92 protein-coding genes, 2 tRNA genes, 4 rRNA genes and 1 riboswitch (2 of these 99 only partly in view) are annotated in these 115,343 nt (G+C 49.6%); of the genes, 36 read left to right on the forward strand and 62 right to left on the reverse strand.

Going from position 1 to position 115,343, the window contains the following annotated elements; all coding sequences use genetic code 11:
- The 17 genes from ssaJ to DSM2777_RS01295 form a co-directional block, all read right to left on the reverse strand.
- On the reverse strand, positions 1-161 hold the 5' end (the start) of the coding sequence (gene ssaJ, locus DSM2777_RS01215; RefSeq protein WP_061552974.1) for an EscJ/YscJ/HrcJ family type III secretion inner membrane ring protein SsaJ. 559 nt of this gene lie to the left of the window's left edge; 161 of the gene's 720 nt are visible here — the first part of the coding sequence; the start codon lies at positions 159-161; the stop codon falls past the left edge of the window.
- Positions 158-433: a type III secretion system inner rod subunit SctI gene (sctI, locus tag DSM2777_RS01220; RefSeq protein ID WP_061552975.1), complete on the reverse strand. Its 276-nt coding sequence runs from the start codon at positions 431-433 to the stop codon at positions 158-160. Before sctI ends, ssaJ begins: the two co-directional genes overlap by 4 nt.
- Positions 434-452: 19 nt before the next feature.
- Positions 453-698, reverse strand: a complete 246-nt coding sequence (locus DSM2777_RS01225; protein ID WP_061552976.1) for an EscG/YscG/SsaH family type III secretion system needle protein co-chaperone — start codon at positions 696-698, stop codon at positions 453-455.
- Complete coding sequence (gene sctF, locus DSM2777_RS01230; RefSeq protein WP_046459811.1) at positions 695-910, reverse strand: type III secretion system needle filament subunit SctF; 216 nt, start codon at positions 908-910, stop codon at positions 695-697. Before sctF ends, DSM2777_RS01225 begins: the two co-directional genes overlap by 4 nt.
- Positions 911-1,028: 118 nt before the next feature.
- Positions 1,029-1,733, reverse strand: coding sequence for a pathogenicity island 2 effector protein SseG (locus tag DSM2777_RS01235; protein WP_082790841.1), 705 nt, complete (start codon positions 1,731-1,733; stop codon positions 1,029-1,031).
- Complete coding sequence (locus tag DSM2777_RS01240) at positions 1,730-2,545, reverse strand: hypothetical protein (protein ID WP_061552977.1); 816 nt, start codon at positions 2,543-2,545, stop codon at positions 1,730-1,732. The genes DSM2777_RS01235 and DSM2777_RS01240 overlap by 4 nt, the downstream gene beginning before the upstream one ends.
- A gap of 53 nt (positions 2,546-2,598) precedes the next feature.
- Entirely contained in the window at positions 2,599-3,039 is a 441-nt protein-coding gene (locus tag DSM2777_RS01245) for a SycD/LcrH family type III secretion system chaperone (protein ID WP_046459809.1), read from the reverse strand.
- 56 nt (positions 3,040-3,095) lie between these two features.
- A complete protein-coding gene (sseE, locus tag DSM2777_RS01250) occupies positions 3,096-3,518 on the reverse strand; it encodes a type III secretion system effector protein SseE (RefSeq protein ID WP_061552978.1) in 423 nt (140 codons plus the stop codon).
- A gap of 15 nt (positions 3,519-3,533) precedes the next feature.
- Positions 3,534-4,280, reverse strand: a complete 747-nt coding sequence (gene sseD, locus DSM2777_RS01255; protein ID WP_237087811.1) for a type III secretion system translocon protein SseD — start codon at positions 4,278-4,280, stop codon at positions 3,534-3,536.
- A gap of 9 nt (positions 4,281-4,289) precedes the next feature.
- Entirely contained in the window at positions 4,290-5,753 is a 1,464-nt protein-coding gene (gene sctE / locus DSM2777_RS01260) for a type III secretion system translocon subunit SseC family protein (protein ID WP_082790842.1), read from the reverse strand.
- Entirely contained in the window at positions 5,731-6,246 is a 516-nt protein-coding gene (gene sscA / locus DSM2777_RS01265; protein ID WP_082790843.1) for a CesD/SycD/LcrH family type III secretion system chaperone SscA, read from the reverse strand. The genes sctE and sscA overlap by 23 nt, the downstream gene beginning before the upstream one ends.
- Entirely contained in the window at positions 6,243-6,851 is a 609-nt protein-coding gene (sseB, locus tag DSM2777_RS01270; RefSeq protein ID WP_082790844.1) for a type III secretion system translocon protein SseB, read from the reverse strand. Before sseB ends, sscA begins: the two co-directional genes overlap by 4 nt.
- Before the next feature lie 15 nt (positions 6,852-6,866).
- Entirely contained in the window at positions 6,867-7,154 is a 288-nt protein-coding gene (locus DSM2777_RS01275) for a hypothetical protein (RefSeq protein WP_061552979.1), read from the reverse strand.
- A gap of 94 nt (positions 7,155-7,248) precedes the next feature.
- Entirely contained in the window at positions 7,249-7,500 is a 252-nt protein-coding gene (locus DSM2777_RS01280) for an EscE/YscE/SsaE family type III secretion system needle protein co-chaperone (RefSeq protein WP_061552980.1), read from the reverse strand.
- A 12-nt stretch (positions 7,501-7,512) separates the two neighbouring features.
- The gene (gene sctD, locus DSM2777_RS01285; protein ID WP_061552981.1) at positions 7,513-8,700 is read right to left on the reverse strand and encodes a type III secretion system inner membrane ring subunit SctD; all 1,188 of its coding nucleotides are present in this window, start codon (positions 8,698-8,700) and stop codon (positions 7,513-7,515) included.
- Complete coding sequence (locus DSM2777_RS01290) at positions 8,693-10,177, reverse strand: EscC/YscC/HrcC family type III secretion system outer membrane ring protein (protein WP_061552982.1); 1,485 nt, start codon at positions 10,175-10,177, stop codon at positions 8,693-8,695. The genes sctD and DSM2777_RS01290 overlap by 8 nt, the downstream gene beginning before the upstream one ends.
- Before the next feature lies 1 nt (position 10,178).
- Entirely contained in the window at positions 10,179-10,559 is a 381-nt protein-coding gene (locus DSM2777_RS01295) for a pathogenicity island protein (protein ID WP_061552983.1), read from the reverse strand.
- Positions 10,560-10,805: 246 nt separating this feature from the next.
- On the opposite strand from DSM2777_RS01295, the gene DSM2777_RS01300 reads away from it, so the two are divergent.
- The 3 genes from DSM2777_RS01300 (at position 10,806) to DSM2777_RS01310 (ending at position 16,610) form a co-directional block, all read left to right on the forward strand.
- Positions 10,806-13,574, forward strand: coding sequence for a hybrid sensor histidine kinase/response regulator (locus DSM2777_RS01300; RefSeq protein ID WP_061552984.1), 2,769 nt, complete (start codon positions 10,806-10,808; stop codon positions 13,572-13,574).
- A 42-nt stretch (positions 13,575-13,616) separates the two neighbouring features.
- Positions 13,617-14,252 (forward strand): two component system response regulator, encoded by a 636-nt coding sequence (locus DSM2777_RS01305; protein WP_061552985.1) that lies wholly within the window; start codon positions 13,617-13,619, stop codon positions 14,250-14,252.
- Between the two features lie 117 nt (positions 14,253-14,369).
- A complete protein-coding gene (locus DSM2777_RS01310) occupies positions 14,370-16,610 on the forward strand; it encodes a hypothetical protein (RefSeq protein ID WP_061552986.1) in 2,241 nt (746 codons plus the stop codon).
- An 84-nt stretch (positions 16,611-16,694) separates the two neighbouring features.
- On the opposite strand, the gene DSM2777_RS01315 is transcribed toward DSM2777_RS01310, so the two are convergent.
- From DSM2777_RS01315 to DSM2777_RS01330, 4 genes are all read right to left on the reverse strand, one after another.
- Positions 16,695-17,642 (reverse strand): VirK/YbjX family protein, encoded by a 948-nt coding sequence (locus tag DSM2777_RS01315; protein WP_061552987.1) that lies wholly within the window; start codon positions 17,640-17,642, stop codon positions 16,695-16,697.
- 273 nt (positions 17,643-17,915) lie between these two features.
- Entirely contained in the window at positions 17,916-20,318 is a 2,403-nt protein-coding gene (locus DSM2777_RS01320; protein ID WP_061552988.1) for a putative virulence factor, read from the reverse strand.
- Positions 20,315-23,275 carry a virulence factor SrfB gene (locus tag DSM2777_RS01325; RefSeq protein WP_061552989.1) on the reverse strand — a complete coding sequence of 987 codons (2,961 nt, stop codon included), beginning with the start codon at positions 23,273-23,275 and terminating at the stop codon, positions 20,315-20,317. The genes DSM2777_RS01320 and DSM2777_RS01325 overlap by 4 nt, the downstream gene beginning before the upstream one ends.
- A gap of 18 nt (positions 23,276-23,293) precedes the next feature.
- Entirely contained in the window at positions 23,294-24,586 is a 1,293-nt protein-coding gene (locus DSM2777_RS01330) for an SrfA family protein (protein ID WP_061552990.1), read from the reverse strand.
- A 414-nt stretch (positions 24,587-25,000) separates the two neighbouring features.
- Here DSM2777_RS01330 and DSM2777_RS01335 point away from each other — a divergent pair, with 414 nt between their 5' ends.
- The 3 genes from DSM2777_RS01335 (at position 25,001) to DSM2777_RS01345 (ending at position 29,609) form a co-directional block, all read left to right on the forward strand.
- Entirely contained in the window at positions 25,001-26,545 is a 1,545-nt protein-coding gene (locus tag DSM2777_RS01335) for a methyl-accepting chemotaxis protein (protein WP_061552991.1), read from the forward strand.
- A gap of 166 nt (positions 26,546-26,711) precedes the next feature.
- The gene (gene dgcQ / locus DSM2777_RS01340) at positions 26,712-28,439 is read left to right on the forward strand and encodes a cellulose biosynthesis regulator diguanylate cyclase DgcQ (protein ID WP_061552992.1); all 1,728 of its coding nucleotides are present in this window, start codon (positions 26,712-26,714) and stop codon (positions 28,437-28,439) included.
- Between the two features lie 537 nt (positions 28,440-28,976).
- The gene (locus DSM2777_RS01345) at positions 28,977-29,609 is read left to right on the forward strand and encodes an outer membrane protein (RefSeq protein ID WP_061552993.1); all 633 of its coding nucleotides are present in this window, start codon (positions 28,977-28,979) and stop codon (positions 29,607-29,609) included.
- A 132-nt stretch (positions 29,610-29,741) separates the two neighbouring features.
- Here DSM2777_RS01345 and DSM2777_RS01350 read toward each other — a convergent pair whose 3' ends face one another.
- Both DSM2777_RS01350 and DSM2777_RS01355 read right to left on the reverse strand, forming a co-directional pair.
- On the reverse strand, positions 29,742-31,052 hold the full coding sequence (locus DSM2777_RS01350) for an alpha/beta fold hydrolase (protein ID WP_237087812.1): 1,311 nt from the start codon (positions 31,050-31,052) through the stop codon (positions 29,742-29,744).
- A gap of 2 nt (positions 31,053-31,054) precedes the next feature.
- A complete protein-coding gene (locus DSM2777_RS01355) occupies positions 31,055-31,966 on the reverse strand; it encodes an AraC family transcriptional regulator (RefSeq protein ID WP_046457573.1) in 912 nt (303 codons plus the stop codon).
- A gap of 207 nt (positions 31,967-32,173) precedes the next feature.
- Between DSM2777_RS01355 and yqhD the strand changes: the two genes are divergently transcribed.
- Positions 32,174-33,331, forward strand: a complete 1,158-nt coding sequence (gene yqhD, locus DSM2777_RS01360) for an alcohol dehydrogenase (RefSeq protein ID WP_025802396.1) — start codon at positions 32,174-32,176, stop codon at positions 33,329-33,331.
- A 138-nt stretch (positions 33,332-33,469) separates the two neighbouring features.
- On the opposite strand, the gene alr is transcribed toward yqhD, so the two are convergent.
- Both alr and dnaB read right to left on the reverse strand, forming a co-directional pair.
- Positions 33,470-34,549, reverse strand: coding sequence for an alanine racemase (gene alr / locus DSM2777_RS01365; protein ID WP_061552994.1), 1,080 nt, complete (start codon positions 34,547-34,549; stop codon positions 33,470-33,472).
- Between the two features lie 79 nt (positions 34,550-34,628).
- Entirely contained in the window at positions 34,629-36,038 is a 1,410-nt protein-coding gene (gene dnaB / locus DSM2777_RS01370; RefSeq protein ID WP_004093484.1) for a replicative DNA helicase, read from the reverse strand.
- A gap of 99 nt (positions 36,039-36,137) precedes the next feature.
- Here dnaB and DSM2777_RS01375 point away from each other — a divergent pair, with 99 nt between their 5' ends.
- Positions 36,138-37,124 (forward strand): quinone oxidoreductase, encoded by a 987-nt coding sequence (locus DSM2777_RS01375; protein ID WP_061552995.1) that lies wholly within the window; start codon positions 36,138-36,140, stop codon positions 37,122-37,124.
- Between the two features lie 83 nt (positions 37,125-37,207).
- On the opposite strand, the gene pspG is transcribed toward DSM2777_RS01375, so the two are convergent.
- Both pspG and dusA read right to left on the reverse strand, forming a co-directional pair.
- Complete coding sequence (gene pspG / locus DSM2777_RS01380) at positions 37,208-37,429, reverse strand: envelope stress response protein PspG (RefSeq protein ID WP_025802403.1); 222 nt, start codon at positions 37,427-37,429, stop codon at positions 37,208-37,210.
- 156 nt (positions 37,430-37,585) lie between these two features.
- Complete coding sequence (dusA, locus tag DSM2777_RS01385; protein ID WP_061552996.1) at positions 37,586-38,602, reverse strand: tRNA dihydrouridine(20/20a) synthase DusA; 1,017 nt, start codon at positions 38,600-38,602, stop codon at positions 37,586-37,588.
- 320 nt (positions 38,603-38,922) lie between these two features.
- Here dusA and DSM2777_RS01390 point away from each other — a divergent pair, with 320 nt between their 5' ends.
- The 4 genes from DSM2777_RS01390 (at position 38,923) to zur (ending at position 40,916) form a co-directional block, all read left to right on the forward strand.
- Positions 38,923-39,528 (forward strand): TetR/AcrR family transcriptional regulator, encoded by a 606-nt coding sequence (locus DSM2777_RS01390; RefSeq protein WP_046457569.1) that lies wholly within the window; start codon positions 38,923-38,925, stop codon positions 39,526-39,528.
- A 121-nt stretch (positions 39,529-39,649) separates the two neighbouring features.
- Complete coding sequence (locus DSM2777_RS24635; RefSeq protein ID WP_165490603.1) at positions 39,650-39,811, forward strand: hypothetical protein; 162 nt, start codon at positions 39,650-39,652, stop codon at positions 39,809-39,811.
- A 116-nt stretch (positions 39,812-39,927) separates the two neighbouring features.
- Positions 39,928-40,230: a hypothetical protein gene (locus tag DSM2777_RS01395; protein ID WP_025802409.1), complete on the forward strand. Its 303-nt coding sequence runs from the start codon at positions 39,928-39,930 to the stop codon at positions 40,228-40,230.
- Positions 40,231-40,406: 176 nt separating this feature from the next.
- The gene (gene zur / locus DSM2777_RS01400; RefSeq protein WP_046457567.1) at positions 40,407-40,916 is read left to right on the forward strand and encodes a zinc uptake transcriptional repressor Zur; all 510 of its coding nucleotides are present in this window, start codon (positions 40,407-40,409) and stop codon (positions 40,914-40,916) included.
- A 192-nt stretch (positions 40,917-41,108) separates the two neighbouring features.
- Here zur and DSM2777_RS01405 read toward each other — a convergent pair whose 3' ends face one another.
- The 5 genes from DSM2777_RS01405 to dpiB all read right to left on the reverse strand — a co-directional run bounded on the left by DSM2777_RS01405 (position 41,109) and on the right by dpiB (position 46,228).
- Complete coding sequence (locus DSM2777_RS01405) at positions 41,109-41,318, reverse strand: CsbD family protein (RefSeq protein ID WP_025802413.1); 210 nt, start codon at positions 41,316-41,318, stop codon at positions 41,109-41,111.
- A gap of 330 nt (positions 41,319-41,648) precedes the next feature.
- Entirely contained in the window at positions 41,649-42,989 is a 1,341-nt protein-coding gene (gene dinF / locus DSM2777_RS01410; RefSeq protein ID WP_046457566.1) for an MATE family efflux transporter DinF, read from the reverse strand.
- Positions 42,990-43,126: 137 nt separating this feature from the next.
- Complete coding sequence (lexA, locus tag DSM2777_RS01415; protein WP_025802416.1) at positions 43,127-43,735, reverse strand: transcriptional repressor LexA; 609 nt, start codon at positions 43,733-43,735, stop codon at positions 43,127-43,129.
- 164 nt (positions 43,736-43,899) lie between these two features.
- Complete coding sequence (gene dpiA / locus DSM2777_RS01420) at positions 43,900-44,598, reverse strand: two-component response regulator DpiA (RefSeq protein WP_061552997.1); 699 nt, start codon at positions 44,596-44,598, stop codon at positions 43,900-43,902.
- Complete coding sequence (gene dpiB / locus DSM2777_RS01425) at positions 44,567-46,228, reverse strand: sensor histidine kinase DpiB (RefSeq protein ID WP_046457564.1); 1,662 nt, start codon at positions 46,226-46,228, stop codon at positions 44,567-44,569. Before dpiB ends, dpiA begins: the two co-directional genes overlap by 32 nt.
- A gap of 391 nt (positions 46,229-46,619) precedes the next feature.
- Between dpiB and citC the strand changes: the two genes are divergently transcribed.
- From citC to DSM2777_RS01460, 7 genes are read left to right on the forward strand one after another with little or no spacing between them, the layout of a single operon-like run.
- Positions 46,620-47,696 carry a [citrate (pro-3S)-lyase] ligase gene (gene citC, locus DSM2777_RS01430; protein ID WP_046457563.1) on the forward strand — a complete coding sequence of 359 codons (1,077 nt, stop codon included), beginning with the start codon at positions 46,620-46,622 and terminating at the stop codon, positions 47,694-47,696.
- Positions 47,693-47,989, forward strand: a complete 297-nt coding sequence (gene citD / locus DSM2777_RS01435) for a citrate lyase acyl carrier protein (protein WP_061552998.1) — start codon at positions 47,693-47,695, stop codon at positions 47,987-47,989. The genes citC and citD overlap by 4 nt, the downstream gene beginning before the upstream one ends.
- Positions 47,986-48,894: a citrate (pro-3S)-lyase subunit beta gene (gene citE / locus DSM2777_RS01440; RefSeq protein WP_025802426.1), complete on the forward strand. Its 909-nt coding sequence runs from the start codon at positions 47,986-47,988 to the stop codon at positions 48,892-48,894. The genes citD and citE overlap by 4 nt, the downstream gene beginning before the upstream one ends.
- Before the next feature lie 11 nt (positions 48,895-48,905).
- The gene (gene citF / locus DSM2777_RS01445) at positions 48,906-50,438 is read left to right on the forward strand and encodes a citrate lyase subunit alpha (RefSeq protein ID WP_061552999.1); all 1,533 of its coding nucleotides are present in this window, start codon (positions 48,906-48,908) and stop codon (positions 50,436-50,438) included.
- 3 nt (positions 50,439-50,441) lie between these two features.
- The gene (gene citX, locus DSM2777_RS01450) at positions 50,442-50,996 is read left to right on the forward strand and encodes a citrate lyase holo-[acyl-carrier protein] synthase (protein ID WP_046457560.1); all 555 of its coding nucleotides are present in this window, start codon (positions 50,442-50,444) and stop codon (positions 50,994-50,996) included.
- Entirely contained in the window at positions 50,968-51,876 is a 909-nt protein-coding gene (gene citG, locus DSM2777_RS01455) for a triphosphoribosyl-dephospho-CoA synthase CitG (RefSeq protein ID WP_046457559.1), read from the forward strand. Before citX ends, citG begins: the two co-directional genes overlap by 29 nt.
- Positions 51,877-51,907: 31 nt before the next feature.
- The gene (locus DSM2777_RS01460) at positions 51,908-53,371 is read left to right on the forward strand and encodes an anion permease (RefSeq protein ID WP_061553000.1); all 1,464 of its coding nucleotides are present in this window, start codon (positions 51,908-51,910) and stop codon (positions 53,369-53,371) included.
- A gap of 83 nt (positions 53,372-53,454) precedes the next feature.
- On the opposite strand, the gene DSM2777_RS01465 is transcribed toward DSM2777_RS01460, so the two are convergent.
- A complete protein-coding gene (locus DSM2777_RS01465; RefSeq protein ID WP_061553001.1) occupies positions 53,455-53,820 on the reverse strand; it encodes a diacylglycerol kinase in 366 nt (121 codons plus the stop codon).
- Between the two features lie 127 nt (positions 53,821-53,947).
- On the opposite strand from DSM2777_RS01465, the gene plsB reads away from it, so the two are divergent.
- The gene (plsB, locus tag DSM2777_RS01470; protein ID WP_046457557.1) at positions 53,948-56,413 is read left to right on the forward strand and encodes a glycerol-3-phosphate 1-O-acyltransferase PlsB; all 2,466 of its coding nucleotides are present in this window, start codon (positions 53,948-53,950) and stop codon (positions 56,411-56,413) included.
- A 91-nt stretch (positions 56,414-56,504) separates the two neighbouring features.
- On the opposite strand, the gene ubiA is transcribed toward plsB, so the two are convergent.
- The 5 genes from ubiA to malK form a co-directional block, all read right to left on the reverse strand.
- The gene (gene ubiA / locus DSM2777_RS01475) at positions 56,505-57,326 is read right to left on the reverse strand and encodes a 4-hydroxybenzoate octaprenyltransferase (protein WP_230599734.1); all 822 of its coding nucleotides are present in this window, start codon (positions 57,324-57,326) and stop codon (positions 56,505-56,507) included.
- Positions 57,327-57,398: 72 nt separating this feature from the next.
- Positions 57,399-57,914, reverse strand: a complete 516-nt coding sequence (gene ubiC / locus DSM2777_RS01480; RefSeq protein ID WP_046457556.1) for a chorismate lyase — start codon at positions 57,912-57,914, stop codon at positions 57,399-57,401.
- 198 nt (positions 57,915-58,112) lie between these two features.
- Complete coding sequence (malM, locus tag DSM2777_RS01485) at positions 58,113-59,018, reverse strand: maltose operon protein MalM (RefSeq protein WP_061555302.1); 906 nt, start codon at positions 59,016-59,018, stop codon at positions 58,113-58,115.
- Between the two features lie 132 nt (positions 59,019-59,150).
- On the reverse strand, positions 59,151-60,449 hold the full coding sequence (locus DSM2777_RS01490; RefSeq protein WP_156088317.1) for a maltoporin: 1,299 nt from the start codon (positions 60,447-60,449) through the stop codon (positions 59,151-59,153).
- A gap of 97 nt (positions 60,450-60,546) precedes the next feature.
- Positions 60,547-61,656, reverse strand: coding sequence for a maltose/maltodextrin ABC transporter ATP-binding protein MalK (gene malK, locus DSM2777_RS01495; protein ID WP_046457554.1), 1,110 nt, complete (start codon positions 61,654-61,656; stop codon positions 60,547-60,549).
- Positions 61,657-62,161: 505 nt separating this feature from the next.
- On the opposite strand from malK, the gene malE reads away from it, so the two are divergent.
- From malE to malG, 3 genes are all read left to right on the forward strand, one after another.
- Positions 62,162-63,352, forward strand: coding sequence for a maltose/maltodextrin ABC transporter substrate-binding protein MalE (gene malE, locus DSM2777_RS01500; protein WP_061553003.1), 1,191 nt, complete (start codon positions 62,162-62,164; stop codon positions 63,350-63,352).
- 149 nt (positions 63,353-63,501) lie between these two features.
- Positions 63,502-65,073, forward strand: coding sequence for a maltose ABC transporter permease MalF (malF, locus tag DSM2777_RS01505; protein ID WP_061553004.1), 1,572 nt, complete (start codon positions 63,502-63,504; stop codon positions 65,071-65,073).
- 16 nt (positions 65,074-65,089) lie between these two features.
- The gene (malG, locus tag DSM2777_RS01510) at positions 65,090-65,980 is read left to right on the forward strand and encodes a maltose ABC transporter permease MalG (protein WP_046457552.1); all 891 of its coding nucleotides are present in this window, start codon (positions 65,090-65,092) and stop codon (positions 65,978-65,980) included.
- A 105-nt stretch (positions 65,981-66,085) separates the two neighbouring features.
- On the opposite strand, the gene psiE is transcribed toward malG, so the two are convergent.
- Positions 66,086-66,493, reverse strand: coding sequence for a phosphate-starvation-inducible protein PsiE (psiE, locus tag DSM2777_RS01515; RefSeq protein WP_025802457.1), 408 nt, complete (start codon positions 66,491-66,493; stop codon positions 66,086-66,088).
- A 240-nt stretch (positions 66,494-66,733) separates the two neighbouring features.
- Here psiE and DSM2777_RS01520 point away from each other — a divergent pair, with 240 nt between their 5' ends.
- Positions 66,734-67,981: a dicarboxylate/amino acid:cation symporter gene (locus tag DSM2777_RS01520; protein WP_061553005.1), complete on the forward strand. Its 1,248-nt coding sequence runs from the start codon at positions 66,734-66,736 to the stop codon at positions 67,979-67,981.
- Between the two features lie 106 nt (positions 67,982-68,087).
- Positions 68,088-68,378, forward strand: a complete 291-nt coding sequence (locus tag DSM2777_RS01525) for a hypothetical protein (protein ID WP_061553006.1) — start codon at positions 68,088-68,090, stop codon at positions 68,376-68,378.
- Between the two features lie 5 nt (positions 68,379-68,383).
- Here the strand turns inward: DSM2777_RS01525 and pgi are convergent, their stop codons facing one another.
- Complete coding sequence (gene pgi, locus DSM2777_RS01530; protein WP_046457549.1) at positions 68,384-70,033, reverse strand: glucose-6-phosphate isomerase; 1,650 nt, start codon at positions 70,031-70,033, stop codon at positions 68,384-68,386.
- A gap of 333 nt (positions 70,034-70,366) precedes the next feature.
- On the opposite strand from pgi, the gene DSM2777_RS01535 reads away from it, so the two are divergent.
- From DSM2777_RS01535 to panS, 3 genes are all read left to right on the forward strand, one after another.
- On the forward strand, positions 70,367-72,169 hold the full coding sequence (locus DSM2777_RS01535) for a cation:proton antiporter (protein WP_061553007.1): 1,803 nt from the start codon (positions 70,367-70,369) through the stop codon (positions 72,167-72,169).
- A gap of 215 nt (positions 72,170-72,384) precedes the next feature.
- Positions 72,385-72,583: riboswitch (Lysine riboswitch) on the forward strand.
- A 117-nt stretch (positions 72,584-72,700) separates the two neighbouring features.
- Complete coding sequence (gene lysC / locus DSM2777_RS01540; protein WP_040044752.1) at positions 72,701-74,050, forward strand: lysine-sensitive aspartokinase 3; 1,350 nt, start codon at positions 72,701-72,703, stop codon at positions 74,048-74,050.
- A gap of 119 nt (positions 74,051-74,169) precedes the next feature.
- Positions 74,170-75,120, forward strand: a complete 951-nt coding sequence (gene panS, locus DSM2777_RS01545) for a ketopantoate/pantoate/pantothenate transporter PanS (protein ID WP_046457547.1) — start codon at positions 74,170-74,172, stop codon at positions 75,118-75,120.
- A 513-nt stretch (positions 75,121-75,633) separates the two neighbouring features.
- Here panS and metH read toward each other — a convergent pair.
- Positions 75,634-79,317: a methionine synthase gene (metH, locus tag DSM2777_RS01550; RefSeq protein WP_046457546.1), complete on the reverse strand. Its 3,684-nt coding sequence runs from the start codon at positions 79,315-79,317 to the stop codon at positions 75,634-75,636.
- A gap of 303 nt (positions 79,318-79,620) precedes the next feature.
- Here metH and iclR point away from each other — a divergent pair, with 303 nt between their 5' ends.
- On the forward strand, positions 79,621-80,460 hold the full coding sequence (gene iclR / locus DSM2777_RS01555; protein WP_061553008.1) for a glyoxylate bypass operon transcriptional repressor IclR: 840 nt from the start codon (positions 79,621-79,623) through the stop codon (positions 80,458-80,460).
- A gap of 37 nt (positions 80,461-80,497) precedes the next feature.
- Here iclR and ynfE read toward each other — a convergent pair whose 3' ends face one another.
- The 9 genes from ynfE to nudF all read right to left on the reverse strand — a co-directional run bounded on the left by ynfE (position 80,498) and on the right by nudF (position 92,906).
- Positions 80,498-82,939, reverse strand: coding sequence for a selenate/tellurate reductase subunit YnfE (gene ynfE, locus DSM2777_RS01560; protein WP_061553009.1), 2,442 nt, complete (start codon positions 82,937-82,939; stop codon positions 80,498-80,500).
- 174 nt (positions 82,940-83,113) lie between these two features.
- Positions 83,114-84,532 (reverse strand): cell division protein FtsP, encoded by a 1,419-nt coding sequence (gene ftsP / locus DSM2777_RS01565; RefSeq protein WP_046457544.1) that lies wholly within the window; start codon positions 84,530-84,532, stop codon positions 83,114-83,116.
- A gap of 127 nt (positions 84,533-84,659) precedes the next feature.
- Positions 84,660-85,406 (reverse strand): 1-acylglycerol-3-phosphate O-acyltransferase, encoded by a 747-nt coding sequence (locus DSM2777_RS01570; RefSeq protein WP_046457543.1) that lies wholly within the window; start codon positions 85,404-85,406, stop codon positions 84,660-84,662.
- Positions 85,407-85,615: 209 nt separating this feature from the next.
- On the reverse strand, positions 85,616-87,895 hold the full coding sequence (gene parC, locus DSM2777_RS01575) for a DNA topoisomerase IV subunit A (protein WP_040044746.1): 2,280 nt from the start codon (positions 87,893-87,895) through the stop codon (positions 85,616-85,618).
- Between the two features lie 465 nt (positions 87,896-88,360).
- The gene (gene parE, locus DSM2777_RS01580; protein WP_025802501.1) at positions 88,361-90,256 is read right to left on the reverse strand and encodes a DNA topoisomerase IV subunit B; all 1,896 of its coding nucleotides are present in this window, start codon (positions 90,254-90,256) and stop codon (positions 88,361-88,363) included.
- 88 nt (positions 90,257-90,344) lie between these two features.
- Positions 90,345-90,926, reverse strand: coding sequence for an esterase YqiA (yqiA, locus tag DSM2777_RS01585; RefSeq protein ID WP_040044744.1), 582 nt, complete (start codon positions 90,924-90,926; stop codon positions 90,345-90,347).
- Between the two features lie 2 nt (positions 90,927-90,928).
- Positions 90,929-91,756, reverse strand: a complete 828-nt coding sequence (cpdA, locus tag DSM2777_RS01590) for a 3',5'-cyclic-AMP phosphodiesterase (protein ID WP_046457535.1) — start codon at positions 91,754-91,756, stop codon at positions 90,929-90,931.
- An 89-nt stretch (positions 91,757-91,845) separates the two neighbouring features.
- Positions 91,846-92,271: a DUF1249 family protein gene (locus DSM2777_RS01595; protein WP_046457534.1), complete on the reverse strand. Its 426-nt coding sequence runs from the start codon at positions 92,269-92,271 to the stop codon at positions 91,846-91,848.
- A gap of 2 nt (positions 92,272-92,273) precedes the next feature.
- Positions 92,274-92,906, reverse strand: coding sequence for an ADP-ribose diphosphatase (nudF, locus tag DSM2777_RS01600; RefSeq protein ID WP_025802509.1), 633 nt, complete (start codon positions 92,904-92,906; stop codon positions 92,274-92,276).
- A gap of 218 nt (positions 92,907-93,124) precedes the next feature.
- Between nudF and tolC the strand changes: the two genes are divergently transcribed.
- Positions 93,125-94,621 (forward strand): outer membrane channel protein TolC, encoded by a 1,497-nt coding sequence (tolC, locus tag DSM2777_RS01605; protein ID WP_061553010.1) that lies wholly within the window; start codon positions 93,125-93,127, stop codon positions 94,619-94,621.
- Positions 94,622-94,836: 215 nt separating this feature from the next.
- The gene (gene dhaR, locus DSM2777_RS01610) at positions 94,837-96,726 is read left to right on the forward strand and encodes a dihydroxyacetone kinase operon transcriptional regulator DhaR (protein WP_061555303.1); all 1,890 of its coding nucleotides are present in this window, start codon (positions 94,837-94,839) and stop codon (positions 96,724-96,726) included.
- A gap of 128 nt (positions 96,727-96,854) precedes the next feature.
- On the opposite strand, the gene gltP is transcribed toward dhaR, so the two are convergent.
- Positions 96,855-98,159 carry a glutamate/aspartate:proton symporter GltP gene (gltP, locus tag DSM2777_RS01615; RefSeq protein WP_061553011.1) on the reverse strand — a complete coding sequence of 435 codons (1,305 nt, stop codon included), beginning with the start codon at positions 98,157-98,159 and terminating at the stop codon, positions 96,855-96,857.
- Positions 98,160-98,897: 738 nt separating this feature from the next.
- Between gltP and acs the strand changes: the two genes are divergently transcribed.
- From acs to actP, 3 genes are all read left to right on the forward strand, one after another.
- Positions 98,898-100,856 carry an acetate--CoA ligase gene (gene acs, locus DSM2777_RS01620; RefSeq protein ID WP_046457532.1) on the forward strand — a complete coding sequence of 653 codons (1,959 nt, stop codon included), beginning with the start codon at positions 98,898-98,900 and terminating at the stop codon, positions 100,854-100,856.
- A gap of 124 nt (positions 100,857-100,980) precedes the next feature.
- On the forward strand, positions 100,981-101,292 hold the full coding sequence (locus tag DSM2777_RS01625) for a DUF485 domain-containing protein (protein ID WP_061553012.1): 312 nt from the start codon (positions 100,981-100,983) through the stop codon (positions 101,290-101,292).
- A complete protein-coding gene (gene actP, locus DSM2777_RS01630; RefSeq protein WP_061553013.1) occupies positions 101,289-102,947 on the forward strand; it encodes a cation/acetate symporter ActP in 1,659 nt (552 codons plus the stop codon). The genes DSM2777_RS01625 and actP overlap by 4 nt, the downstream gene beginning before the upstream one ends.
- 133 nt (positions 102,948-103,080) lie before the next feature.
- Here the strand turns inward: actP and rrf (DSM2777_RS01635) are convergent.
- From rrf (DSM2777_RS01635) to DSM2777_RS01660, 6 genes are all read right to left on the reverse strand, one after another.
- Positions 103,081-103,196: ribosomal RNA gene (gene rrf / locus DSM2777_RS01635) — 5S ribosomal RNA — on the reverse strand.
- Positions 103,197-103,235: 39 nt separating this feature from the next.
- Positions 103,236-103,311, reverse strand: a tRNA-Thr gene (locus tag DSM2777_RS01640).
- A gap of 14 nt (positions 103,312-103,325) precedes the next feature.
- A 5S ribosomal RNA gene (gene rrf, locus DSM2777_RS01645) occupies positions 103,326-103,441 on the reverse strand.
- Between the two features lie 120 nt (positions 103,442-103,561).
- Positions 103,562-106,470 (reverse strand): 23S ribosomal RNA (locus tag DSM2777_RS01650).
- 262 nt (positions 106,471-106,732) lie between these two features.
- A tRNA-Glu gene (locus tag DSM2777_RS01655) sits at positions 106,733-106,808 on the reverse strand.
- Between the two features lie 138 nt (positions 106,809-106,946).
- Positions 106,947-108,489: ribosomal RNA gene (locus tag DSM2777_RS01660) — 16S ribosomal RNA — on the reverse strand.
- Together the 16S, 23S and 5S rRNA genes with 2 tRNA genes alongside form the textbook arrangement of a ribosomal RNA operon.
- 626 nt (positions 108,490-109,115) lie before the next feature.
- Here DSM2777_RS01660 and purH point away from each other — a divergent pair.
- Both purH and purD read left to right on the forward strand, forming a co-directional pair.
- Entirely contained in the window at positions 109,116-110,735 is a 1,620-nt protein-coding gene (purH, locus tag DSM2777_RS01665) for a bifunctional phosphoribosylaminoimidazolecarboxamide formyltransferase/IMP cyclohydrolase (RefSeq protein ID WP_061553014.1), read from the forward strand.
- Positions 110,736-110,803: 68 nt separating this feature from the next.
- Positions 110,804-112,087, forward strand: a complete 1,284-nt coding sequence (purD, locus tag DSM2777_RS01670; protein ID WP_043490386.1) for a phosphoribosylamine--glycine ligase — start codon at positions 110,804-110,806, stop codon at positions 112,085-112,087.
- Positions 112,088-112,130: 43 nt separating this feature from the next.
- Here the strand turns inward: purD and DSM2777_RS01675 are convergent, their stop codons facing one another.
- From DSM2777_RS01675 to hemE, 5 genes are all read right to left on the reverse strand, one after another.
- On the reverse strand, positions 112,131-112,784 hold the full coding sequence (locus tag DSM2777_RS01675; protein ID WP_237087813.1) for a DUF1481 domain-containing protein: 654 nt from the start codon (positions 112,782-112,784) through the stop codon (positions 112,131-112,133).
- A 78-nt stretch (positions 112,785-112,862) separates the two neighbouring features.
- Entirely contained in the window at positions 112,863-113,135 is a 273-nt protein-coding gene (hupA, locus tag DSM2777_RS01680; RefSeq protein ID WP_025802812.1) for a nucleoid-associated protein HU-alpha, read from the reverse strand.
- Between the two features lie 189 nt (positions 113,136-113,324).
- Positions 113,325-113,915, reverse strand: coding sequence for a YjaG family protein (locus DSM2777_RS01685; protein ID WP_004089424.1), 591 nt, complete (start codon positions 113,913-113,915; stop codon positions 113,325-113,327).
- An 80-nt stretch (positions 113,916-113,995) separates the two neighbouring features.
- Complete coding sequence (nfi, locus tag DSM2777_RS01690; RefSeq protein ID WP_061553016.1) at positions 113,996-114,679, reverse strand: deoxyribonuclease V; 684 nt, start codon at positions 114,677-114,679, stop codon at positions 113,996-113,998.
- Positions 114,680-114,689: 10 nt separating this feature from the next.
- Positions 114,690-115,343: the 3' portion of a uroporphyrinogen decarboxylase gene (gene hemE, locus DSM2777_RS01695; RefSeq protein WP_046460064.1), read on the reverse strand. 411 nt of this gene lie beyond the right edge of the window; only the last 654 of its 1,065 coding nucleotides appear in the window; its start codon lies off the right edge, out of view; it ends in the stop codon at positions 114,690-114,692.

The following is a 115,343-nucleotide window of genomic DNA, read 5'->3' on the forward strand; positions in this document are numbered from 1 at the left end:
CCGCCTTCTGCTGCCTGTTTATCAGCATCAATATTGTGCTGCATCAGAATCGCCAACATCTGGTTAGCATCCTCTTCAGGCAATGCGCTGTAGAGCTCAACGCGGCATCCTGTCAGCACTAAAACCAGCGCGCAGAGCAACATGTAACGCAGCCGTTTCATGTCATATTGGCCAGTTTGTTAACCGACTGAGACACCGATCCGGCAATCTTTGCGCCCAGATCCACTCCAACCGTCGTGCCAAGTACCGTCGCCTGCTGCATTAACATCTGTGGCGGTGATAATGTTCCCACGTCGCCCTGCGGGGTGCCCGCATACAACAGTTGGTTAAAAGCCGAGATCTTTTCGCTGCTTCCTTCGCTTAATTTGGGGGCATTGAGGGTACTAGAGGTGGCTGCGAAATCGACCGCTGCCACGTTATTAATCATACTCATGGGCAGACTCCCGTATTGATCAGATAAAATGGGTGCGCAATGATTCAGCCTCAGGCAAATTGATGTCCACTAAGGCTTGTCGCGCTTGTTCAGGCTCATTAAGACCCGCGAGCAACACGGCAAAGCAGACGGCCTGCATCTCTTTATCAGGTACTAAATACGGCAATGCGGGCAGCATGGCGCGTACCTGTCGGTGCAGTCCGTGGTTAATTCCAGCAAATGCGGTTTCAACCAACAACCGCCGCTCGTTGTCAGTTAATGTCATATTTTGGAAATTATCCCGCTGAGCATATCTTTGATGGTTTTAATCATCGCGCTTTCGTAGTTGATAAAGGTGGAGTACTGCTGCACGGCAAATTGGGCTTGGAGCATAGCCTCAGGATTGGTTAAATCCTTACCGTTCATTTTGTCTTCAATCGCCTGCCCAGCCTGCTGTGCCAAACGCGATAGCGTATTGATAAGTTGCTGAATATCCATAATGCTCTCCCGTGACGTGGGCTAAGTTCATCATCATAGACCGCCCGCTATAGGCATTATGGCCGCTGGCGTTGCGTTACCTATCGGGTGTTTGCCTGAATCTTAATCCTTCAGTGAGCTAAGACTCATCTCGAGGGAAGAGCTGCGCCAGCAGACGGAAGAAAGGCACACTGACCTGCTGCCCGGTGACAGGACATCCCGCCGCACCGTAGCGCATAAACGCCAGCGCACCGTAGGCTGCATTGCTCAGCGGGCGCAATATCGGCAGGCTTAGTCCCAAAGAGGAAAACATTAAGGGCTGACCAATCACGGTAGCCGTTAGCAACGCACGCGATCCTAGCGACACCATTGAGCCCACATCTTGGCTTCTCTGCTCATTACAGAAATGCATTGCGATGAAATAGACCGCATTGGCTATACTGTCGTGCGCCATCGGCAAGCTGTGTTTTCGGTGATAAATAAGGCAAGCAATATCGGCAATAGCAATGGCTAATCCCAGCCCTGCCAACACCAGTAACGGGGCCGCTCCGCCACTGAGCACCGTGAGCACAATGCCCGCGCTACAACATAAAACTTGCCCACCAAGAATGACGGCCTGCCAGCTGAATAGCGCTGAAGGAAAAGTATTGATAACCCGTTTGGCAAGGCTCGAGAGCATGCTCTGTTGCCCTGCCTCACAGGGAGAAATCGTGGTCGGAACAGGCTCAACGCATTGTGGCTTCGGCAAAACGGGGACGGCTAGTTGATCAATCAGGCCCTGTAGCATTTGCCGCGTTTCTTCGTCCACCACAGAGCCTTGACTAGTGCATATACGGTCTATCATGCAGTGCTAGCCTGAAATTCATGATGTTCCAGACGATAATGCTCATAACAAGCAACCACTTGACTCACCATGTCTTGGATCATTTCGTCACTCACCACGCTATCATCCGTTTGAGTCTGTGCGTTTTGGCCATTGCTATTAGTTGCTTCCACCATGTTTCTCTGTCTACGTTCTATGTAAGCACTGTGGGCATCGAGTAAGCCACCAATTACGGTCAGAACACTGGTGAGCCCAACCGAGGCCCCCCCTAAATATTCAGCCTGGCTGCCAGATAAATGAGCAGCAGGTAAAAATTGGGGGAGAAGCACGGAAGAAAGAGAAACAGCCGCTCTTATCGTAAAAGAAGCCACGCAACCAGCAAGTTCAACAGAGTCATCCGAGCAACAGTTCTGCATCAGTTTTTTGACGGTGAGCAAAATACAATCATTGCCTGTTTGTAACGGCTCACGATCGTTACGTACTTGAATCATATTGTAAAATGCACAGCAGGCATCTCCTGCTGCAATAAGCATTGCCGCTCCCATAACCGCCGCAATGGGGATACCCGCGCCACCAGAAAGCACCGTGGCTGCAACAGCCAGCCCAAAAGAGGCCGCGGACATAGCGAAACGGATCACATGCTGGATAAAGTTGATGGTATCAGCGCGGCGTTTTAGCTGACTCACTTCGCTAAGGATGGATTCAGGCGCGGCTTGTTTAATGCCTGGCAGCATGAGCGTAGGAATAAAATTATTCCCAATCCCCATATCAGAAGCTTGGCTGGTACTGTCTGTATTAACAATTGGCAAAACTAAACGGCTAACATGCTCCATTATCAACCTCCAAGCCCATCTCGATATTGGTTAAAGCCCCACAAACACATGTGCTAGGTGAGAAGTTGAGTTAGCATCAGCTCCGCATGAGCTCGCACGCCGCTGTATGAAGGATCGTCATAGCTCATGGTCAACGCAGTTTGCATTGCCTCCCTTGCCGCTGAGCGTTCCCCCATCGCTTGCAGACACACGCCTATCTGGTAAACGGGTTCAGGATGGCAGGCATCCAACATCAACGCATAGCCGTAGTAGTTCATCGCCATGGCGTATTCTTTATGCATCATCAATGCCCCAGCTAATGCCACATGCGCGCGCCAACTCCACGGTTGAGATATCACTAACCAACTAAAATTAACCAACGCCTGATCGTATTGCCCCTCTTGCCAAGCCGCATATCCTTGGGCATAAACTTCCTCGGGATCGAGGGCCAAAGCCTGTTTGATGATGGGGTCTTGCCAGATATCCTGATGACTTTCGTGTGATGTTGAATGCATAGCATGCCTCCATAAAATAGATCAAAAACACTGGCGAACGACCTCGTTAGACTGTGTTACCTACGGCGTTCTCGTTGATAAAGCAGCTTAACTGCCGGAATCTCTAACCACTTATCGCCGTCGCGGATTACCGCTACCGCACCAAGCTTGTACATTAAGCTTTCTAATCGGCGACGCTGTACCGCCAATCGGCGATCAAATACCTCCGTGATGACCAGCATTCTTACGTCTTTGAGCCACGGCGAACTGCTAAAAATCCGCCTAAAGATCCCCCATAACCGTGCCAACGACGCTGGCTGGGGGACGCTATTAGGCACTCGACGAAAACTGCATAAAATCAGATGGCTACCATCAATTCGATAAATAAGCTGATAGGGGTAAATCTCTACCTGTTGCCCTATCAGCAATCCACTATCGGCTAAAAAAGCAGGCTGTGGATACAGCCCTTCATGACGCAGTAGACTCGTGATTTCATCCATCTTGCCTCCTGAGTACTAGCGCGAGATAAAGCGTAATATCTGGCTGAATACCTCAACCAAGCTGCGTCCCATATCCATCATTTGCTGCATAATTTCACGGGATTTCACTAGCGTATCATCCAGCGTTTTTGCATAAGACTGCGCCCCTTTGTTTTGCAGATCGGCAATGGCTTTCTCTGCATCGGCGTCACGGGTTTTACCGCCCGCAACCCAGTTGCCTATCCCTCCCGCCATTTGCCCCATGGCATTACCCACCGCCATACCAGCCTCCCCAAACGGTGCGCAGCCCAACATCAACACACCGGAAAAAATGCCACCAATAGCGCTGGACTTCGCGGCCTCATAGCTTTCGTCAATTGCGGTCATACTTTGTTTTAGCGTGTTAACTTCAAGCCCCCAACCGAGTTCTTGCTTCTTCTGATTGTAAAATTGCATAGAGTCACGTAGCTGTTTGGCCAGCATGAGCAATTTGCTCCAGATTTCATCAAACAGGCTAAAAAACGCGTTCAGATCCATCGGCTCTTTGCTTTTACTCCCGCTAGCTGCGCTGTTGCCACTGATGGGAGTTTGTTTGTCCACCAGCTGCGTTGAGGAAACCTGAGCGCCCGATAAATTGTTGGTATATACATGCCCGATAGGCCATTGGTTCTGGAGCTGTGTGCGATCGGCTATCAGCCATTTTTCACTCAACTCTCCCGCTTCCGGTTGCGAACCGATAGGCTGGCTCTGCCCCGAAACCGGCATCATTCCGATATGACTCATACCCCCTCCTCAGGCGCGCGCACCGGCGATATTCGCCAGCACAGTGCCGCAGTTATCAATCATGTCTGAGGCGCTTCTCATCGCGTTTGCACCATCTTGGTAGGCTTCGTTTAGCCGTTTTTGCTGCGTTTTCTTGCGGTCTTCAGTCCAGCTCTGCATGAAATCAATAAAGCCTTGCTGGACAATCAGCTTTTCAATGGTTCTTTGCAGCTCAGCCGTTCTAATGCCGACGACCGAGAGAGAAATTTTATTCGCGCCACCTACGCAGCTACGCGTGATGATCAAGGCTTTACTGCTACAGTCGCGAATGATGGTTGAAATAATGCTCTGGCGTAGCTCCTTCAAAATCGTGTCACGGAGCTTTTCGGCAACGATCTCTTCGCCTTTATTGAGTAGTTCTTTACCCGCTTTCTCAACGGCGGTTTTCACCAGCGTTTCAACCCCTGCACGCGTAAAGCTTTTACCCATGCGCGTAACCATGTTCGCTTCGGCCTCAGCGCTATGCGCCGCCGCTTCAATGGCCATATCACCAACCTCAACCATCTCGCGCTCAACCGCCATGCCAAAATCTTCACCAAGCATGCGTCCGACTTCCTGCCCGATCTTATCTGCGAGCACCTTCAGTTCGTCTTCAGCACCTTTGGCAACCGCCTCTATCAGCTGTGTACCTACTTCTTTTTCAAGAACGTCCCCAGCGGCTTTTGTCACCGCACGAGCAGCCCCAATGCCGCGGCCAATCTGCATAATATCCAGGGCTAATGCCACGCCCTCACACGCATTTTGTACGATGCCTGCCACTTTGATGATTTCATTGCAGGTATCTTTATCTGCACCAAGCGCTATCGCCGTTTCTGCACCGGCTTTGACCATACCGGCAACGCCGGCAGCGAGGTAGGCGGCGCCATCCGCCATTGTGAGCGGATCTGCGGTGACAAATCCTTCGACTATTTTCAGCACCCCGATCACTGCCTCAACGCCACCAATGATCCAATCAAACACCGCGCTGATGAGCCCCGCCTTACGTGCTTGGTCGGCCTGCTCAACAGCTTTGTTGATTTGCTCCTGATATTCCGCCACCTGTTTGTTGCGTAGCTCGGCCTGAAGCTCGGTTGCGCGCTCTAGCTGCTTGCAAATCGAGCTAGCCGTATTACCGGAATTGTTAAGCACCAACTGAGTCATCATCATCGACAACACCATCGGGTCCATCTCCAATACATCACGGATCGTGGGGTTCCGTGCCCCCGCGGCTCCGGTGCCAATCAGTTGCTGTAGAGCAGCTTCAGCCTGCTGTTGACTGACGTACTGGTTTTCTTTCAAGCTATAGCGCTCTTCATTAAAGCCGTGTGTTGCGCTAAGACGGTGGCCCAGCGCACCGCAGGAAGTACTCGCGGTTTGTACGGCAATGTGGTGCAGAGTTGCATCAAACTCTGTTTTGACATCTGGAACACCGTCAATCTGTATTGAACTTCTCATGCTCACCTTCCGTTTTCACTAAGCCAGCCCGCGCACGTTGGCGAATTTCCGCCTGTCCCATGCCCCCATACTCTTCGCCATCACGCTCAGTTCCACACACCAGCAACGCGGCGCGAAAGGCTTTGGCCGCCAGCGGACGATTACCGCAGGCGAGATAGCATTCACCCGCGGCGCAAGGCGCTATCGCCGCTGAAACCCGAATTTGAGCCGAGCGTCCGTAGGCATAAATCGCATCCACCCAAGCCTTATCAGCCTGACAACACACGCCCAGTTCAAACCAATACTCAAACGACCATTCGTCATAAATCGTCAGTGCCTTAAACAACCGTGCTGCTGCGCCATATTCACCAACACTCGAGAGCTGCTTCGCGTAGCGAAACAACACGTCCAGTTCAGGGCCGACATCTTTGCCCAGCAGCATGCGCAACGCGCCGCCCTGCTGAAAAAATTGCAATATTGCCTGCGTCTCTTGGCTATCCATAGGCGCCGTCATCCAAACATCTTCTGCGCAATCATGCTGAGTAAATCGCCCCATTTGCTGAGCAGCCCAGTCATTTGAGTGATCACCGCATTGATCTCTTGCGTCATTTTCTGAATGCTTAACTGCCCTTGCGTCATCAGGTCGGTATCACGATTTGCGCTGTTATCGAGTGCTGCTTTGACGGCTTGTAAAGACCCTTTATCCAACCCTTCCGCACCACCATGGGTTTTGATGTAATCATCAATCGTCATACCATCAACGAGGATGCCGTTATCACGCATATATTTAACGACTTCGTCCGGTACTTGTTCGCGGGTTTTATCATCCCCCTTCGCGGCTTCGGCAATAACCTCATCCATGCGGTTAGACATGTCCTGCGTATTACGTGCACGTTCAGTGCTCTGCTTTATATTTCCGTAGAGCGCGTTTGCAATTTGCTGTAATACCAATGAAAGGTCGGTTAAAACTGAATAACCAAAAGCAAAGGGATTGTCCTGATCGTCGTTCTTTCCAACATAAGTATTTCCACTACCCGCCACCGATCGTTTCACTGGATTATTAATATCAACATTAAGGTTATTAAATGTAGATGGAGCAGTGCCAAGTATTCCTCTCATAATATGACTCCTCAGCTATTTATCTGAGTTCGAAATAGAATGTTTTAATTGTGACTGCACTTTTTTTAGCGCAGCACTTAACTTTTTCATATCCTGTCTAGCATTCCGCTCCATTCCCTGGATGCCCTCTGGGAGCAGTTCGCCAAGCTGTGCTAGCTTTTTACTCGCCAACGCGTCAGTTTCAGCATTAGAAATTAATTCATCTATCGCATTTTTTAAGCGAGTGAAATCTGAAAAACATTTATCTAGCCGTAAGCACTCTCTTTCTATCCGTTTCTTTTCTACTTCAATATTTAATTGCATAGCGATACCTCATTTATTTAAAAATAATTTTTAATTCGCATTATCTTTATGCTTCCATTTGCAGGCTTATTGCTGAGTGATTACGTTTAGTTATTCATTCATCTTTACTCAACTCAGTGATTTTTATTCGGTGATTGTGGTATCGAAAGTAAATCACATTAATAATATCTTCGGCCTGAATGACCGCTTCCAGCAATAAGGTGAATTGCTGATATTGTTCTCGTGGCATTGGGCCTTGCATTGCTTTCAATAGGCGTGATTTCACCGCCGCTAATGTGACTAAGCGTTCTCGAGTGTGCTCATCAGAATCGCGCAGGCGATCTTCTAAATTCGTCAGCGTAGGGATGGCATTTACCTTTTAAAAATTGAGCGGGAAGTTAATTAATGCCCCTTGGTATTTGAGCGTGACAGCACGATCGTTTAGCTCGACCACTTCACTGCCGTCAGGAAGTAGGCTCTCAACTCGCAATCGCTCACCATCTTCGAGAATTAGGTAGATCCCCTGCCGACTATGGACGATCGCGGCAACGGGTGATGGGAAGTGCTGACTCCCCTCATTTGAGGCGGAAACATTCTGGTAACTCAGCGCGATACCAGGGAACTGTTCACGCAGTTGGGCTAGGACTCGGTTTAAAACTTGCTGTTGCTCAATGTCCAGCACACCGCTGATAAAGAACGACTGCCCCACTGGAGTCACGCTGAGGTTTCCCGCTAACCCATTTTGCAGCACCTTATCAATAATGGCTTTGTCTTCAGCTTCGTAAGGGTTGTCGATTTTCCAATGTTTTAACCCCGGAACTTCAGCCAGCTGCGGTTGAACAATAGACCAGCGTTTGCCCATCGTAATATCGGCGGTGATGTGAACTTCACCCGGCACCGAGCTCGTCACCTGCGCATTGGCATATCCCGCCTGCGTTAAAATATCGCTCACATTACGAATCAGCTGATCGGTACACACCACGCTGTCGCGATAAAGCACGCCCCACGATTCCAATTTCAAGCGTGCATTTTGCAGCACGGCGCTGTTTTGGCAATAGCCCGACAGCTGAAGCGTTCCATCCTGATCCCAACGGGCCACGGTTTGTGTTAGCCCTTTTTGTCGCAGCAGCGTATCGACCTGAGCGGTTATGCTCGGAGGCGGCTTAGCGCTGGGGCTGCTCCAAATGACGGCAATGCCCCCCACCAGAATGAAAAACGTTAACACTATTCCCCAGTAAATCGCGGAGAAGCCGGTATGTAGCCGATAGTGCGATAAATTGGCTTCATGGCTACCAAATGCCATTGCCAATCCCATCGTTTGTAATACGCCCTCGGCGGGCAGCGGTAAGCTCGGTTTATGCCTCCGGCCATTGACCCTAACGGTTGCACCACCCGCATCCACAAACATCTGCCCATCCTTGATCGACAATACCACTTGGCCATCGCCGTTGAGCGGTATACAAAGATCGCAGCCATGCTCACCGAGGGTAAGTTGCCCGCCTTCTAGCCATATTTCGCGGCCATGCAGAGTGCCGCCAATCAAACGAATTTTTCGCTCACTACCCATGGCTGTTGTCGCTGTTAGCCACGGTCGCCTTAATCAGAAACAGCCGGATAACGCTGTTAGTTTGATTGCTATCACTGCGGAACAGATGCCCGATTATCGGGATATCTCCCAGCAACGGAATTTTGTTTTGTACCTGCACCTGTTTATCCTGCTTAAAACCGCCGAGCAGCAAACTTTGCCCGGCCTGCAACGTTGCCTGCGACGCAATCTCTGAGTTTTGTACCTGTGGTAATGGTTCACTTTGGCTCAGCGGTGCGTTTTGCTGCCCATCTTGAATATTGAGACTGAGCATAATGTTTTGCTTTCCATTTTCGGTCAGCAGCCGCGGCGTCACTCTGAGTAATGAGCCCGTGGTAATCGACTCCAATTTAGCCACTTTTTCGCTCTCCAACTTGGTATAAAACGTGACGTTTTTATCCAACACCGCCTGAATATTATTGAGCGTCACCACTGACGGCTGCGACAAAATATAGGCATGGGAATTCTTCTCTAGCGCAACCAAACGCGCCATAAAGCTTGGCGTATTGCTGATAACCGTTGAAAAGCCGCCGCCGGCATTACTATCGGGACCATTGAAAGAGAGCGAACCACCGCCCAGTGACACCGCCGCACTCCAATCAATACCAAGCTCGCTGATATCCCCCGCATCAACATCAATGATGGTGACAGAAATTTCTATCATCTGCGGGCGCTGATCGAGCTCGCTAATAAGCTTGCGGTAACCCGCTATATTTACCGAACGATCTCGCACGATGACCGCATTTTGACGCGGATCGGCAGAAAACATCGGCAACCCTTGAGTTGCTGGTGAAGAGGATGTTGTAGACGGCGTACTGCTTTGGCTCATATCACGCAGGACGCTGACGATCCCCGGAACAACAACCGTTTGATCGCGGTACTGATAGCGGTCATCCATTGCAGTGGCATATTTCAATGGATAAACAATTAAGCTCACGGCGTCATCTTGGCGCTTCGTCATTTCGCCATCCAACATCTGGGCCAGCTGCGTAATACGTGATAAACAAGCAGGCACACCGCTAACGTCAAGCGCATTCACCTTCGGAACTCGGTGTACCTCACAGCTGTTTTGAGCTGGTACATCACGATCGTGCAAATAACGAACAAATACACTGGCGGGTAACGTATTCAGGGTTACAACACGATGTGTGATTATTGAAGAGGGGTAAATAAAAAGTATATTGCCATCAAGATAAGTGGATAAATGGTATTGTGCCGACAAATTATTCAATATATCAATTGGTGGTGACTCAGAAATCACACCATTAAATATATCTGTAATAGAAGGATCTATAACAACCTGTGTATCATAGTTCTCAGCAAGATTTTGCAATACTGCCGATAGTGGTATTTTCCTTGCCCGCAATGAAAAATCTTCCCCTTTCCATGCCAGTGTTTTCCCCTGAGCTAGAGCACAGAAAATCAATATAGGTAAAATAGTCACGCCATTTATTTTCATGCTATTTATCCTGTTCGATCTTTACGTGGCAAGAGATGACACTCGCTAAATATCGCGTTAAAGCCAAATGTTTTTCAATCTCCACGGCCATTATCTCAACAGCCATATTTTTGTCGTAATAACAACAAAGCCAGCCGCCTTCAGGAGTTAACTGCAACGCATAATCATGAGTACCTTGGCACCCAGCTAGCAAAGTAGTGATGTACCTCACAGTTTCCAAAGGGAAATTCTCAATAGTGTCAAGAAAAATAGCCAAAACTATGGACAGCGTACACAAATATCCACGAGCACACCGTTCCTCTATTTCCATTAATAGAGAACTATCCCCCGTAGCAATACGGATATTATCGAGCAAAGAGATCTTTTTTAATTTACTCAGCATGATATGACCTCCTAAATAGCGAAGTCATACTCAGTGTAAAACCCTTAGACGTACATCAGTAAAAGACCTGATTCCTATTTACGCCAACATTGTCATCATATTCACTTACAAATTAATACAAGGAACCTCTCAGTATTTATTAGGTTTTTTATATTGATAGTGATTTTGTGTGCTAAACAATAAGAAGAGTGGTGTTACGAAATTCATTCGTTCTCCGAAAAACCTAAGGCATTTCGTTTAAGGCAGTTGCCTAAGGAAAACAATAATGAAAAAAAACATTCGTTGGTGGGGAAAATAACGCTGCTTATATCCGTTAGCCTGCTTGCTATATGGCTAATTAGTATGATCTCTGCGACCTATTTTTCGTTAAACCAAAGCCGTCAGCGCTTAATTGAAAATCTATCTCATATTTCCGACCTCAGAGTTGGATTGAGTAATCACCGGTTCGAGGGCGCAGAACATGATGCACAGATGCTGGCACGCAACTATGGCCGCTACCATTACGCTTCTATCGACGCACCTGCGACACTCAAAAATGAAAGCCGCTTTATCCCTATTGATACCAGCACTTGTACGCCGCAAAACAGACAAGAGCACGATCTGAGTTTCATTCAAGTTTATGGTACTGCCGGTCAAACTTATTATCTTGATAGCTTTATTCTCGATCGGCGTTATGGCATCTCTTTGCTGCCGCCGCCCGTACACTCGCCTAACTATTTTGCCCGCAGGCAAACTGAACTGGCACAGTTTCCCCGCCGCGCAACCCATGACAATCTGTTTTGGGGTAAACCCGAATATATCGCGGGAGCAGGCTGGAGCGTTCCCATTGCCGCGGCAGACCCGCAGGGTATTCTGGCAGGCTTAACGGTAAAACTTAACGATCTACTGTCGTATGGGCACCCAATATCTCGCAGCGACCTCAGCCTATGGCTGGATCAACACAATCTGATCCTGCCCTTTTCTCACCTACCGGAGAGCGAATCTAAGCAGCTTCAGACCTTATTGCTAGATACCAACCTGCACGATGGCTGGCAGCAGATTCCGGGCTATCTGGTACTGCGGAGACAGTTGAAAGGCCCAGGTTGGCAACAGGTTATTTTGTATCCCACTAGCGGCGTAATGAAGCGCGCACTGAGCATTGTGGCCAGTCAACTCCCCTTCGCTCTTACCACTCTGCTGCTGTTAGCAGGCATGTTGTTCTGGCTGCTTCATCGCTACTTGGCACGCCCGTTGTGGGATTTTGTCGATATTATCGAAAAAACAGGACCAAACTCGCTTGCGGTACGATTACCTGAAAATCGACGCGACGAACTAGGCAGCATTGCACACGCTTATAATTTGCTGCTCGATACCCTGCACGCTCAATACGACAATTTGGAAAACACCGTTGCAGAACGAACTCGAGAGTTGACCATTGCTAAACAACAGGCGGAACAGGCTAATAAACGCAAAAGTAGCCATCTCACCACCATCAGTCATGAGTTGCGCACTCCCCTCAGCGGCGCCTTGGGGGCCTTAGAACTGTTGCAAATGACGCCCATGAGCGACAAACAGTCGCAGCTCGTCAATACAACCAGCCAATGCACTCACTCTTTACTCGGAATTATCAATAACCTATTGGACTTCTCGCGTATTGAATCAGGGCAACTTTCACTACACGTCGAAGAAACCGCACTGCTTCCCCTGCTCGATCAGGCGATGCATACCATTCAAGGGCCGAGCCATACCAAGGGTTTAACGCTGAAAACATTTGTCGGCAGCCAAGTGCCGCTGCACGTTGAGGTCGACGGTACTCGTCTACGGCAAATTTTGGTCAATCTGCTGGGGAATGCGCTGAAATTTACGGAAAACGGCGGCATTTGTCTCACCGTTAAGCGCTGTGATGAACGGCTCATTTTTGCCGTCAGCGACAGTGGACAAGGCATTTCTCCAGCCGATCAAAAAACCGTCTTTGAGCCGTTTTTTCAAAGCCAAGGGCATATTCAAGGTACGGGTCTTGGGCTGACAATTGCGTCTAATCTGGCCAACTTGATGGGAGGGTGGCTTGAGCTACGAAGCTCCCATGGACTAGGAACCTGCATCTCGTTTCTATTGCCTCTGGCCTCCTATCGTGAGCCTGTACCTTTGGTCGGTGAAATTGCGGCGCCATTGGCTTTACATCGACAGCTTTCGGCTTGGGGTCTGCGCTGCGAGATAGCGCAACACGATAATATGTTTAGCTCAGATGAGTTGAATTTCTTACCGGGAAAGCTGCGCGACAGCGTGATTCACGTTTTGTCAGGGGAAATAAACGGTGAAGCCGAGCCTTTACCGATTCAACCTTGGCGTTTACGTATTCTGCTCGTGGATGACTCAGCCATCAACCGAGACATTATCGGCATGATGCTGGCCTCGTTGGGTCAGGATGTCAGCATTGCGGCCAATGCGAATGAGGCATTAATTCAGGGGCAGCAACAATGCTTTGATCTGGTGCTCATGGATATCCGCATGCCGATGATCGATGGAATGGAATGTGCTCAGAGGTGGCGAAAAGATGCCAATAATCTCGATCCTAACTGCATGATCATGGCGTTATCGGCAAATACCGCACCAGAAGAAATTGCACGGTGTAAACAGGCAGGCATGCAACATTACCTCACTAAACCCGTCACGCTGGCACAGCTGGCAGATAAGATCAGTATTGCTGCGGAATACCAGTTGCAGCGTGATATTCCATTGCAAGAACAAGACACGACCAACGATCATCCGCTGTTGTCACTTAATGACGCGGGTATACGGCAAAAAATACAGCGCTATCTTCAGGTACTGCTGTGTGACCTTGAACAACATTTAAATTGCCAAGAGAGAATGTCCACGTTGCTGCATACCTTGAAAGGATGTCTAGGGCAGGCAGGATTAAATCCTTTGGTTTGTATCGTTATTGATATGGAAAATCGGGTACAGCATGGATTGCCATTATCCAAAGAAGAAATTGCAGAGCTACGCCATGCCTTAGATTTGGCGTTGGATGCTTAAATCAGTTTCGGCCAACGCTATTTTTATCAAGAGGTAACAAAAATGCACGATTATAAAATCCTGCTTGTCGACGACCATGAGCTCATTATTAATGGCATTATTAGCCTGCTCTCCCCTTATCCACGTTTCTGTATTACTGCGCATATTGATGATGGCCTAGAGGTTTACAACGCCTGTCGGATTCATCAGCCTGATATCGTGGTGCTCGATTTAGGGCTGCCCGGCATTAATGGCATCGATTTAATTCCACAGCTGGTATGCCGCTGGCCGCAAATGGCTATTTTGGCGTATACCGCTCATATGGAGGAATTTATGGCCATTCGTACTCTTGCCGCTGGAGCTATGGGATATGTGCTGAAAAATAGCAGTCGCCAAGTACTGCTAGCTGCGCTACAAACCGTTGTCGTAAATAAACGCTATATCGACCCGGCTCTCAACCGTGAGGCTATCAATATTGCCCTGAGCGTTAACCATGAAAATGGAGAAATTCTCACGCCGCGTGAGCGCCAAATTCTGCGGCTTATTGCCGATGGCTATACCAACCGCTTAATCGGCGAACGCCTATGTATTAGCGTGAAAACCGTTGAAACACATCGGCTAAATATCATGAGGAAATTAAATGTGCATAAAGTGACGGAGCTGCTTAATTGCTCGCGTCGTCTTGGCCTGACAGATTAAATATTTCGCACCTTCAGCCTAGCACCAAAGGGGAGTTTATCCTTTTTTTACCTGATAGTTGCCTGCTTCTCATTCTCATAGCATGTCATTCTCATTAACGTGAAGCTGGAGAACACCATGAGTATGACCATTATTAATAACAAACCAAGCATTACCGAAATGCAGCTGCATGCAATGTTAACCGGAGATGTAAAAGGAGCAACCAAGCTAGATGGCTGGGATGCGTTTAAGAATTTTTTCATTAAATTACTTAATCATCTACCAGGTATAAGCTTAGAAGATAAAGAAGTAGTGCTGCGCGAAATTTATGATCAGATTTATGGTACAGAAAGCCCTTCAGTATTCGATGAAAATACAAAACCAATTGAGCCCGTCTGGAATGCGTTAGATAAACTTATCCATATGATGGAAAGGGATAAAGTTCAGGCGATGACCTTCGGAATTCAGCGCTCCGATGATCCCCATAGCGCACAATGCGACTACCCGCTGCCTGAAATACGAGTAAACATCACCATTGATGGGCATTCATTAGCCGATATTTTGTGTGCTAATACACCTCTCAATAATAATATGTTAAACAGCATTATAGAAAATTACATGACTGCAAAAATAAGTAATAGCGACGACAGTTTTTGTAAGGTATATGAACTTAACCCTGATATCCTTATCACTACTGAAGACAACACCTTTTCGTTTAATTCCGCAGCAAGAACGGCCAATAACTACGATTTTAACGTCGCCAAAAAAATTGATAAATGCCATTCATTTTTAGCAGAACACCTCTATGAAAATATCAACTCTGAAACCCGTTTTACTGATGAATTTGAGCAAATAGAGCGTAATCAACAGTTGGTATCTGCGCTCAATAAACTAAAAATTGACGGGGACGAGCCAGCCACATGGCATAACACTTTGATAGAGGAAACCATTACTAAACTAGAACAACGCCGAGAGGTGCAGCAAACTTCATATCAAGCACTCAATCACGATTTTGTTGAATTACTGGTGCAAAAATGGATTAGTAAATTAGAACAAAGTCAGCCGCTGTTAAAAACAGAAATCAGTGAAGATATAAACAGTATGACGATAATCGACTCACGATCGTTAGAGCTGTTTACAGAATCAGATCGTACCCGCCTCGACCAATTACCAAAACAGTTAAGAGTAGTTTATCAAATAGCCGATCTAGGCTCATCATTGAGTTCCTCGACAGAAAACCCGCAGGAATACCACCGCGCATTAAAAAATATACTTTTGGACATCGAAACGGGTCCACTGAAAGAGGCATTAATGGCCCAAGAGAAAATGGCGGCTGAACATATTAATAAAACAGAAGAACAACTAAATAATCTTCAAGTGTTAGCTCAAAAGATAGATAGCTGGGAAAAACAAATAAACTCAAAATCAATGACTGGACAGAATCCTGGGGCATCAACCTCCAATGCTGTTCCTAACCAATCTGAACCAACGATAACGTTACAGCTAGCATCGTTTAAAAACGAGATCTCTCAACAAAATCTAACTCAAGAACATAAAAATTTGTTACTCGATAAAATAGAAAAATTAATTATCCAGCATGAAACAATAAAGACCATTGAAAACAAAATAAATAGTTATGAAAGCCAAAATAAAAAGGCGACTAATGAAGAGTTAATAATTCTTACTGAAGAAAAAGAAAGTCTAATGATATGTCCACGGCGAAATGATATTGGCCTACGCATCTCGGCATTGATAGCAAAAAATATTAAATTTGATGAAATTAGCGCAGACTTAGTCAGCGTTAGAAATGGCATTGCAAGTGTGAATAAAAATCTCGCTGTTTATTCAGATGCACTCGAGAACCGGCTGGCTAAAATTGAAGAGCGAGCAAACGCACTGCCACTAGCCGAAGATGATAAAAAACCCATACTGACCAATATCACCGCTGCAAAACAGGAACTGGCCAAGATTCAGCAGCAGGATGAGGTATATACTCAGGTTAGAACGCTGCTATCGCCAGAAACACCTTCGACAACAAGACCTTCAGCAAATTGGCATATGGCGTTATCGCAATTGAATCTAGCCGCAGCTCATCTTAAAACACTACCTGACAGCACACGTAAGTCACAGCTGACGAAAAACTTTAGCGAGGATGTTAAGTCAGCCCTCATTATGCTGGCAGGCTTCTGTACCCAAAGCCCCACAGGCCCAGAAAAAATAGATTATATGAAAAATAGAGAGAAAGATTATATTCTTTTGAGAGACTTAGTTCGCTCAAACAAACTGCCTAACAATACTGAATTAGAAGAAAATATAACCCTAATCAAGAGTGAGAATAAATTTAAATCAACACCCTTGATGCAAAAAATCTTCGGCTAACTCTCTCTATTTATATAACTAAGATGTATTATAAAAAAACCCGCCAATGGCGGGTTTTTTATCTAAACTAAATCGCGTTATTTCTCACAATGATTGCTGACTCAGCACCGCATCATCTTCATTCGCAGCTACCGATTTACCGCCAGCGGCATAGCGCTGTAAGTTGCGGGAAACCGCATCCGTAACACCTTCACGCAGCGCTTCGCGCTTACGGAATGCAGAACGATGCTGGCTTTTAACCGTTTCAATATCGCGCTCTGGCTCGCTTTTAGGCAAGCAGTACCACCCTTGCTTATTCAGTTCACCACCACACTCAAGCCAAAAATTATCGTAGCTCGATTTCAAATGCTGGCTTTTGATATGTGCTTTATTCGCCACGCCTGCGATGGTTGAAACATGAAAATGCTGAGCCAACGCATACAGCGCTGAAATAAGCAGGTTTTTAGGGCGCATACCATGCATCAGCTTGGTCATGCTCTTCACGATCTCAGCGCCGTTTTCAGTTCCAGGCCCTTGTAATCCAGAGAGATAAAGCTCGCCTTTTGGCCCAAAAGAGAACGTCAGTCCATAAACATCTTCTTGGTTTTCATTAAACAGATATAGGCCAAGATCTCCCTCGCGAGTAAATCTAGATCGCATGAGTTTTAACTGAGCAATATCGCCGCTCTTAAGCTCAATATCCGCCAGAACAATACCGTCATTATCTACTGAATACAGCGCTTCTAACGCGTTACGTGAGAAAGTATGTTCAATAACATCCAGCGTTTTCATCGCAGTACGTAGTTTCTGTTTTCCAGACCAGTTGCGATTGAGGTACTTGTTGACGGGCCTTTTGATGAAAGGATGCGAAATAGTATTCGCCACTGGGTTCAACAATTGAGCACTGTAATATTCATTACACATCTTTTTATATTGGATGTACTCAAACGTTGGCATTGCGGCAATGCGGCAACCAAGCTTAACGGAATCATAGCCCGTGTTTAGTGAACGCCACAGCCTACTTTGGCGCCGCCATTTTTTGAAAAAGCTCATATTGGCCCCAACAAATTAGTGATAGTTAGAGATCTCAGCGGTATAAACCAAATAGAAGGGAAAAACCGAGATGGATTTGGTTACAAGTTTGAGCTATGAAAATTCAACAGAATATAAACGAAAAGAGGTTTACCCGCGTATAGTGCCAATATAGAGGGAAGATCATGAAACAATCCCTTACTGCAGATGAAAATATCGAAACATTCTGTTGTGATTAATATTTCACCTAGTTGAAAGGAAAGCTTAGGGCTCATCCATGACCCCCCGTTCAGGTTATGCCGCAAGCGCCTCTACAATTTTTCTCAGCTGCATTTCCTGCTGCTGGCTAAGTTCGTGAGCCGCAGAATATCCTTGGTTCTGGATAACCATCTCGCTTAATCCCACCAGCCAATCGTAAATATAAAAACCTGTATTGTTCGATGGTGCAGCCGAAAGCTTAGTTAAACGTTGGGATTTGCCCCAGCCCGCCGCATTCATGGCTGGCGGCTTGGCAAAAATCTTTTGCCCACGATTCACTCGGCTGTCCGGTTTTTGCGCATCAGAAACGTTATGAAAACCTAGCCACGCCACAAAATCACCTAACACGCCAAGCACGCGTGACACCTGTCGATCAGCTAGCATCTGATTATCAACGCCGGCCAGCTCAGTGTTAAATAACGTTTGCGATAACGATCGCGGGATCTCCATGCGCACGCTGCCCGTGATCAACTCTTGCAAGAGAAGCTCTAGCTCTGGTTTTGCAACGCCAAGCAACGTTAATAACGCGCCGTTTTCAGATAGATTACGTAGATGATTCACCCAGTATTGATAGGCCTGCGTGGCAAAATTACCCTCAGGCAACGTTTGCTGCTCTATCGTGCTCGGTTCGCTCACCGCATCCGCCACCAGATCAATATTCATTTCGATACCAAATGGATCGCCATTCATAATGGGCAATGCGTTTTCACCGCTGTTCGCCGCCGACTCAGTGACAAACCGCTGCTGTAGCCGTTGTTGTAAATACAGGCGTCGAAGCTCATCACGCGTTGGTAGCAACCGTTCCAACAGTTCACCATGCACACCGGTGCGCGTTTGCAGGGTTTTCAGCAGAGTTTGTGCAATTCGCTGTTTTTCTTGCTCTTCTTGTTGTTCGCTTAATAACAGCCAATTTCCTAACAGATTCTCAGCCAGCTCTCGGCGCAACATCTCTAGCTTCGTCGTTAACTGCCTTAGCGTTGCATCACTGTTTGCCTCGGTGGCTAAGTAGTCCACCATGCGGCGCACGCCGCTTTTGTCGGTGACCAACATAGATCCCCAGCTATCACCGGGTAAACCAACATGACGCTGCACGGCCTCATCGTAGTTTTTACCCTGTGTAACCCGCTGGTCGAAGGCGGTTAACGCCCAAATCAACGTCGGCTTGCGCTGTTCGGTGTCGCCGCGCATACCTTTCGCCCAATGAGCCAAAACTTTGCCCGCACGATGGGTTTGAGATCGCGCCGTTGCCGCCGTACATACCATTAATGCTGCAATTTGCCGATTATCGGAATAGCGCTCAAGTAGCCCATAAACCTTAGCTTGCTGTAAAACATGAAGCAGCGAGTGCGAGGGTTCAAATTCACTTTCAAGCGACTGCCCCAAACCGGGAATATCCAGCACGTCCATTTGCTGAAACTGAGCCTCACGCGGCGTACCTGCCAGCGGCAGCGTTATTTCTCGCGCTAACATCGATAGCTCAGAAATGGACAGCTCAACCGGCTTCATCGCTTTCCCTTTAACCACAGGGCAAACCTGTACGCTGAAATCGAGCGGTGAATTAGCGTTGCTTAGCACATCAACGCTGAGCACGCCTTCCGTCGGCAGCTGCATATCATCAACCAGAACGCTGAGCGGAGCGGCAACGCGCTCAACGCTGGATAAGCGCTGCAGGATATGCCCCAAACCAACATAAGCTGCGGTCAGCTCTTCCTGCTCAGACCATAATAGCGAGAACAGGCGAGCGCGATTATCCACGCTCAAATACGGCGCGAGCCGCACCGCCAAAGGCCAAAAGTAGCGATCCAGTATTTTCCCTCGAGCGCCAATACGGCGATTCACCGCATCCCAGAGCGCAACAGCATCATCTTCGCTAAATCCGCTAACAGGCTCAGGCAAACATAACGCCGACAAGGCAGAGAGATGATCGGCAATAAACTCTTCGTCGCGTTCTTGATCAGCCTCTTCCGATGAAAAATCATGAATAAAAGCATCAACCATAACTTTCGCCAGCTCATATTCGGCCAGTATGGCGATCTCGATGGGATAATCATGGTTATTGATTCCCGCTCGATGCGTGAACCTTGTGACCACACCGCAGGCCTGATTCCCTGGGTTAATATGGCTACCAAAATCCAGCGTGCGACCAGCCAGATTCAAGGCTAATTGGCCCGACTCATCCGCCGCGAGCGCGCCGATCAAATGGGATTTACCCGCCTGTGACAGGCCGAAAAAACCGATGCTTGGCAAATGCTGCGGCAGTTCTTGCATCGACGTAGCCTGATACCGGCAGCGATGCAGTTTTACACGCAGGCTATCAGCCTCAATATCTAGTCTCGGTGAGTGCTGACGCGTGTTTTCCAGCCAATCAAGCGCCAGATCGACATGCTGCGTGATAACCTGAAGCTGGTTATTAATTTGTTTTGAATTCAATGGTTTCATTGGCTAAATACGCTCCCACTGTCGATCCAATAATGGGTGCTATCCGATAATGTGTTTAGTTTTAGTTTTAAGTGATGCAAAGGAACAGGCGTGCCGTCATCCAGCGTCACCTCAGCCAGCTTGAAGCGTTCAGGGCCTTGTTCTGGATTCTCCGCTTCGGTTGCTAATCTCACGTTAAGCACGCTCTCGCCCGCCACTTTGCGCGCCAGCTGTTGGTCAGCGATAGATAAGCGATATAGCGGCGATGCAGGCCAACGATCGTTGTCGAGCTGGCGGAACCCCAAACACACGGGGCCGCGCATTTGGAAAGAACCTTCGCTTGGTAGCTCAAAATCAGGATTATCGAGATCGATATCGCTATAACAAACGTCGCTCGCCATTAATGACTGATTACCATCCAGCGTGCCGAGATAGCACACCGTCGAGTAGGGCTGGAAATCTCCGGCTTTGCAGTTGAACGTTGCCAAGCGCAAATTCACCGCCAGCAAGCAAAGCATCGCCCCCACCGCGGCGGTGGATTTCGGGTTATCAATGCGCCCGCGTTTGTTAAACGGATACCATTCGCTGGTGTGATAGCCCTCAAGCGGCAAAATGCGGTTAATCGGCAAAGGCTGTAAATGGCGGAACAGCGCCTGAATGCCAGGGAAACGCGAAGGGCGGCCTGTCAGAAGCAGTACATCACAGGAATACAGCGCCACAACTTCACACAGTGAACGCAGATGCTGCGTGATACGCATCCGTGGCGATAGGAACTCCGCGTGGAGTTTGCTTAGCTTGAGGATCAGCGGAACCTGCAAAATATCAAAAGGCACCGCATCGGCAGGCTGAGCACGCTGTACGTCATTATTAATATATTCCTGCACTTTAATCGTTGGCTGTTGATTCAATAGTTCGCCAAAGGTCGCATCGATTTCAGCGGCGGTATCCAATGGGTCGTAACGTTCATAAGACTCAAGAATAGCGCGCCCAATCGGGCTAAAGATCTGCAACGTCGCCTGCTGACGCAGCGCAGAAATGCCGCCGTCGCCAAATAGCTTATTCATCAGTTCATCGCTGTCGGCAACGCCCGCCTTCCGGCATGCGTTCTGCAAGGCAGGCAACACATATAAGCGAATGACATCTAACAAAATATCGTCGCCTGCTAGCTTGAAGCCCTCACGGAAGAGCAATCGAGGAATAATTTTGACGTTGCTGCCAGCACCATCGTCTAAACGGTATTGGGTAATCGCTAAATCGGTAGTGCCACCGCCGATATCAATCGACGCAATACGCAGCGTTTTTCCGGCAACCTCACCTTCCGCCAGCTCGCGGTCGGTTCGCGCCTGACTGGCAAAAAACTCTTCGCTACAGCCGCCAAAATTGACCTGAGTTTCGTTATACAGATACACCATTTGCCCACAGGTCGCTTCGTCCCATTCCATCTGCACGTCAGGCACCGGCACCGTACTTTCTGCTCGATCGGCTTCGCTGGAGAAATCATGATCGGCCGGATGCCAGCCCATGCTTTTCCATACCAAGCCAATGGCCTGATACATACGGCGGCGGAAGATTTCGCGCTCCGGTTTTGGCATGGCAGACGGCAGGGTCAAAATAATGCTGCGCAGCTGACGAGGCGCTGAGGAATGCGTCATTTTTAGACGCTGGGCGACGCTGTTTATCTGCATCAGTGCCTGAGCCAATAATTCAGATAACATAAACGTCATCAGTGAACTGCGGCTGTAGTGCGCAGAAAATACCGGTAAACGCTCGTCTAATGGCTGGTCGTAAAGTGGCTGACCCTGATCGTTTAATAAAAACGTGAGCGGAAGCGCGGTCGCAGACGGCTCTTGCTGGGCTTGGTGCAGTGCGTTAAAACGCCAGCCGTGCAGGTACTCTTCTTCGTCCCATAGATAGCGGCGCGGGCTAGAAAGTCCCGTTGAGCCTTCGGTGCCCACTCGCTGCGATGCCATACGGCTGGCTTCTCGGCCAACACGCACAATCGACGGCCAGACAAACGCCTGTTCGCGCCCGCTTTCTACGGAAAAATTACGCTTACCAAACTCGGCCTGAGAAAACTCAACGCGGCTATCAAACAGTTCGTTATACACATAGTGCGGCTGGCTAAGATCGCGCAGATTCAGCTCGTAGGTTTGTTTCAGGCCATTAAGTTCATCGAGATGATCTTCAACCAAAATTCCGCAGGTATGGGAGTTCCCAACATCCATAATCAAATCGACATGAACGGTGGGTTCTTGCAGCGTGCTGGTATTGAGCTTAATAGTGGGCACATTAAGCTGTTTGCCGAGCAGATACAGGATATTTAAGTAGTGCGCCTGATACTCAAACTCGCGTAGCGCGGTTTGGATGCCGACAGAATGCCGATCTTCCTGCTGTATCGCTTGCTGAGTGAAGACCTCGCGCAGCCAGCCATCCACCCAAGTGAGATCGAGAAACTCAGCCAGTTCTTCACTGCGATAGGCCAGAGCGAACCCCGCACCGCTTTTGACGTCGTTTTCGCTGGGTTGCAGGGATTCATTGCTCTGCCCATCGGCAGAAATGGCCGTATCAAATGCCATGCATACGCGATAGGTATTCCCATCACGATCGGGCTTATCTAGCGCTAAAACCTGCATTCGCGCCCAGTTGTCAGGCCCACCTAAAAACGTGCGCGGCGGATTAAAACGGAAAAAAGGCAAAGGCAGCCAGATCCCATCCAGCAATTGCAGCGACTGCTCCAACGAAATACTCGATTCCGGCTTCACCCGTTCCGGTGGCGTACCAGCTGGTGCGGGCAGCCAGTAAGTATCGCTTTCAGCATTGTGCAGTAAACGCAGCAGAGGCCCATTCGCCGTTTGGCGTACAAATTTGCCGGGGAGCTCCGCCGTGAAATTGGGCTTGAGAGCAAAATCCAAAAACTGAATGCCGCTGTTCTGAATGAGCGCAACCTGATGCTTGTAATCGGTGATGGTGGCTAACATGGTTTTATTCATCCATTTTTACTGAGATGACTTGCTGATGCGCGTCATATTGATTGGCAAGATAGTGTCGGCGTCATAACGCCCATTGCAGTCGGCCACGCCGTTTTCACCCGACTTACAAATCAACTGTGGGATTTTGTAACGCGAGCCATCGCTGCATTTGGCTTTGGTGCGGCTGTCGACGACCAAGCTTCCCGAGCTCATAAGCCCCACGGTGACACTGGCGTTACAGCTGATGCCATCGCCATGGATGATTTTCACGCTGCCTTTGCTATTTTTAATCTGATAAACCAAGCTCGGCGGCTTACCAATGCGCGGGGTTTTAATGTCCAGACTGGCGCGCCATTTGCCATTCATAAAACGCGTTGACCCCAATTTCACCGCCTCAGCAGGCATCACCAACGCGTCGGCGGATACCGCTGTTTTTTGAACTTCGACAGGCTTCACCTCCGGCGTTTTTACCACTTCAACCACCGGCGTTGGTGCGGCTATCTGCGCAACGGGTAAATGCGTTTTTGGTGCAGCGGCACGGGATGGCAGAGCCCGTTTTTCACTCTCAGGGGCGGTTTTCTTCACCGTCTCCGAGGATTTCACCACCGGTTTAGGCGCGTCGCTTTTGGCCCGAATTTGGTAGAAAAGTATCCCCAACACCGCCAGCGCCAGCGGTAACCACCACAGCTGACGCCACTCTCGGCGGCGTACCACTTTGCTGGGTTCCGTTGCTGCTGTATCAGCATTCTGCGGTGCTTGTTCGGTTAGCTTGAGTGCAGGGATAGCGGGCGGTTTCGGGGTTTCAGTGATTCTAATTTCGCTTGGCGCAGCATCACTCAGTGCGGCTCTCAAACAATCAAAAGCATCGGCTCTGGATTTTTTATCCAGATTCACAAAGCCCCAAAAAGTGAGCACCGGTTTGCCATCCACCAAGAAAACATGATTAGCACCGGGGAACTGCATGGCTTTCGCTAACAAAATGCCGAACAGGCGCAAAGCCGATTTCTCTGACAGTTGAGCCTTCTGGCTGAGTTCATTCACTGTCTGTTGGCAATGTTCTAGCTGGCTCAGCGCAGAAGCGCGCTCTTCATCGCTCGCGGCAATCCACGAAGTTATTTTTCCTGAGATGGGCGCGTACCAATCAATACGATCGCCGCCTTCATTAGGCTGTGGGATCGCCAACATATCGGCGATACTTTGCTGATGACGCAGGCGTAGCGTTTCTCTTAGCTGTAGCGCTGAAGCGTAAACAGGCTGGCCGTTTTCGCCCAACGCGAGAAAATCATCCAAGCTGCCGCTGCGTAATAATTGTTTTGCCACGAAATAACCTTTTGATAGACGTCTGACTACAACGGCTACTTTAGATCTTCTCTCTACAATCAAACGGTCAAAAAAGTGGCTAAAATGGTGGCTACTAAGCCAATCAATTCACGTACTTGTGCTTTACTTTAGTCATTCTAGGCAAGTTCTATCCTTCTTCTAGCTGCTCCCAGCCCCCTTTTATCGCCTCCGCCTTCATCTCGTTGCTGGTTTTAATGGCTCTAGCAATATATTCATTTGAAATTAAAATCACGCTACAAAGACATAAAACACCCACACAATTTAAATTTAATGATTTTAATTGTGAAATATTTGTTTATTTAAGTATAAAGTTTAACCACTCCAGGCCGACAATCATTCTTAGCTCACTCTCTCTTTTCGCTACGCTTCAAGCACACGTTAAGGATTGTCCGGATGCGCAATAACCAACCGATTACCCAGCAAGAATATACGCTAGCAGACGACGCAACGCTGATGTCGACAACCGATCCCAATAGCTACATCACCTATGCGAATGCCAGTTTTATCGAAGCGAGTGGTTTCACCGCCGAAGAGATCATTAAGCAACCCCACAACGTCGTTCGCCATCCGGATATGCCACCGCAGGTTTTTGCAGATATGTGGGCAACGCTAAAACAGGGCGAACCTTGGACAGGATTGGTTAAAAACCGTCGGAAAAACGGGGGGTTTTATTGGGTGCGCGCCAACGCCGTACCGGTTGTGAGAGGCGGGAAAACCGTCGGATTTATGTCAGTCCGCACTAAAGCCTCTAACGAAGAAATAGCAAAAGCCAGCCAGCTTTATGAGCAGATGAATCAGAATAAACTCGGTAGCCGACGAGTGCATAAAGGATTGTTATTACGCTCAGGTTTTTGGCGCTGGACATCAATCATGAAAACCATGCCCTTACGTTGGAGAATTCGCACCGCGCTGTTTGCCCTCCTCCCGCTTTCCATTGCAACGGTGAGTGCCTTGAATGTCGAGCATCTGGCGCTAGGCATTTTCTCTGCGGCCATGGCGCTGTTTCTTATCCTGATCTCGGCATGGTTAGAATCACAAATATCTCGCCCGCTAGAACGGGTTTGCCAACAGGCATTGCGGGTCGCCACCGGCGCGAGTCATAACGTGGAGCATATGAATCGCGTTGATGAAATTGGTGTGACGCTACGCGCCATTGGTCAATTAGGGCTGATGTTCCGTTGGCTCGTTAATGACGTGAGTGGGCAGGTGATCAACGTGCGCAGCGCCAGCGACGAACTGGCACAGGGCAATATTGACCTCAGCGCCCGCACGAAGCAAACCGCGGCAAACGTGCAGCAAACGGCGTCAACCATGACGCAAATGACGATTACGGTGCAAAACAATACGGAAACGGCAGCCAAAGCCGATCAGTTATCCATTTCAGCGAGCAGCGCGGCAACTAACGGCGGTCAGGTGATGGAAACCGTGATTGCGACCATGGATGAGATCGCCAGCAGCACTAAAAAAATCGCCTCTATCACCAGCCTTATCGATAGCATTGCTTTTCAAACCAATATCTTGGCGCTCAACGCAGCCGTCGAGGCCGCACGAGCAGGGGAAGATGGAAAAGGTTTTGCCGTGGTCGCAGGTGAAGTGCGTAACTTAGCCCAACGCAGCGCAAGCGCCGCGAGCGAAATTAAAAGCCTGATCGAGGCCAGCGCGGAAAAAGTCCAAAGCGGCACAAATCAGGTTCATACGGCCGGAAGTACCATGCGGGATATCGTTGAGCAGGTGAGAAATGTCACCGATCTTATTGCACAGATTAGCGCCGCCACCTCAGAACAGGGGGCCGGACTCAATGAGGTCAGTCGAGCCATTGATGAGCTTGATCGCATCACCCATCAAAATGCCGTTTTGGTACAAGAAGGTGCAGAAGCCTCAGCTAAAGTAAAACAGCAGGCCATGTGGCTCGTCGATGCAGTGACCGTATTTAGATAGTTGTCAGCGTCCCCATCCGGCCTAATCGCGAGGCGGGATGGGTGAATCATGTCCTTCTCTTTGAATTAATCTTAGATCTATTCATTTCTGAAATCTGCGCCATATAGGCTATGCTCCATTCAGAGCAAGGCAAAAGCATTATTTCTTACGTAAAAATCATCCACAGATGAAATTATTGGCCATTGAAGGCCGCTTCAATATCAATCAGGAGAAAGGTTTGTCCGATACCCCCGCAACGCCCCAATGCAGCCGACGATTTACCCCGCAAAGGATTATTAATATCTGCTTCTTTGCTGTTTTCGTTTTTACATCGTTACTTTTCTGGCGTCAGGGGCAAGTGCTGAACAACGGCTATCAGGCAAGTCAATTAAACCGGCTGGAAAACGTGAGCGCGCAGCTTGGAAGCCGCATGCAGTTTCGTTTAGATAACCTGCTTTTCTTACGCAATTACATGCGCTATATGCTTTCTCAGCCCATCATGCCGGAGCAAAAACGGCTGCTTGAAGCTGAAATGGCCACGCTGCGCGTGCAGGATATCTGGCAAACCGGTCATAGCCATTCAGCATCGCCGCCGCTCAATGGGATCGGCGATAATCAAATGGGTTTACTTCCCTCAAGCGACCGTCCGAATAACGACCTGTGGCTAACAGAGCTCAATGCCGCGATGCGTCTAAAAGCGTTACTGCCACTCACCAATCTTAATCAGGCGTTACAGCCGCGTATTTACTATATCTCGCGCTCAGGCTTCTACTTGTCTTCAGCGCCACCACGGGATAAGTCGCTGATTTCAGGACTGTATACGCATATGTTGGCGCGGCCTTACTTCCCGATGGCGACACCAGAAGCAAATCCACATCGAAAAGCGTTTTGGAGCCGCATGTTTGACAATCAGCAAGACGGGATGCTGATCAGTGCAACTGCGCCCGTCGATTATGGCGATCGTTGGTGGGGAATTCTGGGGATGGATTTCTCGATTAAAAGACTCAATTACTATCTGCAAGCGGCGCTGCCTTCCCATCCGCACAGCGTTTTTATGCTGTATGACAGTCACTTTGAACCGATCACTTCTTCCGACAGCAACTGGTATCGCGGTAAATACTTTTCTGAGGCACAACGTCTCTTACTACAGAAAGCCGTATTAAAGCAAAGCGAAGGGACAATCCGTATCGGCACCAGTTTTGTGACCTTTACCCGAATGGAAAATCCGAATATCACCTTGATTAGTCTACAATCCTTACGTCAAGGCTTGCAGGATCAGTATGGCCGTATCAGCCTGACGCTGGTCGCGCTGTGGTGTCTCTTTGTTATCACGCTGATTGGCACTCATTACGTCATATCGCGGCTAGTGCGCAATATGGAAACCTTACAAAATCGGCTGAGCTGGCGCGCAGAGCATGATCCGTTAACCGAACTGCTCAACCGACGTGGTTTCTTTGATAAAGCCGAAGAGATAACACGCAAAGGCCAGTGCTATGGGCGTTCCATGGCTATCATTCAGGTCGATTTAGATAAGTTCAAGAATATCAATGATGTTTATGGCCACCACGTTGGCGATTTGGCGCTTAAACATGCCGCAGATACGATGACATCAATGCTACGCAAGCAGGACATCATTGGCCGCATTGGCGGCGAGGAGTTCTGCATCATGCTGCCAAACGCCGTACTTTCTGAGGCGGTGGCGATTGCGGAACGCATTCACGCACAGCTTAATCGCCAAAATCTGATACTTTCTGACGGTAGAACCGTGGAAGTCACCGCATCAATGGGGGTTTCTGCCTGTTCAGGGACAACAGGTTGCAGTATAGAGAGCTTACAATCGCAGGCCGATAAACGCCTGTATCTCGCGAAAACGGCAGGACGTAACCAAGTTTGTGCCAGCGATATGGATGCATAACCCGTCAGCGACGTGTCGATAAAAGTGACCCCGATCACATTTTGTATCTGCATGAATTATATAAATATTCGTGCAGATTTATTTTCCTTTCAAGAAACTTCTTAGCCGTAGATATATTTAAACTAAATCCTATTTAACGAATATTTATTCTTTAAACGAGAAATAATGTTATTTATCGTCATATTCAAAAATAATAAAAATAAGTAAATTTCCGACCATGCTTTCTATACATAAATTTACTCATTACATGAAAGAATAAGCGATGTTTATTTTAAGTCCGTAGCGAAATTACGATGCTTAAATATCAATCGCTTGTAAACGTTATAAATAAGACTATTCCTATCAGAAGTGGGTTTTCGCTAAACGAAAACTAAACAAACTTATACAAAAAACACTACTCATTGATTTTATTAATAAAAAAATAATTCAATTTTCGTACAGGGATCGCTATTATTATCTAGCGTCTTCATTTTTGTGACAACTGTCACATGATGATATAGTTTCACAAGTAAAATACTTATTAAGTTGGAATCTATCATGAAAAAATTAACTAGCCTGGCCGTAATTATCGGCTTAGCAACTTCTGTTTCTGCTTTTGCTGCTAACTCTGAAAACACTGGCTATTATGCTGGTGCTAAAATGGGTACCAGCCTGGAGCAAATCCACGGCCAGAAATCTGCAACTGGTAACAGCGTACCACGTGACACCAAACAAGCTGGCACCGCTGGCCTGGTATTCGGTTATAACTTCCAGAATGAATTCAACCTGCCAGTTCGTGCAGAATTAGATTATTCATTCCGTGATACTACTGATACCGATCACTTCATCAAAGCTGACAACACTCGTACTCACAACCGTGTACGTCTGCAGACCGCTATGCTGAACGGTTACTACGACATCAATACCGACACTGCTTTCACTCCATACATCAGTGCTGGTATCGGTTACGCTAACGTAAACCTGAAAAACACTCAGGATGGTGCAAGCCACACTGGTAACGGTGATAACTTCGCATGGAGCGTTGGTACTGGCGTTTCTTACGCTATCAACAACCACATGGATCTGGATCTGGGCTACAAATACCTGGACGCTGGCGATGCAACTGCACAAGCGTCCAAAGTTAAAGTGGCTACCCACGATTTCACCGCTGGTGTTAACTACTACTTCTAAGACCTTTTCTTCTAAGCTTTATGCTTAGAGAATGTCTGGTAAGTATGAGTCATAAAAAACCCGCCATTGGCGGGTTTTTTTACGTTTGAATTTTACGTCTAAAAACAATTTACGTCTAAAAACAAAGGGGCTTTAGTTCACGCCGCGTAGCGCCATCATCTGGCGTAGGTGAGCAAACACGTTCCCCACCCGCAGACCATTGTGTTCAAATTCACTGGTGATCCACGTTTCCACGTTGCCAATATGCTTAGCCGTTTCCAGCGATAAACCAACATCCACATACATGTCATTGTAATAAACCGCCGCAACCACTGGCACCGTATTGGCAGCCAAGCGCTCTGCGTCGTACAGCGGTTGCCATTCTGAACGCTGCGCCAACTGATGAACCGCGTCGCGGAACGGTCGTAAACACTGCATTTCATCAAACATCCACGGATAGATCATCTCGCCCGTTAACAACAATGGACGGCAGTCGGCTTGAAACTCAGGCAGCGTGTCATGCACGCGCTGCGCTGCCCAGTTGGTCGCCCCACTGTGGTTATCCGCATAGATACTTTCGTGCAGTACCGCGTACAGAGGGTGCTCGGTGAAACCGGTGAGATGCATCACCTGCGACAAGAACGTATCGCTCAGCTCACCTTCATGATTAAAGGCTTCGTCAAACAGCCATAGCAAATTCTCATAGCCTTCACTCATGCCTAACTGAATACCCAGCGTTTGCAAACGCTGTACGGTGAGAATATCGCCATCGGGCAGATATACATCATGCTCGTTTAGCACGTCCGCGATGCGGTTGATTTGCTGCTGCATATGAGGATAGCGGGAGAAGAAAATCTGATTCTTTTCTTTCAGCTTCTGATAGGTGCGCTGATACAGCAGTTCGGCATCAGGTTTAATTGAGGGTAGGCCACCGGTGATATAGCAGGCTTCAAGCCCTTCTGGAGCCTGAGATAAGTAAGTCAGGGTGATAAAACCGCCAAAGCTCTGCCCTAAGCTGCTCCATTTGCGACCACCAAACTGCGTTTTTCTGAGATGTTCGGCGTCAGCCACAATAGAATCAGCACGGAAATAGCTGAGATAATCAGCGGTTTGATCCGCGTCCATATTGCGGATCACACTCGATTCGATCCTGCTGCTCTGCCCCGTGCCGCGTTGATCAAGCAAGATCACGCGGAAGCTTTTCAGCGCCTCGCCTAACCACCCGCCTTTGCTGGTCGGTCGCGGTGATTTCCCACCTGGGCCGCCTTGTAAGAACAGCAAACATGGCAAATCTTCTGCCGCTTTGCCGCCCTCTGATAACTCACGCGCAAAAACCGTAATACGGCGCGGATCAGTTTCATCAAACCAGTTCAGCGGTACCGATACACGATGCTCTCGCACCCACATACCGGCTAACAGATATTCCTTTTCAATCATGGCAGACCACTCTGCGGCAAAATTCATTTTTATCGCTCAACAATGCTCAAGCCGCCTTCGCGGTAGCGCGTCATTTGCTCACTCGGCGTATTACCGAAGAAGCGTTTATATTCACGGCTAAATTGCGAGGCGCTCTCATAGCCAACGCGAATGGCTGCGGTGCTGGCTTTGAGCCCGTCGTGCAACATCATCATCCGCGCCTTATGCAAACGGAACGATTTGATGTACTGCAACGGAGAGGTTGCCGTAACGGCTTTGAAGTTATGGTGGAACGCAGAAACGCTCATATTGACTTCCTGCGCCAGCAAATCAACGTTTAGGCTATCTGAGTATTGTTGTTCAATCAGGCGTAGCGCCTTAGCGATCTGACTGAAGTGGCTGTGACGATTAGCTAATGCCTGTAGCGCTTCGCCACCGTCGCCACACAGCGCGTGGAACAGCATTTCGCGCACAATTTGCGGCCCTAATACACGAGCCTGTAATGGATTAGCCATTGCGTCAACCAAGCGTTCTGTCGCACAAAACATCGATTCATCCAATGACACCGATTTCACACCGCTCGACTGACAGCGCTGCTTAGTTGCCAAACCGTCACCGATATCCATCAAGAGGTCCTGCAACATGCTGGTATTTACCCGCACCGATAAACCGATCAACGGCTCATCTGGAGTGGCAAACGTCTCACATTCACAGGGTAATGGAAGCGTCATGAGCAGATAGTTAGTGGGATCGTAGCGAAAAACTTGCTCGCCGAGATAGCCCACTTTATGCCCTTGCAGCACAATGATAATACAAGGCTCATACATCACCGGTGTACGCGGCTGATGCTGATTTGCATAGATTATTTTTACATTCTCAATCGGTGACGCACTCACTCCAGGCTGAGCCACCTGACGGCTTAGCTGCTGTGCAAGCTGTGTCCACCGCTCATCGATTAACATTGACCAATCCCCGCCGAACCAAATAAAGTGCAATGAATGATGCCAAATACATCTCTATTTCTACAGTTGATTGTAGAAATAGGCAAGTCATCAACAGAAATGAGCATTGAGCCACACGCTCATTGCGCCCAGAATAGCATTCAGAAAATGCAATGGCGTCGACGGCCAAAGCATAACGAATCAAAATAAATACTGAGGCTAATTTCAATGCAAAATTTTACACTCCACACCCCAACTAAAGTTCTGTTCGGCGAAGGCCAAATCGCTAATCTGCGCAACGAAGTACCCGAAAATGCCCGCATCCTGATCACCTACGGCGGCGGCAGCGTAAAACGCACCGGCGTTTTGGATCAGGTTCACGCGGCGCTGAAAGGTTTACACGTATTTGAATTCGGCGGCATCGAGCCAAACCCATCTTACGAAACGCTGATGAAATGCGTTGAAGTGGTTCACAACGAAAAAATCGATTTCCTGCTGGCTGTCGGCGGCGGTTCCGTTATTGATGGCACCAAGTTCATTGCCGCAGCGGCAAACTACGTCGGGGAGCCTTGGGACATTCTTGAAACCTACGGCAGCAAAATCACCAGCGCAATCCCATTGGCAGCGGTATTAACCTTGCCAGCGACCGGTTCCGAAATGAACAAGGGCGCGGTTATCACTCGCCGTGCGACAGGAGACAAACGTGCATTCCAGTCTCCATTTGTGATGCCTCAGTTCGCTATCCTAGATCCAGTTGTAACCTACACGCTGCCAGCTCATCAGGTAGCAAACGGCGTAGTGGATGCGTTTGTGCATACCGTTGAACAATATCTGACTTACCCTGTTGACGCTAAAGTTCAGGACCGTTTCGCAGAAGGTCTGCTGTTGACCCTGATCGAAGAAGGCCCACGTGCGCTGGCTGAGCCTGAAAACTATGACGTTCGCGCCAACATTATGTGGAGTGCCACTATGGCGCTGAACGGCCTGATTGGTGCTGGTGTGCCACAGGACTGGGCAACGCATATGCTGGGTCATGAACTGACTGCGATGCACGGCATGGATCACGCACAGACCTTAGCCGTGGTACTGCCCTCTCTGCTGCAAGCAAAACGCCAACAGAAACACGCTAAGCTGCTGCAATATGCAGAGCGCGTATGGAATATTCGTGAAGGCAATGAAGAACAGCGCATTGATGCAGCGATTGCTGCTACACGTAAATTCTTCGAAGAAATGGGCATTAAAACGTATCTGAAAGATTACGGTGTTGATGCCAGCTCCATCCCAGGCCTGCTGGCAAAACTGGAAGAGCACGGCATGACTGCGCTGGGCGAAAACAGTGATATCACGCTGGAAGATAGCCGTAAGATTTACGAAGCGTCGCTGTAAGAATATCTGAAAAACTGACCCCACCCCAACCCTCCCCTTCGCAGGGGAGGGAGCAGACCAGTTCTCGATATTATTCAAGCGCTCGCTCTGCTCCTCCCCCTGACAAGGGGGAGGTTGGGAGGGGGTCAAGCCTCAGCGTTACTCGCCAACATACTCCATCGTCACACGCGGAGTTAACTTGGTAATGAGCTCATAAGCACTGATCCCCGTATAGCTTGCGATCTTCTCAACCGGTAGTTCAGCGCTCCATAGCACCACTTCATCGCCCACTTTATCTGTGGCTTCAGGGCCTAAATCGACTGAAATCATATCCATAGATACGCGGCCAACGATCGGCACTTCACGGCCATTCAGCAGCACAGGTGTTCCTGAAGGTGCACTGCGCGGATAGCCATCACCGTATCCAATCGCGACCACGCCTAAACGAGTATCACGCTGGCTGACCCAAGTTCCGTTATAGCCAACGGGCTCACCGGCCTTGTGCTCACGCACGGCAATCAGGCTAGATTTTAGCGTCATCACCGGCTGTAAACCGTAGTGATCGGCATAAGGTTCTGCCAGCGGCGATACGCCATACAGGATAATCCCAGGGCGTACCATATCGCGGTGCGACTGAGGCCAAAGCAGAATACCGCCGGAAGCCGCAATTGACTGCAAGCCCGGTTTACCCGTCGCGAATGCATCAAAGCAGGCCAGTTGAGCTTCAGTCATTCCCGTTTCTGGCTCATCCGCACGGCTAAAGTGGCTCATGATATTGACGGGCTGCTCAACGTTGCGGCAGTTGGAAAGACGCTGATAGAAAGCTTCCGCCTGCTCTGGGCGCACACCCAAACGGTGCATACCCGTGTCGAGCTTCATCCAAACCTTAATCGGGCGCTCTAAATCAGCCTCTTCTAAAGCCTGCAACTGCTCTTCGCTATGGATGGCCGTCTCAATATTGTTGGCGACTAAAACCGGCAGGTCATCGGCAGAGAAAAAACCTTCCAACATCAGGATAGGTTTCACGATGCCGCCTGAACGCAGTTTCAGCGCTTCTCCGATACGCGCCACGCCATAGCAGTCTGCATCTTTTAACGTTTTGGCAGTTTCTAAAAGACCGTGCCCGTAAGCATTGGCTTTTACAACGGCTATCAGTCGGCTGTGCGGCGCAAATTGACGAATTTGCTGAAAGTTGTGTCGCAGAGCGCGGCGATCAATGACTGCGGTTGCCGCTTTCATTTCTATTCCTTCCCGATTTCTCAAATGAGTTAATAAATACACCTACCGCTAAACGGGCACAATGTTGCTGCCCATTCAATTATTCGTCGTCGTACTGCGGGCCTGCGTAGTTGTCGAAACGTGAGAACTGGCCGTTAAAGGTTAAGCGAACCGTACCGATTGGGCCGTTACGCTGTTTACCCAGAATAATCTCCGCAATGCCTTTTAAATCACTATTCTCGTGATAAACCTCGTCACGATAGATAAACATGATCAAGTCGGCATCCTGCTCGATTGAGCCCGATTCACGCAGGTCGGAGTTAACCGGGCGTTTATCGGCACGCTGCTCCAAGGAACGGTTAAGCTGAGACAGCGCCACCACCGGTACCTGCAACTCTTTCGCTAATGCTTTGAGTGAGCGCGAAATTTCCGCGATTTCCAAGGTACGGTTATCTGATAAAGAAGGAACACGCATCAACTGTAGGTAGTCGATCATGATTAGGCTAAGACCATCATGCTCGCGGAAAATACGGCGTGCGCGTGAACGTACTTCCGTTGGGGTTAGGCCGGAGGAATCATCGATATACATGTTCCGTTTTTCCAGCAGAATCCCCATGGTGCTGGAAATTCGCGCCCAATCTTCATCATCTAGCTGACCGGTACGAATTTTGGTTTGGTCGACGCGAGCCAAGGAAGCCAGCATACGCATCATGATCTGTTCACCGGGCATTTCCAGACTAAAAATCAGTACCGGTTTATCCTGCGTCATCGCGGCGTTTTCACACAGGTTCATCGCAAAGGTGGTTTTCCCCATCGATGGACGTGCTGCCACGATAATTAAATCAGAGCGCTGCAAACCTGCGGTTTTCTTGTTCAGATCCTGATAGCCAGTATCAACGCCAGTGACACCATCGTGTGGCGTCTGGTAGAGCTGCTCAATTCGCGCAACCGTCTGTTCAAGAATACGATCGACGCTTTTTGGCCCTTCATCTTTATTGGCACGATTCTCAGCGATTTGGAAAACGCGAGACTCAGCCAGATCCAGCAGATCTTCGCTGCTGCGGCCTTGCGGATCGTAGCCAGCATCGGCGATCTCGTTAGCTACGGAGATCATATCGCGAACTACCGCACGTTCACGCACGATATCAGCATAAGCACCGATGTTTGCCGCACTTGGGGTGTTTTTCGACAGCTCGGCTAGATATGCAAAGCCACCTACCGATTCTAATTCGCCGCGCTGTTCTAATGATTCAGACAGCGTGATCAGGTCGATAGGCTTGCTCATTTCTAGCAAGCGCTGCATTTCAGTAAAGATGAGGCGGTGTGGACGGCTGTAGAAATCGTTGGCGACGACGCGTTCTGCCACGTTATCCCAGCGCTCGTTGTCCAGCATCAACCCGCCCAACACGGACTGTTCCGCTTCCAGCGAATGTGGTGGTAGCTTGAGCCCCTCCATCTGCCTGTCGCGCGGGGTCTCGTTTGATTTGTTGGTGGGTTTATTTCCTGCCATAGTGGGAATGCTTTACCTGTTAATGAAAGACGCGTCAGTATACCTGAATGTACCCGATTTTCGATTATAACAATGACACTATGCATCTGAGGAAAGACGATGGCAAAACGTATCCAGTTTAACGCCCACGGCGGGCCAGAAGTTCTTGAATATGTAGAGTTTACTCCAAAAGATCCCGCGGCTGGCGAAGTGCAAATCAGCAATAAAGCAATCGGAATCAACTACATTGACACCTATATTCGTGGCGGACTGTACCCAGTTCCCCAGTTTCCTTCAGGGCTAGGAACCGAAGCGGCTGGCGTAGTGACAAAAGTGGGCGCAGGCGTAACCAGCATAGAAGTGGGTGACCGCGTGGTTTATGCGCAAAGCTCGCTCGGCGCCTACAGCACCGTTCATAACGTACCAGCCGAGAAAGTTGCGCTGCTTCCCGAAGCCATTAGCTTTGAACAAGGTGCCGCCGCTTTCTTAAAAGGCCTGACCGTGCATTATCTACTGCGTCAAACCTATGAAATTAAAGCGGGTGAAATTTTCTTATTCCATGCCGCAGCCGGTGGCGTCGGCCAAATCGCCTGCCAGTGGGCAAAAGCGCTCGGCGCCAAACTGATTGGCACCGTGGGCTCCGATGCCAAAGCAGAACGGGCCAAACAGGCGGGGGCATGGGCAACCATTAATTATCAAACCGAAGACATTGCCCAACGCGTGTCTGAACTGACTCAGGGTGAAAAAGTCAGCGTCGTGTACGACTCGGTAGGGAAAAGCACTTGGTTGGCCTCGCTTGATAGCCTGAAAAAACGCGGCCTGATGGTGAGCTTCGGCAACGCTTCAGGCCCCGTTACCGGCGTCGATTTGGGAATTTTAAACCAGAAAGGATCGCTGTATGTCACGCGCCCTTCTCTCAACGGCTACATCAATAATCATCAGGATTTACTCAGCGCCAGCCACGAACTCTTTTCGCTGATCGCCAGCGGCGCGATTAACGTGGAGGTGCCCGATACGCAAAAATTTGCTTTAGCGGATGCCAAAAAAGCACACGAAACCCTGCAAAGTCGCGGAACACAGGGATCGAGTTTGTTGATACCGGAGTAATAGCCCTCCTTAATTGATAAAGAAGGGCAATCGGCCCCTCCCCCTGCGAAGGGGGAGGCTGGGAGGGGGTTACAACTCAACGATTAATAATATCGCCTCGTCTGTGGCTTCTGCATAGAGCGATAGATCCACACCACCACAATAGCCAAAGCAATCCACGGCAGCAGTTTAAAGACCATCACAAACAGGCCACCAAACAGCATGAACAGTGTGGCAACGGCCACGGCGGCGATAATGCCAAGAATTGAAATTCCGGTCACCATCAGCATGACAAAAAAGCCAAGAATAAAGAGGACTTCCAACATGGTGATCTCCTGAGTGAAATACAACGGTGATACCGTCGACTACTCAGTGATTTACAAGAATCATGCCAAGAATATAAATTACGTAACTATCTGAATTTACGAGAAAGCGCTGCAACGTAGGCTACAGCGCCTGATGAGTTTTACTAACTTTTAGTTTTATTCACCACGTGACTGACTAACAAATTGCAAAGCGGCTTCAACCACTTCAACGCCAGCTCCCGCCTTGTGCGCATTTTCACTCAGATGACGACGCCATTGGCGAGCGCCCGGAATGCTCTGGAATATACCGAGTATATGGCGTGTGATATGGCCCAGATAGGTTCCATTAGCCAATTCACGTTCAATATACGGATACAAAGAACGTACCACATCAATGCTGTTCGGCACTTCGACAGAGGGATCAAATAACTCGCGATCGACATGCGCCAAAATGCTTGGGCTTTGATAGGCTTCGCGCCCCATCATCACGCCGTCCAGATGCTGTAGATGAATTTTGGCTTCTTCCAGCGTTTTAACACCACCGTTGATAGCGATGTTCAGATGTGGGAAGTCACGTTTCAACTGATAAACACGCTCATAATCAAGCGGCGGGATCTCGCGGTTTTCTTTCGGACTTAAGCCAGAGAGCCATGCTTTGCGCGCATGAACTGTAAAGCTATTGCATTCGCCTTTGCCTGAAACTATGCCGATAAAATCGCACAAAAACTCGTAGCTATCCTGATCGTCAATACCAATACGCGTTTTCACGGTCACAGGAATAGAAACTACATCACGCATCGCTTTAATGCCGTCGGCAACCAGCTGGGCTTCGCCCATCAAGCAAGCACCAAAACGGCCATTTTGAACGCGATCCGAAGGGCATCCTACGTTGAGGTTAATCTCATCATAGCCACGCTGCTCAGCTAAACGCGCACAATGCGCCAGAGCTTCAGGATCGCTCCCTCCCAGCTGCAACGCCAACGGATGCTCTTCTTCGCTGTAAGCTAAGTAGTCGCCTTTACCATGAATAATGGCACCTGTTGTCACCATCTCGGTATATAAAAGCGCCTGTTTAGTCAGCTTGCGATGAAAATAGCGGCAGTGGCGATCGGTCCAATCCAGCATCGGCGCAACGGAAAAGCGACTCTGGCTGAATGGCATAGCAGAAGAAGGATTATTGGCGTTTTGGGTCATTATTCTCAGGATTTCAGTCAGTTTGAATCAGATACGGCGCCTAGAAAAAACAGCATCACCGTGAATATTGAACAAGTATACCGTGAATTTGAGCTGAACCCACAGACTTCCGCGCTCATGCCTTGCAGCCAGAGGCTCAAGCACTCTGCTTGAGAAAACGTGAGATACCTGATTTTTCGGCAGAACTGAGATACTCTTACAGCCATTAGCGACTGTGGCTAGCGTTACCCTGTGTGTAAACTAATCCATACACATGTGATCTGGTTCACAGATTTACTTGATTATTGACTTAGACCAACCGGTCTACTATAGCAACTCACATGAACAAAACGACGAGCACGACCAACAGCACCTGCGAACACATCTTAGATGTGGGTGAAGAATTGATTTTAAACCTTGGCTTTACGGCGATGGGTTTAAATGAGCTTCTGGCTACCGCAGGGGTACCAAAAGGTTCGTTCTACCATTACTTCAAATCGAAAGAGAAGTTTGGTGAAGCTATGCTTACCCGTTATTTCAGCGATTACGTGATCATGCTGAAAGAGAAATTTTCGGATGGGCAAAAGACACAGCGTCAGCATTTGTTAGATTATTTCTCACATTGGATGACGCAAAGCTGTGAAACGGTATGCCACAGCAAGTGCTTAGTCGTAAAACTGGCAGGTGAAGTCAGTGATTTATCAGAGGTCATGCGTGAAGCATTAGATTCTGGTATCACGCGTGTCATCGCCCAGTTGCAGTCGAGTATCGAATCTGGCGTTGAAGAGGGGTCGCTGGTGATTGAAGAATCCCCCGAACTACTCGCAGATTCACTATACTCTTTATGGTTAGGCGCAGCGTTACGGGCTAAGGTCAACAGATCTGATGCACCGTTTGTTTCAGCCATGCAGCGTACGGAACGCTTGCTGAAGCCCGGCACCATTTAAAGAGATAATCGCAGCACAAAGAATGCCTGCGTGAAAACGTTTGGCATTATTTTTTACCCTTTAACTAGACGACTGGTCTATTAAATCAGTATCTAGATCACACATTTAGCGAGATGACAGCATGAAAACTATTACTTTGACCGTACTAATGACTCTAGCCCTTGCGGGTTCTGCTTTTGCACAAAGCTTTTCAGATATGACCGCTAGCGAACAACGCGCAACCGTCGTCAATCATCTGAACAACGGTAGTGCTCAAGCTCATCAGATCACTATCAATAAATAATCGGCATTGCCCAGTGCCATACAGAACTGAATTTGTTATTAAAACCTGCAAAGTAGGTCAGTGAGTCGCCACCGAGTGCCCTGACCTACTTCAAAAAATTTAAAGAAGAGAAAATCATGAAAACTTCAATTTTACTGTCTGCTATCGTTGCTCTTACTCTCACTGGTTCGGCTTTCGCTCAATCATTTTCTGACCTAAGCCCAGCAGAACAAAGTACCTTGGCATATTCAAACCGCAACGGCTCTGCTTACGCTCATCAGATGATGGCTAAACAAAAACTGCATGAAGCCGGTATCGCGAGTTCTACCGTCCACGGTAGCGCAACGTTTTCACAGCTAAGTGCACAGGATCAACGCGCAACTGTTATCAATAATCTGAATAACGGCGACGCCTATGCGCATCAGTCTGAAATCAAATAACAGATTGAATATTTGCCACTGCTGCCTTAAGTAAAAGCGGGCTGACGGGAATCCCCTGTCAGCCCGTTTTATTTTGGGTGAGCAAATGCTGCCAACAAAAATGTAGCTTGAAGTATGACGGGTATAATTATGTTAAAATAACGGCACCCTATTGGCTTGGCCGGAAGCAAAACATCATGACCACAACTTCTTTAGAGCGACTGCTCGCACAGGCAGAAGAAATTTGTCTGCAACGCAATGTTCGACTGACTCCGCAAAGAATGGAAGTGTTGCGTCTGATGGCCTGCCAGAAAGGCACGATCAGTGCTTATGATTTACTGGATCTTCTGCGCGTCTCCGAACCACAGGCTAAACCGCCAACCATCTATCGTGCGCTCGACTTTTTGCTAGAACAAGGCTTCATCCACAAAGTGGAGTCCACTAATAGCTATGTGATGTGTCATCACATCGAAGAGCCTAGCCATACATCGGCATTATTTATTTGTCATCGCTGCGGGCAGGTAACTGAGCAAACAACCCAGGATGTACAGGAGCATTTAGAAAAGCTTGCTGCGCTGACGGGATTTTCATTACAGCATAGCGTGGTAGAAGCGCATGGTTTATGTCGAGACTGCGGGAAAATTGAATCCTGCGATAGCCGCGATACGTGTCATCACGATCATTCCGAGCCGAAAAAGAAAAAATAGCGTTTAAATTACGCATAAAAAAGAGCCGCATCTGCGGCTCTTTTTTTAATCATCTGCAATCAATATCAGCAGTGGCACATTATTAATAAAGGAATATCAGCAATGGCGTATTGTCCATTTTAATATTCGAATCCATTCTTTATTTATAATGCGTATTTGCAGAGTGATTATTTAGGCAAGTAAACTTAAATATCACCAACGATATTTATTATGATCTTCCCACGCTTTAACTTCTTTCTCAGCGGCTTCTTTCTGATAGCCGTAGCGTTCCTGAATTTTACCTACCAGCTGATCGCGCTTCCCTTCGATTACAGTAAGATCATCGTCGGTTAACTTACCCCATTTCTCTTTCACTGTTCCCTTGAACTGCTTCCAGTTACCGCTCGCTTGATCTTTATTCATAATAACTCCGTATCACTTATGTAATGGAATATATTCCCCACACATCTTTACTCGATTGAATTAATCACAATTGCGATGTGAGGCATCAGTTAACGTTCACCATTAAGACTAGCGGATACAGAGCATAAAAATATTTTCAGCTAGATAATCGATAATATTTAATAAAAAACTTTCGCAGAAAAGCACAAAAGCAGAGAGAAAACAGGGAATAAGCGGAGAATAATTTTTTTCACCTAGAATGTAAGCAAATATTAATAACGCGTCATTTTAGGGCAATGCAAAAACTATCAGAATTATCACATTGCCCTGATTATTTAACGCTATAACACCCTAATTTAACTCAATATTACCGGTGGGGAACCATGTTTTATCCCGCCAATGACGACGCCAGACAACCCACAAGGAAAGTCCGCGCAGCGATAAAAATACCGCCAAAGCCAACCATAAACCATGGTTGCCTAGCCAAGGGAGCGTGCACAGCGTTAAACCATAACCCGCCGCGGCAACGGCCATACTATTACGCATTTCGGCACCGCGCGTCGCGCCGATAAACATGCCATCTAATAGATAACACCACACGCCCAGCAGCGGTAAAACAATCTGCCACGGCAGGTAGTGCGACGCCAACGATTGTACTTCTGGCAACGAGGTTAAGATCTGAATGATTTGTTGACCAAATACGGCATACAGCATGGCAAAGAACACCGCCACGATACCCGCCTGCCGACAGGCAGAATGCCAGATTTTCTGTAGTTTACGACCGTCGCGTGCACCATAGGCCTGCCCAGAATGAGCTTCCACTGCATAGGCAAAACCATCTAGCGCATAGGCGGTAAACGTCAGCAGGTTCATCAGAACCGCATTCACCGCCACCACTTCGCTTCCCATTCTGGCACCCAGAATCGTCAGCGATGAAAAGCATAGTTGCAGCAGCAAAGAACGCAGCATGATGTCGCGGTTTAACGCCAACAGGCGGCGAAGGTTTCCACGCCACGCGTTGCGGAAATATTCCAGATGTAGGCCACGTAGCTTCATCACGTGCCAAACCAGACCGAGCCCCAGTAAAAAGGTCGCGTAGTCGGCAATCACCGTCGCACTTGCTGCACCGGGCACCTTCCAGCCCAGTCCAACAACAAACCACAGATCGAGCGTGATGTTAATAACGTTACCCACAACCAGCAATATGACCGGCGCACGGGCATATTGAACGCCTAACAGCCAGCCAAGAATAACAAGGTTCGCCAGCGTCGCAGGTGCACCAAGCCAGCGAATCTGCATAAACAAACGAGCCTGCTCGAGTACATCTTCATGACCGCCCACAATCCGCAGCACGCCGTTAATCAAAGGCTGTCGCAGCGCGATGATAACGATCCCTGCCAGCAACGCTATGAGCATTGGCTGCACAAGCGCACGAGCCAACGCCGTTTTATCCCCCGCGCCGAACGCTTGCGCAGTTAGCCCCGTGGTGCTCATGCGTAAAAATAGCAGCAGCATAAATAAGAATGACGTAGCCATCGCGCCAACGGCTACACCACCAAGATAAACAGGGCTATCCAAATGCCCAATTACGGCGGTATCGACTAGCCCTAACAACGGAACGGAGATATTCGATAGGATCATCGGCAGTGCGAGGATCCACAGCGCCTTATCGGTTGGTGTAAGCATTTTCATTTTTTTGAATTCATTCCAGATAACCGACCCGTTATCTCAACACAAAGAGGTTTACAGCATGAACGAATACGCCATAAAAAAGCCCCAATTAAGGGGCTTAGTCTATCGGTGTGATACCAAACGCAACAGGTGAAGTTTTAGATCCAGTCGCCGTTACGAATAACACCTACCGCTAAACCTTCAATCGTGAAGTTTTGCTCGCGCAGGTCAACAACAATAGGCTCGAAATCGCTGTTTTCTGGCAACAGCTGAACAATATTGCCTTGCTTTTTCAGTCGCTTAACCGTCACTTCATCTTCGATACGCGCAACCACAACCTGCCCATTACGCACATCCTGTGTTTTATGCACAGCCAGCAAATCGCCGTCTAAAATACCGATATCGCGCATCGACATTCCGTTAACGCGCAGTAAGAAATCGGCATTAGGCTTAAACAGAGCAGGATCGACCTGATAATGGCCTTCAATATGTTCTTGCGCTAGCAGAGGTTCACCCGCTGCCACGCGGCCAATTAACGGCAGGCCGGTTTCATCTTCCATCAAAAGACGAATACCACGCGAAGCACCGGAAACGATCTCGATAACGCCTTTACGTTGCAGTGCTTTTAAATGTTCTTCTGCCGCATTAGGAGAGCGGAATCCCAAGCGCTGAGCAATTTCAGCGCGGGTTGGCGGCATGCCAGTTTGTTCAATATGGTCACGAATCAGATCGTAGACTTCCTGCTGTCTGGCTGTAAGTGCTTTCATTCCACCACCTGTTTGTTTATACAGTTTTGCTGTGAGTATATACAGGTAGCGACCATTTTGAAACCGTCAAATACATAAAGATTGAGCCGTGACGCATCTGATCTGCATTAAGCGTGCGTTTTTTGTATTTTCAGTCAGCTACCCGTCAATAATCGGCCCATTCATCAGCCATTTTTGACCGTTTCTGGCGCTCTATAGGTTCGTTGTGGGCGGCCCACTTTTCCATACACGATTTCAGCCATAATCAGATGGCGGCCCGCGCAAAACTCTAAGTAGCGCCGTGCCGTTGTTCGGCTGAGTTTAAGCTCCTGCGCAACGGTTTCTGCGGTATGACGCGCATCAGGATCGGCAAATAGCTTCTGCACCTTATCTAAGGTCAGCGCATCGATGCCAACCGGCAATTCTTCTTTCTGCTCGCCACGCGCATAGGCATTGAACATATCATCAATTTGGCGCTGGCTGGCGCTATCGCTGTTAGCGAGCATCCGCTTGCGTACATGGTAGCGTTCAAGCGTTTGCCCCAAGCGTTCGTAAGCAATCGGCTTCACTAAATAGTCGAATACACCACAGCGCACCGCGTCTGACACCGTATCCATATCACTTGCCGCGGTGGTGAAAACCACACCGCCAGGGAAACGAGCCTGAGTTAATTCATGCAATAGCGTGATGCCTTTGCCATCGGGTAAATAGTTATCCAGCAAGATGAGGTCGGGTTTGAATCGCTCAATCATCATTCTGGCCTGAGCAAGATTTCCCGCCAACCATACCTGACCACAGCCCTGGAAATGGCGAATAAACTCCGCATGCATTTCTGCAAGTGGCGTTTCGTCTTCAACTATTAGAATCGTTATTGGTTGTGTCATAAGTCTTTTTCACTTTCGGAATAAATACGGAAAATAAAGTTCCACAAGGTTCGTTGTCTTCCAACGTAATCACACCGCCACAGCGGCCTACATAGCTGGCAATCAGGTATAGCCCGATGCCATGCTCACCGGCGTCTTCTGTTTTGGTGCTGACCCCTTGCTCAAAAATAGCCTCACGTAAAGACTCTGGAACGCCACATCCTTGATCGGCTACTTCCACGATCACATCCTCGCCCTCGTCGCTAAGATACAGCTCGACGGTTTTATTGCCCTGCGAATTCTTCAGGCTAGCATCAAAGGCATTGTCGAGTAGATTACCCACGATGGCCGCGAACTCCGTGCTATCAAGCCCTTCAGGTAACTGACGTAGCTGACTGCCTTCGACCAAATTAAACGTCAGCCCCAGTTCCCGAGCGCGCTGCGCTTTACCAAAAAGTAGCCCCGCGACCTGACGGTCGTCGAAAGAACCTCTCAGACTATCAATAAGCTGCTGCTGCGCCTGCGATTCCCCTTTTACCATTGCCAGCGCACGATCATATTCTTTCATTTGTAACAGCCCGTTGATCGTCGACATCCAGTTAAGATGCTCATGACGTAACGTGCGCAGGCTTTCAACATACTGTTTTATCTGCGTGAGCTGGGCGTTGAGCGTGCTAATTTCATCTTTACTACGGAAACTGATAATTGCGCCCAATAGCTCATCGCCGAAATGTATGGCAGCACGGTTGGCAATAACGCTCAACCCATTAAAAGTGCAAATCACATCCTGCCGTTTTTCTTCTATTTGTTCCGTGAAAAAGCCCGCAGGATCAACAACCTCTTCAATCGGTTTCCCCAGCCATTGTCTTCCCGGCGAACTTAACCCTAGCATTTTGCGCGCATTTCGGTTGATCGCAGTAATCAGCCCATCGGGGTCGACCGCAATAAGTCCCTCATATACCGAGCCAAACAACGCGTCTTGCTGGCGCACCACGCGCGCAATTTGGCGCGGTTCCATTCCTAACATTTGCCGACGAATGTGTGAAGCAAACATCCACGACAGCAACATCAAGATAATAAGAATCAGGACAAACACGCCCGCCAAAGGCAGTAAAAAATCTAGTCGCCAGCTGTCTATCTTGCTGACCAAATAGCCCAGCGAAACCACGCCAATAATTTTGCCCTGCTCATCAAAAATCGGCGTTTTTGCACGCATTGCCATACCGATAGAACCTTTACCGGTAATAAAATAACTCTCGCCACGCTCCAACGCTCCGGGCTTACTCCATTGCATCGGAAGACCAATTTTGGCCGGATTAGGATGATATAAGCGGATAGAGTTTTTATCCCCGATAACAACATAGTCAAAATCCGAACCGGTACCTAATTTATTGGCGATAATGGCAAGACGTTTGGTATCTCTATTTTTGACTGCCGTGACAACACTATCAATTGAAGCAATGATTTTGGCCTGATTCATTGCCATATCACGCACATGATTACTAAGATAATCTTCAAATGAAGCAGATAAATATTTCCCTAGCGCGGCAACCAATAATGTTGAGACGAGGAGTAATAAAAGAAATATTCGTAAAGGAAATGCGATGCGGCTAAAAAACCTAAACTCTTTAACATTTGGTTTGCCAAACATCGATATTTCCTCTTTTTTGCGGCGAAATGATGGGCTAGTATCAGGGAAATGTAATGAATATGTTTCCTCATTTTCTGCCCACTACGGATTAGATCGTTGCAGATTCTACGGATTAAATCAATTAAACAAATAAAAACCACGTTACTTATCCAAATAAAAATAATTAAGAAAATAAAAACCATTAAGTCTATTTAATTCTGATAACTCTTTGTGAAATAGGTCAAGATTTCCCGCCTTAATACTCCTTACGATCATTCCGTCAACGCAAAAATATAAACGAATAAGATTAAAGCGTTGCGCCGAGCAATTGAAAATAAAACGTTATTGATATGCAACAAATCACAACAATTGTGATCCTACTGCACGCATGCGGCAAGCAACAGGAAACTCTATGTTTGGTAATACCGTATTTTCTCAGGTTAAGCGTTCGGAAAATAAGAAGATCGCTGTCATCGCTCATTTTCTTCGGGAAAATGGCCTGAGCATTGATTCCACGGTGGAAGTGTTTATTACCGTCACCCGTGATGACCAGCTAATCGCCTGCGGTGGAATAGCGGGGAATATTATTAAATGTGTTGCTATCAGTGAATCTGTTCGCGGTGAAGGACTTGCGCTCACCCTCGCGACAGAATTAATTAATCTGGCGTATGAAAAGCACTGCACTCATTTATTTATATACACAAAAACCCAGAACGAAGCGTTATTCAAGCAGTGCGGCTTTTATACCGTCACCAGCGTACCGAACGTCATGGTGCTGATGGAAAACAGCGCCACGCGTATTCAGCGCTACGCCAGCTATCTCACTACGCTGCGCCACGACGGTAATAAAATTGGCAGCATCGTTATGAATGCCAACCCGTTTACCAACGGGCATCGTTATCTGGTTCAGCAGGCGGCGGCGCAATGCGACTGGCTGCACTTGTTTTTGGTCAAAGAGGATACTTCGCGTTTCCCTTATGAGGATCGCCTAGAACTGGTGCGTGCCGGTACCGCTGATATCAAGAACTTAACCGTACACCGTGGTTCGGAATACATCATTTCCCGTGCGACGTTCCCTTGCTACTTCATCAAAGAGCAAGGCGTCGTGGACGATTGTTACACCGAGATCGACCTTAAAATTTTTCGTCAGTATTTGGCTCCAGCCTTGGGGATTACCCACCGTTTCGTCGGTACCGAACCGTACTGTCAGGTGACAGCCAAATACAATCGTGACATGCGCCACTGGTTGGAGACGCCGTCTCTGCCCGCTCCACCAATTGAACTGGTGGAAATTGAGCGTTTGCAATACCACGACACCGCGATCTCCGCCTCGTGGGTACGCAAACTGCTGGTGCAAAAAGATCTTCCGGCCATCGCGCCTTTGGTGCCTGAAGCGACCCGCGCTTATTTACAACGCCTGCTCGTTCCTCGCTCAGAAAACGTGACTGACCGGCCGCAGGAATCCGCATTAGTAACAGGTGAAAAATGAAAATAACCCAAGCAGCCGTCGCTGGCACTTTGGAGTCTAGCGATGTGATGGTGCGAATAGCGCCTATCGACACACCCGAGATTGATCTGCAAATCAGCAGCAGCGTTGAGAAACAGTTCGGCGACGCGATCCGCACTACCGTTATGGAGATTCTCAAACGCCATGATATTAGCGGCGTTCAGCTCATCGTTGATGACAAAGGTGCTTTGGATTGCATCCTACGCGCCCGTTTGGAAACGCTGCTGGTTCGCGCCAGCGATGTGAAAAACCTGCCTTGGGAGGAACGCGCATGACTTCTCGTATCGCTCAAGAGCGTAAATCTCGCACTCGTCGCAGTATGCTGTTTGTGCCGGGCGCAAACGCCGCAATGGTCAGTAATTCCTTTATCTATCATGCCGATGCATTGATGTTTGACCTAGAAGACTCCGTGGTTCTGCGTGAAAAAGATGCCGCTCGTCGCTTGGTTTATCACGCGTTGCAGCACCCGCTGTACCAAGACATCGAAACCATCGTGCGCGTCAACGCGCTAGATTCTGAATATGGCGTTGCCGATTTGGAAGCCGTGGTTCGCGGTGGCGCAGACATCGTGCGTCTGCCAAAAACTGATACCGCCCAAGACGTGATTGATATCGAAAACGAAATTGCTCGTATTGAAGCCGAATGTGGCCGCGAAGTCGGCAGCACCGGTCTTCTGGCAGCGATTGAATCCGCTCAGGGGATTACTCAGGCGGTGGCGATTGCTCACGCATCTCCACGCTTAATCGGTATCGCTCTGGGTGCAGAAGACTACGTGCGTAACCTGCGCACCGAACGTTCCCCTGAAGGCGTTGAACTGCTGTTCGCTCGCTGTTCAATTCTGCAAGCCGCTCGCTCCGCGGGCATTCAGGCTTTCGATACCGTCTATTCCGATGCCAACAATGAAGAAGGCTTCCTGCGCGAAGCTGCACATATCAAACAGCTGGGCTTTGACGGTAAATCACTGATCAACCCACGCCAAATTGAGTTATTGCACAACCTTTACGCCCCAACGCAAAAAGAAGTCAATCACGCGAAACTCGTGGTTGAAGCAGCAGAAGCTTCTGCACGTGAAGGCCGTGGCGTTGTTTCACTGAACGGCAAAATGGTTGATAGCCCAGTGATTGAACGCGCCCGTTTGGTTCTGTCTCGTGCAGAACTGTCTGGCATCCGTGAAGAATAAGGCGAAAAAAAATGACTCAGAAAAAAGAACTTCTTCAACGACAGGAACGCGTTTCGGCCTATACCCGCCAAACTGAAAGCGCACTGCCAAGCTATAAAAACGTTTCAAAATTGAATCTGCAGGCGCAAAAGCCTCGCGATAAAAAATTATGCAGCACGCTGGAAGAGGCAATTCGCCGCTCAGGTCTGCATGATGGCATGACCATCTCTTTCCACCACGCATTCCGCGGTGGCGATCTGACCATCAACTTAGTGATGGCCACTATTGCGCAGATGGGCTTCAAAAATCTTACGCTGGCGTCCAGCTCACTGAGCGATTGCCATGCCCCGTTGGTCGACCATATCCGTAACGGCGTTGTCAGCCGTATCTATACCTCTGGGCTGCGTGGCCCATTGGCGGAAGAAATCTCCCGTGGTCTGCTGGAAGAACCGGTACAGATCCACTCTCACGGTGGCCGCGTACATTTGGTTGAAAGCGGCGAGCTAAATATCGACGTGGCTTTCCTCGGGGTTCCTGCCTGCGACCCGTTTGGTAATGCGAACGGCTACACCGGCAAAGCCTGCTGTGGTTCTCTTGGCTATGCCAAAGTTGATGCTGAAAATGCGAAACAAGTGGTTCTTCTAACCGAAGAGCTGCTGCCATACCCGCACAACCCAGCCAGCATCATGCAGGATCAGGTTGATTTGATCGTGCAAATCGAACAGGTCGGTGATGCCGATAAGATCGGTGCAGATGCAACCCGTATGACCTCTAATCCGCGCGAACTGTTGATCGCTCGCAGCGCGGCTGACGTGGTGGTTAACTCCGGCTACTTCAAAGAGGGCTTCTCGCTGCAAACCGGTACCGGTGGTGCATCGCTGGCTGTCACCCGCTTCCTCGAAGACAAAATGCGTAGCCGCGATATTCATGCTGGCTTTGCGTTAGGCGGCATTACGTCCACCATCGTTGATCTGCACGAAAAAGGCTTCATCAAGAAGCTGCTGGACGTACAAAGCTTCGACCGTGCAGCCGCAGAGTCTTTAGCACGCAACCCGAACCACATCGAAATCAGCGCTAACCAGTATGCAAACTGGGGCTCAAAAGGTGCTTCCGTTGATCGCTTAGACGTCGTGGTGCTGAGTGCGCTGGAAGTGGACACTCACTTCAATGTGAACGTGCTGACCGGTTCTGACGGCGTTTTACGCGGCGCTTCCGGTGGCCACTGTGACACTGCGGTCGCTGCTGCGCTGTCTATCATCGTTGCCCCATTGGTACGTGGCCGCATTCCAACGCTGGTGGATGAAGTCACCACCTGCGTCACTCCAGGTTCAAGCGTCGATATTCTGGTTACTGACCACGGTATTGCCGTTAACCCTGCACGCCCAGAGCTGGCCGACCGCCTGAAAGCCGCTGGCTTGAAAGTGGTGTCCATCGAATGGCTGCGTGAACGTGCGCAAATCCTTACCGGACAACCTCGTGCGATCGAATTCACTGACCGTGTTATCGCCGTTGTGCGCTATCGCGATGGTTCCGTGATCGACGTCGTTCGTCAGGTTAAGGAATAAACCATGTTTTACCTGCTCCCAACTTTGGCGACCAGCCACACCGTTACATTGCCGGAACTGCTATTCAGCCGTGAATGCAGGCAGTCTCGGCAGACGGAGTGGCTGGCGCGCCATACCTCAACGCTGATCTCGTTTACCGTGGTCGCGCCTGGACCGATTAAAGATAGCGTGATGACACGCAAAATCTTTAATCACGGTCTGAAAGCGCTGTGCCAGCGTGTTGAACAATCAGGTTGGGAATTGAAGGAGCAGGCTTCTTTTGCGTTGGCGACCGGCCCTGAAGGGCTGCTCGCCATCGACGCACCGGCTCGCGTAGTTAAAAAAGCCATGATCGCACTCGAGCAAGAACATGTGCTTGGGCGTTTATGGGATATCGACGTACTGAATCCGCTAGGAAAAATTCTCTCTCGTCGTGACTTTTTACTCTCTAGCCGAACCTGTTTGCTGTGCCAACGCGAAGCGGCCGTATGCGCACGCGAAAGAGCACACGCAATTCCCGATCTGATCACCCGCATGGAGGCATTACTGCATGATGCCGATAACGCAGCAGCCGTCTGATTCCACCGCTACCGATGAGCATTTCGTCGCCCATTGTAGCGAGCTTGCTTACCGTGCCATGTTGGCTGAGGTCAATCTCACGCCAAAGCCGGGTTTGGTCGATAGAAATAACTGCGGCGCGCATAAAGACATGGCGCTGGAAGATTTTCACCGTAGCGCATTGGCGATCCGCCAATGGTTACCGCGTTTTATCGAATTTGGTGCCTGTAGCGCCAACCTTGCTGAATCAGACGTGCTCACCGGGCTACGTCCGATTGGCATCGCCTGCGAAACTGACATGTTCCGCGCAACTTTTGGCGTAAATACGCATAAAGGCAGCATTTTTTCTTTGGGGTTACTGTGCGCGGCTATTGGGCGTTTGCATCAAAGAAAAAGCGCTATCACACCTGAACTGATTTGTAGCACCGCCGCCGCTTTTTGCCGTGGGCTGACCGAACGTGAACTGCAAAATAACCATAACAATCAACAAAAAACTGCAGGACAGCGGCTTTATCGACAACTCGGCCTCACCGGCGCTCGCGGCGAAGCTGAGGCGGGCTATCCATTAGTTATTCAGCTTGCTCTGCCACATTACCAAGCTCGCCTCGCGCAGGGCACCGATCCTGAACTTGCCTTGCTCGATACGCTGTTAGTGCTGATGGCACATAACGGCGACACCAACGTAGCCTCACGCGGAGGCCAAAGCGGCCTCAGTTGGCTGCAACAGCGCGCTAAGGCATTGCTGCGTCAGGGTGGCATTCGCCAGCCCTCCGATCTCAAGCTCCTTCATGATTTCGACCAGGAATGCATTCAACGCAACCTCAGCGCCGGCGGCTGCGCCGACCTGCTGATTATTACCTGGTTTTTGGCTCAAATTTCGCACTTCAATTATTCACATTAAACTTTAAAAATTCCTTCTTGGAGAATCAGTTATGTCTGTTTCAAAAGATAAGATATGGAAATTAGTCGCACCTCTGCTGGTTATGGCAGTGATGTTACTTATTCCTGTTCCTGATGGTATGCCTCCGCAGGCGTGGCACTATTTTGCCGTGTTTGTGGCTATGATCGTCGGGATGATTTTGGAGCCTATCCCTGCTACGGCAATCAGCTTTATCGCCGTCACTATCTGCGTTATCGGCAGCAACTATTTGCTGTTTGATGCAAAAGAGCTGGCCGATCCGGCTTTTAATGCAGGAAAACAGGCTCTGAAATGGGGTCTGGCTGGATTCTCCAGCACCACCGTGTGGTTGGTGTTTGGCGCATTCATTTTTGCACTGGGTTATGAAGTTACTGGGCTAGGCCGTCGTATCGCGCTGTTCATGGTTAAGTTCATGGGTAAGCGAACACTTACTCTCGGCTATGCCATTGTTATCATTGATATCATGTTGGCACCGTTTACGCCGTCTAACACCGCGCGTACCGGTGGTACCGTATTCCCAGTCATCAAGAACCTGCCACCGCTGTTCAAATCATTCCCTAACGATCCGTCATCACGTCGCATCGGCGGTTATTTGATGTGGATGATGGTGATCAGTACCAGCCTGAGTTCTTCCATGTTCGTGACCGGCGCTGCGCCAAACGTTCTGGGCTTGGAATTCGTGAGTAAAATCGCGGGTATTCAAATTAGCTGGCTGCAATGGTTCCTGAGCTTCCTACCAGTGGGTCTTATCCTGCTGATCGTGGCGCCATGGTTATCTTATGTGCTGTATAAACCAGAAGTTACGCACAGCGCAGAAGTCTCTGAATGGGCCGGTGGCGCATTAAAAGAGATGGGCAGCTTAACCAGTAAAGAGATCACCCTGATTGGTTTAGTGCTGCTGAGCTTGGGCTTGTGGGTCTTCGGCGGTGATTTCATCGACGCCACTGCGGTTGGCCTGTTGGCGGTATCTCTGATGTTGGCCCTGCACGTTGTGCCTTGGAAAGACATCACAAAATACAACAGCGCATGGAATGCGTTGGTAAACCTCGCCACGTTAGTGGTTATGGCAAACGGTTTGACGCGTTCAGGCTTTATCGACTGGTTTGCTAACACCATGAGCACGCATCTGGAAGGCTTCTCGCCAAATGCGACCGTAATTGTGCTGGTATTGGTGTTCTACTTCGCTCACTACCTGTTTGCCAGCCTGTCTGCGCATACTGCTACCATGCTGCCTGTGATTTTGGCCGTGGGTAAAGGTATCCCAGGCGTGCCTATGGAACACCTGTGTATTCTGCTGGTGCTGTCTATCGGTATCATGGGCTGCTTAACTCCATACGCCACTGGCCCTGGGGTTATCATCTACGGCTGCGGATATGTGAAATCCAAAGACTACTGGCGCTTGGGTGCCATCTTCGGTGTGATTTACATCTCCCTGCTGCTGCTGGTGGGTTGGCCGATTCTGGCACTGTGGAGCTAAACCGCTCTGCTTGACCTGCTAGATAATATTAAGGCCACCCAAGGGTGGCCTTAATGCACTATGAATGTAAGCACATACTCACATTACATGTAGTGTCCCCACAGGATGCTGACCCAAATAAAGGCGGACAACCACAGGGCAACAAACACTGCGGCAGAGCCCATATCTTTTGCGCGTCCAGAGAGCTCGTGGAACTCAGACCCGATACGGTCAACAACGGCCTCAATCGCGCTGTTAACGATTTCTAAGATCACCACCAGCGTAACGCAGCCTATCAGCAAGATACGTTCAACAACAGAGACATCCAGCCATGCAGCAATCACCACTGCCACAATCATCAGCATCAATTCTTGGCGGAATGCAGCCTCGTGTTTCCACGCCGCTTTCAATCCCTTCACCGAGTAACCAGCGGCTTTAACAATTCGAGTCAATCCGGTAGTGCTATTCATTTTAATTCCATCAAAATTTAGAAGTCTTATGTGATTTTAGCGACTTCTCATTCACTCATCACCACAGATCTCAAACCGTGTTTCTGGTATCCTTGCGGCGAATGGCTAACAAGAGGCTTTCTGTTTTATGTCAGGTTGGCGTAAATTTTACTATAAGTTATTGAATCTACCGCTGAAGCTACTGGTTAAAAGCAAGGTAATCCCTTCTGAACCGGTGGCTGAGCTACGTTTAGACACCACCCGCCCGGTGCTGTATGTCTTACCTTATAACTCAAAAGCGGATTTATTGACCTTCCGAGATCGCTGTTTGGCTCAGGACCTGCCTGATCCGCTCGACGATAACGAAATTGACGGCACTATATTGCCACGCTACGTCTTCATTGACGATGGCCCGCGCGTATTCCGTTATTACGCGCCGAAGCAAGAATCCGTCAAACTGTTCCATGACTATCTGGATCTGCACCGCAACAACCCTTCACTGGATATCCAAATGATCCCGGTGTCGGTTATGTTTGGGCGCTCTCCGGGTCGTGAAGGCCACAGCGGAGCCCCGCAGCTGCGTTTGCTTAACGGTATCCAAAAATTCTTTGCCGTTATCTGGTTAGGTCGTGACAGCTTCGTGCGTTTCTCTAACGTCGTTTCACTGCGCTATATGGCAGACGAGCACGGTACAGACCAAACTATCGCCCAGAAACTCGCACGCGTGGCGCGTATGCACTTCTCCCGTCAGCGCTTAGCCGCGGTGGGTCCAAGCCTGCCCGATCGCCAAGCGTTGTTCAATAAACTGCTCTCATCCAAAGCGATAGAGAAAGCGGTTGAGGACGAAGCACGTAGCAAAAAAATCTCCCGTGAAAAAGCACAGCAAAATGCGGTTGCTTTGATGGAAGAAGTTGCGGCTAACTTCACCTACGAAGCGGTGCGTTTATCCGACCGCGTGCTGAGCTGGACATGGAACCGTTTGTACCAAGGTATCAACGTCCATAACGCTGAACGCGTGCGTAAATTGGCGCAGGACGGCCATGAGATTGTTTATGTGCCCTGCCATCGCAGCCACATGGACTATCTGCTGTTGTCCTACGTGCTTTATCACCAAGGCTTAGTGCCGCCGCACATTGCGGCCGGTATCAACCTGAACTTCTGGCCAGCCGGTCCGATTTTCCGCCGTTTGGGTGCGTTCTTTATTCGCCGTACCTTCAAAGGGAATAAGCTTTATTCCACCGTATTCCGTGAATACTTGGGCGAGCTGTTTAGCCGTGGTTATTCGGTTGAATACTTTATGGAGGGCGGCCGTTCACGCACGGGCCGTTTGCTTGAGCCTAAAACAGGTACACTGGCCATGACCATTCAGGCCATGCTGCGCGGTGGTAAGCGCCCAATCACGCTGGTTCCGGTGTATATCGGCTACGAACACGTGATGGAAGTGGCTACCTACGCCAAAGAGCTACGCGGTGCTACCAAAGAGAAAGAGAGCCTGATTCAGATGGTTCGCGGGCTGCGTAAACTGCGCAATCTGGGACAGGGTTACGTGAACTTTGGTGAGCCAATTCCGATCAACAACTGGCTGAATCAGCACGTTCCTGAATGGCGCGAATCTATCGATCCAATCGAAGCGCAGCGTCCTAGCTGGTTAACGCCAACGGTTAACGCTATCGCCAATACCGTGATGGTGAATATCAACAAGTCAGCGGCAGCTAACGCGATGAACCTCTGTTCAACCGCGCTGTTGGCTTCTCGCCAACGTGCCCTGACGCGTGAGCAGCTGTTAGAGCAGCTAGACTGCTACTTACAGCTGTTACGTAATGCGCCTTATGCCGAAGATGCCACTACGCCAAACCAAACCGCTGAGGAGCTGCTGCAACATGCTCTTCAGATGGATAAGTTTGAAGTAGAAAAAGACAACATCGGCGAGCTCATCATCCTGCCACGCGAACAGGCAGTATTGATGACGTATTACCGCAACAATATTCAGCACATGCTGGTACTGCCGTCGCTGATTGCCAACATGGTGATGAACCATAACAGCATTTCGCGCACGGAGCTGCTGCGTCAGGTGGATTTACTCTACCCAATGCTGAAGGAAGAGCTGTTCTTGCATTATGAGCGCAGCGACTTACCGCAGGTGCTTGAACCGATTATTACCGAGCTATGCCGCCAGCAATTGATTTGCGCGAAGGGCGACGAGTTGGTGATGAATCCGGGCCGTATCCGCACGCTACAGCTTTTGGCTGCTGGTGTGCGTGAAACACTGCAACGTTATGCGATTACCTTCTCTCTGCTTAGCGCGAACCCAAGCATCAGCCGTGGTGCGCTGGAAAAAGAGAGCCGTATTATGGCGCAGCGTTTGTCGGTTCTGCACGGCATCAACGCACCTGAATTCTTCGATAAAGCGGTGTTTGCTACCTTGGTGGGAACCTTGCGTTCCGAAGGCTACATCAACGACGTTGGTGATGCGATCCCTGAACACACCATGGAAATCTATAACCTGCTGGTTGCTATGATTACGCCAGAGATCAAACTGACCATCGAAAGCGTGAGCGCGCCTGAGATGGAAACCTTACCTCCGGCCGAAGACGATAGCGACAAGAGCGAATAACGTCTCGTTAATCCCTCTTGGTTAAATAAGAAAAGGCGCCGATTGGCGCCTTTTCTATAGCTTAGAACCTGTGTTTTTTCAGACCCTAATGTCAGATCCAAATTGAAAGCGCAATACCGATAAACAACACCAGTCCCGCATAGTTGTTATTCAAGAAAGCTTGGAAGCAAGGCATGCGCTCACGCAGTGCAATCAGCTTCTGCTGATGAATAAACAGCGCCCCAGCCAGTAAAATGCCCCAGTAATAAGCGCCGCTCAGCTGGTTTAAATAACCAATCCACACCATTAACAACAGCGTCGCCAGCTGTAACAAGCCAATGATGAGCTTATCAAAGCGGCCAAATAGAATCGCCGTAGACTTGATGCCAATGCGGAGATCGTCGTCTCTATCCACCATCGCATACTGGGTGTCATAGGCTACCGTCCAGCAAATATTCGCCAGAAACAGCAGCCAGCAACTTAGCGGCAAACTTTCGCTTACGGCGGCATACGCCATCGGGATTGACCATCCAAACGCCATACCCAGCACAACCTGTGGTAAATGGGTAAAGCGTTTCATAAAGGGATAGACCCAAGCCAGCGCAAGAGCCGCAACCGATAGCCAAATCGTCATGGCGTTCAGCGTTAACACCAGCCCAAAAGAAACCAGCACCAGCGCCACAAACAGAATCTTGCTCTCTTTCTCCGTCACTGCGCCACTTGGCAATGGACGATGCGCCGTGCGCTTAACGTGACCGTCTACACGACGATCGGCAAAGTCATTAACCACACATCCGGCGGCACGCATGAAAAAGACACCCAGCGTAAATACCACCAGCAGCTTTAGGCTCGGAATTTGACCGCCCGCAAGCCACAAAGCCCAATAGGTTGGCCAGAGCAATAATAGCGAACCAATCGGCTTATCAATTCTCATCAGGCGACAATAGGCCTGCCATTTGGTTTGAGTCACGAATCCCTCCAGTCATTCATTCCAATGATGACGACATCACAATTCATTATTAACACCATACAACGGAGACTCAGACAAAAAAAGTTCGGTTAACAACAAAGGTTTACCCGACAAACGTAAACGGCTGCGCCGCGCCCACAGTTCTCCTTGGGAACCCACCTGAATAAAATCACGCGTAAGCTCCGCCGCGTTGAACAAATAGCGCCCAAGTGGAACCGTGCCCAACGTCAATAAGGAAACCTCTTCCCCGGTAAGAGACGTTTCAGGGATCAGCGTGCGGCCAAACAGCCACGGCACATTATCACCACACAATAAAACTTCGCGTAGCCAAAAGCGCTCACAGTTCGGAAGCTGCATGGCTTCTTCGCCTAAAGATTGAACCGTGATAAAACCTTCACGCCGTGGAACGATAGTGACTTTGTCGCAGTAGCGCTCGAAGCGCGCGGTCATGGATTGACACTCGCCCAACCAACTGTGCTGCTGCGCAGTCAAATCGACTTCATGAATGGGGTGCCAATGAGTAACGTCCAACGACGGATGACAGTCAGTCATTCCGGTGACTCCAAAGCAGAATTTAGCGCCGACCCTCGCCCACGCTGAAAATGGGAGGTTCATTGTAACTCAGATTACCCGACGTAGGCAGAGCAGTAGCAATAGATGATCAATTTGGTAACAAAGAAGGAAAATCTAAAACAAAAAAAGGTGCCCCGAAGGGCACCCAGTCAAAGAGCCAGCTTTCACAGCGCGGGTTTAACCCTTGCCTTTCACGCTGTGAATAAAGGTTTCACGGGCAGTGGTTGAACCAAGTTGTTCGGCTTCATTCATCAATTTCAATGCTTTATCAATATCTCCGCCTTTCACCGCATCACGGATACCTTTATTGAAATATTCGTCAGTATCTTTGAGCATTGGCTGAGCCGGTTTTGCTGGCGCGGCAGCAACCGGAGCCGCGGCAGCGCCTACCACTACGGGCTGCTCTTTGGCCGCCATCGGCAAGATCCCGCCGATCATCACGTTACCGGTGTTCTGTTCTGCCTTCACTTTGATCTTGATCGTGCCCGTAGACTGATGGATCGCGATCGGATCAGGAATATTTGGCACCGCATTTCCTACCCCAGCCGCATAGGCTTTGGCAGGATCAACCATTTGGGTTGTTTTGGCTAAATCCTGCGAGGTGGTGTAGATCACCATATAGATCTGTTTTTGCCCTAACGCAGGCGTTAATTTCAGCGTGCCTTCCAGACGATCGCCGCTCATCACACCTGGTTGTTGATAACTGAAATAGCTGCTTGGATAAAATGCCGCAGGCCGCATATTTTCATCTAAAACCATTACGCTTGGGGCATAGACTCTTTTGCCTTCCACTAAGCTGCTGATGGTAATTTCAAGTGAGCCCCGATCGGCCGGTAATGCAAAAGCCCCCACCGCCCCTTGGATATCACCGACGTGCAACTGCGCGCTGCTGCTGGTTAAGGTTGCCGTTTTCGTTACTGGAGGAACCAACGGCTCCCATGGTAGCTGGTGTAACGTATTGGCAGGGATAGCCGGTGCTGTAGCAACATTCGCAGGTTGGATGGCGCTATCTGCCTGAACGCTAAGCGGCATAGCGCTGAACATCGCCAAGGCTACGCTCAACGCGATGGTATTCTTTTTCATGACAGCTTTGATTTTATTATTCATTTTGCTTTTCATTATGAACCACCTTAGAGACAACTCGGCTGCTATGGCAAGAAAGCAGCCCAGCTCAATCAAACGCGGCGGGATCGTCCCGCCGCCGTCAAACAACTGTTACCACCAAACTTCCATCTGCGCGCCGAAGGTGACTTCATCGTCATTTCCGCGGCTGAATTTGTGGGTGTTGTTATCGTTGTATGCAACGCCGTCGCTGTAACCGGTGTCGGTATTCGTTGCATAACCCCATTTCTCATCCCATTTCGCGTAGGTTGCGAACAGGCGGATTGCCGGACGTGACCAGATGCTATCGCCAGCCTGCCACTGCTGTGCCAACGTCACTTTGTACTGGTTGTTGTTATCGCCAGTGCGCTGTGATTTCACGTTGTCATAGCCGAACTCCATCAAGGTGCTCATGATTGGCGTCCATTTGTACATTGGGCGAATACCTGCGGTGTACCATGTGGTACCGTTTTTATCGTCGCGATCGATATCCTGATACATGCCCACGTACATCAATGCCCACTTATCATTGAAGTCGATACCACCGTGATCCAGAACGCGGATCATATGACCGTTGTTGTTGATGCTGGAGCCTTCGGAGTGACCTGAGTTATTTGAGGTCATGGAGTCAGTCGCATACTGCACGACAAATTTGTTAAAGCCGCTGTAGATTGACTGGGTATGTTCTGCGGTCACCATGACGCCGTCTTTCGAGGCATCTTTGGCACGATGGTAACCATCGGTTGGGTTAGAACGACCGTAGTCAAAACCTAATTCCAGCGTACCGCCCGGGTTGGTTTCCAAACCGGCTAAACGCACGTCGTAAACGTCGTTGGCGGTGTCTTTAACTAAATCACGCTGCTGCTGGGAGCTGAAGCTGGTTGAACCGCCGGTTTCAGTGTTACGCGTTGCGGCGATGGACAGTTTGCCGAAGCCCAGATCGATGTTCTCTAAACCTGCACCCGGACCTGAAATATCCCAGTAGTAGAAGTCGATCATATGAACGTCATGACGTTGGTAGAAGCGCTTACCCGCCCACAGCGTGGAGCCCGGCGCCCACTCGATGACGTTTTTGGCCTGAATGTTGGCTTCACGGAAGGCAGGATCTGTCGCTTCCCAGTCATTGGTCTGCTGCACGGAGTACGCTACGTTGGTATCAAAGTAGAAGCTCTTATCGCCGTCTTTCCATAGCTCTTGACCCAGCTTCAACTCCGCATAGGTTTCACATTCGTTACCCAAACGGTATTTGCTTTGAGCTCCCGTCGCTTTGAAACACTGTTGTTCGCCACCGCTTCCAGTCCAGCCGATACCGGAACGCGCGTAACCATGGAAATCTACAGCCAGTGCCTGTGTTGACAGCATCGCACTCGCAACAGCCAGTGCTAAAGGTACCTTGCGCAAAGTCATCATCATTCTCCTGAAGGGGTTGCCTGACGGCATAAAGTTATAAGTGTTCTTTGTTCAACGTATGGTCTAACGTATTGTTAACTAACATCTCTCTAACCCAGAGCTAGACACCTAGCTCCTTATGCAGCCGTCGGCAAGCGACACCATCTTCTCGGAACAGATGACAGCGTTCAGGTGGCAGGCCAATGGCAAATTTTGCACCTTCGTTTACCAGCACCACGTCGTTCTGGCGGTAAACAAGGTTTTGACGAATCGCGGGGATCTGAATATGAATTTGGGTTTCGTTGCCTAACTGCTCAACAACCTGAACATCCCCTTCCAAGGTGACTTCAGCATCATGACTCGGCAGTAAATGCTCAGGGCGGATCCCCAGTGAGAGGTTGCCGCCCACCTGCACATCCGTGCCTTCAACCGGCAGCCATACTAATTGGCGGTTAGGTAATTCAATCTGAACGCGCTGCGGTTCTGCAGCGGTCACTTTGACCGGTAGGAAATTCATTTTTGGCGAGCCGATAAAGCCCGCAACGAAACGGTTCGCCGGATAGTGGTAAAGCTCCAGTGGCTTACCGATCTGCGCAACGCTGCCGCCATCCAACACCACAATTTTGTCGGCCAACGTCATGGCTTCGACCTGATCGTGGGTGACATAAATCATGGTGCGCTCTAGGCGCTTATGTAGACGGGAAATCTCGATACGCATTTGCACACGCAAAGCGGCATCTAGGTTTGATAACGGTTCATCCAGCAGGAATACGTCGGGTTCAGCCACCAGCGTTCGGCCAATTGCGACGCGCTGACGCTGACCACCGGATAACGCTTTAGGGCGACGATCGAGCAAATGCGCCAGTTGCAGCACTTCAGAAACCTGATTCACCCGCTGGGTAATCTCTGACTTTTTGGTGCCCGCCAGCTTGAGGCCAAACGACATATTGTCGGCAACAGACAGATGTGGATACAGAGCGTAAGACTGAAAAACCATGCCGATGCCGCGCTCAGCGGGCGGCACTTCATTCATGCGCTTGCCTGCAATGAGTAGTTCACCAGAAGTGATATCTTCCAAACCTGCAATCATGCGCAGCAGTGTCGACTTACCACAGCCAGACGGCCCAACAAAAACCACAAACTCGCCGTCTTGGATTTCAAGGTTAACGTCTTTAGAAATGACGACGTCTCCGTAAGCCTTATATACGTTTCGCAGTGCTACGCTCGCCATGCGTTACTCCTGTCTGTCACTAATGAGGTCCACTAACGCGACATCTCAGCGGGCCTAATCCTTAGCCTTGCCGTTCAGCAGATGCGCCTTATCGATTGCTGCCGATAGTGCGCGTTAAGCAAAGAAGCGTAATCATCCGTAACAAAGTTTTTCATGGGGGAGGAGATAGGAGGATGAGAGAAAATAGCGTGCGGTGAAAAGTTCATACCTTTCAGTGAATTCGTGATCCTGCTTGCAAAAATAACCCTGTGATTTTGTGTCTACATCCACAGAATAGGCGGTAGTGTTAAGTAGATCACAAGAAACCCCCTTGGGGCGTAGAAGGGGGGAGGATGAGAAGCAATCTCGTGTAAAGGAGTATGGCACTGCATCAGAAATCCCCTACAAGCAGGGGGCTAACAACGATTCGTACTCTACGGCTTATCTGAACCGCTTCGGCCTCCATGCTCGGTGGTACAGACATCAACTCATACCTCGACAGAAACAGAACAAGAAGGATTGGATAATGACTAAGAAATCAGGCATCAGAACGCTCGCCCTTTCGGCTCTGGCTACGCTGGTTCTCTCCTCTTCCGCGTTCGCTAAAATTGAAGAAGGCAAACTGGTTATCTGGATTAACGGCGATAAAGGCTATAACGGCCTGGCCGAAGTCGGTAAAAAGTTTGAGAAAGAAACCGGTATCAAAGTGCTGATTGAGCATCCAGACAAGCTGGAAGAAAAATTCCCGCAGGTCGCGGCTACCGGCGATGGTCCTGATATCATTTTCTGGGCTCATGACCGTTTCGGGGGTTATGCACAGTCTGGCCTGTTGGCTGAAATCCATCCTTCTAAAGCTTTCCAAGAGAAGCTTTATCCGTTCACGTGGGACGCCGTTCGTTTTAACGGCAAACTGATTGCTTATCCCGTCGCTGTTGAAGCGCTGTCGCTGATTTATAACAAAGACCTTCTGCCTGAGCCGCCAGAAACGTGGGAAGAAATCCCAGCGTTAGACAAAGAACTGCGTGCTAAAGGCAAAAGCGCCATCATGTGGAATCTACAAGAACCGTACTTCACTTGGCCAATCATCGCAGCCGACGGCGGCTATGCCTTCAAATATGATAACGGCACCTACAACATCAAAGATGTGGGCGTGAACAATGCGGGCTCTCAGGCTGGCCTCCAGTTCATCGTTGATTTGGTGAAAAATAAGCATATCAATGCTGATACCGATTACTCCATCGCTGAAGCCGCGTTCAATAAGGGACAAACCGCGATGACCATCAACGGTCCTTGGGCGTGGTCTAACATCGATAAGAGCAACATCAACTATGGCGTTGCCCTGCTGCCAACCTTTAAAGGCCACCCATCCAAACCGTTTGTTGGCGTGCTCAGCGCAGGCATCAACGCCGCTAGCCCGAATAAAGAGCTGGCCACCGAGTTCTTGGAAAACTACCTGATGACCAATGCCGGTCTGGAACAGGTTAACAAAGATAAGCCACTCGGCGCGGTTGCCCTGAAGTCTTACCAAGAAACGTTGGAAAAAGATCCGAAGATCGCCGCCACCATGCAAAACGCCCAAAAAGGCGAAATCATGCCAAACATCCCGCAGATGAGCGCCTTCTGGTACGCCGAGCGTAGCGCCATTATCAACGCGGTAAATGGACGTCAGAGCGTGAAAGAAGCATTAACCGGCGCAGAGCAACGCATCGCCAAGTAAGTTCATCAGTAAATGACCCCACTCTAACCCTCCCCTTCACCGGGGAGGGAATTGCTCAGAGATCTCGGAATGGGCTGGAGAGGGGCTGAACACCGAATTTTAAGTTGTCCGTAACCGCCTCCGGCGTAAGAGAAATGAGGGAGAGTTTTATGTCGTTATCCCATACAGAATATCCAATCGCGAAGCCGGATAAATGGTGGCAGAGTGACATACTAAAATGGATAGTTATCGCCGCCATGTGCCTGTTTACGGGCTATCTCACCATTGTGATGTACGCACAAGGCGAGTACCTGTTTGCCATGTTGACGCTGGTTTTGCTGGGGTCAGGGCTGTACATTTTTGCCAATCGCAAGGCCTACGCGTGGCGCTATGTCTACCCAGGGCTTGCGGGAATGGGGTTGTTCGTACTCTTTCCCCTTATCTGCACCATCGCCATCGCATTCACCAACTACAGCAGCACTAACCAGCTCACCTTTGAGCGTGCGCAATCAGTGTTAATGCAGCGTCAATTCACCACGGGTAAAACCTACGGCTTTGGCCTTTACCCCGTAGGCGAACAGTGGCGCTTACAGCTGACCAATCCCGAAAACGATCGGCTTTATATCTCAGAGCCCTTTAGCTTCAGCGCTCAAGAACAGCGCTTAACCATGAAGCCTGAAAACACCGAACAGACGGGCGTTCGCGCTACGCTGCGGGTGATTACTCAAAACCGTCAGGCCTTAAATAACATCGTGGCAGTTTTACCTGAAAGCGGCGAATTGCGCATGAGTTCGCTGCGCCAGTTTGCTGGCACCAGCCCGCTATATACTCTTGAGCAAGACGGTGAAACGCTCAAAAATAATCAAACCGGCACCGTCTATCGCCCGAATACCGACATAGGATTCTATCAAGCGGTGAATGCACAAGGGCAATGGGAAAATGAACAGCTCAGCCCTGGATTCACCGTTTCTATTGGCTGGAAAAACTTTTTACGCGTGGTGCAGGACGAAGGTATCCGCCAGCCGTTCGTCAGCATCTTTATCTGGACCATTATCTTTTCAGTTTTAACGGTCGTGTTCACCGTTGCCGTCGGCATGGTGCTGGCATGTGTGGTTCAGTGGGAAGCGTTAAAAGGTAAGGCGCTGTATCGCGTAATGCTCATTCTGCCTTATGCCGTACCGTCGTTTATTTCGATACTGATCTTTAAGGGTTTGTTCAACCAAAGCTTCGGTGAAATCAACATGATGCTCAGCCATCTGTTCGGTATCAAACCTGCTTGGTTTAGCGACCCGCTCACCGCCAAGAGTATGATTCTGATCGTCAATACCTGGCTCGGCTATCCGTACATGATGATTTTGTGCATGGGCTTACTCAAAGCCATTCCAGACGATTTATACGAAGCCTCGGCAATGGACGGCGCTGGCCCAATGCAGAATTTCTTCCGCATCACGCTGCCATTGCTGATCAAGCCGTTAACGCCGCTGATGATTGCCAGTTTTGCCTTCAATTTTAATAACTTTGTTTTGATTCAGTTATTAACCAACGGCGGTCCAGATATGCTCGGAACCTCTACACCGGCGGGCTATACCGATTTGCTGGTGAGCTATACCTACCGCATCGCGTTTGAAGGCGGCGGTGGACAAGACTTTGGTTTAGCGGCAGCAATTGCCACGCTGATTTTCCTGTTGGTTGGCGCGCTGGCGATACTGAATCTGAAAGCCAGCAAAATGAATTTCGACTAAGGAGAGGGACCACAACATGGCAATGGTTCAACCGAAATCCCAGCGTTTACGCCTGCTGTTTACACATCTGATGCTGCTGGCCTTTATCTGCACCATCATGTTTCCACTGCTGATGGTGATTGCTATCTCGCTGCGCTCTGGCAACTTTGCGACTGGCAGCCTCATTCCCGAAAATATCTCTTGGGAACACTGGCAGTTGGCGTTGGGTATGACCGTCACTAACGCAGATGGCAGCGTCACTCCGCCACCGTTCCCGGTTCTTTTATGGCTGTGGAACTCGATTAAAATCGCCGTGGTTACGGCGATAGGCATTGTGACACTCTCCACCACCTGCGCTTATGCTTTTGCTCGCATGAAGTTCAAAGGCAAAAGCTCATTGCTGAAAGGCATGCTGATATTTCAAATGTTCCCAGCCGTGCTGTCGCTAGTGGCGTTGTATGCGCTCTTTGATCGCATCGGCCAGTATGTGCCATTCCTGGGTCTTAATACCCACGGCGGCGTAATTTTCGCTTACATGGGCGGGATTGCATTGCATGTTTGGACGATTAAGGGCTATTTCGAAACTATCGATAATTCGTTAGAAGAAGCCGCGGCGCTTGATGGCGCTACGCCTTGGCAGGCTTTCCGCTTGGTGCTTTTACCGTTGTCGGTGCCTATTTTGGCGGTGGTCTTCATCTTGTCATTTATTGCCGCGATTACCGAAGTGCCGGTGGCGTCTCTGCTCTTGCGCGATGTGAATAGCTATACGTTGGCCGTCGGCATGCAGCAATACCTTAATCCGCAAAACTATCTGTGGGGTGATTTTGCCGCTGCGGCGGTGCTGTCTGCGATTCCAATTACTGCCGTATTCTTGCTGGCGCAGCGCTGGCTGGTGGGCGGACTGACGTCCGGCGGTGTGAAAGGGTAATGCGTTAAAACCTGTGTCTTTGTTGTGCCATTGCAGTTATTCGATCCCGTTATAGCATTCGTTGTAACGACTTTGGCGGCCTATTGGCCGCCTTTTCTTTTCGCTTTATTCTCGCTTGAGCTTTTCTGTGTTCGCTAAAAACAGCGCCACCACAAGAACCAAAATGGCCGCCGAATAAATCAGCGTATCGGCTGGATTTTTGTGGTCGACAATAATCAAACGAATGATTGCGGTAATACCGATGTAGATAAAGTAACGTAAGGGAAAGTGATATCCCGACTGGAAATACTTCACGATAAGCGCAATGAACTCGAAGTAAAGGAAGTAGATAACGATCCCTTCAATGAGCAGATAAGAGGATGCGGTTTCGCTGGCGTTAAACAGCACCGTTCCCAGCGTGAAGGTTTCTTTCGCCAGAAACACCACTAAAATCACGGCCAGCATTAACAGGCCAGCATTCAAAATCCACTGCAAAATCTTCGCGATAGCGCTCGCTTGTTTGGTTCCTGGCATCGATGTTCCTCTGTGCCGTTAATCATTTTATGTGATCAAGTTAACAAAATGGCTATTTTGTCGTCTATCCCTAAACCAAAATAAATCTGCCTATCCTCAGATAGAAACTTAACGGCCCTCACATTTCGCGACATTTTTTTGCTAATCGTTTTACTATGTCGTCCGGCCAACTTTCGCCTTATCGCGAATGATTACCGCAGCTTATGCCAGGGTGTTCCAACGATTGAGAAATAAAATAATATGAAAATACTACGTCATTATGGTTTTACTATTTGCTTACTGCTAGGGATTATCCTCGGCGGGCTATCCGGCATCGTTTTCGGAGAAAAGGCCGCAATTGTGCAGCCGATCGGGGATCTTTTCCTTAATCTGATGTTTGTCGTCATTGTGCCGCTGGTGTTTCTCAGCATTTCGTCTTCTATTGCTGAAATGAAACAGATGGCGCGTCTGGGCAAGATTATGGGAACGGTGTTTGCCGTATTTCTAAGCACTGCGCTCATTGCCGCCGTTATCGCCTTCATCGGCACCCAGATTTACAACCCATTCCAAAACGTTGACGTCAGTACGCTGATTGCACATTTGCCACCCGCACCTGATTCACACGGCAAAAGCCTCGGCGAAATCATCGTAAATACTTTTACCGTTCCTGATTTCCTGCAGCTGTTTACCAAATCTAGCCTGCTGCCACTCATCGTGTTCTCCGTGTTGTTAGGGTTAGCTACCTCGATGTCAGGCGAAAAAGTTCAGCCAATCGCCAACTTTCTGACCTCAGGTACCGTCGTTATTCTTCGCATGGTGAAAATCATCATGTACGCCGCACCGGTTGGCTTAGGCTGCTACTTTGCCGCTACCGTTGGTCATTTAGGGCCACAGATTATCAATGGCTATCTGAATGCGTTCCTGCTCTACCTCATCCTGACCGTGATCTACTTCTTCGGTGCAAACACGCTGTATGCGTTTGTTGCAGGTGGAAAACTGGGCGTTAAAGTCTTTTGGTCTAACGTGCTGACGCCAGCGATTACCGCTGTCGCTACCTCATCCAGTGCGGCCTGTATTCCAGCAAACCTGATTGCGACTAAAAAAATGGGCGTTCCCCATGATATTGCTGAAACCGTGATTCCTTTGGGTGCCAACACGCATAAAGATGGCTCGGTAATTGGCGGTATCATCAAAATCGTTTTCTTGTTTACGCTATTCCATAAAGACATGAGCGATCCAATGAACATCGCCGCCATCATCAGCGTCGCATTCCTCGTTGGTGCCGTCATGGGCGCTATCCCAAGCGGCGGGATGACCGGTGAATTGATGATCTGCTCGGTGTTTGGTTTCTCACCAGAACTGGTCGGCACCATCATGATTATCAGCACCATCATCGATGTTCCTGCAACGCTGTTGAATTCCACAGGGAATACCGTTTGCGCCATGATGGTGACGCGATTTGTGGAAGGGAAAGATTGGTTGAAGCGCAAAGCCTGTATGCAAGGTTAAATACCCTGCGATACGCTTCGCAAAGCTAGCGAAACACCGTGGAAGTCCCCCTCTGAACAAGGGATAACGCCCCTCTTTGGACGTTATTTTTTTAGAGGGATTTTCCATGGCATTAGATAAAAAACTTCAGATGTTACAGCAGCATTTCGATTCACTCGCACAACGCACCGATTCTGATGGTATTGAGTTTTGGTTCGCGCGCGATCTCCAGCCTCATCTTGGCTATGCCCGTTGGGAAAACTTCCAAACCGCCATCATCAGATCTGTTGAAGCCAGCCGTTTATCTGGCTTCAAAGAACTCGACCATTTTCGTGGCGCCACGAAAATGGTCTGCTTCACCCAACAAAAACGCCACCTTTCACGGTGGCGTTTTTTATGTTTTAACTTAAAGGCTTAGCCTACTTATGCACGCCAATTTTTAAAGCGGTTAATCAACGCATTGGTTGAACTATCGTGGCTATTTACCTCTTCGCTACCGCTCAACTCTGGCAGGATACGGTTCGCGAGCTGTTTACCCAGCTCTACGCCCCATTGATCAAAGGTGAAGATATTCAGAATTGCGCCCTGAGTGAAGATTTTGTGTTCGTACAGAGCGATTAACAAGCCCAAGCTGTATGGTGTAATTTCACGCAACAGAATGGAGTTTGTTGGACGGTTACCTTCAAACACTTTGAACGGTACGATGTGCGCCACTTCTGCCGCTGTTTTACCTGCTTTCGCAAACTCTTCTTCCACTTCTTCACGAGATTTACCGAAGGCAAGCGCTTCAGTTTGAGCAAAGAAGTTAGACAGCAGTTTGCTGTGGTGATCGCCTAACGCATTGTGGCTAATCGCTGGAGCGATAAAGTCGCAAGGAACCAGTTTAGTCCCCTGATGAATCAGCTGATAGAACGCATGCTGGCCGTTAGTGCCAGGTTCACCCCAAATGATTGGGCCAGTCTGATAAGAAACTGGGTTACCGTTACGATCCACATATTTACCGTTAGATTCCATATTCCCTTGCTGGAAATAGGCTGGGAAACGGTGCATGTATTGGTCGTATGGCAGAATCGCTTCGGTTTCTGCACCGAAGAAATTGTTATACCAGATGCCAATCAAGGCGAGCTGTACTGGCAGGTTTTGCTCAATTGGCGTATTAGCAAAATGTTGGTCCATCGCATGGGCGCCGCTTAACAGCTGTTCGAAATTATCGAAACCAATGCTCAACGCAATAGACAGGCCGATGGCAGACCACAGTGAGTAACGACCGCCGACCCAGTCCCAGAACTCAAACATGTTGGCAGTATCAATACCAAATTCACCCACCGCTTTGCCATTGGTAGAAAGCGCGGCAAAGTGCTTAGCCACGTGTGCTTCATCACCGGCCGATTTCAGGAACCAATCACGTGCGCTGTGGGCGTTAGTCATGGTTTCTTGTGTGGTGAATGTTTTAGAAGCAACGAGGAAAAGCGTGGTTTCTGGGTTTAAGGTTTTCAACGTTTCGGCAATATGGGTACCATCGACGTTAGAAACAAAATGCATGCTCAGATGATTTTTGTATGGTTTCAGCGCTTCGGTCACCATGTATGGGCCTAAATCTGAACCACCAATACCAATATTCACCACGTCAGTGATGGTTTTACCGGTATAGCCTTTCCACTCACCGCCGATAACGCGTTCGCAGAACTTTTTCATCTTAGCCAGCACCGCATTCACTTCAGGCATAACATCTTTGCCATCTACGATGATTGGCGTGTTGCTGCGGTTACGCAAAGCAACATGCAGAACGGCACGGTCTTCGGTACGGTTAATCTTTTCGCCTGCAAACATGGAGGCAATCGCCCCCTGCAAATCCGTTTCTTTGGCTAATGCCTGCAGCTTTTCGAGGGTCTCTGTGGTGATGCGGTTTTTAGAGAAATCGACCAGCATCTGGTCATCAAAGGTAGCAGAGAACTTAGAGAAGCGGTCGGCATCTTGAGCGAACAGATCGCGCATCTGCACAGATTTCATTTGCTCGAAATGCTGCTGCAGCGCATGCCAAGCAGCGGTTTGACTAGGATTGATATTTTTCATAGCGACGCCTTTATGCTTGAGAATAAAAGAAAGTTTGTTCTTCAGACACATGTTCTTCTGAACATTGAGACTAACAAGCAACCAAACCCGGCGTTTCCATGAAAACTGGAATGACGACGAGCAGGTACTGAGTCATCTTTTCCCAACGATTTACCAAATTGTATCCTTTTCCCCTCGGGTTGCGATCACTTTTGTTGCGATAGTTGAAAACTGTTAACCCCTTTTGCCACCTGATACTGACTCCTTTCAGCCAAACACCAACGCCCCGCCATATTGTTGCTAAACTGTCATGATAACCAACTGTTTTTGTTAATCGTTTCTAAGGTTTATATTATGGAGCTATCAACCCCCTTAATGCTGGTGATTATCGGAATCAGCTCACTCGCGACTCAGTGGCTAGCTTGGCGACTACGAATTCCTGCGATTTTACCGTTGCTTATCATGGGTATCGCACTTGGCCCACTCACGCACGTAGTCAGCCCAGATGCCCTTTTCGGCGAACTGCTTTTTCCACTCGTCTCTCTTTCAGTCGCCATCATCTTATTTGAAGGTTCGCTAACGTTACGCTTTGAAGAAATTCGCGGGCTTGGCGGCGTTGTCCGAAATTTAGTCAGCATTGGAATGCTCGTGACCTTCGCCATTATTTCCGTTTCATGCTGGTGGCTGCTCGGCTTTTCCGCTGAGCTCTCTGCGCTAGTGGGCGCGGTGACTGTTGTGACGGGCCCAACCGTCATTGCACCGCTAATGCGCGTGGTTCGCCCCAAGGCAAGTATCAACCGCGTATTGAGGTGGGAAGGGATCGTCATTGATCCTGTCGGCGCTATTTTCACCGTACTGGTATTTGAGTTTATCGTTCTGCGCCAGAATTCCGAGGCATGGACTCACCTGTTTGTCACCTTTGGCAAAACCGTGGTGCTCGGCCTACTGATTGGTGCCCTATTTGGCTATGTACTCGGCGTAGCTTTACGCAAAGTGTGGATCCCTCGCTATCTGCAAAATCTGGCCGTATTAGCAGTGATGCTCAGTGCTTTTGGGTTCTCAAACGCGGTCGCTGAAGAATCCGGTTTATTGGCCGTTACCGTCATGGGGATTTGGCTTGCCAACATGCGTGACGTCGATATCAGCGACATTCTGGCGTTTAAAGAAGAGCTTTCGGCCATTTTAATTTCAGCACTGTTTATCATTTTGGCAGCGCGACTTGATATCGATGCGCTTTGGAATATGGGCTGGCCACTGGTGATAGTGTTACTGATTGTGCAGTTTATTGCCCGCCCGCTGTGTATCGCCGTTTCAACCGCAGGTTCATCGTTGAAGTGGCGGGAAAAAGCGCTATTGTCTTGGATTGCCCCGCGCGGGATTGTCGCCGCCGCCGTAAGTTCTTTGTTTGCGCTAACGTTACAACGAATGAATTACCCCGAGGCTGACAAACTCGTCACGGTGGTATTTGCGGTGATTATTGGCACGGTGGTGCTGCAAAGCCTCACCAGCTCACGTCTGGCGCGTTGGTTAGGTGTACAACAACAAAAACCGCGAGGCGTGCTGATTATCGGCGCTAACAGCGTTGCGCGCGCGGTTGCACAGGCACTGATTAAGCTGAAAATTCCGGTGATGGTGACGGACAGCAGTTGGGAATACTATCGTCAGGCACGTATGGACGGCATTCCCGCCTATTACGGGCACGCTTACTCCGAACACGCAGAAAACTACCTCGATCTCAGCGATACCGCTCAGGTCCTTGCCCTATCACCAAACCGGCATCAAAACGCCCTCGCGGTTTATCACTTCGGGCATATTTTTGGCGAACGCAAAGTGTTTTCCATTCGTTCCAGCGCACAGCTCAAAGGTCGCAGCAACGGTGAAAGCAGCCGTTTTCGTCGCCATGAGATTTTGTTTAATCGCGAAGCGACCTATTCACGCCTAAGCACGTTACTAGGCAAAGGTGCCGTGATTAAAGCGACCAAACTCAATGAAAACTTTGGCTGGGTCGAATATCTGGAAAAACATCAGGGAGTGATCCCTCTGTTCGCTCAAAAAGAAGATGGCTCTTTACAACCGGTGAATGAAAATAGCGTTCCAGCGATGCCATGTACGCTGGTTGCCTTGGTTCAGGGCGATTCAGTCATCACGCCAAACTAACATTTTATTAGCATGGCTTATCAGCTTACCGGTAGGCCATGCGCACGGCTAATAACAGAGTCATTCGCTATTAAATTATATTATTCAAGAAGATATAACTTAACTTTCGCCGTTGTAACTTATTCCCGTTCAAATTGAAAATCGCTCATGTTAATGACATTGACATAACTTCAATAAGTCGCTATTTCTAAAAACCTACTTGTACATCACGTGTACAAGCCAGAAGAGGCGCGTTGCTCAGGTAGCGTATCAGAGGAGCCGGTTTCCATTGACGATACGCGAGGGGGTGTGACGCCGAGGCGCAGCAGCCCACCGGAGAAACTGCTACGTCGGCTACAAGGGCTGAATCCCTTGGGCTGTCACCTCGATTCTCTGTATTCCGGGGGATCGGCAAGGTGAGGCGCTTCTGGGTGTATCGTAGCTTTAATCCCTACGTCTGCTCCCGTATACCGCTCTCTCCTTGTGCCAAGGTAATGGAATTTCTAGCCCGATTAAGTGAATTAACGCGGGCTTCCCTGACACGAGGCTTACATGAAAAATACCATCGTCGCAAAATTTGGCGGCACCAGCGTAGCTAACGCTGACGCTATGCAAAACAGTGCCAATATTGTTCTTTCTAATCCGAACGTGCGCGTGGTGGTGTTATCTGCCTCTGCGGGCGTCACCAATTTACTGGTAGAACTGGCTGACGGCTGCGATCAGGAGAAGCGTCATTACGTCATCGACGAAATTCGTCGTATTCAGTACAACATTCTCGATACGTTGCATCAGCCAAACGTGCTGCGCGATGAGATTGACCGCATGCTAGAGAATATCACCATGCTGTCAGAAGCCGCTGCGCTGGCCACCTCGCCAGCCTTGACCGACGAATTAGTGAGCCATGGTGAGCTGATGTCCACCCTGCTGTTCGTCGAGCTACTTCGCCAGCGTGATGTGAATGCTGAATGGTTCGACGTGCGTAAAATCATGCGTACTAACGATCGCTTTGGTCGCGCAGAACCAGACACACACGCATTGTACGAATTAGCACAACAGCAGTTGGTGCCACGGACACGGGAAGCGATCGTCATTACCCAAGGTTTCATCGGCAGCGAGGCTAAAGGCCGCACCACTACGCTTGGCCGCGGTGGCAGTGACTATACCGCAGCGCTGCTTGGTGAAGCGCTGAATGCCGCACGCGTTGATATTTGGACAGATGTTCCGGGCATCTACACTACCGATCCACGCATCGTGCCCGCAGCTCGCCGCATCAGCGAAATCGGCTTTTCTGAAGCTGCTGAGATGGCCACTTTCGGCGCGAAGGTTTTGCATCCGGCAACGCTATTACCCGCGGTACGTAGCGATATCCCTGTCTTCGTCGGCTCCAGCAAAGATCCTTCTGCTGGCGGAACCTTAGTGTGCAACAAAACAGAACAGCCACCGCTGTTCCGCGCTCTTGCATTGCGCCGCAAGCAAACGTTGATGACGCTGCACAGCCTGAACATGCTCCATGCCCGAGGCTTCTTGGCTGAGGTGTTCGGCATTCTGGCGCGCCACAATATTTCCGTGGATTTAATCACCACCTCTGAAGTCAGCATTGCGCTAACGCTGGATACCACCGGTTCTTGCACCAGCGGGGCAAGCTTATTAACCACATCGCTGTTAACCGAGCTGTCTTCTCTATGCCGCGTAGAAGTGGAAGAGAATCTGGCGCTGGTGGCATTGATTGGTAACAAACTCTCCTCAGCCTGTGGGGTTGGCAAAGAGGTGTTTGGCGTCATGGAACCGTTCAATATTCGCATGATTTGCTACGGTGCCAGCAGCCATAACCTTTGCTTCCTCGTTCCCGGCGAAAATGCCGAGAATGTCGTGCGCGCACTCCACAGCAACCTCTTCGAGTAACCCCTCTCCGCCGCTCCGGCCTTCCCGCCGCGCTCTGCGGCGGGGACATTAGATACCTGTTCCACACGCTAAAAAATAACGAATAACACACATCACAACATCATAAAAAAGGCCTAATTATGCTGGCAACGTTCACTCGTCTCTTTCCTCTGTGGGCTGTTCTGCTGTCCATCACCGCTTATTTCACGCCAACCACCTTTACCGGTATTGGCCCCTACGTAAGCCCCTTGTTGATGCTCATCATGTTTACGATGGGCGTAACGCTAAAAATTGATGATTTCAAACGCGTTCTATCTCGACCTGCGCCTGTTGCCGCGGGGATTTTTCTGCATTATCTGGTGATGCCACTCGCCGCGTTCTTGCTTGCCAAAGCTTTCCATATGTCACCAGATCTCTCAGCGGGAATGGTGCTCGTCGGCAGCGTGGCCAGCGGCACGGCTTCCAACGTCATGATCTATCTGGCTCGCGGAGATGTTGCGCTTTCCGTGACCATTTCATCGTTCTCAACGCTCGTTGGTGTTTTCGCGACTCCCTTGCTTACACGCTTATATGTCGATGCCACCATCAGCGTAGACATCATGGGGATGCTCATTAGCATCTTACAAATTGTGGTTATTCCAATTGCCGCAGGCTTAGCCATTCACCATATGTTTAGCAAGTTGGTCGCTCGCGTCGAGCCTTATCTACCGGCTCTTTCGATGCTTTGCATTTTAGCTATCATCAGCGCCGTAGTTGCGGGTAGTCAAAGCCACATCGCATCTGTCGGGCTGATGGTGATTGTTGCGGTTATTTTGCATAACGGTATCGGCTTACTGAGTGGCTATTGGGGCGGACGTCTGTTCGGCTTCGACGAATCCACCTGCCGCACGCTGGCGATTGAAGTCGGCATGCAAAACTCTGGCTTAGCCGCCACATTAGGGAAAATCTACTTCTCTCCGCTGGCTGCCTTACCCGGCGCTTTGTTCTCGGTTTGGCACAACCTGTCTGGCTCCCTATTGGCCGGATACTGGCAGGGACGTCCAACGGGAGATGAAAAGGAGAGTAAAAAAGAGGCATCGCGGGAGAGTTAAAACTTTTCATCTTTAGTTTATGGCAAATTTGAGTAAGGTTTCGAACGCCCATTAGTATCAATGTTTTCATGAAGCTAATGGTAAAGGCGTCCGATAAGGGTATGCCTGAGCGCATACCCTTAACCCGCGCTCTTTTTACTGAGTCGCTTGGCCGACCGGTCTCGGAGCACACATCCCTGTGTGCCCTCAACCTACCGCCATCATCCCTGATGGCGGTTCTATAATGCATTTCATACACAAATCTAAGGCCAGAGTCTTACCTATTTTTTTGAGGTCAAGTTTTGGAAGGAAGAGCCACGCCAACACGATGTTGGCGTGGAGTTTGGGGCGGCCATGGATGGCCGATACCAAACCGGAGCGGAAATGGCATCTTGGACAAAAGCGCGAGAGTCGAGAGGTTGCGCGCTAGCAACCTTTCGTCGGGAGCCTTCGGCAAAAGTCACATACAAATTCGGAGTATATCGGCTCCCGAAACCACACTCCCTACTCTACATAAGCGAAGACACTTCGCCATTAATCCGCATCATACCCAAGATTAGGCGCTAACCAGCGTTCAACCTCGCTAACCGGCATTCCCTTACGCTGAGCATAGTCTTCTACCTGATCACGTTGGATCTGCGCAACGGCAAAATATTTGCTCTCAGGATGACTGAAGTACCAGCCCGAAACCGACGCGCCTGGCCACATCGCATAAGATTCCGTGAGCTTCATGCCAACGCTATTTTCTGCGTCGAGTAGCGTCCAGATCGCTGCTTTTTCAGTATGTTCAGGGCAGGCAGGATAACCGGGGGCAGGACGGATCCCTTGATAGTTTTCACGGATCAGCTCTTCGTTACTGAGATTTTCATTGGCCGCATAGCCCCAATGCACCTTACGTACTTTTTCATGCAGATATTCAGCAAAGGCCTCAGCCAAACGATCCGAAAGCGCTTTCACCATGATTTTGTTGTAATCATCGTGCTGCGCCTCATACATATCGGCTAGCGTATCTTCTTCGAGCCCACCGGTTACCGCGAAAGCGCCGATGTAATCCGCTTTGCCGCTGGATTTAGGTGCCACGAAATCAGCCAGACAGTAGTTGGCGAAATCCGTTTTTTCCGTTTGCTGACGCAGATGGTGTCCCGTAACCAAAAGTTCGTTGCGGAACTCATTGCTATAGATTTCAACGTCGTCACCCACGCGATTAGCAGGGAATAGGCCATAAACCCCACGCGGATTTAACTTACCGCTGCGAGCCAAATCATCCAGCATGGCATTGGCGTCGGCAAACACACGCTTAGCTTCTTCACCCACCACCTCATCTTCCAAGATGCGCGGATATTTTCCTGCCAGCGACCACGTCATAAAGAACGGCGTCCAATCAATATAATTGCGCAGCACATCAATGCTGGCCGTCACCTGATGTACACCCAAACGATGTGGAACAGGCGGCGTATAATCGGCCCAGTCCAGTGACATCGCGTTCTCGCGCGCGGTTTCCAGCGTCACCGGTGGAGTACGTGGTTTCTTGCGTGCATGCTGAATACGCACGGTTTCATACTCTTTACGGGTACGAGCAATAAAATCAGGCTTTTGCGTTGGCGACAGCAGCGCCGCCACCACGCCTACGGTACGTGACGCGTTCGAAACATAGGTCGTTGGACCGCTATAGTTCTGCTCTATTTTAACCGCCGTATGTGCCTTCGACGTAGTTGCACCGCCAATCAGCAGTGGCAGATCGAAACCTTGGCGCTCCATCTCTTTGGCAACGTACACCATTTCATCCAGCGAAGGGGTGATAAGACCAGATAGCCCGATGATATCAACGTTTTGCTCACGCGCCGTTTTTAGAATTTTATCGCAAGGCACCATCACGCCAAGATCGATGATCTCGTAGTTGTTACACTGCAAAACGACGCCAACAATATTCTTACCAATGTCATGCACGTCGCCTTTAACGGTCGCCAACAGCACTTTTCCGGCCGATGTGCCTTTCTCTTTACTCGCCTCAATGAACGGTTCGAGGTAGGCCACGGCCTGCTTCATGACGCGTGCGGATTTAACCACCTGCGGCAAGAACATTTTGCCGTCACCAAACAGATCGCCGACCACGTTCATCCCGTCCATCAGTGGGCCTTCGATCACCTCAATAGGGCGATCGGCCTCAAGACGAGCCTCTTCGGTATCTGATTCAATAAATTCGGTAATGCCTTTAACCAGCGAATATTCCAGACGTTTTTTCACCGGCCAGCCGCGCCATTCGGCCTGCGGTTTAGTGCTATCGTCGTCGCTTTTACTGCCCCGATATTTTTCAGCCAGATCCAGCAAACGCTCGGTGCCATCTTCACGACGGTTGAGGATCACATCTTCCACCGCATCGCGTAGATCCGCCGGAAGATCGTCGTAGATCGCCAACTGCCCAGCGTTCACGATCCCCATGTCCATGCCGTTGCGGATCGCGTAATACAAGAACACCGCGTGAATAGCTTCACGAACCGGATCGTTACCGCGGAAAGAGAATGAAACGTTGGAGACACCGCCGGAAATCAGCGCGTGCGGTAGCTCAGCTTTGATATCCGCGCAGGCTTCAATAAAGTCCACGGCATAGTTGTTATGCTCTTCAATCCCGGTTGCGACCGCGAAAATATTAGGGTCAAAAATGATATCTTCTGGCGGGAAGCCGACGGTTTCAGTCAGCAATTTATAAGCACGACGGCAAATCTCAATCTTACGTTCGCGCGTATCCGCCTGCCCAACTTCATCAAACGCCATCACCACCATCGCCGCACCGTAGCGGCGAACTTTGCGTGCATGTTCGATGAATTTTTCCTCGCCCTCTTTCATTGAGATCGAGTTAACAATGCCTTTGCCCTGAATGCATTTAAGCCCTTTCTCGATCACCTCCCATTTAGAGGAGTCGATCATGATTGGTACACGGGCGATATCCGGCTCACCGGCGATCAGGCTAAGGAAACGCACCATCGCCGCTTCAGCATCGAGCATTCCTTCATCCATATTGATGTCGATGATCTGCGCGCCGCTTTCAACCTGTTGTAGCGCAACTTCCAGCGCCTCGGCGTATTTATCTTCTTTAATCAGCCGTTTAAATTTTGCCGATCCCGTAACGTTAGTACGCTCACCCACGTTAACAAACAGCGTATTGGCATCAATGGTCAGCGGTTCTAATCCAGCTAAACGACAGGCAACGGGAATATCAGGCAACACGCGTGGTTTCACGCCTTCGACGGCCTGACTGATTGCCGCAATGTGCGCCGGTGTGGTGCCGCAGCAGCCGCCCACAATATTTAGGAATCCGGCCTGTGCCCACTCTGAAATGTGCTCGGCCATCTCTTGCGGGCCTAGATCGTATTCACCAAAGGCGTTTGGTAAACCGGCATTCGGATGCGCGGTGACATAGCATTCTGCGATACGCGAGAGCTCGGCCACATATTGGCGAAGTTCATCTGGACCTAAGGCGCAGTTGAGGCCGAAAGTCAGCGGTTTGACGTGGCGCAACGAGTTATAAAACGCTTCGGTGGTTTGGCCTGACAGAGTACGCCCTGAAGCATCGGTAATGGTGCCGGAAATCATCACCGGCAGCTCGATCCCCATGGCTTCAAATTCGGTTTCCACCGCATAGATCGCGGCTTTAGCATTCAGCGTATCAAAGATGGTTTCGATCATGATCAGATCGACCCCACCTTCAACCAACGCATGCGTTGATTCCCGATAGGCTTCAACTAACTGATCAAACGAAATATTACGGAATGCGGGATCGTTAACATCAGGAGAAATGGAGGCGGTGCGGTTGGTCGGGCCAAGTACTCCTGCAACATAGCGCGGTTTGTCTGGCGTACGTGCGGTCCACTCATCGGCACATGCCCGCGCCAGACGCGCAGCTTCATAGTTTATTTCCGCCGACAGGGATTCCATGTGGTAATCCGCCATCGCAATGCGCGTTGAGTTGAAAGTGTTGGTTTCCAAAATATCAGCGCCAGCTTCGAGATACTCATAGTGTATCGCGCTGATGATGTCCGGCTGGGTAAGAACCAATAGGTCGTTATTGCCTTTTAGATCGCTTTGCCAATCGGCAAAGCGTTCGCCTCGGAAATCCTCTTCGGTTAACCGATAGCCCTGAATCATGGTTCCCATACCGCCATCCAGCACCAAAATCCTTTGGGAAAGCTGATGGCGTAATCTCTCAACGATTGTGCTCACTGTTGCTCCTAGTCTTTCATTTACCCTGATATCACCCGTCTTTTCGTGCAGGTTTTTTATTCAAAAAAGTGACGTTTCCTCATCCTAACATAGGTTTCAGTTCTGTTGGCGGAGGCGATCTTGAGACTTTTTCAGGTGACTTTTGCGTGCGGCCTCTGACTTTGAACACGTCGGAGCAGTTAAAAACCACGATCGCATCCATAATGTCGAAAACGAAAATAGATTCCATTTTTATAACATTTTTTTAATACGAATTTGTTCAATAAAAATAATTATTTATGACTGTCTCAGGAGAGCACTACAATGGCGACTACCGTGCCCGTAAAACGTGGCAAGAAACCACGTACCGCAACGCCAGCCACTACTCCCGCAGCCACCGGACAGGTTCAATCCTTACAGCGAGGATTGAGATTGTTGGAATTAATTGCCGAAGCACACGGCAGCGTGGCGCTTACCGATTTAGCCCAGCAGGCAGGTTTACCTAACTCAACGACACACCGCCTTTTGAGCACCATGCAGCAGCAAGGTTTCGTCCAGCAAGTCGGCGATCTTGGCCTGTGGACCATTGCCTCACATGCTTTCTTCGTGGGAAGTAGTTTTTTGCAGAGCCGCAACTTGCTGGCCATTGTCCATCCGATTCTGCGCCGCTTAATGGAAGACTCTGGCGAAACCGTGAATCTGGCCGTGCTCGATGTAAGCGATTTTCAGGCGGTGATTATCGATCAGGTACAGTGCACCCAGTTGATGCGCATGTCTGCGCCGATTGGCGGCAAACTGCCGATGCATGCTTCTGGCGCAGGGAAGGCGTTTTTGTCAACGGTCAGTGATGCCCATCTGGTTGAGCTTCTACATAAAAAGGGTTTACACAGCTACACACCACACACCCGCAGCAACCCAAATAGTCTGAAAGAAGAGCTGGCCCATATTCGTAAGCAGGGATTTTCTTTTGATGATGAGGAACATGCTCTCGGCCTGCGCTGTATTGCCGCCTGCATCTATGATGAACATCAGGAAGCCTTCGCTGCCATTTCTATTTCCGGCCCCGCTTCTCGTATCACCGACGATCGAGTGATCGAAATTGGTGCCTTAGTGATCAAAGCAGCAAAAGAAGTCACGCTGGCTTACGGCGGCAGGCATTCGTAATCCCTATGGGCTCCCTTTTGGGAGCCCAATCGACAGATTATACCTTTTCAATTTCCACTAAATTGGTGTGCTGAGGATTCCCTTTCGCCAACGGCGACGGGCGCATCGTGGTGAGAGTATTGATACAGCCGCCGTGATCGACTTTATCACCCGCCATATCCGCCTGATGCCAAGCTCCCTGTCCCATGGCGCTAACGCCCGGCATAATTCGTGGCGTCACTTTCGCATTAATCACCACCGTGCCACGCTTGTTAAACACGCGAACTTTATCGCCGTTTTGAATACCCCTTTTCTGGGCGTCAATCGGGTTAATCCACACTTCTTGTCTGCATGCGGCCTGCAAAACGTCAATGTTGCCGTAAGTTGAGTGAGTACGAGCCTTGTAATGGAAACCAAACATTTGCAGCGGATAGGTTTGGCGCAAAGCATCGTCCCAGCCTTCAAAGGTTGAGGCATAAACGGGTAAGGCGCTGATGGTTTCGTCTTTATCCAAATGCCATGTGGCGGCGATCTCAGCTAATCGTTCGGAATAGATTTCAATTTTTCCCGACGGCGTTTTTAGCGGGTTGGCAGCGGGATCTTCACGGAATTTTTTATACGCCACGAAATGACCATTAGGATCTTTTCGTTTATAGATCCCCTGCTGGCGCAGCGTTTCATAATCAGGTAATAGCGGATCGCGTGCCTGCATTTTGGCATACAGATAGTGTAGCCAATCAGACTGTGTACGCCCTTCGGTAAACGCCTGTTCAACGTCTGGCCCAAGCCGTTTGGCAATCTCTGACATCATTTCATAAATGCCTTTGCGCTCGAATTTAGCGCGAGTTGCTGGCTGGCTAAAAATCAGATACCCCATGTTGCCCGCATAATCGTTTGGCACAATATCTTCTTGCTCGGTGGTCATAAGATCAGGCAATAAAATATCGGCATACTTAGCCGAGGAGGTCATGAAGTTTTCAATCACCACGATCTTTTCGCACAGCGAATCGTCCTGCAAGATCTCATGGGTTTGATTGATATCAGAATGCTGATTAACGAGCGTATTACCGGCATAGTTCCAGATGAACTTGATCGGAACATCCAGCTTATCTTTCCCCCGCACGCCGTCGCGCAGCGCCGTCATCTCAGGCCCACGGCGAATAGCATCAGTCCACGTAAATACGGAGATCGAGGTTTTCACCGGATTTGTCAGCACCGGCATCAGCTCAATGGTGATGAGATAGGTCGATTCGCGCGCCCCACTGTTGCCGCCGTTAATTCCCACGTTACCGGTTAAGATCGGCAACATCGCGATGGCTCGCGCAGTTTCTTCGCCGTTGGCCTGACGCTGTGGCCCCCACCCCTGACAGATATAAGCAGGCTTAGCAGTACCAATCTCACGCGCCAGCTTGATGATGCGATCGGCCGGAATACCGGTAATACGCGATGCCCATTCAGGCGTTTTCTCTACACCATCAGGCCCTTGACCAAGAATATAGGCCTTGTAGTGCCCGTTTTTCGGAGCGCTCGCGGGCAGGGTATGCTCGTCATAGCCGACGCAGTAGCGATCTAAAAAAGGCTGATCGATTAGGTTTTCGCTGATCAAGACATGCGCAATGCCGCCTACCAACGCGGCGTCGGTGCCCGGACGGATCGGGATCCACTGATCTTCGCGACCTGCGGCGGTATCGGTATAGCGCGGATCGATAACGATCATTTTGGCATTAGATATTTCTCGTGCCTGTTCGAGATGATAGGTGATCCCACCTCCGCTCATCCGCGTCTCTGCCGGATTATTGCCAAACATCACTACCAATTTGGAGTTCACGATATCCGAGGTGCTGTTGCCGTCGTTGCTGCCGTAGGTGTATGGCATTGCAGCTGAAATTTGTGCGGTGCTGTAGCTGCCATAGTGGCTGAGATATCCGCCGTAGCAGTTCATCAAACGTCCGATGATAGAGGCATAGGGCGACGAGCGCGTCACGTTACCGCCGATAACGCCGGTGGCGTAGTTCTGGTAAACCGCCTCATTGCCATATTTTTCAACGGTGTATTTCAGGCTTTGGGCGATTTCATCATAGGCCTCATCCCAAGTGATACGCTTGAATTTCCCTTCGCCACGTTTACCAACGCGTTTCATCGGATATTTCAAACGCTCAGGATGGTTCATACGGCGACGAATAGAACGCCCACGCAGACAGGCGCGAACCTGATGATCGCCATATTTATCTAAGCCGGTATTATCTGTTTCAACCCAATAGACTTCATCATCACGCGTATGTAAGCGCAGCGCACAGCGGCTACCGCAGTTTACCGAGCACATTCCCCACGTTACTTTATCAGCGGCAGTGTTCTGCACTGCTTCGGCATGAACCGCTCGGCTAAACGGCAAATTTAATGCCCCCGTTGCCAGTGCAAATCCGCCTAAGGCACTCCCTTTAACCAAGGTTCGGCGCGTAATTGATATCCCTTCGTGATGCGGTTTTTCTTTATTATTCATTTTGATAATCCTTGTCCGTTCGATTGCTCAATCGGTTATAGCTATCAAATAAAATGCACAGGCGGATTGGGATTTATCAAAGAGTAGATGTTTTTTGCAGCAAGAAAAGCAGAAGTGTGAGGCGAGATTGATTTGCAAAAATTTGCCCCTCTCTCGCAAGAGAGAGGCATTGCATTACTGAGCGGCGTTAACCACCAATTGTCCAACGCTGCCGCGGGTCGCAAGCTCTAGCGTTTGGCTGTAGTAGATGAACGGGAAATGCTCCGATGAAGCCTGAGGGAAATAGACCATCAGAGAGACTTCGCCATCAACCCAAACGGTATCTTTCCAGCCGCGATCTTCGACCATCGGCGGTGCATTATTGACGCTTTTCACCAAGAATTTGGCACCTTGGATATAGAAGGCCTGTGGCGTATCGGCGCGAACCGTCCAGCGTTCCCACGTTCCCTGCTGCGCCTGAATATCGGTGCGATGCAGATCCCACGTAGCGCCGTTGATGCCAGGCTGCGAGGCGCTACCTAGGCTAATGCTGCGTGTATTAACGACGCTGCCTTCCATCATGTCATCGGCCAACAAGCGCGTTGGTAAATTGTCAGTGACCAACGGCAACAGGCCTGTAGGGCGCAGCGTCAGTACCGTCGTCGACACTAAGATAGACGAAGGTTCGAACAAACCGCGCAGACGATCCATTATCCCTGCGGCAACGCCTGCGGTGATGGAAACCTCTTCGCCTTTCGACATGTCCACCAGCACTTCTCGGCGTTCACCCGGAGCAAGCGTCAGACTGCTGGCAATAACCGGCGCAGGCATATAGCCCTGATCGCTGGCAATCACGCTGAACGGACGGTTATCGCTCATCGTTAACGTATAACGACGCGCATTTGACGCGTTCAGCAAACGCAGGCGTACCCAACCACGAGAAACTTCAACAAACGGCTCTTGCACACCGTTAACCAACAGCGTGTCGCCATAGAAACCACCCGATGAAGGCGCTTCATACTCTGGCGTACCAAAATTATCTAAGCGTTTGTCTTGGATAATGACGGGGAAATCATCGACGCCATAATGATTCGGCAGCGGAAGATTTTTGCTGTTTTCATCTTCAACCAGCCACATCCCAGCTAAGCCGTTATAAACATGCTCAGCCATGTGCTCTGGCGTATTGGCGTGATACCACAGCGTCGCGGCAGACTGGCGAATAGGCAGCACCGGCGACCAATCGACGTTAGGTGACATTAAACGCGCCGCGCCACCGCTTAACGCGCCCGGAACCTGTAATCCGCTGATTTCCATCGAAACAGGATCGGGTAGGCGGTTGCTGTAGATCAGCTTAACGTCATCACCGCTATAAACACGCACGGTTGGACCAAGATAGAGCCCATTAATGCCCCATGCGCTAGCCTTACGGCCGCTCATAAAGGCCCAATGTGAGCGCTGTAGCGTCAGGAAGAGCGGCTGACCGCGTTTGGATTCCAGTAGAGGAGGAATGGGCAGCGAAACTTGCGATCCACTCGCATGCGCCCTCAGAGGCAATGCACCTGCACACAGTGCCAGACCCGAAGTCTGAATAAACCGACGTCGACTGAGTGACATAACTTCTCCATGAATTTGCTATGCAAACTGAAATTCCAAAGGGGGAATTCAGCATCAACGATTGAATTCAACCGTTTAAATAAGAAACCTGCCAAACGCTGGCAGGTCTAATCATCGTATTTTAGGATCAGGACTTCGCTTCACGCATTTGAGCTTCACGCGCAGCAACTTCAGCGTTTAGCTCATTGATTTTAGCTTCCATCAATGCGTGGCAGTGAGCCGAAAGTTCGCGCACCTGATCTTTGCCGTATTGAGTCACGTCGATTGGCGGCAACATTTCAACAATCACCAAACCGTTATTCCAACGGTTAAGTTTAACTTTATCGTGGGTATTCGACGCACAGACCGGAATAATCGGCACGCCAGCGGCAATAGCGGCGTGGAACGCGCCGGTTTTGAACGGCATCAAACCACGGCCACGGCTACGAGTACCTTCTGGGAACATCCAGAAAGAGATGGTTTTAGTGCGGAACTGATTCACCACCTGTGCAATCGTATTATGCGCTTTGGCACGGTTCGCACGGTCAATCAGCAAATTGCCCGTCAACCAATAGAGTAGTCCAAAGAACGGAACCCAAATCAGGCTTTTCTTGCCAACGGTAACCGTGTTGGTCTGCACGGCATTCGATATGGTGACCATATCGTAGTTATTTTGATGGTTAGCAATATAAATGGAATTGCCGTAGTTCTTTGCTTCTGCAGGAATACGCGTTTCCACTTTCAAACCAAACAGCGGTGACAAACGGCCAAACATGTGGCCAAACGTCGCCACGTGGCGTGGATTCCGCGGGCTAAATAAGCAATAAATACAACCAAAGATGCAGGCCAAAATACAGTACAGCGTGACCAGCACAATGCGAATGATGGATAACATAACAACCTCGTAAACATTTAGCCGGGGTTAGTATACCGACTTAGCTGCAAAACACACCGGAGATTACTGGGCGGCAGCGTCAAAACCATTATTTTCAATGATAATTTTCCCCCATCAGCGCCCTCTTGTTAAAGAGGAAATAAAACATTGTGCGCCCGTTTTCTCCTCCCCCAGTGAAGGGGGAGGCTGGGAGGGGGTCTTACAACCCTTTACTCTTCGCTATCGCCGGGTCCCACTTTGAGCTGCTCTGGCATTTCCACATCAACGCGTTCGATACGTTGTAAGCCGCGTGGTAACAGCGTGCCTTTACGTCCACGTTCAGCGCGGAATTTCTGCAATTCCTGTGGTTTCATCACCAGTTTACGCTTGCCAACATGCACGGTGATTGACGTTTGTGGTGGCAATACAAATAGCCATGCCAGTTTATCTTCACCCGATGCGGCCTGCGCGGAAGGAATGGACACAATCTTGTTACCCTTACCTTTCGATAGCTGCGGCAGATCGTTGACAGGGAACATCAACATACGACCGGCCTGAGTGATCGCCAGCAGCATGTCATCTGGCCCGTTGATTTCCAACGGAGGCAGCGCTTTAGCATTTTCAGGCAACGTAATCATAGCCTTACCTGCTCGATTACGCGCAACCAAATCATTGAAGGTACATACGAAGCCGTAACCAGCATCCGACGCCATCAACAGTTTTTGGTCATCAGCAGCCATCAACACTTGCTCAATGGTGGCGCCCGGCGGCGGCGTTAATTTACCGGTTAACGGTTCACCCTGTCCGCGTGCAGATGGCAACGTGGTTGGATCAAGCGCATAGCTGCGCCCCGTGGAGTCAATAAACACCACCGGCTGATTGCTCTTGCCGCGCGCGGCGGCGCGGAAGCTATCACCCGCTTTGTAGCTTAATCCAGTAGGATCGATATCATGGCCTTTGGCACTACGCACCCAACCGCCTTCCGACAGAACAATCGTCACCGGCTCAGATGGAATAAAGTCGTGCTCGCTCATGGCTTTCGCTTCTTCACGCTCTTGCAGCGGAGAACGGCGATCGTCGCCATACGCCTGTGCATCGGCCTGAATTTCTTTCTTAATCAGCGTATTCAGCTTACGTTCAGAAGCCAGCAGCGCCTGTAGATGATCGCGCTCTTTGGCTAATTCATCCTGCTCACCGCGAATTTTCACCTCTTCCAATTTGGCAAGGTGGCGCAGTTTTAATTCCAGAATCGCTTCGGCCTGCGTTTCTGAAATCGCGAAGCGTTCAATCAGCTTCGGCTTAGGTTCATCCTCAGTACGAATGATGTGGATCACTTCATCGATATTGAGGAATGCCACCAGCAAACCTTCCAGAATGTGCAGGCGTTTCAGCACTTTTTCCAAACGATAGTTCAAGCGACGACGCACGGTATCACGGCGATACGCTAACCATTCGGTCAGAATTTCAAGCAGGTTTTTGACCGCTGGACGATTGTCCAAGCCGATCATGTTCATGTTGATACGGTAGCTTTTTTCCAGATCGGTGGTGGCGAACAGATGTGTCATCACCTGATCCATATCCACACGGTTGGAACGCGGCACAATCACCAAGCGAGTTGGGTTTTCGTGATCGGATTCGTCACGTAAGTCCTCAACCATCGGTAATTTCTTCGCACGCATCTGGCTGGCGATTTGCTCCAGCACCTTAGCGCCCGAAGTCTGGTGCGGCAGTGCACTGATCACCACTTCGCCGTCTTCTTTTTTCCAAATCGCACGCATGCGTACTGAACCACGGCCGGTGCGGTAGATCTTACGGATCTCCTCGCGTGGCGTAATAATTTCAGCTTCCGTTGGATAGTCTGGGCCTTGAACATGCTCAAGGATATCGTCCAACGTCAGATTTGGTTTTTCGATCAAATCGACCAGCGCAGCGGCTAGCTCACGCACGTTATGCGGAGGAATATCCGTTGCCATACCCACGGCAATACCCGTGGTGCCATTCAGCAGAATGTTTGGCAGACGCGCAGGCAGTGTTTTAGGCTCTTGGAGCGTGCCATCAAAGTTTGGCGTGTAATCAACCGTTCCCTGCCCCAGCTCACCCAGCAGCACTTCGGCGTATTTAGACAGGCGAGATTCGGTGTAACGCATGGCGGCAAACGACTTCGGATCGTCCGGTGCCCCCCAGTTTCCCTGACCGTCAACCAGCGGATAACGATAGGAGAACGGCTGAGCCATCAAAACCATGGCTTCATAACAGGCGCTATCGCCGTGCGGATGGTATTTACCCAGCACGTCACCGACGGTACGCGCTGATTTTTTAAATTTGGCGCTGTTGCTTAAGCCCAGCTCTGACATCGCATACACGATACGACGCTGTACCGGTTTTAATCCATCACCGATAAAAGGTAACGCCCTGTCCATGATGACGTACATGGAGTAGTTGAGATAGGCGTTCTCTGTAAATGTGTGCAGCGCTTGGCGCTCGCTGCCGTCATGGATCAGATCGCTCATTAATAATCCTCTGGCCGCCGCCCTAACTGAATATATAAAACAGTCCGCAGCGGGACTTCACGACTGTCTTGGTCTGTACATACTCTAAATAATTCACGTAGCCAACGCACATGCAACTTGAAGTATGACGGGCATAATTGCCCGCGATAGTAACTCATCTTTTATAGGGCTGTCACAGGGATATAGGATCGCCCCGCTATCCACCATGCAATGCGATACCTCACAAAACCGATCTTCATCACCGATAGCAGTGTTTTAAAGTGTGGGTAATCACAATGAAAAAGATTGAATGGCTATACCGATAGGCGGGTATTGAGTAAACACTCGGGTTGCACTCACTCATAATACGCGTAGACCGAATACATCTTATCCAATCCACAAATAAATGGGATGGCTATCACATTCGCAAAGCATAAAAAAACGGGCCGCCAAGGCGACCCGTTATCAGGATGATAGACGTCAGGACTAAACGTCCAGATCGGCCATATCACCTTTTTCCTGCAACCAGTTACGACGGTCTTCGGAACGTTTTTTCGCCAGCAACATATCCATCACCGCCATCGTCTGCGCAATGTCGGTATCATCGATGGTGAGCTGCACCAAACGGCGCGTATTCGGATCCAGCGTAGTCTCACGCAGTTGGAGCGGGTTCATTTCACCCAGTCCTTTGAATCGCTGTACGTTCGGCTTACCTTTCTTGCGCTTAAGCTGTTCCAGTACGCCCGCTTTCTCTTCTTCGTCCAGCGCGTAGTAAACTTCTTTGCCCAAATCGATACGGAACAACGGTGGCATCGCAACATACACGTGCCCGCCGCGCACCAAGGCTTGGAAGTGGCGAACAAACAGCGCACACAGCAGCGTAGCGATGTGTAAGCCGTCGGAGTCAGCATCCGCTAAAATACAGATTTTGCCGTAGCGTAGTTGGCTAAGATCGTCACTATCAGGATCGATACCAATGGCAACGGAAATATCATGCACTTCCTGAGAGGCCAGCACTTCGTCAGAAGAGACTTCCCACGTATTCAGGATTTTACCTTTCAGCGGCATGATTGCCTGATATTCACGGTCACGCGCCTGCTTGGCAGAACCGCCTGCGGAATCCCCTTCCACCAAGAAGAGCTCGGTGCGGGAAAGATCCTGTGCAGTACAATCAGCTAATTTACCCGGCAGCGCAGGTCCGCTGGTCAGCTTTTTACGCACAACCTTCTTCGCGGCACGCATACGGCGTTGAGCGCTAGAAATTGCCAGCTCAGCCAGCTGTTCCGCCACCTGTACGTTTTGGTTAAGCCATACGCTGAAAGCATCTTTAACAATGGCAGAAACAAAAGCCGCGCACTGACGCGAAGACAGACGTTCTTTGGTTTGCCCTGCAAACTGCGGATCCTGCATTTTCACCGAGAGCACATACGCACAGCGCTCCCAGATGTCATCGGCCGACAGCTTCACGCCGCGTGGCAGCAGATTGCGGAATTCGCAGAATTCACGCATCGCATCCAGCAACCCCTGACGCAGCCCGTTCACATGCGTACCGCCTTGCATGGTTGGGATCAGGTTAACGTAGCTTTCGGTTAACAGCTCGCCGCCTTCAGGCAGCCATAACAGCGCCCAGTCAACGGCTTCGGTATCACCGGAAAAAGAACCGGTGAATGCCTGTTCTGGCAGCGTAATCAAACCGTTAACGGCTTCCATCAGGTAGTCCGTCAGACCGTCCTGATAGCACCAGCGCTGCTCGGTGTTATTCAGTTTGTCTTTAAAGACGATTTCTACGCCTGGGCACAATACCGCTTTCGCTTTCAGCAGATGGTTAAGGCGAGAAACAGAGAATCTTGGGCTGTCGAAGAACTTTTCATCAGGCCAGAAATGTACACTGGTGCCTGTGTTGCGTTTACCGCAGGTGCCGGTAACGTGCAGGTCTTCAACTTTGTCGCCGTTCTCGAACGCCATCTGGTACACCTGTCCATCGCGACGAACGGTGACCTCAACGCGCTTAGAAAGGGCGTTAACTACCGAGATACCTACGCCGTGCAGGCCGCCGGAGAACTGATAGTTTTTATTCGAGAATTTACCGCCTGCATGCAAACGACACAGGATCAGTTCAATGGCGGGAACACCCTCTTCTGGGTGAATATCCACCGGCATACCGCGCCCATCGTCAATCACTTCAAGTGATTGATCGGGATATAAAATGACCTCAACGCGAGATGCGTGGCCAGCCAGCGCCTCATCGACACTGTTATCTATGACTTCCTGACCCAAATGGTTTGGGCGCGTGGTATCGGTGTACATACCCGGACGACGGCGCACGGGTTCTAGGCCGCTGAGAACTTCAATAGAGTCAGCGTTATAGCTGGATTGAGTCATGGTATGAATCGTATAAGTCGTTAGTTAGGGTCGACCAAACGGCACACGTTGGTGTGTCGTTCAGTGGTGATAGACGTACCACGCAGAGTTACTCGGTGGTAAGCCCTAAAAAATCGACGATCTGTGGGAAGAATCGCTCGAAACCAACGAAGCTGTGTGAACCTTCAGGCTCAATGGTCTGACGGCATAACGCGTAGTAAGCCACAGCTTGTCGATAGTCCAGAACTTCGTCACCGGTTTGCTGTAATAACCAGAGGAGATCAGGCGATTCCAATGGGTCAACCTGCATGACTTTCAGATCGTAAACGTGGCGAGACTCTAACACATATTGTTGGCCGGTGTAGGGATTCTCGTTTTGCCCTAAAAAGTCGATGAGCAGTTCATACGGCTTCACCGCAGGGTTCACAACGACCGCCGGTAAGGTAAAGCATTGTGAAAGCCACGTCGCGTAATAGCCCCCTAAAGAAGAGCCCACTACGCCCAGCGGACGCCCTGCACGCGACATCACAATCTCCTCCAACATCTCTGCCGCATCGGAAGGATAAGGTGGAAGTTGAGGGATTAACATGGTGATTTCAGGGTGGTGGACGGCAAGCCACTGCTTAAATGCGGTGGCCTTGGCGGAGCGAGGAGAACTGTTAAAACCGTGGAGATATAAAAGCGTGGGCATCATTAATAGCCGTCAGAGTCGAGATCCGGTCTGAATTCTGTACCTTCTAAGCGGTGCAGTTCAGTCGTGAGCGTCCCATCTGGATGCAAATCCAGATAACGCCAGCCGGGCGATAGAGTATCAATCGTGAAGTTGGTACATAGAGGTTTGAACTGAATACAGGTCGACGGCGTAGCTAACAAACGACGCCCCTGCCATTCAAGATCCAAATCCTGATGAATATGTCCACACAGCAAGGTTTTCGCCAGAGGGTGATGTTGCAGAATTTCCCCCAGCATATGCGCATTACGCAAACTGTGCTGATCGAGCCAGGTGCAGCCCGAAGGCAGCGGATGGTGGTGGAGTAAAATCAACGAATGACGCGCCGGATACAACGACAAAGTGCGATCCAACCATTCGAGTTGATACTCGCTAAGTTCACCGTGGGGAACACCAAAAACTTGGCTATCCAGCAGGATAATCTGCCAGTGATCGCCTAACAGCATATGCTTGGCCGGATTCACGCCCGCATTCGCTAACGTATCGACCATCGCCGGCTGGAAATCATGATTGCCCGGCAGCCACAGACAGGTTTTATTCAGCGTTGCGATACCTTTTGCAAAATGCTGGTATGCCGCCACAGAGTGATCCTGCGCCAAATCTCCCGTTGCGACAACGATGTCATACGGACGGGATTGGGCATGGATCGCCTCTAGCACTGCGTGGTAGCTGCGGTAAGTATTGACGCCCAATAACGTCTCATGCTCACCCGCAAACAAATGCGTGTCTGTGATTTGTAAAATCCTAACCGGAGCCCCACGTGCTACGGTTAGTTGAAACAGGCTTTCCAAATGGTGTCCTTTGTGACTTTAGTCTGCCAAGAATCTGTAAAAAATAATCATTGCGCTGGTTGTTAGGGCTCAGTGCAGTAAAACAGGCTCTAATATACGGGAATTGCCATAACACCGTGCGTCAAACAATGGTGCAACCAATCCGCAAGAAACTGGTTAATTTGATGCTTTTCGTCGCGCTGATGCAACTTTTTATTCGGATAATCATAGCGTGCTTTGAACCGAGAGATCTGTTGGCTTGCACACACTTCCGCAACCATGGCGTCATGATACAGACGCACACTCATCGAAGGTAAGCCCCAAGGGCCCGGTGCTGGCTCCGTCTGGGTAATTTCCGCCATTGATGTATAGCGCGTCGATTCGATAATTTTTATCAGGTAACACGCGCCGTTGACCTGATATCCCTGCGATTCACCCACTTCATCCTTGCGCGGCAGTAAACGACGCAATTGCGCATAATTAGTCTCGCACAGTCTCATCATTAGAGGAAAGTCTGGGGAATAACGCTTCATCATATTTAAGAATTCCACTCGCGGCGAAGCGACTCATGGTGCAACGCCAGCCACTGTAATGCAATAACCGATGCGGCATTGTCGATCACGCCCTCTTCTACCCAGCGATACGCTTGCTCACGGCTGACCACATGCACGCGAATATCTTCATGCTCTTCAGGCAGACCGTGAATACCCGATGCCTTTGCTGCATCAATCTCGCCGACCATAATCGACAAGCGCTCGCTGGTACCGCCTGGGCTCGCCAAATAGCTCAGCACAGGCTTACAGCGTTGAACGTGGATCCCCGCTTCTTCCTGCGCCTCGCGGCGTGCGACATCTTCCACCGACTCACCGGGTTCAATCATTCCGGCCACCATTTCAAGCAGCCACGGCGTTTCACTGGAGTCATATGCCGGAATACGGATTTGCTCCACCAGCACCACTTCATCGCGTTTTGGATCGTAAGGGAGCAGCACCGCAGCATGGCCGCGTTCAAAAACTTCACGCACAACCTCACCGCTCATGCTGCCATCAAACAGACGATGCCGAAAACGATAGCGTTCTAGCGAAAAAAAGCCGCGGTAGAGTGATTCCCGTGCAATAATTTCAACATCATTTTGACCAAACGTGACGGGTGATGATTTATTTTCGCTCATACGGCTAAATTCCTAAATGTAGTGTGATTATTAGCATGGATATTATTGATTTAAGGTCAAACTGAAAATACTCAATCACTTTACCCTTTATTTAGGTAAATTAAGGGGGATGGCACGTAAAGCCACGCTCCTTAAGATACGGTCTCTGTTAGAATCGGCGGCTATATGACTTTAGTCAGCGTTACAATAGCAACTTTGCTGCACAACAAGGAATGCAAATGAAGAAACTGCTCCCCCTTCTTATTGGCCTGAGCCTTGGTGGCTTTACCACGTTAAGCCATGCAGAAAACCTGCTGCAGGTATATCAGCAAGCCAAGGAAAGCAACCCAGATCTGCGTAAAGCTGCGGCAGATCGTGATGTGGCTTTTGAGAAGATTAATGAATCCCGCAGCCCGCTGTTACCTCAGCTCGGCTTGGGCGCAGACTATACCTATACCAATGGGATGCGTGATAACGACAGCTTGAACTCCAATAATTACGGCGCGTCGCTACAGCTGACCCAAACTATTTTTGATATGTCTAAATGGCGTCAGCTCTCTTTGACTGAAAAACAGGCGGGTATTCAAGACGTCTCTTATCAGTCTTCAGAACAGACTTTGATGCTGAACTCTGCGACTGCTTACTTCAACGTATTGCGTGCGATTGACGCGCTGTCTTACATTGAAGCAAACAAAGAAGCGATTTATCGTCAGTTAGACCAAACCACCCAGCGTTTTAACGTAGGTCTGGTTGCTATCACCGACGTGCAGAACGCCCGCGCTCAATACGATCTCGTTTTAGCTAACGAAGTCACCGCGCGCAACGATCTGGATAACTCTCTGGAAGCACTGCGTCAGATTACTGGTCAGTACTACGGTCAGTTGGATTCTCTGAACGTCGATCGCTTCACCACCACCAAGCCAGATAACGTCAACAGCCTGCTGCAAGAAGCTGAAAAACGTAACCTGTCATTATTGAGTGCTCGTTTGAGCCAAGACTTGGCGCGTGAACAGATTAAATACGCACAGACAGGTTATATGCCAACGCTGGATCTGACCGCATCTTCTGGCGTGAGCAACACAGATTACAACAGCTTGTCCAATAGCCAAAAAGCCCAGAACTCAAACGGCGCTAGCAGCTATCAGGGCCAGAACACCATTGGTTTGCAGTTTAATCTGCCGTTGTACTCTGGCGGAGCGACTAACTCTCAGGTTCAACAAGCGCAATACAACTTTGTTGGCGCCAGTGAATCTCTGGAAAGCGCACACCGTAGCGTAGTTCAAAACGTTCGTTCTTCCTTTAACAACATCTCTGCGTCTATCAGCGGTGTTGAAGCTTATCGTCAGGCTGTGATTTCTGCGCAAAGCTCTTTGGAAGCAACCGAGGCGGGTTATCAGGTGGGGACTCGTACCATCGTTGACGTGCTGAACGCGACCACTACGCTGTACAGCGCCAAAGAAAGCCTGTCTAACGCACGTTATGATTATCTGATCAGCCAGCTCAATATTAAATATGCATTGGGTACGCTGAACCAGAACGATCTGATGGCCTTAAACGGCGGTCTGACCAAGCCTGTCTCTACCACGCCGGACATCATTGCTCCGCAGGGTAAAACTCAAGCAGCGCAGGTTAACAGCGATTACAACACAACCGCTTCAGCCCCAGTGGCTCAACCGGCTTCAGCATCAACCACAACATCTAGCAGCAGCAAAGGCAAAAACCCTTTCCGCAACTAATGTTAGACGTTTGATGTTGTTAATCAGAAGGGCGGATTTCCGCCCTTCTGTTTTTTTGTGCCATAAGCCCCTGCGAGCATCTAGCTCACGGAATTAATTCCCCTTTCTCGCTTTAATAGCTGCATATCTTTAATTGATGGATTTTATTAGTGCAGCTAGATACTTCTCTCGACCGTTGGATCTATTTCTTCTCTCACGGCAATCTGCCAGAGACAATGCGTCCTGCACAGCCCATTTATCAATCATGGATCCGCTGCCAAAAACTGATGCAGCCGATGCCGTGGAAGATGCCACATCGTGCCGCAGGCGCAACGTTACGCTCTATTTGCCAACGTAAAAACGACCTACTGGTTTTAGGACAGGCTGCGCTAGAAGACGCCTACGAATATATGGAGTCTCGTCCCTGCGTTTTGCAGATCCTAGACGAAAGCAGCTGTTTGCTTTGGCAATGTGGTCATATAAAAACGCGCATGGCTCTCGCTGAGCTTGGGTTTGATATCGGCAGTTATTGGGCAGAAGGGCACATCGGCACCAACGCCCCCGCCTTAGCAATGCGCGACGGAAACCCAGTGCAGGTTCACGGTGACGAACATTTTAAGCAAGCCTTACGTGCTTGGCACTGCTGCGCAACGCCGGTCTACGACAACAGTGGTCGGCAAAGAGCGGTGATTGTCATCGCATGCCTGAATCATGACTATGCCGCCAGCGATTTGCCTTTAACATTGGCGATTGCCCGCGAGATCGGCAACTCACTGCACACCGATGCACTGCTCTCAGAAACTAATCGCCACCTTAACGAATTGTATGCTTTGCTCGACGGCGTGGAAGACGGCGTTTTAGCGTGGGATCACAACGGCTGCCTGCAATACCTTAACCATCGTGCCGCTGGCATCTTGCTCTTGGATGAGCAAAATAGCCTCGGCCGCCCACTTCCTTCATTGATAACGCTGCCTTCTCTGCTGCAACACGCCATTGAGCAACGCCTACCGCTCAACCATGTCGAGATGACGTTTGAAAGCCGTAAACAGTTCATCGCAACGCTGATAACCTTGAAACCCGTACCCGATGGCGAACACTGCGGATTCATTGCATTGCTGCATCCGCTGGATCAGCTACGGCGCTTGGTGAATCATCAGCTCGGCAAAGTCAGTCAAACCTTTGAGCAAATGCCTGCGGCATCGCTAGATATGCGGCGGTTACTGCGATATGGACGCCAAGCTGCACGGGGCCAGCACCCTATTTTGCTGCAGGGTGAGGAAGGCGTCGGTAAAGAGTTGTTAGCGCAGGCGATTCATAATGCCAGCGAACGGGCAAACGGCTCATACATCGCGATAAACTGCCAAACGCTGGTTGAAGGCCAATTTGCCAAAGAACTGCTCGGCAGCGATGCCACCGAAACCGATTCGGGTTTACCCAGCAAATTTGAGCTGGCAAACGGCGGCACACTGTATCTGGAGCAAATTGAATATTTGCCACCCGAAATGCAGTCAGCGCTGCTACAAATCATCAAAACCGGCGTTCTCATGCGACAGAACTCCAGCCGCGTGATTCCGGTCGACGTTCGAATCATTGCTGCAACCGGTGCTAATTTACCGCTGTTGGTAAAACAGGGGCGTTTTCGTCGTCAGCTGTTTTACACGCTGCAATCTTTCGAACTTCAGATCCCACCGCTTCGCCAGCGACAATCCGATATTCCTCTGCTGGTGACTCACCATTTGAATACGTTAGGCCAGCACTTTCATTGTCGCTATCACGTTGATGAAGCCGTTCTTTTACAGTTGCGTGATTACCCTTGGCCAGGGAACGATCAGGAATTAAAGGGTGTGGTTGAGCGCGCCGCGATGATTTGTCAGCACAACCATATCCGCATGGCGGATTTACCTGAGCATTTGATGACGGAAAAGTTAGCGGTTGAACCCGAAAGTCAGTTGCTGATGCCGGTGATGTCACTGCAAGATGCCGAGCGTCAGGCAATTATCCGAGCAGCGCACGCCGCACAGGGTAAACCACATGATATGGCGAGAATGCTGGGGATTGGACGCACTACGTTATGGCGCAAACTGAAACAGTATCAGTTGGAGATGGAACAGTTTAAGAATGAGTGATGTGGTCAGGTTAAGACCCCCACCCAGCCTCCCCCTTTGCAGGGGGAGGGGCAGATCGAGCACATTCTTAAACCTGTGAACTGTTTGCTCTGCACTCGGTAAGGAGAGAAGCAGAGCGAGTATAGTGTTTAGGCTTGTTCAGCTTTCACCAGCATATTTGCTTCATAATCCTTGGCTTTCTTACGATCGAACTGATGTTCCCATTTGGCAATGACCAGAACCGCTAAGGCATTACCCACCACGTTTAACGCAGTACGGGCCATATCCAAAATACGGTCAACACCGGCAATGAACGCCAAACCTTCTAGCGGGATACCCACGCTGCCGAGCGTAGCCAATAGCACTACGAACGACACGCCAGGCACACCAGCAATACCTTTAGAGGTGACCATCAGCGTCAGTACTAATACGATCTCTTGGCCGATAGACAAATCAATGCCGTATAGCTGAGCAATGAAAATAGCCGCAATACTTTGATAAAGCGTAGAGCCATCCAGATTAAATGAATAACCGGTCGGTACCACAAAACTAGTAATAGATTTTGGTGCGCCGTAGGCTTCCATCTTCTCAATAATTCGCGGCAATACCGTTTCAGAACTGGCGGTGGAATAAGCCAAAATCAGCTCATCTTTGAGGATCTTAATTAAGGTCCAGATGCTGAGCTTACACAGCTTGGCGACCGAGCCCAAAACGACTAATGCGAAGAAGATAATCGCAAAGTAAACCAGCACAACCAGCTTGGCGAGCGGGACTAAAGACGCAAAGCCAAAGTTCGCTACGGTTACGGAAATCAGGCCAAATACCCCGATAGGCGCGTAGCGCATAATCATATGGGTCACTTTAAACATGCTTTCCGAAACGGCTTTAAACACCTTCAGCAGTGGCTCTTTGGTCTCTTTTGGCAATGAAGACAAACCCAGACCAAACAGTACGGAAAAGAAGATGATAGGCAAAATATCGCCTTTGGCCATCGACGCAAACAGGTTAGAAGGGATCAGCGCCAGAATGGTCGACACCAAACTGTGTGAGCCGCTTTGCACCTGTTCAGTGGTCTTTTCGTATTGCGAAATGTCGACGGTGGCCAGCGTTGACATATCAATGCCGTGCCCCGGTTGGAAGACGTTTGCCAGCGTAATCCCCACGATAATCGCCACCGTGGTGATCACTTCAAAGTAAATAATGGTTTTAAGACCGATACGGCCCAGCTTTTTGGCGTCACCAACGCCAGCGATACCCACGATAAGTGTCGAAATCACTATCGGGATAACAATCATCTTGATCAAACGAATAAAGATATCACCAGCAGGACTCAGAATATTATTCACTAGCCAAACGCGAGATTCTTCCTGATTGTGCAAAACAGCGCCAACAATAATACCCAAAATTAATGCAGCGACGATTTGCCAAGCGAGCGTAAACTTAAATTTTTTCATTCCCGAAAATGTTCCTCAATTATAATAGAGCCTACTCAGCTTCTTATATTTATCTGCAGATGTAGTTTTATAGTCTAAAGGATTTACCTCATTCCTATCACGACCTGTCCAACCGTGACCTATATTCTGTACCATTTTGCACGGGCTTTCCGCAAGCCAATATTAGATCGGAATGTACGCTGAAACCGCGCTGAGAGTGGCTCACGCCAAAATAGAATTACAAATAACCATTTGTTATAAAAGAAAATATTTACTTAATAAAACACAAAACACGCGTGCATATCCGTGCGATTAATTATGCATGCGTTTTGGTATAATTTTGAGCTGAAACGAATAATTAGTCGATAGATAGCGAGATATTATGCACCATCATGGTGCATGTATAGATATATTCCTACCTCATTATCTTTATGATGGAGAAAAAATAATCTCATTACCCTCCATTTTCTATTCTCTGATTATTCTAATAATAGATTTTTCTCTTTATTTTCTTCTGTATCGATTATTAGCCGATATATTGTTACTCCACGTAATTTCATTCATTTTCTTATAATTTACCCCCACTCAATTTACTCATCTTAGATGAGCAAATACTAAGCCCACTCTTCTCGTTATCGCCTTGCTAGATATCAATATTTTTATTGCGTGATCAATCGCGCAAAAAAGACACAAATAGAGCGCGCAAAACAGATTTAACCTTATATTGACATAATATTAACATCCGCAAGGAGGATAACGATGAGCCAGATCCATAAACATTCGATTCCTGCAAACATTGCAGAACATACCCTGATTAACCCACAGATGTACCGTGAACTCTATCAACGCTCGGTTACCGACCCCGACGGTTTTTGGGCCGAGTACGGAAAAATTGTTGATTGGATGAAGCCCTATAGCAAAGTAAAAAATACTTCATTCGATCCTGGTCATGTCAGCATTCGCTGGTTTGAAGACGGCACCTTGAACTTGGCAGCGAACTGCCTCGATCGCCACCTAGAAGAACGTGGAAACCAAACGGCGATCATCTGGGAAGGTGATAACCCACAGGAAAGCAAAACCGTTACCTATCGCGAACTGCATCACGATGTTTGTCGTTTCGGCAACGTGCTGAAAAAGCTCGGCGTGAAAAAAGGCGATGTGGTCGCCATCTATATGCCAATGGTGGTTGAAGCGGCGGTGGCGATGCTGGCCTGCGCACGTATCGGCGCCATTCATTCCGTCATTTTTGGTGGTTTCTCTCCCGAAGCCGTCGCAGGACGCATTATCGATTCCAACTCAAAAGTGGTGATTACCGCTGATGAAGGACTGCGCGCTGGGCGCCCGATTCCACTCAAGAAAAACGTCGACGACGCACTGAAAAACCCAAATGTTAAAAGCGTTGAACACGTAGTGGTCTTCAAACGCACTGGCAAACAGGGCGAATGGAATCCAGAGCGCGATCTCTGGTGGCATGATCTGATTGAGCAGGTCGATGCTAACTGTCCAGCCGAAGAAATGAATGCCGAAGATCCGCTATTCATTCTATATACCTCAGGTTCAACCGGTAAGCCTAAGGGCGTGCTGCATACCACCGGTGGCTATTTGGTTTATGCCGCAACCACGTTCAAATATGTCTTTGACTATCATCCTGGCGATATCTATTGGTGCACCGCCGACGTGGGTTGGGTTACAGGCCATAGCTATCTGCTGTACGGTCCGCTGGCGAACGGCGCAATTACGCTGATGTTTGAAGGTGTGCCTAACTATCCTGGCGTAAACCGCTTATCGCAGGTTGTAGATAAGCATCAGGTAAACATTCTATACACCGCACCGACGGCCATTCGTGCATTGATGGCAGAAGGTGACAAAGCGACCGAAGGCACGCAGCGCACCTCTTTGCGCATCATGGGGTCAGTGGGCGAACCTATCAATCCAGAAGCATGGGAATGGTATTTCAACAAAATCGGTAACGGTAAGTGCCCAATTATGGACACTTGGTGGCAGACCGAAACCGGTGGTTTCATGATCACACCATTGCCGGGAGCTACCGAGCTTAAAGCAGGCTCAGCAACGCTGCCTTTCTTTGGTGTACAACCCGCGTTGGTGGATAACAGCGGCGTGCCGCAAGAGGGTGCCTGCGAAGGCAATCTGGTGATGGTTGACTCATGGCCGGGTCAGGCTCGCACACTATTCGGCGATCACGACCGCTATGAGCAAACCTACTTCTCTACCTTTAAAGGCATGTATTTCAGCGGTGACGGCGCACGTCGAGATGAAGACGGGTATTACTGGATCACCGGACGTGTCGATGACGTTCTTAACGTTTCAGGGCACCGCTTGGGAACGGCTGAAATTGAGTCTGCGCTTGTCTCGCATCCAAAGATCGCAGAAGCCGCGGTGGTCGGCGTTCCGCATAACATTAAAGGACAGGCGATCTACGCTTACATCACGCTCAATCACGGGGAAGAGCCAACGCCAGAGCTCTATACCGAAGTACGCAACTGGGTGCGTAAAGAGATTGGCCCGATAGCCACACCGGATATTTTGCACTGGACCGATGCACTACCTAAAACCCGTTCAGGGAAAATTATGCGCCGCATTCTACGCAAGATTGCAGCCGGTGATACCAGCAACTTGGGGGATACCTCAACGCTGGCCGATCCGGGCGTTGTCGAGAAGTTGTTAGAAGAAAAACAATCAATGGAAGTTTCATCTTAATTAGTCATATGACCTGTCGCCGCCTGAGCGCGGCAATGAGTTGACTTCATGGGCATACCCCCTCAAAAGGTTATGCCCACGGGGCAGCTTTTATTCAATCAATGCCTTACTAGGAGTCGCTCTGATGAATGATGCCATTTATCAAAGGATTGAAAATAACCCGCGCTTCAAGGAACTGGTGCAAAAACGTGAAAGATTCGCTTGGACGCTTTCATGGATAATGATGATCCTGTATTTCGGCTTTATTCTCCTCATCGCTTTTGCGCCCGGTTGGCTAGGGACACCGATATCCGAAGGTTCTAGCGTAACGCGCGGGATCCCCATCGGCATAGGCTTGATTGTGGTTTCATTCCTACTAACCGGTGTCTATGTTATTCGGGCAAACGGCGAGTTTGATCGTCTCAACCATCAAGTCTTGCAGGAGATTGAGCAATGAAATCTCGCCTTTTAACCCTGTTATCCCTAGCTGTACTGCCTTTTTCCAGTCATGCTGCTGATGCTATTACAGGCGCCGTGGAAAGACAGCCGCTAAACATTCAAGCCATCATCATGTTTGTGATATTCGTTGGCGCGACGCTCTACATCACCTATTGGGCCTCCAAACGTACTCGTTCGCGTAAGGATTATTACACCGCAGGTGGCAATATTACTGGTCTGCAAAATGGTCTAGCCATGGCGGGAGACTTCATGTCAGCCGCATCGTTCTTAGGTATTTCTGCACTGGTTTATACCTCTGGCTATGACGGACTGATTTACTCTTTAGGCTTTTTGGTTGGCTGGCCAATCATGCTGTTTCTGGTTGCAGAGCGCCTGCGTAATTTAGGCCGTTATACCTTTGCCGATGTGGCTTCGTATCGTCTTAAACAAAAACCAATTCGAACGCTCTCAGCCTGCGGATCGTTAGTGGTCGTTGCCTTGTATTTGATTGCCCAGATGGTGGGCGCAGGAAAGCTTATCGAGCTGCTGTTTGGCCTGAACTATCATGTTGCCGTCGTTTTAGTCGGTGTACTTATGGTGATGTATGTCCTCTTTGGCGGCATGCTGGCAACCACATGGGTGCAAATCATTAAAGCCGTGCTGCTGCTGGCTGGCGCATCGTTCATGGCTATCATGGTGATGAAATCTGTCGGTTTCAGCTTCAACACCCTGTTCAATCAAGCGATGGAAGTTAATCCAAAAGGCCCTGCGATTATGCGTCCTGGTGGGTTGGTTTCAGACCCTATCAGCGCATTATCTCTCGGCTTAGCCCTGATGTTTGGTACCGCAGGTTTGCCTCATATTCTGATGCGCTTCTTTACCGTTAGCGATGCAAAAGAAGCACGTAAGAGCGTGTTCTATGCCACCGGTTTTATGGGGTACTTCTATTTCCTAACCTTCATCATCGGTTTTGGCGCTATCGTACTCGTTGGTTCAAACCCTGCCTTTAAAGACGCCGCTGGCGCACTGATCGGCGGCACCAACATGGCAGCGGTTCACTTAGCCGATGCAGTAGGAGGAAGTTTCTTCCTTGGCTTCATTTCTGCCGTCGCCTTCGCCACTATTCTTGCTGTGGTTGCAGGACTAACGTTAGCTGGGGCATCTGCGGTATCTCACGATCTGTATGCCAACGTATTTAAACAAGGCAAAGCAACAGAGCGTGATGAGCTAAAGGTATCGAAAATCACCGTACTGGTTCTTGGGCTTGTCGCTATTGGTTTAGGTATTTTGTTCGAGAATCAAAACATCGCCTTCATGGTCGGCTTAGCATTCTCTATTGCCGCCAGCTGTAACTTCCCAATACTGATTCTCTCTATGTACTGGTCAAAGTTAACAACAAGAGGAGCGATGGTCGGTGGCTGGTTAGGTCTGTTGACCGCGGTGATACTGATGATTTTAGGCCCAACGATTTGGGTCAAAGTCCTCGGCCATGCTGCGCCAATCTATCCCTATGAATATCCGGCGCTCTTCTCCATGGCCGCTGCTTTTATTGGCACATGGCTATTTTCTATCACGGATAATTCAGAAGCCGCAGTGCAAGAACGTGGACGTTTCTACTCACAGTTTGTGCGCTCACAAACGGGAGTTGGGATCTCACAGGGAACTTCACACTAGTTTCTAAGCCTAGAAACACAAAAAGCCATCCTTTGGGATGGCTTTTTTAATGTCTTCATACAAACTTTGAATAGCAGATTCCCCATAGCAAAAAACCCCAGTCTTTCGACTGAGGTTCTTTACTTTATTTAAAGTCTGGCAGTTCCCTACTCTCGCATGGGGAGACCCCACACTACCATCGGCGCTACGGCGTTTCACTTCTGAGTTCGGCATGGGGTCAGGTGGGACCACCGCGCTGTTGCCGCCAGACAAATTCTTTTTAAGCCGAACATTAACCACTAATTAGAGTGGTGCTGATACCCAGAGTCGAACTGGGGACCTCACCCTTACCAAGGGTGCGCTCTACCAACTGAGCCATATCAGCACAACTAATTTGGAGCCTGGCAGTTCCCTACTCTCGCATGGGGAGACCCCACACTACCATCGGCGCTACGGCGTTTCACTTCTGAGTTCGGCATGGGGTCAGGTGGGACCACCGCGCTATCGCCGCCAGGCATATTCTGTTAATTAACCCGTGCTCCGTATCTCTACAGCTCACCAGTCAATCCAATCTGTTCAACAAGCCTACTCTTTGAGTTTCGCGTCTCTGCGTCTTAAAACACCTTGGGTGTTGTAAGGTTAAGCCTCACGGATCATTAGTACTGGTTAGCTCAACGTATCGCTACGCTTACACACCCAGCCTATCAACGTCTTAGTCTTAAACGTTCCTTTAGGAGACTCAAGGTCTCAGGGAAGACTCATCTCGAGGCAAGTTTCGCGCTTAGATGCTTTCAGCGCTTATCTTTTCCGCATTTAGCTACCGGGCAATGCCATTGGCATGACAACCCGAACACCAGTGATGCGTCCACTCCGGTCCTCTCGTACTAGGAGCAGCCCCTCTCAATCTTCCAACGCCCACGGCAGATAGGGACCGAACTGTCTCACGACGTTCTAAACCCAGCTCGCGTACCACTTTAAATGGCGAACAGCCATACCCTTGGGACCTACTTCAGCCCCAGGATGTGATGAGCCGACATCGAGGTGCCAAACACCGCCGTCGATATGAACTCTTGGGCGGTATCAGCCTGTTATCCCCGGAGTACCTTTTATCCGTTGAGCGATGGCCCTTCCATTCAGAACCACCGGATCACTATGACCTACTTTCGTACCTGCTCGAGCCGTCACTCTCGCAGTCAAGCTAGCTTATGCCATTGCACTAACCTCACGATGTCCGACCGTGATTAGCTAACCTTCGTGCTCCTCCGTTACTCTTTAGGAGGAGACCGCCCCAGTCAAACTACCCACCAGACACTGTCCTCAATCCCGATTAGGGACCGGAGTTAGAACATCAAACATTAAAGGGTGGTATTTCAAGGTTGGCTCCATGCAGACTGGCGTCCACACTTCAAAGCCTCCCACCTATCCTACACATCAAGGCTCAATGTTCAGTGTCAAGCTATAGTAAAGGTTCACGGGGTCTTTCCGTCTTGCCGCGGGTACACTGCATCTTCACAGCGAGTTCAATTTCACTGAGTCTCGGGTGGAGACAGCCTGGCCATCATTACGCCATTCGTGCAGGTCGGAACTTACCCGACAAGGAATTTCGCTACCTTAGGACCGTTATAGTTACGGCCGCCGTTTACTGGGGCTTCGATCAAGAGCTTCGCCTTGCGGCTGACCCCATCAATTAACCTTCCAGCACCGGGCAGGCGTCACACCGTATACGTCCACTTTCGTGTTTGCACAGTGCTGTGTTTTTATTAAACAGTTGCAGCCAGCTGGTATCTTCGACTGGCTTCAGCTCCATCCGCAAGGGACTTCACCTACGCGCCAGCGTGCCTTCTCCCGAAGTTACGGCACCATTTTGCCTAGTTCCTTCACCCGAGTTCTCTCAAGCGCCTTGGTATTCTCTACCTGACCACCTGTGTCGGTTTGGGGTACGATTCAATGTTACCTAGAGCTTAGAGGCTTTTCCTGGAAGCTTGGCATCAACTACTTCATCACCGTAGTGACTCGTCATCACGCCTCAGGGTTAATAAAAGCGCGGATTTACCAACGCTTTCCCCCTACACGCTTAAACCGGGACAACCGTCGCCCGGATAGCCTAGCCTTCTCCGTCCCCCCTTCGCAGTAACACCGAGTACAGGAATATTAACCTGTTTCCCATCGACTACGCCTTTCGGCCTCGCCTTAGGGGTCGACTCACCCTGCCCCGATTAACGTTGGACAGGAACCCTTGGTCTTCCGGCGAGCGGGTTTTTCACCCGCTTTATCGTTACTTATGTCAGCATTCGCACTTCTGATACCTCCAGCAACCCTCACAGGCCACCTTCAACGGCTTACAGAACGCTCCCCTACCCAACAACACCTAAGTGTCGCTGCCGCAGCTTCGGTGCATAGTTTAGCCCCGTTACATCTTCCGCGCAGGCCGACTCGACCAGTGAGCTATTACGCTTTCTTTAAATGATGGCTGCTTCTAAGCCAACATCCTGGCTGTCTATGCCTTCCCACATCGTTTCCCACTTAACTATGACTTTGGGACCTTAGCTGGCGGTCTGGGTTGTTTCCCTCTTCACGACGGACGTTAGCACCCGCCGTGTGTCTCCCGTGATAACATTCTTCGGTATTCGTAGTTTGCATCGAGTTGGTAAGTCAGGATGACCCCCTAGTCGAAACAGTGCTCTACCCCCGAAGATGAGTTCACGAGGCGCTACCTAAATAGCTTTCGGGGAGAACCAGCTATCTCCCGGTTTGATTGGCCTTTCACCCCCAGCCACAAGTCATCCGCTAATTTTTCAACATTAGTCGGTTCGGTCCTCCAGTTAGTGTTACCCAACCTTCAACCTGCCCATGGCTAGATCACCGGGTTTCGGGTCTATACCTTGCAACTTGACGCCCAGTTAAGACTCGGTTTCCCTACGGCTCCCCTATTCGGTTAACCTTGCTACAAAATATAAGTCGCTGACCCATTATACAAAAGGTACGCAGTCACCCCATAAAAGAGGCTCCCACTGCTTGTACGTACACGGTTTCAGGTTCTATTTCACTCCCCTCGCCGGGGTTCTTTTCGCCTTTCCCTCACGGTACTGGTTCACTATCGGTCAGTCAGGAGTATTTAGCCTTGGAGGATGGTCCCCCCATATTCAGACAGGATGTCACGTGTCCCGCCCTACTCATCGAACTCACAACATATGCATTTTCAAGTACGGGGCTATCACCCTGTATCGCCGGACTTTCCAGACCGTTCCTCTGACACATACGCTGATTAAGGTTCTGGGCTGTTCCCCGTTCGCTCGCCGCTACTAGGGGAATCTCGGTTGATTTCTTTTCCTCAGGGTACTTAGATGTTTCAGTTCCCCTGGTTCACTTCGTTAAGCTATGTATTCACTTAACGATAGTGCAACGAATTGCACTGGGTTTCCCCATTCGGAAATCGTCGGCTATAACGCTTCATATCAGCTTACCGACGCTTATCGCAGATTAGCACGTCCTTCATCGCCTCTGACTGCCTAGGCATCCACCGTGTACGCTTAGTCACTTAACCTCACAACCCGAAGGTGTCTCTTAATGAACACGGTTACGAACCGGTTCAAGACAGCATTCAAGATTGCAAAAAATTGAGAGACTGCTTAATGCTAACTGTGTCAGTGTTTGACCGAAGTCATTCTCACAGTTGCTTAAGCTTTCAAATTTCAGCTTGTTCCAGATTGTTAAAGAGCAATATCTTAAACACGACTCGTTAGAATCATCTTTAAGATTTTTCGTTCATCAGAACGGGTGATAATGTCTTTCACTCATTATCGGAATGGCGTCCCCAAGGGGATTCGAACCCCTGTTACAGCCGTGAAAGGGCAGTGTCCTAGGCCTCTAGACGATGGGGACACGAAAATACCGACAAAGCTTTCACTTTCTCGTTTCGTATCAGCATGAGTCTTAAAACTCACAACATCAACAGGTGCTCTTGCTCATTAATTTCATCAGACAATCTGTGTGGACACTGCACTTAACGCTATCTTTAGGTAAGGAGGTGATCCAACCGCAGGTTCCCCTACGGTTACCTTGTTACGACTTCACCCCAGTCATGAATCACAAAGTGGTAAGCGCCCTCCCGAAGGTTAAGCTACCTACTTCTTTTGCAACCCACTCCCATGGTGTGACGGGCGGTGTGTACAAGGCCCGGGAACGTATTCACCGTAGCATTCTGATCTACGATTACTAGCGATTCCGACTTCATGGAGTCGAGTTGCAGACTCCAATCCGGACTACGACATACTTTATGAGGTCCGCTTGCTCTCGCGAGTTCGCTTCTCTTTGTATATGCCATTGTAGCACGTGTGTAGCCCTACTCGTAAGGGCCATGATGACTTGACGTCATCCCCACCTTCCTCCGGTTTATCACCGGCAGTCTCCTTTGAGTTCCCACCATTACGTGCTGGCAACAAAGGATAAGGGTTGCGCTCGTTGCGGGACTTAACCCAACATTTCACAACACGAGCTGACGACAGCCATGCAGCACCTGTCTCAGAGTTCCCGAAGGCACTAAAGCATCTCTGCTAAATTCTCTGGATGTCAAGAGTAGGTAAGGTTCTTCGCGTTGCATCGAATTAAACCACATGCTCCACCGCTTGTGCGGGCCCCCGTCAATTCATTTGAGTTTTAACCTTGCGGCCGTACTCCCCAGGCGGTCGACTTAACGCGTTAGCTCCGGAAGCCACGCCTCAAGGGCACAACCTCCAAGTCGACATCGTTTACAGCGTGGACTACCAGGGTATCTAATCCTGTTTGCTCCCCACGCTTTCGCACCTGAGCGTCAGTCTTTGTCCAGGGGGCCGCCTTCGCCACCGGTATTCCTCCAGATCTCTACGCATTTCACCGCTACACCTGGAATTCTACCCCCCTCTACAAGACTCTAGCTGACCAGTTTCAAATGCAGTTCCCAAGTTAAGCTCGGGGATTTCACATCTGACTTAATCAACCGCCTGCGTGCGCTTTACGCCCAGTAATTCCGATTAACGCTTGCACCCTCCGTATTACCGCGGCTGCTGGCACGGAGTTAGCCGGTGCTTCTTCTGCGAGTAACGTCAATCACTGCGGTTATTAACCACAATGCCTTCCTCCTCGCTGAAAGTACTTTACAACCCGAAGGCCTTCTTCATACACGCGGCATGGCTGCATCAGGCTTGCGCCCATTGTGCAATATTCCCCACTGCTGCCTCCCGTAGGAGTCTGGACCGTGTCTCAGTTCCAGTGTGGCTGGTCATCCTCTCAGACCAGCTAGAGATCGTCGCCTAGGTGAGCCATTACCCCACCTACTAGCTAATCCCATCTGGGCACATCTGATGGCGTGAGGCCCGAAGGTCCCCCACTTTGGTCCGAAGACGTCATGCGGTATTAGCTACCGTTTCCAGTAGTTATCCCCCTCCATCAGGCAGTTTCCCAGACATTACTCACCCGTCCGCCGCTCGTCACCCAGAGAGCAAGCTCTCTTGTGCTACCGCTCGACTTGCATGTGTTAGGCCTGCCGCCAGCGTTCAATCTGAGCCATGATCAAACTCTTCAATTAAAAGCTTGATTTGCTTAAACAAGTTAAGCGATGCTCGAAAATTAACTTTCGTAATAATTCAACTAAATGAATTACTGCTTGGTCACTCTTCAAGACTTTAATATTTTATCGTCCGAGGACGTTAGATATTGTCTTGTGAGTGCCCACACAGATTGTCTGATAAATTGTTAAAGAGCAGTGAGTTAGGAGACTAAGCTTGCTAACTCGAGGTGGCGTATAATACGCTTTCCTCTTTCAGAGTCAACCCTAAATTTCAGGATTTTTTCTCTTGCGATTTCTTATCGAAACCGCCGATACGGTGTGAAGTGATTCACATGTTCCGTGTCGATGGAGGCGCATTATAGGGAGTTCTCGCGGGCTGACAACCCTTAATTTCCATTAAATTGATCGTTTGCTGCATTCCACAGCAAAACCCCGCCTTATACCCTTTTGTGCACAAACTTATCCACAGAACGATATTGATGATAAATTTGACGAGCATCACGCAAACGTTTTCGTTACAATCTGGATGCGCTAAAATCTTTCGACCTCTTCCAACGAAGGGGCGTTATTTGAATAAAACGGGCATACCGTATTCACATAACGCTCTTTATATTGCGATTCCATAGCCGAGGGATATAACTACCATGCATTCCAGTTCACAAAACACGAGCTCAGCTTCCGCTTACCGTCCGATTCGCCGTGCGCTACTCAGCGTATCTGATAAAGCCGGTATTGTTGAGTTTGCTCAGGCGCTCAGTTCGCGTGGCGTTGAGCTGCTTTCAACCGGCGGCACTGCCCGCCTGTTAGCGGAAGCAGGTTTACCCGTGACCGAGGTTTCTGATTACACCGGATTCCCCGAAATGATGGATGGGCGAGTGAAGACTTTGCATCCTAAGGTGCATGGCGGAATTCTTGGTCGTCGCGGCCAAGACGATGACATTATGTCTCACCACGATATTAAGCCTATCGATATGGTTGTTGTGAATCTTTATCCCTTCGCTCAAACCGTAGCTCGCCCAGATTGCTCTTTAGCCGACGCCGTTGAGAATATCGATATCGGTGGACCAACCATGGTGCGCTCGGCAGCCAAGAATCATAAAGACGTTGCGATTGTGGTGAACAATAGTGACTTCGATGCCATCATTAATGAGATGGATAGCAATGAGGGTTCTTTAACCCACGCGACGCGTTTCGATTTAGCCATTAAGGCATTCGAGCACACAGCTGCCTACGATGGCATGATCGCGAATTACTTTGGAACGATGGTTCCTCCTTATTATGGCAATACCGAAGAACCTTCTGGCCGCTTCCCTCGCACGCTGAATCTTAGCTATATAAAGAAACAAGATATGCGTTACGGAGAAAACAGCCATCAGGATGCTGCCTTCTATATAGAAGAGAATGTGAGTGAAGCCTCTGTTGCTACCGCCAATCAGCTTCAGGGCAAAGCGCTTTCTTACAACAACATTGCTGATACCGATGCAGCGTTGGAGTGTGTGAAAGAGTTTAGTGAACCTGCTTGTGTAATCGTGAAGCACGCTAACCCGTGTGGCGTTGCCGTTGGTGGTTCTATTTTAGATGCCTACGAGCGCGCTTATAAAACTGACCCAACCTCTGCTTTTGGCGGCATCATTGCCTTTAACCGTGAGCTCGACGCCGAAACCGCTCAGGCGATTATTAGTCGTCAGTTTGTCGAAGTCATCATTGCCCCACACATCAGCGAACCTGCGCTTGAGCTGCTGGCAGCCAAACAAAACGTGCGTGTCTTAGCCTGTGGCGAATGGAATGCTCGCCAAAATGGATTGGATTTCAAACGTGTTAACGGCGGCTTACTGGTTCAGGACCGCGATTTAGGCATGGTCAAAGAATCTGACCTGCGCGTCGTCACCACTCGCCAACCAACCGAACAGGAAATGCGTGATGCCCTGTTCTGCTGGAAAGTGGCCAAGTTTGTGAAATCCAACGCTATCGTTTATGCCCAAGACAAAATGACCATCGGCATTGGTGCTGGCCAAATGAGCCGTGTGTACTCTGCTAAAATCGCCGGAATCAAAGCCGCTGATGAAGGATTAGAAGTAGCGGGTTCCGTGATGGCATCAGATGCGTTCTTCCCATTCCGCGACGGTATTGATGCTGCTGCATCCGTCGGCATCACCTGCGTTATTCAGCCAGGGGGTTCCATTCGTGATGATGAAGTCATCGCCGCTGCGAATGAGCACGGGATCGCCATGATCTTCACGGATATGCGTCATTTCCGTCATTAATCTTTTTTATCTTTATTAATCTCTTCTGTTTTTCGTGCGCCTGCGGGCGCACCTTTTGAGGTGAGCGCATGAATATCCTGATTATCGGTAACGGCGGCCGTGAGCACGCACTAGCATGGAAAGCGGCTCAATCGCCGTTAGCAGATAAAGTCTACGTAGCCCCAGGTAATGCGGGAACTGCGCTGGAACCAGCCCTAGAAAACGTCGATATCTCAGCAACCGATATCAACGCGCTTTTGGCATTTGCCCAAAGCCATGATATTGGTCTAACGATTGTTGGCCCTGAAGCACCGCTGGTGATTGGCGTCGTGGATGCGTTCCAAGCAGCAGGGCTGAAAATTTTCGGCCCATCACAGGCAGCGGCTCAGTTAGAAGGCTCAAAAGCCTTTACCAAAGATTTCTTAGCTCGTCATCGTATTCCCACAGCCCAGTACCGTAACTTTACCGACGTCGAACCCGCTATTAGCTATATCCGTAGCCAAGGCGCTCCTATCGTTATCAAGGCAGACGGTCTGGCCGCGGGTAAAGGCGTGATTGTTGCGATGACGCTCGAAGAAGCCGAAGCCGCAGTTCACGATATGTTGGCTGGCAACGCATTCGGTGACGCAGGCCATCGCATCGTCGTTGAAGAGTTTCTCGACGGCGAAGAAGCGAGCTTTATCGTCATGGTTGACGGAAAGAACGTGCTACCAATGGCAACCAGCCAAGATCATAAACGAGTCGGCGATGGCGACACAGGGCCAAATACCGGCGGCATGGGTGCATATTCACCGGCACCGGTGGTCACCGATGAAATCCACCAGCGCGTTATGGATGAGGTGATCTGGCCAACGGTGCACGGCATGGCGAAAGAGGGTAACCCGTACTCTGGTTTTCTTTACGCAGGCCTGATGATTTCAGCCCAAGGCGAGCCAAAAGTTATCGAATTTAACTGTCGATTTGGCGACCCTGAAACTCAGCCTATCATGCTACGCATGAAATCAGACTTGGTAGAGCTTTGCCTAGCCGGTGCTGAAGGTAAATTAAACGAGAAAGAGTCACTGTGGGATGAACGTGACGCGCTAGGCGTCGTGATCGCTGCGGGCGGATATCCTGGAGATTATCGTACCGGTGATGTCATTCATGGCCTGCCGTCGGTTTCAGCAGAGGGCGAGAAAGTTTTCCATGCTGGCACCCAAATGCAGGGCAACGATGTGGTAACTCATGGCGGGCGCGTATTGTGCGTCACTGCTTTAGGACATGGAATCGAGCAAGCACAGAAAAATGCATATCAGCTCGCAAAACAGGTCGGCTGGAAAGAGAGTTTCTATCGTCAGGATATTGGCTATCGGGCTATCGGGCGCGGTCGTTAATAATCCCCAGACCGAGGATCATTGCGGTGGTTCTCAGTTTTCTTTACAGCGTATCTACCGTCGGTTCCCAACTGCAAAAATCTTCATTGGCGGCCAGCAATAACTGGCGGCCTTCTGGCGCATCAAGCCATGCGATCCCGAGAGGCTGAGACGAATGTGCGGCTCGGCTTTCGATCCAATTCAGCTGCCGCGCTTCTAGCTTCAGAGATTGAGTTTCCCCTGCGCAGCTCGTGAACTGACCATTCTGCCAACGGCCTTGGATAAGGTGAACTTTACCGACCCTCAGTGCTTCTGATATTTCAACCATATGGCGAGACTGGTATTGGCTGCGAGCTATGTCGTCAGACGTGAGTAGCTGCCGCTGATTGCCAATCTGGCGCTGCATAAAGCTGATTTCGCCCTTCTCATCTAAACGAAGCTCAAGAACATTTTGCTCATTGCCCTGCACGGTTTGCCGTACTAGGTTCAATTTGCCATCTTGATAGGCGTAGTAGCTGATTACCGTGCCTTTCCCTGCGAGAGGGCTATAGACACTCATAATGGTCTGAGGCTGATGCTGAGGATCGTCTTTACGCCAAATGCGCATCATGCCTTGATCGGCAATATAGCCAGTTGCCGTAAAGCGAGGGGACGTGTTTTGCGTACTGCAACCAGAAAGCGTCGCAGAAAGCCCTGCCGCGATCAGTAATGCCGCCACAGGCTTACAGATGAACAAAAGGGGCGTCAACGCCCCCCTGTTTACTTCTTTCACAAACAGGCTGTGAATCACGCGGTCTTATTTAACTGCGTCTTTCAGAGCTTTACCAGAAACGAACGCTGGTACGTTTGCTGCTGCAATTTTGATTTCCATACCAGTCTGCGGGTTGCGGCCAGTGCGCTCGTTACGATGATTCACCTTAAAAGTACCGAAACCAACCAATTGTACTGCATCACCGTCTTTCAGAGACTCGGTAATCGCTGCCAGAGTAGATTCCAGAGCTGCCTTAGCCTGAGTTTTAGACAGGTCAGCTTTTTCCGCGATTACATCAATCAGTTGAGTCTTGTTCATAAGTTATCCTTACAGTGTGTTTATCGTTTGCAAAGCATCGAGTGCGACGGATATGCCGATTGACAGCACTCTCCTGCATACACGCACCGATAGCCACTTTTTTTACGCCCCCCAAATGTAGAACAACCGGGGTACGAATGTGAAGCCTTAAGGGACGACAAATCAGGTGTTAAATCACGTTTTGCCGTCTTATTGCGCTAAATTTACACCGATATTACTGACACCTGCCTCACGCAGGTCAGATCTTAATCCTTTGATGAGCTCTAAATCGCGCTCCTCGCATTCCACGAGCAGGCGGAAAATCTCCCATTGGATGTCTAACTCATCTTGCATTGCCGGTAATTCTTTCAACTCTTCATCGGTCATTTCACGACCGGCCTGAGTCATTTCCAGCATGCCGACGGTACGCAGTGATGTTTCACTGACCGTAATCGCATGTTCTAGCATCTCACCGCTTAAACGGGAGTGCACAGCTTCACCCAACGCAATACAAGCGTCAATCGCAGGGTAAACACCGTAAATATCATAGTCGTCAGCTGACGGAATTGCCTCTTCCAGTTTTTCTAACTGGTTGTCGAAATTCACTTTAGCGTCTTTTACCGTCAATGTTTCCCAAATCAGATCCAGAATTCGGCGGTAAACCATAGGATCGCCAAATCCGGTTTGCAGGCAAAATGCCTGATAGTTTGGGTACATACGTTCACACAAACTGGCGATGAACGTAAGGTGTTGCCAGCTTTCCAGCTTTTCTAGCCGTTTGTGAATCGGGTTACGCAGCATGCTAAGTCTCTTAGAGAAAAGTAAGTCTCTGAAAAATAATTCCGGCGCAGTGTAACTGAAAAATCAAGAGATCCCTATATCTACACGCGATTATCAGAATCTTGGAGTAACCAGCGTTGAAAAGCTGGTCGATTAGAGGCGATAGCGTCCGCCCAGCGCGTTGGTTCAGGTAAGCGGTAGCCCAGCATACAGCTTTGAATAAAAGATAAAGCCGTAGGCAAACTGACGCGATGCCCCGTTGATATAAACAGCGGGTTACAGCGTGCTTTGCTACGCCAAACCCAACCAATTTGCTCTTGTTTGTCATTCAGCGGCTGCAAGGCACCTGCGGCGTCATCTAAAGGGGCAAACTGGCCGCACAGGCGGCTTTTAGCAACGCCGATAGTGGGAACATCTGCGAGCAAGCCAAAATGGCTGGCAACGCCTAAGCGACGCGGATGCGCAATTCCCTGCCCATCGACCACCACCAGCTGTGGCCGGTGTTGCAGCATACCCCACGCTTTGAGCAGCGCAGGATATTCACGAAACGAAAGAAAACCAGGAATATACGGCATTTGGGTTTCGATACGTGCTATCTGGTATTCCACCAGCTCAAGAGAGGGATAACGTAAAACCGCGATAGCCGCACGCGTGACGTCTCCCCCTTGTTCAAAACCCACATCAGCACCGGCGATAAGCGTCGGTTGTTCAAACCCGAGATCGTCGACACGAACAATCTGGCTCGCCTTTTCCATCTGCTCTTCGCGCAGTGCCTGCATATCCATGCTTTAAGTCCTATCGATGATACTTAGCTGAAAGCCGATGGACAGCCTCAACAAAGGTTCCTGCATTCTCTGGTGGTACATCCTGATGGATACCGTGACCAAGATTGAATACGTGCCCAGTGCCCTCTCCGAAACCTTCGAGGATAGTCGAGACTTCCTGCTCAATTCGAGCCGCAGGCGCATACAGCATGGAAGGATCCATATTGCCTTGCAACGCAACTTTGTCACCTACACGGCGACGAGCATCGGCGATGTCCGTGCTCCAATCCAAGCCTAGCGCATCACAGCCGGTTTCAGCCATAGCTTCCAGCCACTGGCCACCACCTTTGGTGAATAACGTCACAGGAACACGACGACCGTCATTTTCACGGATCAGCCCATCAACGATTTTATGCATGTAGTTCAGCGAGAACAGGCGATAGTCACGGCCTGTCAGCACGCCACCCCATGTATCAAAAATCATGACTGACTGAGCGCCAGCGCGGATCTGTGCATTGAGGTACAAAATCACGCTATCGGCCAGTTTATCCAGCAGCAGATGCAGCGTGGCTGGCTCGGCATACATCATCTTTTTAATTTTGGTGAAAGCTTTGCTACTACCGCCTTCCACCATATAGGTCGCGAGCGTCCACGGACTTCCAGAGAAGCCAATCAGAGGAACCTG

Origin of the sequence: Obesumbacterium proteus (assembly GCF_001586165.1) — a bacterium.
In the GTDB taxonomy this organism is placed as follows: domain Bacteria; phylum Pseudomonadota; class Gammaproteobacteria; order Enterobacterales; family Enterobacteriaceae; genus Hafnia; species Hafnia protea.

What these genes read in the sequence shown, in the direction of transcription:
- sctI (WP_061552975.1), bottom strand. Translation starts at nt 433, where the DNA reads ATGAGTATGATTAATAACGTGGCAGCGGTCGATTTCGCAGCCACCTCT.
- DSM2777_RS01225 (WP_061552976.1), bottom strand. Translation starts at nt 698, where the DNA reads ATGACATTAACTGACAACGAGCGGCGGTTGTTGGTTGAAACCGCATTT.
- sctF (WP_046459811.1), bottom strand. Translation starts at nt 910, where the DNA reads ATGGATATTCAGCAACTTATCAATACGCTATCGCGTTTGGCACAGCAG.
- DSM2777_RS01235 (WP_082790841.1), bottom strand. Translation starts at nt 1,733, where the DNA reads ATGATAGACCGTATATGCACTAGTCAAGGCTCTGTGGTGGACGAAGAA.
- DSM2777_RS01240 (WP_061552977.1), bottom strand. Translation starts at nt 2,545, where the DNA reads ATGGAGCATGTTAGCCGTTTAGTTTTGCCAATTGTTAATACAGACAGT.
- DSM2777_RS01245 (WP_046459809.1), bottom strand. Translation starts at nt 3,039, where the DNA reads ATGCATTCAACATCACACGAAAGTCATCAGGATATCTGGCAAGACCCC.
- sseE (WP_061552978.1), bottom strand. Translation starts at nt 3,518, where the DNA reads ATGGATGAAATCACGAGTCTACTGCGTCATGAAGGGCTGTATCCACAG.
- sseD (WP_237087811.1), bottom strand. Translation starts at nt 4,280, where the DNA reads ATGAGTCATATCGGAATGATGCCGGTTTCGGGGCAGAGCCAGCCTATC.
- sctE (WP_082790842.1), bottom strand. Translation starts at nt 5,753, where the DNA reads ATGAGAAGTTCAATACAGATTGACGGTGTTCCAGATGTCAAAACAGAG.
- sscA (WP_082790843.1), bottom strand. Translation starts at nt 6,246, where the DNA reads ATGACGGCGCCTATGGATAGCCAAGAGACGCAGGCAATATTGCAATTT.
- sseB (WP_082790844.1), bottom strand. Translation starts at nt 6,851, where the DNA reads ATGAGAGGAATACTTGGCACTGCTCCATCTACATTTAATAACCTTAAT.
- DSM2777_RS01275 (WP_061552979.1), bottom strand. Translation starts at nt 7,154, where the DNA reads ATGCAATTAAATATTGAAGTAGAAAAGAAACGGATAGAAAGAGAGTGC.
- sctD (WP_061552981.1), bottom strand. Translation starts at nt 8,700, where the DNA reads ATGGGTAGTGAGCGAAAAATTCGTTTGATTGGCGGCACTCTGCATGGC.
- DSM2777_RS01290 (WP_061552982.1), bottom strand. Translation starts at nt 10,177, where the DNA reads ATGAAAATAAATGGCGTGACTATTTTACCTATATTGATTTTCTGTGCT.
- DSM2777_RS01295 (WP_061552983.1), bottom strand. Translation starts at nt 10,559, where the DNA reads ATGCTGAGTAAATTAAAAAAGATCTCTTTGCTCGATAATATCCGTATT.
- DSM2777_RS01305 (WP_061552985.1), top strand. Translation starts at nt 13,617, where the DNA reads ATGCACGATTATAAAATCCTGCTTGTCGACGACCATGAGCTCATTATT.
- DSM2777_RS01310 (WP_061552986.1), top strand. Translation starts at nt 14,370, where the DNA reads ATGAGTATGACCATTATTAATAACAAACCAAGCATTACCGAAATGCAG.
- DSM2777_RS01315 (WP_061552987.1), bottom strand. Translation starts at nt 17,642, where the DNA reads ATGAGCTTTTTCAAAAAATGGCGGCGCCAAAGTAGGCTGTGGCGTTCA.
- DSM2777_RS01320 (WP_061552988.1), bottom strand. Translation starts at nt 20,318, where the DNA reads ATGAAACCATTGAATTCAAAACAAATTAATAACCAGCTTCAGGTTATC.
- DSM2777_RS01325 (WP_061552989.1), bottom strand. Translation starts at nt 23,275, where the DNA reads ATGTTAGCCACCATCACCGATTACAAGCATCAGGTTGCGCTCATTCAG.
- DSM2777_RS01335 (WP_061552991.1), top strand. Translation starts at nt 25,001, where the DNA reads ATGCGCAATAACCAACCGATTACCCAGCAAGAATATACGCTAGCAGAC.
- dgcQ (WP_061552992.1), top strand. Translation starts at nt 26,712, where the DNA reads ATGAAATTATTGGCCATTGAAGGCCGCTTCAATATCAATCAGGAGAAA.
- DSM2777_RS01345 (WP_061552993.1), top strand. Translation starts at nt 28,977, where the DNA reads ATGAAAAAATTAACTAGCCTGGCCGTAATTATCGGCTTAGCAACTTCT.
- DSM2777_RS01350 (WP_237087812.1), bottom strand. Translation starts at nt 31,052, where the DNA reads ATGAATTTTGCCGCAGAGTGGTCTGCCATGATTGAAAAGGAATATCTG.
- DSM2777_RS01355 (WP_046457573.1), bottom strand. Translation starts at nt 31,966, where the DNA reads ATGTTAATCGATGAGCGGTGGACACAGCTTGCACAGCAGCTAAGCCGT.
- yqhD (WP_025802396.1), top strand. Translation starts at nt 32,174, where the DNA reads ATGCAAAATTTTACACTCCACACCCCAACTAAAGTTCTGTTCGGCGAA.
- alr (WP_061552994.1), bottom strand. Translation starts at nt 34,549, where the DNA reads ATGAAAGCGGCAACCGCAGTCATTGATCGCCGCGCTCTGCGACACAAC.
- dnaB (WP_004093484.1), bottom strand. Translation starts at nt 36,038, where the DNA reads ATGGCAGGAAATAAACCCACCAACAAATCAAACGAGACCCCGCGCGAC.
- DSM2777_RS01375 (WP_061552995.1), top strand. Translation starts at nt 36,138, where the DNA reads ATGGCAAAACGTATCCAGTTTAACGCCCACGGCGGGCCAGAAGTTCTT.
- pspG (WP_025802403.1), bottom strand. Translation starts at nt 37,429, where the DNA reads ATGTTGGAAGTCCTCTTTATTCTTGGCTTTTTTGTCATGCTGATGGTG.
- dusA (WP_061552996.1), bottom strand. Translation starts at nt 38,602, where the DNA reads ATGACCCAAAACGCCAATAATCCTTCTTCTGCTATGCCATTCAGCCAG.
- DSM2777_RS01390 (WP_046457569.1), top strand. Translation starts at nt 38,923, where the DNA reads ATGAACAAAACGACGAGCACGACCAACAGCACCTGCGAACACATCTTA.
- DSM2777_RS24635 (WP_165490603.1), top strand. Translation starts at nt 39,650, where the DNA reads ATGAAAACTATTACTTTGACCGTACTAATGACTCTAGCCCTTGCGGGT.
- DSM2777_RS01395 (WP_025802409.1), top strand. Translation starts at nt 39,928, where the DNA reads ATGAAAACTTCAATTTTACTGTCTGCTATCGTTGCTCTTACTCTCACT.
- zur (WP_046457567.1), top strand. Translation starts at nt 40,407, where the DNA reads ATGACCACAACTTCTTTAGAGCGACTGCTCGCACAGGCAGAAGAAATT.
- DSM2777_RS01405 (WP_025802413.1), bottom strand. Translation starts at nt 41,318, where the DNA reads ATGAATAAAGATCAAGCGAGCGGTAACTGGAAGCAGTTCAAGGGAACA.
- dinF (WP_046457566.1), bottom strand. Translation starts at nt 42,989, where the DNA reads ATGAAAATGCTTACACCAACCGATAAGGCGCTGTGGATCCTCGCACTG.
- lexA (WP_025802416.1), bottom strand. Translation starts at nt 43,735, where the DNA reads ATGAAAGCACTTACAGCCAGACAGCAGGAAGTCTACGATCTGATTCGT.
- dpiA (WP_061552997.1), bottom strand. Translation starts at nt 44,598, where the DNA reads ATGACACAACCAATAACGATTCTAATAGTTGAAGACGAAACGCCACTT.
- dpiB (WP_046457564.1), bottom strand. Translation starts at nt 46,228, where the DNA reads ATGTTTGGCAAACCAAATGTTAAAGAGTTTAGGTTTTTTAGCCGCATC.
- citC (WP_046457563.1), top strand. Translation starts at nt 46,620, where the DNA reads ATGTTTGGTAATACCGTATTTTCTCAGGTTAAGCGTTCGGAAAATAAG.
- citD (WP_061552998.1), top strand. Translation starts at nt 47,693, where the DNA reads ATGAAAATAACCCAAGCAGCCGTCGCTGGCACTTTGGAGTCTAGCGAT.
- citE (WP_025802426.1), top strand. Translation starts at nt 47,986, where the DNA reads ATGACTTCTCGTATCGCTCAAGAGCGTAAATCTCGCACTCGTCGCAGT.
- citF (WP_061552999.1), top strand. Translation starts at nt 48,906, where the DNA reads ATGACTCAGAAAAAAGAACTTCTTCAACGACAGGAACGCGTTTCGGCC.
- citX (WP_046457560.1), top strand. Translation starts at nt 50,442, where the DNA reads ATGTTTTACCTGCTCCCAACTTTGGCGACCAGCCACACCGTTACATTG.
- citG (WP_046457559.1), top strand. Translation starts at nt 50,968, where the DNA reads ATGATGCCGATAACGCAGCAGCCGTCTGATTCCACCGCTACCGATGAG.
- DSM2777_RS01460 (WP_061553000.1), top strand. Translation starts at nt 51,908, where the DNA reads ATGTCTGTTTCAAAAGATAAGATATGGAAATTAGTCGCACCTCTGCTG.
- DSM2777_RS01465 (WP_061553001.1), bottom strand. Translation starts at nt 53,820, where the DNA reads ATGAATAGCACTACCGGATTGACTCGAATTGTTAAAGCCGCTGGTTAC.
- plsB (WP_046457557.1), top strand. Translation starts at nt 53,948, where the DNA reads ATGTCAGGTTGGCGTAAATTTTACTATAAGTTATTGAATCTACCGCTG.
- ubiA (WP_230599734.1), bottom strand. Translation starts at nt 57,326, where the DNA reads ATGAGAATTGATAAGCCGATTGGTTCGCTATTATTGCTCTGGCCAACC.
- ubiC (WP_046457556.1), bottom strand. Translation starts at nt 57,914, where the DNA reads ATGACTGACTGTCATCCGTCGTTGGACGTTACTCATTGGCACCCCATT.
- malM (WP_061555302.1), bottom strand. Translation starts at nt 59,018, where the DNA reads ATGAAAAAGAATACCATCGCGTTGAGCGTAGCCTTGGCGATGTTCAGC.
- DSM2777_RS01490 (WP_156088317.1), bottom strand. Translation starts at nt 60,449, where the DNA reads ATGATGATGACTTTGCGCAAGGTACCTTTAGCACTGGCTGTTGCGAGT.
- malK (WP_046457554.1), bottom strand. Translation starts at nt 61,656, where the DNA reads ATGGCGAGCGTAGCACTGCGAAACGTATATAAGGCTTACGGAGACGTC.
- malE (WP_061553003.1), top strand. Translation starts at nt 62,162, where the DNA reads ATGACTAAGAAATCAGGCATCAGAACGCTCGCCCTTTCGGCTCTGGCT.
- malF (WP_061553004.1), top strand. Translation starts at nt 63,502, where the DNA reads ATGTCGTTATCCCATACAGAATATCCAATCGCGAAGCCGGATAAATGG.
- malG (WP_046457552.1), top strand. Translation starts at nt 65,090, where the DNA reads ATGGCAATGGTTCAACCGAAATCCCAGCGTTTACGCCTGCTGTTTACA.
- psiE (WP_025802457.1), bottom strand. Translation starts at nt 66,493, where the DNA reads ATGCCAGGAACCAAACAAGCGAGCGCTATCGCGAAGATTTTGCAGTGG.
- DSM2777_RS01520 (WP_061553005.1), top strand. Translation starts at nt 66,734, where the DNA reads ATGAAAATACTACGTCATTATGGTTTTACTATTTGCTTACTGCTAGGG.
- DSM2777_RS01525 (WP_061553006.1), top strand. Translation starts at nt 68,088, where the DNA reads ATGGCATTAGATAAAAAACTTCAGATGTTACAGCAGCATTTCGATTCA.
- pgi (WP_046457549.1), bottom strand. Translation starts at nt 70,033, where the DNA reads ATGAAAAATATCAATCCTAGTCAAACCGCTGCTTGGCATGCGCTGCAG.
- DSM2777_RS01535 (WP_061553007.1), top strand. Translation starts at nt 70,367, where the DNA reads ATGGAGCTATCAACCCCCTTAATGCTGGTGATTATCGGAATCAGCTCA.
- lysC (WP_040044752.1), top strand. Translation starts at nt 72,701, where the DNA reads ATGAAAAATACCATCGTCGCAAAATTTGGCGGCACCAGCGTAGCTAAC.
- panS (WP_046457547.1), top strand. Translation starts at nt 74,170, where the DNA reads ATGCTGGCAACGTTCACTCGTCTCTTTCCTCTGTGGGCTGTTCTGCTG.
- iclR (WP_061553008.1), top strand. Translation starts at nt 79,621, where the DNA reads ATGGCGACTACCGTGCCCGTAAAACGTGGCAAGAAACCACGTACCGCA.
- ynfE (WP_061553009.1), bottom strand. Translation starts at nt 82,939, where the DNA reads ATGAATAATAAAGAAAAACCGCATCACGAAGGGATATCAATTACGCGC.
- ftsP (WP_046457544.1), bottom strand. Translation starts at nt 84,532, where the DNA reads ATGTCACTCAGTCGACGTCGGTTTATTCAGACTTCGGGTCTGGCACTG.
- DSM2777_RS01570 (WP_046457543.1), bottom strand. Translation starts at nt 85,406, where the DNA reads ATGTTATCCATCATTCGCATTGTGCTGGTCACGCTGTACTGTATTTTG.
- parC (WP_040044746.1), bottom strand. Translation starts at nt 87,895, where the DNA reads ATGAGCGATCTGATCCATGACGGCAGCGAGCGCCAAGCGCTGCACACA.
- parE (WP_025802501.1), bottom strand. Translation starts at nt 90,256, where the DNA reads ATGACTCAATCCAGCTATAACGCTGACTCTATTGAAGTTCTCAGCGGC.
- yqiA (WP_040044744.1), bottom strand. Translation starts at nt 90,926, where the DNA reads ATGCCCACGCTTTTATATCTCCACGGTTTTAACAGTTCTCCTCGCTCC.
- DSM2777_RS01595 (WP_046457534.1), bottom strand. Translation starts at nt 92,271, where the DNA reads ATGATGAAGCGTTATTCCCCAGACTTTCCTCTAATGATGAGACTGTGC.
- nudF (WP_025802509.1), bottom strand. Translation starts at nt 92,906, where the DNA reads ATGAGCGAAAATAAATCATCACCCGTCACGTTTGGTCAAAATGATGTT.
- tolC (WP_061553010.1), top strand. Translation starts at nt 93,125, where the DNA reads ATGAAGAAACTGCTCCCCCTTCTTATTGGCCTGAGCCTTGGTGGCTTT.
- dhaR (WP_061555303.1), top strand. Translation starts at nt 94,837, where the DNA reads ATGCGTCCTGCACAGCCCATTTATCAATCATGGATCCGCTGCCAAAAA.
- gltP (WP_061553011.1), bottom strand. Translation starts at nt 98,159, where the DNA reads ATGAAAAAATTTAAGTTTACGCTCGCTTGGCAAATCGTCGCTGCATTA.
- acs (WP_046457532.1), top strand. Translation starts at nt 98,898, where the DNA reads ATGAGCCAGATCCATAAACATTCGATTCCTGCAAACATTGCAGAACAT.
- DSM2777_RS01625 (WP_061553012.1), top strand. Translation starts at nt 100,981, where the DNA reads ATGAATGATGCCATTTATCAAAGGATTGAAAATAACCCGCGCTTCAAG.
- actP (WP_061553013.1), top strand. Translation starts at nt 101,289, where the DNA reads ATGAAATCTCGCCTTTTAACCCTGTTATCCCTAGCTGTACTGCCTTTT.
- purH (WP_061553014.1), top strand. Translation starts at nt 109,116, where the DNA reads ATGCATTCCAGTTCACAAAACACGAGCTCAGCTTCCGCTTACCGTCCG.
- purD (WP_043490386.1), top strand. Translation starts at nt 110,804, where the DNA reads ATGAATATCCTGATTATCGGTAACGGCGGCCGTGAGCACGCACTAGCA.
- hupA (WP_025802812.1), bottom strand. Translation starts at nt 113,135, where the DNA reads ATGAACAAGACTCAACTGATTGATGTAATCGCGGAAAAAGCTGACCTG.
- DSM2777_RS01685 (WP_004089424.1), bottom strand. Translation starts at nt 113,915, where the DNA reads ATGCTGCGTAACCCGATTCACAAACGGCTAGAAAAGCTGGAAAGCTGG.
- nfi (WP_061553016.1), bottom strand. Translation starts at nt 114,679, where the DNA reads ATGGATATGCAGGCACTGCGCGAAGAGCAGATGGAAAAGGCGAGCCAG.